This is a genomic window from Dactylosporangium sp. NPDC049525, assembly GCF_040676755.1.
GTDB lineage: Bacteria > Actinomycetota > Actinomycetes > Mycobacteriales > Micromonosporaceae > Dactylosporangium.
This window is the reverse complement of the sequence record NZ_JBFAPO010000016.1, coordinates 1-113,474: the sequence shown is the minus strand read 5'-3', so window position 1 is coordinate 113,474 and position 113,474 is coordinate 1. Positions and strand designations below refer to the sequence as shown.

Annotated in this window: 107 protein-coding genes and 7 pseudogenes (1 of these 114 running past the window's edge); 58 read left to right on the top strand and 56 right to left on the bottom strand. The window is 70.5% G+C overall.

Translation table 11 applies throughout. The annotated features are described in order from the left end of the window. The 3 genes in view from zwf to pgl are tightly spaced (at most 16 nt apart) and all read left to right on the top strand, a layout consistent with a single transcriptional unit that may run on beyond the window. Positions 1-422: the final stretch of a glucose-6-phosphate dehydrogenase gene (zwf, locus tag AB0K00_RS23620; protein ID WP_363523646.1), read on the top strand. It extends 1,096 nt beyond the left edge of the window; only the last 422 of its 1,518 coding nucleotides appear in the window; its start codon lies off the left edge, out of view; it ends in the stop codon at positions 420-422. Between the two features lie 16 nt (positions 423-438). Next, on the top strand, positions 439-1,452 hold the full coding sequence (locus AB0K00_RS23615) for a glucose-6-phosphate dehydrogenase assembly protein OpcA (protein ID WP_363523645.1): 1,014 nt from the start codon (positions 439-441) through the stop codon (positions 1,450-1,452). After that, positions 1,449-2,198, top strand: a complete 750-nt coding sequence (gene pgl, locus AB0K00_RS23610) for a 6-phosphogluconolactonase (RefSeq protein WP_363523644.1) — start codon at positions 1,449-1,451, stop codon at positions 2,196-2,198. Before AB0K00_RS23615 ends, pgl begins: the two co-directional genes overlap by 4 nt. Before the next feature lie 536 nt (positions 2,199-2,734). Here the strand turns inward: pgl and AB0K00_RS23605 are convergent. The 14 genes and pseudogenes from AB0K00_RS23605 to rsgA form a co-directional block, all read right to left on the bottom strand. Continuing rightward, on the bottom strand, positions 2,735-3,073 hold the full coding sequence (locus AB0K00_RS23605) for an RNA polymerase-binding protein RbpA (protein WP_363523643.1): 339 nt from the start codon (positions 3,071-3,073) through the stop codon (positions 2,735-2,737). Positions 3,074-3,195: 122 nt separating this feature from the next. After that, complete coding sequence (gene secG / locus AB0K00_RS23600; protein ID WP_363523642.1) at positions 3,196-3,453, bottom strand: preprotein translocase subunit SecG; 258 nt, start codon at positions 3,451-3,453, stop codon at positions 3,196-3,198. Positions 3,454-3,540: 87 nt separating this feature from the next. Next, positions 3,541-5,214: an ABC transporter substrate-binding protein gene (locus tag AB0K00_RS23595; RefSeq protein ID WP_363523641.1), complete on the bottom strand. Its 1,674-nt coding sequence runs from the start codon at positions 5,212-5,214 to the stop codon at positions 3,541-3,543. Between the two features lie 271 nt (positions 5,215-5,485). Further along, the gene (gene tpiA / locus AB0K00_RS23590; RefSeq protein ID WP_363523640.1) at positions 5,486-6,283 is read right to left on the bottom strand and encodes a triose-phosphate isomerase; all 798 of its coding nucleotides are present in this window, start codon (positions 6,281-6,283) and stop codon (positions 5,486-5,488) included. Between the two features lie 3 nt (positions 6,284-6,286). After that, positions 6,287-7,474 carry a phosphoglycerate kinase gene (locus AB0K00_RS23585; protein WP_363523639.1) on the bottom strand — a complete coding sequence of 396 codons (1,188 nt, stop codon included), beginning with the start codon at positions 7,472-7,474 and terminating at the stop codon, positions 6,287-6,289. Then, complete coding sequence (gap, locus tag AB0K00_RS23580; protein ID WP_363523638.1) at positions 7,471-8,475, bottom strand: type I glyceraldehyde-3-phosphate dehydrogenase; 1,005 nt, start codon at positions 8,473-8,475, stop codon at positions 7,471-7,473. The genes AB0K00_RS23585 and gap overlap by 4 nt, the downstream gene beginning before the upstream one ends. Positions 8,476-8,924: 449 nt before the next feature. Next, positions 8,925-9,905, bottom strand: coding sequence for a DNA-binding protein WhiA (whiA, locus tag AB0K00_RS23575; protein WP_033359740.1), 981 nt, complete (start codon positions 9,903-9,905; stop codon positions 8,925-8,927). Further along, positions 9,896-11,053, bottom strand: a complete 1,158-nt coding sequence (yvcK, locus tag AB0K00_RS23570; protein WP_363523637.1) for a uridine diphosphate-N-acetylglucosamine-binding protein YvcK — start codon at positions 11,051-11,053, stop codon at positions 9,896-9,898. Before yvcK ends, whiA begins: the two co-directional genes overlap by 10 nt. Beyond that, complete coding sequence (gene rapZ, locus AB0K00_RS23565) at positions 11,050-11,946, bottom strand: RNase adapter RapZ (protein ID WP_327005491.1); 897 nt, start codon at positions 11,944-11,946, stop codon at positions 11,050-11,052. Before rapZ ends, yvcK begins: the two co-directional genes overlap by 4 nt. An 862-nt stretch (positions 11,947-12,808) precedes the next feature. Then, positions 12,809-14,734, bottom strand: a pseudogene (gene uvrC, locus AB0K00_RS23560) (excinuclease ABC subunit UvrC); the annotation flags it as partial. Positions 14,735-14,823: 89 nt separating this feature from the next. Next, positions 14,824-15,243: a Rieske (2Fe-2S) protein gene (locus AB0K00_RS23555; RefSeq protein WP_363523636.1), complete on the bottom strand. Its 420-nt coding sequence runs from the start codon at positions 15,241-15,243 to the stop codon at positions 14,824-14,826. A 189-nt stretch (positions 15,244-15,432) separates the two neighbouring features. After that, positions 15,433-15,942 (bottom strand): Rieske (2Fe-2S) protein, encoded by a 510-nt coding sequence (locus AB0K00_RS23550; protein WP_363523635.1) that lies wholly within the window; start codon positions 15,940-15,942, stop codon positions 15,433-15,435. A 542-nt stretch (positions 15,943-16,484) separates the two neighbouring features. Next, positions 16,485-19,334: pseudogene (uvrA, locus tag AB0K00_RS23545) on the bottom strand (excinuclease ABC subunit UvrA); the annotation flags it as partial. A gap of 150 nt (positions 19,335-19,484) precedes the next feature. Further along, complete coding sequence (gene rsgA, locus AB0K00_RS23540) at positions 19,485-20,510, bottom strand: ribosome small subunit-dependent GTPase A (protein WP_363523634.1); 1,026 nt, start codon at positions 20,508-20,510, stop codon at positions 19,485-19,487. Positions 20,511-20,598: 88 nt separating this feature from the next. Between rsgA and AB0K00_RS23535 the strand changes: the two genes are divergently transcribed. The 3 genes from AB0K00_RS23535 (at position 20,599) to AB0K00_RS23525 (ending at position 22,423) form a co-directional block, all read left to right on the top strand. After that, entirely contained in the window at positions 20,599-21,033 is a 435-nt protein-coding gene (locus AB0K00_RS23535; protein WP_363523633.1) for a hypothetical protein, read from the top strand. 113 nt (positions 21,034-21,146) lie between these two features. Further along, the gene (locus tag AB0K00_RS23530; protein ID WP_363523632.1) at positions 21,147-21,833 is read left to right on the top strand and encodes a maleylpyruvate isomerase family mycothiol-dependent enzyme; all 687 of its coding nucleotides are present in this window, start codon (positions 21,147-21,149) and stop codon (positions 21,831-21,833) included. Beyond that, positions 21,824-22,423 (top strand): MBL fold metallo-hydrolase, encoded by a 600-nt coding sequence (locus AB0K00_RS23525; RefSeq protein ID WP_363523631.1) that lies wholly within the window; start codon positions 21,824-21,826, stop codon positions 22,421-22,423. Before AB0K00_RS23530 ends, AB0K00_RS23525 begins: the two co-directional genes overlap by 10 nt. A 76-nt stretch (positions 22,424-22,499) precedes the next feature. Here AB0K00_RS23525 and AB0K00_RS23520 read toward each other — a convergent pair whose 3' ends face one another. Next, positions 22,500-23,138, bottom strand: coding sequence for a hypothetical protein (locus AB0K00_RS23520; RefSeq protein WP_363523630.1), 639 nt, complete (start codon positions 23,136-23,138; stop codon positions 22,500-22,502). A gap of 33 nt (positions 23,139-23,171) precedes the next feature. After that, positions 23,172-23,597 carry a globin domain-containing protein gene (locus tag AB0K00_RS23515; RefSeq protein ID WP_363523629.1) on the bottom strand — a complete coding sequence of 142 codons (426 nt, stop codon included), beginning with the start codon at positions 23,595-23,597 and terminating at the stop codon, positions 23,172-23,174. Between the two features lie 178 nt (positions 23,598-23,775). On the opposite strand from AB0K00_RS23515, the gene AB0K00_RS23510 reads away from it, so the two are divergent. After that, the gene (locus tag AB0K00_RS23510) at positions 23,776-24,096 is read left to right on the top strand and encodes a GYD domain-containing protein (RefSeq protein WP_363523628.1); all 321 of its coding nucleotides are present in this window, start codon (positions 23,776-23,778) and stop codon (positions 24,094-24,096) included. Here the strand turns inward: AB0K00_RS23510 and AB0K00_RS23505 are convergent. Beyond that, positions 24,075-24,284 (bottom strand): annotated as a pseudogene (locus AB0K00_RS23505) (hypothetical protein); the annotation flags it as partial. The gene AB0K00_RS23510 and the pseudogene AB0K00_RS23505 overlap by 22 nt on opposite strands. A 37-nt stretch (positions 24,285-24,321) precedes the next feature. Here AB0K00_RS23505 and AB0K00_RS23500 point away from each other — a divergent pair. The 4 genes and pseudogenes from AB0K00_RS23500 to AB0K00_RS23485 form a co-directional block, all read left to right on the top strand. After that, a pseudogene (locus AB0K00_RS23500) lies at positions 24,322-24,504 on the top strand (MBL fold metallo-hydrolase); the annotation flags it as partial. Between the two features lie 34 nt (positions 24,505-24,538). Continuing rightward, a complete protein-coding gene (locus tag AB0K00_RS23495) occupies positions 24,539-24,814 on the top strand; it encodes a hypothetical protein (RefSeq protein ID WP_363523627.1) in 276 nt (91 codons plus the stop codon). Next, positions 24,811-25,152: a type II toxin-antitoxin system PemK/MazF family toxin gene (locus tag AB0K00_RS23490; protein ID WP_363523626.1), complete on the top strand. Its 342-nt coding sequence runs from the start codon at positions 24,811-24,813 to the stop codon at positions 25,150-25,152. Before AB0K00_RS23495 ends, AB0K00_RS23490 begins: the two co-directional genes overlap by 4 nt. Positions 25,153-25,230: 78 nt before the next feature. Continuing rightward, positions 25,231-25,938: a uracil-DNA glycosylase gene (locus AB0K00_RS23485; RefSeq protein WP_363523625.1), complete on the top strand. Its 708-nt coding sequence runs from the start codon at positions 25,231-25,233 to the stop codon at positions 25,936-25,938. 13 nt (positions 25,939-25,951) lie between these two features. Here AB0K00_RS23485 and AB0K00_RS23480 read toward each other — a convergent pair whose 3' ends face one another. Next, on the bottom strand, positions 25,952-26,479 hold the full coding sequence (locus AB0K00_RS23480) for a DUF302 domain-containing protein (RefSeq protein ID WP_363523624.1): 528 nt from the start codon (positions 26,477-26,479) through the stop codon (positions 25,952-25,954). Between the two features lie 193 nt (positions 26,480-26,672). Here AB0K00_RS23480 and AB0K00_RS23475 point away from each other — a divergent pair, with 193 nt between their 5' ends. From AB0K00_RS23475 to AB0K00_RS23460, 4 genes are all read left to right on the top strand, one after another. Then, the gene (locus tag AB0K00_RS23475) at positions 26,673-27,530 is read left to right on the top strand and encodes a hypothetical protein (RefSeq protein ID WP_363523623.1); all 858 of its coding nucleotides are present in this window, start codon (positions 26,673-26,675) and stop codon (positions 27,528-27,530) included. A gap of 67 nt (positions 27,531-27,597) precedes the next feature. Then, positions 27,598-27,837 carry a hypothetical protein gene (locus AB0K00_RS23470; protein ID WP_363523622.1) on the top strand — a complete coding sequence of 80 codons (240 nt, stop codon included), beginning with the start codon at positions 27,598-27,600 and terminating at the stop codon, positions 27,835-27,837. A 95-nt stretch (positions 27,838-27,932) separates the two neighbouring features. Next, a complete protein-coding gene (locus AB0K00_RS23465) occupies positions 27,933-28,574 on the top strand; it encodes a hypothetical protein (protein ID WP_363523621.1) in 642 nt (213 codons plus the stop codon). Between the two features lie 10 nt (positions 28,575-28,584). Then, complete coding sequence (locus AB0K00_RS23460) at positions 28,585-29,577, top strand: NAD-dependent epimerase/dehydratase family protein (RefSeq protein WP_363523620.1); 993 nt, start codon at positions 28,585-28,587, stop codon at positions 29,575-29,577. A gap of 31 nt (positions 29,578-29,608) precedes the next feature. On the opposite strand, the gene AB0K00_RS23455 is transcribed toward AB0K00_RS23460, so the two are convergent. Continuing rightward, the gene (locus AB0K00_RS23455) at positions 29,609-30,391 is read right to left on the bottom strand and encodes a methyltransferase domain-containing protein (protein ID WP_363523619.1); all 783 of its coding nucleotides are present in this window, start codon (positions 30,389-30,391) and stop codon (positions 29,609-29,611) included. 190 nt (positions 30,392-30,581) lie between these two features. On the opposite strand from AB0K00_RS23455, the gene AB0K00_RS23450 reads away from it, so the two are divergent. Continuing rightward, positions 30,582-31,577 (top strand): LacI family DNA-binding transcriptional regulator, encoded by a 996-nt coding sequence (locus AB0K00_RS23450; RefSeq protein ID WP_363523618.1) that lies wholly within the window; start codon positions 30,582-30,584, stop codon positions 31,575-31,577. Positions 31,578-31,582: 5 nt separating this feature from the next. Here AB0K00_RS23450 and AB0K00_RS23445 read toward each other — a convergent pair whose 3' ends face one another. After that, positions 31,583-32,554 (bottom strand): WYL domain-containing protein, encoded by a 972-nt coding sequence (locus AB0K00_RS23445; RefSeq protein WP_363523617.1) that lies wholly within the window; start codon positions 32,552-32,554, stop codon positions 31,583-31,585. A 63-nt stretch (positions 32,555-32,617) separates the two neighbouring features. Between AB0K00_RS23445 and AB0K00_RS23440 the strand changes: the two genes are divergently transcribed. From AB0K00_RS23440 to AB0K00_RS23415, 6 genes are all read left to right on the top strand, one after another. Continuing rightward, positions 32,618-33,043, top strand: coding sequence for a VOC family protein (locus tag AB0K00_RS23440; RefSeq protein ID WP_363523616.1), 426 nt, complete (start codon positions 32,618-32,620; stop codon positions 33,041-33,043). Positions 33,044-33,050: 7 nt separating this feature from the next. Next, complete coding sequence (locus AB0K00_RS23435; RefSeq protein ID WP_363523615.1) at positions 33,051-33,596, top strand: YdeI/OmpD-associated family protein; 546 nt, start codon at positions 33,051-33,053, stop codon at positions 33,594-33,596. Positions 33,597-33,623: 27 nt separating this feature from the next. Next, positions 33,624-35,462, top strand: coding sequence for an alpha-amylase family glycosyl hydrolase (locus tag AB0K00_RS23430; protein WP_363523614.1), 1,839 nt, complete (start codon positions 33,624-33,626; stop codon positions 35,460-35,462). A 133-nt stretch (positions 35,463-35,595) separates the two neighbouring features. Continuing rightward, positions 35,596-36,522, top strand: coding sequence for an LLM class flavin-dependent oxidoreductase (locus AB0K00_RS23425; RefSeq protein ID WP_363523613.1), 927 nt, complete (start codon positions 35,596-35,598; stop codon positions 36,520-36,522). Positions 36,523-36,688: 166 nt separating this feature from the next. Next, complete coding sequence (locus tag AB0K00_RS23420; RefSeq protein WP_363523612.1) at positions 36,689-37,168, top strand: YbaK/EbsC family protein; 480 nt, start codon at positions 36,689-36,691, stop codon at positions 37,166-37,168. A gap of 444 nt (positions 37,169-37,612) precedes the next feature. Continuing rightward, on the top strand, positions 37,613-38,482 hold the full coding sequence (locus AB0K00_RS23415) for a C40 family peptidase (RefSeq protein ID WP_363523725.1): 870 nt from the start codon (positions 37,613-37,615) through the stop codon (positions 38,480-38,482). 146 nt (positions 38,483-38,628) lie between these two features. Here AB0K00_RS23415 and AB0K00_RS23410 read toward each other — a convergent pair whose 3' ends face one another. After that, positions 38,629-39,063, bottom strand: a complete 435-nt coding sequence (locus AB0K00_RS23410; protein ID WP_363523611.1) for a cupin domain-containing protein — start codon at positions 39,061-39,063, stop codon at positions 38,629-38,631. Between the two features lie 179 nt (positions 39,064-39,242). On the opposite strand from AB0K00_RS23410, the gene AB0K00_RS23405 reads away from it, so the two are divergent. From AB0K00_RS23405 to AB0K00_RS23395, 3 genes are all read left to right on the top strand, one after another. Beyond that, positions 39,243-39,704 (top strand): hypothetical protein, encoded by a 462-nt coding sequence (locus tag AB0K00_RS23405; protein WP_363523610.1) that lies wholly within the window; start codon positions 39,243-39,245, stop codon positions 39,702-39,704. Positions 39,705-39,770: 66 nt separating this feature from the next. Beyond that, positions 39,771-40,058 (top strand): hypothetical protein, encoded by a 288-nt coding sequence (locus AB0K00_RS23400; protein ID WP_363523609.1) that lies wholly within the window; start codon positions 39,771-39,773, stop codon positions 40,056-40,058. Between the two features lie 58 nt (positions 40,059-40,116). Further along, positions 40,117-41,298, top strand: a complete 1,182-nt coding sequence (locus tag AB0K00_RS23395) for a hypothetical protein (protein WP_363523608.1) — start codon at positions 40,117-40,119, stop codon at positions 41,296-41,298. A gap of 60 nt (positions 41,299-41,358) precedes the next feature. Here the strand turns inward: AB0K00_RS23395 and AB0K00_RS23390 are convergent, their stop codons facing one another. From AB0K00_RS23390 to AB0K00_RS23380, 3 genes are all read right to left on the bottom strand, one after another. Further along, positions 41,359-41,724: a VOC family protein gene (locus AB0K00_RS23390; protein ID WP_363523607.1), complete on the bottom strand. Its 366-nt coding sequence runs from the start codon at positions 41,722-41,724 to the stop codon at positions 41,359-41,361. A gap of 53 nt (positions 41,725-41,777) precedes the next feature. Continuing rightward, positions 41,778-42,386, bottom strand: a complete 609-nt coding sequence (locus AB0K00_RS23385; RefSeq protein ID WP_363523606.1) for a TRIC cation channel family protein — start codon at positions 42,384-42,386, stop codon at positions 41,778-41,780. A gap of 137 nt (positions 42,387-42,523) precedes the next feature. Beyond that, positions 42,524-42,937 carry a hypothetical protein gene (locus tag AB0K00_RS23380; protein ID WP_363523605.1) on the bottom strand — a complete coding sequence of 138 codons (414 nt, stop codon included), beginning with the start codon at positions 42,935-42,937 and terminating at the stop codon, positions 42,524-42,526. A 257-nt stretch (positions 42,938-43,194) separates the two neighbouring features. Between AB0K00_RS23380 and AB0K00_RS23375 the strand changes: the two genes are divergently transcribed. Further along, the gene (locus AB0K00_RS23375) at positions 43,195-43,404 is read left to right on the top strand and encodes a hypothetical protein (RefSeq protein WP_363523604.1); all 210 of its coding nucleotides are present in this window, start codon (positions 43,195-43,197) and stop codon (positions 43,402-43,404) included. 139 nt (positions 43,405-43,543) lie between these two features. Then, positions 43,544-43,924, top strand: a complete 381-nt coding sequence (locus AB0K00_RS23370; protein ID WP_363523603.1) for a hypothetical protein — start codon at positions 43,544-43,546, stop codon at positions 43,922-43,924. A gap of 58 nt (positions 43,925-43,982) precedes the next feature. On the opposite strand, the gene AB0K00_RS23365 is transcribed toward AB0K00_RS23370, so the two are convergent. Then, positions 43,983-44,495 (bottom strand): hypothetical protein, encoded by a 513-nt coding sequence (locus AB0K00_RS23365; RefSeq protein WP_363523602.1) that lies wholly within the window; start codon positions 44,493-44,495, stop codon positions 43,983-43,985. 52 nt (positions 44,496-44,547) lie between these two features. Between AB0K00_RS23365 and AB0K00_RS23360 the strand changes: the two genes are divergently transcribed. From AB0K00_RS23360 to AB0K00_RS23335, 6 genes are all read left to right on the top strand, one after another. Further along, positions 44,548-44,997: a nuclear transport factor 2 family protein gene (locus AB0K00_RS23360; RefSeq protein WP_363523601.1), complete on the top strand. Its 450-nt coding sequence runs from the start codon at positions 44,548-44,550 to the stop codon at positions 44,995-44,997. 91 nt (positions 44,998-45,088) lie between these two features. Beyond that, positions 45,089-45,589: a carboxymuconolactone decarboxylase family protein gene (locus AB0K00_RS23355; RefSeq protein ID WP_363523600.1), complete on the top strand. Its 501-nt coding sequence runs from the start codon at positions 45,089-45,091 to the stop codon at positions 45,587-45,589. Continuing rightward, positions 45,586-46,716, top strand: coding sequence for a sigma-70 family RNA polymerase sigma factor (locus AB0K00_RS23350; protein ID WP_363523599.1), 1,131 nt, complete (start codon positions 45,586-45,588; stop codon positions 46,714-46,716). Before AB0K00_RS23355 ends, AB0K00_RS23350 begins: the two co-directional genes overlap by 4 nt. Before the next feature lie 8 nt (positions 46,717-46,724). Continuing rightward, the gene (locus AB0K00_RS23345; protein ID WP_363523598.1) at positions 46,725-47,240 is read left to right on the top strand and encodes a SigE family RNA polymerase sigma factor; all 516 of its coding nucleotides are present in this window, start codon (positions 46,725-46,727) and stop codon (positions 47,238-47,240) included. Between the two features lie 41 nt (positions 47,241-47,281). Beyond that, entirely contained in the window at positions 47,282-48,091 is an 810-nt protein-coding gene (locus tag AB0K00_RS23340; RefSeq protein ID WP_363523597.1) for a hypothetical protein, read from the top strand. Positions 48,092-48,282: 191 nt separating this feature from the next. After that, a complete protein-coding gene (locus tag AB0K00_RS23335) occupies positions 48,283-49,938 on the top strand; it encodes a GMC family oxidoreductase N-terminal domain-containing protein (RefSeq protein WP_363523596.1) in 1,656 nt (551 codons plus the stop codon). Positions 49,939-50,030: 92 nt separating this feature from the next. Here the strand turns inward: AB0K00_RS23335 and AB0K00_RS23330 are convergent, their stop codons facing one another. Then, positions 50,031-50,657 carry a DUF998 domain-containing protein gene (locus tag AB0K00_RS23330; RefSeq protein WP_363523595.1) on the bottom strand — a complete coding sequence of 209 codons (627 nt, stop codon included), beginning with the start codon at positions 50,655-50,657 and terminating at the stop codon, positions 50,031-50,033. Between the two features lie 130 nt (positions 50,658-50,787). Beyond that, complete coding sequence (locus AB0K00_RS23325; RefSeq protein WP_363523594.1) at positions 50,788-52,902, bottom strand: ThuA domain-containing protein; 2,115 nt, start codon at positions 52,900-52,902, stop codon at positions 50,788-50,790. Between the two features lie 244 nt (positions 52,903-53,146). On the opposite strand from AB0K00_RS23325, the pseudogene AB0K00_RS23320 reads away from it, so the two are divergent. The 5 genes and pseudogenes from AB0K00_RS23320 to AB0K00_RS23300 form a co-directional block, all read left to right on the top strand. Then, a pseudogene (locus AB0K00_RS23320) lies at positions 53,147-53,569 on the top strand (MarR family transcriptional regulator); the annotation flags it as partial. Positions 53,570-53,669: 100 nt separating this feature from the next. Then, positions 53,670-54,086 carry an organic hydroperoxide resistance protein gene (locus tag AB0K00_RS23315; protein ID WP_363523593.1) on the top strand — a complete coding sequence of 139 codons (417 nt, stop codon included), beginning with the start codon at positions 53,670-53,672 and terminating at the stop codon, positions 54,084-54,086. A gap of 74 nt (positions 54,087-54,160) precedes the next feature. Then, positions 54,161-55,195, top strand: a complete 1,035-nt coding sequence (locus tag AB0K00_RS23310) for an NADP-dependent oxidoreductase (protein WP_363523592.1) — start codon at positions 54,161-54,163, stop codon at positions 55,193-55,195. Continuing rightward, on the top strand, positions 55,192-55,749 hold the full coding sequence (locus tag AB0K00_RS23305) for a hypothetical protein (protein WP_363523591.1): 558 nt from the start codon (positions 55,192-55,194) through the stop codon (positions 55,747-55,749). The genes AB0K00_RS23310 and AB0K00_RS23305 overlap by 4 nt, the downstream gene beginning before the upstream one ends. 7 nt (positions 55,750-55,756) lie before the next feature. Then, positions 55,757-56,389 carry a GNAT family N-acetyltransferase gene (locus tag AB0K00_RS23300; protein WP_363523590.1) on the top strand — a complete coding sequence of 211 codons (633 nt, stop codon included), beginning with the start codon at positions 55,757-55,759 and terminating at the stop codon, positions 56,387-56,389. Positions 56,390-56,461: 72 nt separating this feature from the next. Here the strand turns inward: AB0K00_RS23300 and AB0K00_RS23295 are convergent, their stop codons facing one another. Continuing rightward, positions 56,462-58,540, bottom strand: coding sequence for a hypothetical protein (locus AB0K00_RS23295; protein WP_363523589.1), 2,079 nt, complete (start codon positions 58,538-58,540; stop codon positions 56,462-56,464). A gap of 238 nt (positions 58,541-58,778) precedes the next feature. Here AB0K00_RS23295 and AB0K00_RS23290 point away from each other — a divergent pair, with 238 nt between their 5' ends. From AB0K00_RS23290 to AB0K00_RS23280, 3 genes are all read left to right on the top strand, one after another. Beyond that, positions 58,779-59,318, top strand: coding sequence for a hypothetical protein (locus tag AB0K00_RS23290; RefSeq protein WP_363523588.1), 540 nt, complete (start codon positions 58,779-58,781; stop codon positions 59,316-59,318). Positions 59,319-59,679: 361 nt separating this feature from the next. Next, entirely contained in the window at positions 59,680-60,909 is a 1,230-nt protein-coding gene (locus AB0K00_RS23285) for a hypothetical protein (RefSeq protein WP_363523587.1), read from the top strand. A 311-nt stretch (positions 60,910-61,220) separates the two neighbouring features. Continuing rightward, positions 61,221-62,753 carry an MFS transporter gene (locus AB0K00_RS23280; RefSeq protein ID WP_363523586.1) on the top strand — a complete coding sequence of 511 codons (1,533 nt, stop codon included), beginning with the start codon at positions 61,221-61,223 and terminating at the stop codon, positions 62,751-62,753. Here the strand turns inward: AB0K00_RS23280 and hrpA are convergent. Then, the gene (hrpA, locus tag AB0K00_RS23275; RefSeq protein ID WP_363523724.1) at positions 62,723-66,532 is read right to left on the bottom strand and encodes an ATP-dependent RNA helicase HrpA; all 3,810 of its coding nucleotides are present in this window, start codon (positions 66,530-66,532) and stop codon (positions 62,723-62,725) included. The genes AB0K00_RS23280 and hrpA overlap by 31 nt on opposite strands. A 704-nt stretch (positions 66,533-67,236) precedes the next feature. Here hrpA and AB0K00_RS23270 point away from each other — a divergent pair. After that, a complete protein-coding gene (locus tag AB0K00_RS23270) occupies positions 67,237-67,938 on the top strand; it encodes a pentapeptide repeat-containing protein (RefSeq protein ID WP_363523585.1) in 702 nt (233 codons plus the stop codon). A gap of 57 nt (positions 67,939-67,995) precedes the next feature. Here the strand turns inward: AB0K00_RS23270 and AB0K00_RS23265 are convergent, their stop codons facing one another. Both AB0K00_RS23265 and AB0K00_RS23260 read right to left on the bottom strand, forming a co-directional pair. Beyond that, the gene (locus AB0K00_RS23265) at positions 67,996-68,415 is read right to left on the bottom strand and encodes a RidA family protein (protein ID WP_363523584.1); all 420 of its coding nucleotides are present in this window, start codon (positions 68,413-68,415) and stop codon (positions 67,996-67,998) included. A gap of 233 nt (positions 68,416-68,648) precedes the next feature. Further along, positions 68,649-69,065: an ester cyclase gene (locus AB0K00_RS23260; RefSeq protein WP_363523723.1), complete on the bottom strand. Its 417-nt coding sequence runs from the start codon at positions 69,063-69,065 to the stop codon at positions 68,649-68,651. Positions 69,066-69,122: 57 nt separating this feature from the next. On the opposite strand from AB0K00_RS23260, the gene mug reads away from it, so the two are divergent. Then, positions 69,123-69,860 (top strand): G/U mismatch-specific DNA glycosylase, encoded by a 738-nt coding sequence (gene mug / locus AB0K00_RS23255; RefSeq protein WP_363523583.1) that lies wholly within the window; start codon positions 69,123-69,125, stop codon positions 69,858-69,860. Between the two features lie 10 nt (positions 69,861-69,870). Then, a complete protein-coding gene (locus AB0K00_RS23250; RefSeq protein WP_363523582.1) occupies positions 69,871-70,338 on the top strand; it encodes a VOC family protein in 468 nt (155 codons plus the stop codon). A 115-nt stretch (positions 70,339-70,453) separates the two neighbouring features. Here the strand turns inward: AB0K00_RS23250 and AB0K00_RS23245 are convergent. The 4 genes and pseudogenes from AB0K00_RS23245 to AB0K00_RS23230 all read right to left on the bottom strand — a co-directional run. Beyond that, positions 70,454-70,651: pseudogene (locus AB0K00_RS23245) on the bottom strand (hypothetical protein); the annotation flags it as partial. A gap of 395 nt (positions 70,652-71,046) precedes the next feature. Then, positions 71,047-72,492, bottom strand: coding sequence for a DUF222 domain-containing protein (locus AB0K00_RS23240; protein WP_363523581.1), 1,446 nt, complete (start codon positions 72,490-72,492; stop codon positions 71,047-71,049). Between the two features lie 46 nt (positions 72,493-72,538). Then, on the bottom strand, positions 72,539-73,549 hold the full coding sequence (locus AB0K00_RS23235) for an S-adenosylmethionine:tRNA ribosyltransferase-isomerase (RefSeq protein WP_363523580.1): 1,011 nt from the start codon (positions 73,547-73,549) through the stop codon (positions 72,539-72,541). Positions 73,550-73,713: 164 nt separating this feature from the next. Further along, positions 73,714-74,265, bottom strand: a complete 552-nt coding sequence (locus AB0K00_RS23230) for an SDR family oxidoreductase (RefSeq protein ID WP_363523579.1) — start codon at positions 74,263-74,265, stop codon at positions 73,714-73,716. A gap of 343 nt (positions 74,266-74,608) precedes the next feature. Here AB0K00_RS23230 and AB0K00_RS23225 point away from each other — a divergent pair, with 343 nt between their 5' ends. After that, positions 74,609-75,892 carry a GAF domain-containing sensor histidine kinase gene (locus AB0K00_RS23225; protein ID WP_363523578.1) on the top strand — a complete coding sequence of 428 codons (1,284 nt, stop codon included), beginning with the start codon at positions 74,609-74,611 and terminating at the stop codon, positions 75,890-75,892. Next, complete coding sequence (locus AB0K00_RS23220; RefSeq protein ID WP_363523577.1) at positions 75,882-76,568, top strand: response regulator transcription factor; 687 nt, start codon at positions 75,882-75,884, stop codon at positions 76,566-76,568. Before AB0K00_RS23225 ends, AB0K00_RS23220 begins: the two co-directional genes overlap by 11 nt. A 16-nt stretch (positions 76,569-76,584) precedes the next feature. On the opposite strand, the gene AB0K00_RS23215 is transcribed toward AB0K00_RS23220, so the two are convergent. Beyond that, complete coding sequence (locus AB0K00_RS23215) at positions 76,585-78,087, bottom strand: aspartate aminotransferase family protein (protein WP_363523576.1); 1,503 nt, start codon at positions 78,085-78,087, stop codon at positions 76,585-76,587. 98 nt (positions 78,088-78,185) lie between these two features. Between AB0K00_RS23215 and AB0K00_RS23210 the strand changes: the two genes are divergently transcribed. Then, positions 78,186-79,262: a LysR substrate-binding domain-containing protein gene (locus tag AB0K00_RS23210; protein WP_363523575.1), complete on the top strand. Its 1,077-nt coding sequence runs from the start codon at positions 78,186-78,188 to the stop codon at positions 79,260-79,262. Between the two features lie 9 nt (positions 79,263-79,271). Here AB0K00_RS23210 and AB0K00_RS23205 read toward each other — a convergent pair whose 3' ends face one another. The 3 genes from AB0K00_RS23205 to AB0K00_RS23195 form a co-directional block, all read right to left on the bottom strand. Next, the gene (locus tag AB0K00_RS23205; protein ID WP_363523574.1) at positions 79,272-80,117 is read right to left on the bottom strand and encodes a DUF1028 domain-containing protein; all 846 of its coding nucleotides are present in this window, start codon (positions 80,115-80,117) and stop codon (positions 79,272-79,274) included. Between the two features lie 166 nt (positions 80,118-80,283). After that, positions 80,284-80,838 carry a hypothetical protein gene (locus tag AB0K00_RS23200; protein ID WP_203850991.1) on the bottom strand — a complete coding sequence of 185 codons (555 nt, stop codon included), beginning with the start codon at positions 80,836-80,838 and terminating at the stop codon, positions 80,284-80,286. Then, a complete protein-coding gene (locus AB0K00_RS23195) occupies positions 80,835-81,758 on the bottom strand; it encodes a TetR/AcrR family transcriptional regulator (RefSeq protein ID WP_363523573.1) in 924 nt (307 codons plus the stop codon). Before AB0K00_RS23195 ends, AB0K00_RS23200 begins: the two co-directional genes overlap by 4 nt. A 193-nt stretch (positions 81,759-81,951) precedes the next feature. Here AB0K00_RS23195 and AB0K00_RS23190 point away from each other — a divergent pair, with 193 nt between their 5' ends. The 4 genes from AB0K00_RS23190 to AB0K00_RS23175 all read left to right on the top strand — a co-directional run bounded on the left by AB0K00_RS23190 (position 81,952) and on the right by AB0K00_RS23175 (position 84,855). Continuing rightward, a complete protein-coding gene (locus AB0K00_RS23190; protein ID WP_363523572.1) occupies positions 81,952-83,568 on the top strand; it encodes an MFS transporter in 1,617 nt (538 codons plus the stop codon). 218 nt (positions 83,569-83,786) lie between these two features. Next, positions 83,787-84,212 carry a phage holin family protein gene (locus tag AB0K00_RS23185; protein ID WP_363523722.1) on the top strand — a complete coding sequence of 142 codons (426 nt, stop codon included), beginning with the start codon at positions 83,787-83,789 and terminating at the stop codon, positions 84,210-84,212. After that, positions 84,209-84,598 (top strand): DUF3618 domain-containing protein, encoded by a 390-nt coding sequence (locus tag AB0K00_RS23180; protein WP_363523571.1) that lies wholly within the window; start codon positions 84,209-84,211, stop codon positions 84,596-84,598. The genes AB0K00_RS23185 and AB0K00_RS23180 overlap by 4 nt, the downstream gene beginning before the upstream one ends. Further along, positions 84,595-84,855, top strand: coding sequence for a DUF4235 domain-containing protein (locus AB0K00_RS23175; RefSeq protein ID WP_327005562.1), 261 nt, complete (start codon positions 84,595-84,597; stop codon positions 84,853-84,855). The genes AB0K00_RS23180 and AB0K00_RS23175 overlap by 4 nt, the downstream gene beginning before the upstream one ends. A gap of 539 nt (positions 84,856-85,394) precedes the next feature. Here AB0K00_RS23175 and xylB read toward each other — a convergent pair. From xylB to AB0K00_RS23160, 3 genes are all read right to left on the bottom strand, one after another. After that, positions 85,395-86,840, bottom strand: a complete 1,446-nt coding sequence (gene xylB, locus AB0K00_RS23170; RefSeq protein ID WP_363523570.1) for a xylulokinase — start codon at positions 86,838-86,840, stop codon at positions 85,395-85,397. A gap of 103 nt (positions 86,841-86,943) precedes the next feature. Continuing rightward, positions 86,944-88,104, bottom strand: coding sequence for a xylose isomerase (gene xylA, locus AB0K00_RS23165; protein WP_363523569.1), 1,161 nt, complete (start codon positions 88,102-88,104; stop codon positions 86,944-86,946). A 266-nt stretch (positions 88,105-88,370) separates the two neighbouring features. Then, complete coding sequence (locus tag AB0K00_RS23160) at positions 88,371-89,591, bottom strand: ROK family transcriptional regulator (RefSeq protein WP_363523568.1); 1,221 nt, start codon at positions 89,589-89,591, stop codon at positions 88,371-88,373. Positions 89,592-89,828: 237 nt separating this feature from the next. On the opposite strand from AB0K00_RS23160, the gene AB0K00_RS23155 reads away from it, so the two are divergent. After that, positions 89,829-90,284, top strand: coding sequence for an Rrf2 family transcriptional regulator (locus AB0K00_RS23155; protein WP_033359691.1), 456 nt, complete (start codon positions 89,829-89,831; stop codon positions 90,282-90,284). A 49-nt stretch (positions 90,285-90,333) separates the two neighbouring features. After that, complete coding sequence (locus tag AB0K00_RS23150; protein ID WP_363523567.1) at positions 90,334-90,558, top strand: hypothetical protein; 225 nt, start codon at positions 90,334-90,336, stop codon at positions 90,556-90,558. Between the two features lie 149 nt (positions 90,559-90,707). Here AB0K00_RS23150 and AB0K00_RS23145 read toward each other — a convergent pair whose 3' ends face one another. The 4 genes from AB0K00_RS23145 to pyk all read right to left on the bottom strand — a co-directional run bounded on the left by AB0K00_RS23145 (position 90,708) and on the right by pyk (position 94,355). Next, positions 90,708-91,208: an NADPH-dependent FMN reductase gene (locus AB0K00_RS23145; RefSeq protein WP_363523566.1), complete on the bottom strand. Its 501-nt coding sequence runs from the start codon at positions 91,206-91,208 to the stop codon at positions 90,708-90,710. 347 nt (positions 91,209-91,555) lie between these two features. Then, positions 91,556-92,011, bottom strand: a complete 456-nt coding sequence (locus AB0K00_RS23140) for an Rrf2 family transcriptional regulator (protein ID WP_363523565.1) — start codon at positions 92,009-92,011, stop codon at positions 91,556-91,558. 3 nt (positions 92,012-92,014) lie between these two features. Further along, positions 92,015-92,893 carry an acyl-CoA thioesterase II gene (locus AB0K00_RS23135; protein WP_363523564.1) on the bottom strand — a complete coding sequence of 293 codons (879 nt, stop codon included), beginning with the start codon at positions 92,891-92,893 and terminating at the stop codon, positions 92,015-92,017. 19 nt (positions 92,894-92,912) lie between these two features. Beyond that, positions 92,913-94,355 (bottom strand): pyruvate kinase, encoded by a 1,443-nt coding sequence (pyk, locus tag AB0K00_RS23130; protein WP_363523563.1) that lies wholly within the window; start codon positions 94,353-94,355, stop codon positions 92,913-92,915. Between the two features lie 101 nt (positions 94,356-94,456). Here pyk and AB0K00_RS23125 point away from each other — a divergent pair, with 101 nt between their 5' ends. Beyond that, positions 94,457-95,587: a low temperature requirement protein A gene (locus AB0K00_RS23125; protein ID WP_363523562.1), complete on the top strand. Its 1,131-nt coding sequence runs from the start codon at positions 94,457-94,459 to the stop codon at positions 95,585-95,587. Positions 95,588-95,639: 52 nt separating this feature from the next. Here the strand turns inward: AB0K00_RS23125 and AB0K00_RS23120 are convergent, their stop codons facing one another. From AB0K00_RS23120 to gltB, 9 genes are all read right to left on the bottom strand, one after another. After that, on the bottom strand, positions 95,640-96,800 hold the full coding sequence (locus AB0K00_RS23120) for a mechanosensitive ion channel family protein (protein ID WP_363523561.1): 1,161 nt from the start codon (positions 96,798-96,800) through the stop codon (positions 95,640-95,642). Positions 96,801-96,831: 31 nt separating this feature from the next. Continuing rightward, positions 96,832-97,920 (bottom strand): S8 family serine peptidase, encoded by a 1,089-nt coding sequence (locus AB0K00_RS23115; RefSeq protein ID WP_363523560.1) that lies wholly within the window; start codon positions 97,918-97,920, stop codon positions 96,832-96,834. Continuing rightward, entirely contained in the window at positions 97,917-99,080 is a 1,164-nt protein-coding gene (locus AB0K00_RS23110) for a hypothetical protein (protein WP_363523559.1), read from the bottom strand. Before AB0K00_RS23110 ends, AB0K00_RS23115 begins: the two co-directional genes overlap by 4 nt. Further along, complete coding sequence (locus AB0K00_RS23105; RefSeq protein WP_363523558.1) at positions 99,080-99,484, bottom strand: hypothetical protein; 405 nt, start codon at positions 99,482-99,484, stop codon at positions 99,080-99,082. Before AB0K00_RS23105 ends, AB0K00_RS23110 begins: the two co-directional genes overlap by 1 nt. Before the next feature lie 103 nt (positions 99,485-99,587). Beyond that, positions 99,588-100,667 carry a S8 family serine peptidase gene (locus tag AB0K00_RS23100; protein WP_363523557.1) on the bottom strand — a complete coding sequence of 360 codons (1,080 nt, stop codon included), beginning with the start codon at positions 100,665-100,667 and terminating at the stop codon, positions 99,588-99,590. Then, positions 100,664-101,761: a hypothetical protein gene (locus AB0K00_RS23095; RefSeq protein WP_363523556.1), complete on the bottom strand. Its 1,098-nt coding sequence runs from the start codon at positions 101,759-101,761 to the stop codon at positions 100,664-100,666. The genes AB0K00_RS23100 and AB0K00_RS23095 overlap by 4 nt, the downstream gene beginning before the upstream one ends. 108 nt (positions 101,762-101,869) lie before the next feature. Beyond that, positions 101,870-102,664: a neutral zinc metallopeptidase gene (locus tag AB0K00_RS23090; protein WP_363523555.1), complete on the bottom strand. Its 795-nt coding sequence runs from the start codon at positions 102,662-102,664 to the stop codon at positions 101,870-101,872. A gap of 94 nt (positions 102,665-102,758) precedes the next feature. Beyond that, complete coding sequence (locus AB0K00_RS23085) at positions 102,759-104,234, bottom strand: glutamate synthase subunit beta (protein WP_363523554.1); 1,476 nt, start codon at positions 104,232-104,234, stop codon at positions 102,759-102,761. Continuing rightward, positions 104,227-108,789, bottom strand: a complete 4,563-nt coding sequence (gene gltB / locus AB0K00_RS23080; protein WP_363523553.1) for a glutamate synthase large subunit — start codon at positions 108,787-108,789, stop codon at positions 104,227-104,229. Before gltB ends, AB0K00_RS23085 begins: the two co-directional genes overlap by 8 nt. Positions 108,790-109,183: 394 nt before the next feature. Between gltB and AB0K00_RS23075 the strand changes: the two genes are divergently transcribed. The 4 genes from AB0K00_RS23075 (at position 109,184) to AB0K00_RS23060 (ending at position 113,187) form a co-directional block, all read left to right on the top strand. Beyond that, positions 109,184-110,437 (top strand): Ig-like domain-containing protein, encoded by a 1,254-nt coding sequence (locus tag AB0K00_RS23075; protein ID WP_363523552.1) that lies wholly within the window; start codon positions 109,184-109,186, stop codon positions 110,435-110,437. A 131-nt stretch (positions 110,438-110,568) separates the two neighbouring features. Further along, positions 110,569-111,324, top strand: coding sequence for a CPBP family intramembrane glutamic endopeptidase (locus AB0K00_RS23070; protein ID WP_363523551.1), 756 nt, complete (start codon positions 110,569-110,571; stop codon positions 111,322-111,324). A 7-nt stretch (positions 111,325-111,331) separates the two neighbouring features. Continuing rightward, on the top strand, positions 111,332-112,228 hold the full coding sequence (locus tag AB0K00_RS23065; protein WP_363523550.1) for a CPBP family intramembrane glutamic endopeptidase: 897 nt from the start codon (positions 111,332-111,334) through the stop codon (positions 112,226-112,228). Positions 112,229-112,356: 128 nt separating this feature from the next. Next, positions 112,357-113,187 (top strand): hypothetical protein, encoded by an 831-nt coding sequence (locus tag AB0K00_RS23060; RefSeq protein ID WP_363523549.1) that lies wholly within the window; start codon positions 112,357-112,359, stop codon positions 113,185-113,187. Positions 113,188-113,241: 54 nt separating this feature from the next. Here the strand turns inward: AB0K00_RS23060 and AB0K00_RS23055 are convergent. Next, positions 113,242-113,474, bottom strand: a pseudogene (locus AB0K00_RS23055) (hypothetical protein); the annotation flags it as partial.

Sequence of the window (113,474 nt, the reverse complement as noted above, 5' to 3'; positions counted from 1 at the left end):
AGCTCGCGATCTCGTTCAAGAAGGCCCCGCACCTGCCGTTCCACCAGACGGACGTGGAGATGCTCGGGCACAACCAGCTGGTCATCCGCGTCCAGCCCGACGAGGGCGTGATGCTCAAGTTCGGCTCGAAGGTCCCCGGCACCACGATGGAGGTCCGCGACATCGCGATGGACTTCCAATACGGCGAGGCGTTCACCGACGCCAGCCCCGAGGCGTATGAGCGGCTCATCCTCGACGTCCTCGTCGGCGACAAGACACTGTTCCCCGACTCGGCCGAGGTCGAGGCGAGCTGGAACGTCATCGACCCGCTCGAGGAGGCGTGGACGGGTTCGACGCCTGAGCCGTACCGCGCGGGCGAGTGGGGTCCGCGAGCAGCTGACGAGATGCTGGCCCGCGAGGGCCGCGCCTGGCGCCGGGCCTAGTGGGGGGATCATCACCATGATCGGACTTTGGGACACCACCGGCATCGAGGTTGTGAAGGCCCTCGCCAACGAGCGGCGCAGCGCCGGCGGGCTCACCAGCGGCCTCGCCCTCACGCTCGTCGCCGTCGTCGACGAACGCCAGGTCCGGGAGGCGGAGGCGGCCGCGACCATCGCCGCGTCCGCGCACCCGTGCCGGCTGCTCATCATCGTGCGCGCCGACGTCACCCAGCAGCGGTCCCGCCTCGATGCGGAGATCGTCGTCGGGGGCCGGCTCGGCCCGTGTGAGGCGGTCGTCATGCGCATGCAGGGCCGCCTGGCGCTGCACGCCGAGTCGGTCGTCATGCCGCTGCTCGCCCCGGACGTGCCGGTGGTGACGTGGTGGCAGTGCGCCCCGCCGGAGCGGATCGCGTATGACCCGCTCGGCGTCGTCGCGGACCGCCGCATCACCGACAGCGCCCAAGCCGCCGACCCCGTCGGCAACCTGCGCGTCCGCGCCGACGACTACGTGCCCGGCGACACCGACCTGTCGTGGTCGCGCATCACCCCGTGGCGCACGCTCCTTGCCGGCGCGTTCGACGCCACCCGGGTCGGCGTCACCGCGGTCGAGATCATCGCCCCGGACACCGACCCGACGGCACCGCTGCTCGGCGGCTGGCTCGAGGCCCGCCTGGGCGTCCACCCGACCCGCCACACGGGCACCGGCAAGATCATGGAGGCGGTGAAGCTGGAGCTCGCCGACGGCAGCACCATGAACCTCGTCCGCGACCTCAACGCCGGCATCGCCACCCTGCAGCGCACCGGCCAGCCCGACCGGATCCTGCCGCTGAGCCGCCGGCCCCTCGGTGAGGAGCTCGCCGAGGAGCTGCGGCGGCTCGACCCCGACCAGCCGTACGCCGCGGCGCTCGCGGCCGCGACCGGCCGGCGCGCCCTCGACGAGCGGCTCGCGCCGCGCGTGCACATCTGGAAGGACCCGGCGCTCGCCGAGCGTCCGGAGGCCACTCCCCCTTCGCTGGAGCCTGTCCCGTCATGACCTCCCAGACGGTCGTCGTCCACGACGGCGCCAAGCTGCTCGCGGCCGCCGTTGCCGCCCGCCTGATCGTCCGGCTCACGGATGCGCAGGCGGAGCGGGGCGTCGCGTCCCTCGTCCTCACCGGCGGCCGCATCGCCGCCCAGATCTACGCCGCGGTCCGCGACAACCCGGCCCGCGACGCCGTCGACTGGTCCCGGGTCGACTTCTGGTGGGGCGACGAACGGTTCCTGCCGTCCGGCGACCCCGACCGCAACGAGACCCAGGCCCGCGACGCCTTCCTGGCGGCGCTGCCGGTCGACCCGGCGCGGGTGCACCCGATGCCCGCGTCGGACGGCCCGCACGGCACCGATGCCGCCGCGGCTGCGGCGGCGTACGCGGCGGAGCTCGACACCGCGGGCGGCGCTGCTGGCGGTGCTGGGTTCGACGTCGTGCTGCTGGGTGTCGGGGAGGACGGGCACGTGGCGTCGGTCTTCCCGGGCCACCCCGTGGGCGCCGACCCGCGGACGGTCGCGGACGTGCACGACAGCCCGAAACCGCCACCGGTCCGGCTCACGCTCACCCTGCCGACGCTCAACACGGCGGCTGAGGTGTGGCTGCTCGCGTCGGGCTCCGGCAAGGCGGACGCGGTGCGGGAGGCCCTGACCGGCTCCCCCGCCACGCTGCCGGCTGCGAAGGTGCACGGCCGGGACCGGACCTTGTGGCTCGTCGACACCGAGGCCACGGAGTCTCTCCCCGCACGGCCTTAACCTCGGCAACCTCGGCGGCGAGCTCGGGGCGCGATCGGCAGGGACAGCGGCGCCACGCTTCGCGCGATGGCGGCTTCCGCCGGGCATCACGCGCCGGCACGACAGCCCGAAGGATTTCCCGGAGTCTGGCACCGAGGATCCTTCGGGTTGTCGCAAGGCCAGGTTGCGGCCATGCCGAGACACGGCCGGACGGCCAGGACGCGGCCGGCGGCCAGACCGAGACATGGCCGGACGGCCAGGCCAGGGGACGCGGCCTGACGGCCAGGCGCGAGGTCAGCGCAGGACGGCCAGGCGCGAGATCAGCGCAGGACGGGCCGCACGCCGAAACCGCGCCGAACCGCCCGCCCGCGTCTGTCACGGCGCGCAAGAACTCCGCACCACCGCCGGCCGGGGCGAACGGTGCTCAGCGGCCCGCGCACCAGTCACGGCACGCCAAGAGCCGGGGCATCACTGGCCGCGCCGAAACGGCGCTCAGCGGCCCGCGCCGCCGCGAAGTGCTGTCGATCAAGGAGCGAGGGCGGGCCGCGACGCGACGGTCAGTTGCGGCGTTGGCGGAGGCGGGCCAGGGCCTCGGCCAGGATCGCCTCGCCGTCCTCTTCGGAGCGGCGCTCCTTCACGTAGGCCAGGTGGGTCTTGTACGGCTCGGTGCGTGGACGCTCCGGCGGGGCCTGTTCGTCCTGGCCTGCCGGCAGTCCGCACCGGGGGCAGTCCCAGGTGGCCGGGGGTGTGATCTCGGCGGCGAAGGCGGGCTCAGTCATGTGCCCGTTGGCGCACCAATAGGTGATGCTGCGGCGGGGGGCCTGTTCACCGCGTTCGGCCCAACGCATGGGGCCGGAACCGACTCGGGTCCCGCGGATGGCGTTACCAGCTGCCACGGCTGCTCGCTCCTGTTCGTCGGGGGGTGCGACGTCGTGCGGAGGCAGGAGTGTGGGCGAAAAACACCTGCGCGCGGCCCGTCGAACGGACCGCGCGCATGAGTGTAGAACGCGGAGCGTGCTCAGGCACCAGTGTTTTGGACAACTTTCAGCCAGAGGCCAAGTCCAACGATGCACGCGAACCAGATGATGCCGACCAGCAGCGTGTAGCGGTCGAGGTTCTTCTCGGCGACCGACGAGCCGGCGAGGCTGGACGAGACGCCGCCGCCGAACATGCTCGAGAGGCCACCGCCCTTGCCGCGATGCAGCAAGACGAGCATGGTGAGCAGCACGCTCGTGACGATGAGCAGCACGATCAGGGTGTAGGCGAACGCCGTCATGGCGCGGTCGTCCTCTCGGTGGGCGGTCAGGCGGGGAGTGCCATTATCGCAAAACAGACGCCAGCTTACTGGACCACGCAGGGTGAACTACGCGAGGCCCACGGCACATAGGTCGGGCTGGCCGAACTGGGGGTGGATGAAGCCGCCGCGGACCTTCGTGCCGGACATCCGCAGGGCTTTCATGTAGATGATCGGGATCGCGACGGCCCGGCTGGCGATCTTCTCGTCGAGCTCGCCCCAGAGCAGGTACTGCCGTTCCGGCACCGACTCCTCCAGGGCCGCGCTGATGTCGTTGTTGATCTCGGGGTCGTTGAGCAGCGCGTAGTTCTGGTTGTTGGTCGCGTTGGCCTTGGTCGGGATCAGGCGGCCGTCGAACAGCGGCGGAATGACGGCCGAGCCGTTGGCCCAGTCGGGGATCCAGCCGGCCCACAGCAGGTCGTTGGTGTTGGCCGGGTTGCCGATGACGTCGAAGTACGTCTCCGGGTCGATGCCGTTGACCTTGATCTGGATGCCGATCTGCTGGTACGTCTCGACCATGGTCGCGGCCAGACGGCGGATGTCCTTCTGCTCCGGGATCGCCAGGGTGAGCGTCGTGGCGCACGGCTTGCCCTTGTTGCGCTGGTCGTCCATCAGCTTCATCGCCACGTCGGGTTTGCCCTCGACGTTGGCGGTGCTGTCGTACAGGTCGAAGTCCTTGTGGGCCTTCAGCTGCTTGGCGATCATCGTGTTGGCGTACTCGCCGAAGACGGAGCCGCCGAGCGCCGCGCGGAACTTGCGCTTGTTGAAAGCGAAGACCAGGGCTCGCCGGCAGTCCAGCTCGGGCATCCGCTTCGTGTTGAGCGACAGGTACCGGATGCCGCCGTAGCTGCCCTGGACGGCGCGTCCGGACAGGGCGGGGTCGTTGACGACCTGCTGCACGAAGTTCGGCGCGACGTTCTTGTCCAGGTCGATCGCCTCGGCCCAGTCGCCCTCGCTCTGGATCAGGTTCGAGGTGACGGTCGGCAGGTCGCCGTTCGCCTCGATCACGATCTTGTCGGGGTACGCCTTGCGCACGCTGTCGGTCTTGCGGTCCCAGTACTGGTTGCGCACGTAGACGAGCTGCTGGTCGGTGTTCTCCTGCAGCTTGTAGGGCCCGTTGGAGAACGGCTTCTTGTCGTATTCGCCCTTGGTGTCCTGTTTGGCGAGGACCGGCGCGAACACGGACATGGCGGCGGTGTAGCCGAAGTCGCCGACCGGCTGGGACAGCGTGAACTTGATGTTGCGGTTGTCGACGCACTGCACGGACTGCAGGCCCTTGCCGTTGTTGTTGCCGCCGACGAACGGGCCCGCGTAGTTGTCGGTGCCGGCCAGGTACGTCTTCGCGTACGGCTGGGCGACCGAGAACAGGCTGGAGAAGCTGCGCTCCACGCCGTACTTCACGTCGGCGCAGGTGATCGGGGAGCCGTCCTCCCAGCGGATGTCGTCCTTGAGCTGGAAGTCCCAGACGCGGTTGCCCTCGCTGGGGCGGCCGGCGTCGGTGGCCAGGTCACCGACGATCTCGCTGGCGGCCTCGCCGGGCTCGGAGCGAAACGTGGTGAGGGTCCGGGTGGTGAGGCGGCTGATGTTGGCCTCGGTCGCGGTCGCGATGCGCTGCGGGTCCAGGTGGGCCGGCTTGGCGCTCACGATGACGCGGATGGTCCCGCCGGTCTTCGGCGGCTGCGGCTGGTTCTCGGCGCCGGCATCGCTGCAGCCCGCCGCCGCCAGCAACGACAGAACAACCAAGGGTGCAACGAAACGCTTGTCGAGCATGCTCGTCCCCACTCGTCATGGTCGACCCGTTCGTGGCGGGTGGCCCTGGCTCTGTCCCGCGGCGTTCGCGGATACCAGCCCTCGCTGTGCGCGGGCGTGTCCGGCAACCCGGTGTAGGGGCTGCGGACCAGGCCACTTTAGGCGGCGTTCATGCCGTACGGAACGCGGGGTGGGACACAAAACAGCGTCGCGCGGCCCTGGTCAGGGCCGCGCGACGCTGCGTTTTACCGCGACTACGTGATGCTTACTTGCCGAGGCGACAAATGCGGACGAAGCCCTCGGCGTCGATGCTGGCGCCACCGACGAGCGCGCCGTCGATGTCGGGCTGCTCGATGATCGCCGCGACGTTGTCGTGCTTGACCGAGCCGCCGTACAGGATGCGGATCCGGTCGGCGGTGCCGCCGGTGTACTTCTCCGCGAGGCGGGTCCGGATCGCGCCGATGACCTCCTGCGCGTTCTCCGGGGTCGCGACCTTGCCGGTCCCGATCGCCCAGACCGGCTCGTAGGCCACGACGATCTTCTCGACCTCGTCGGTCTTGATCTTCTCGAGCGCCGCGTCGAGCTGCGCGAGCGTGTAGCCCACGTGCTCGCCGGCCTCCCGGACCGTGAGGCCCTCACCGACGCAGAGGATCGGGGCGATGCCGTTGCTCAGCGCCGCCTTCACCTTGGCGTTGACGAGCTGGTCGTCCTCGTTGTGGTACTGGCGGCGCTCCGAGTGCCCGACGACGACATACTGGCAGCCCAGCTTCGCCAGCATCGCGCCGGAGATGTCGCCCGTGTACGCCCCGGAGGGGTGCGGGGACAGGTCCTGCGCGCCGTAGCCGATGTTGAGCTTGTCGCCGTCGGTCAGCGTCTGCACGCTGCGGATGTCGACGAACGGGGGCAGCACGACGACCTCGACGGCCTCCAGCTGCGCCTCGTTCAGGCTGAACGCCAGCTTCTGCACCAGGGAGATGGCCTCGAGGTGGTTGAGGTTCATCTTCCAGTTGCCGGCCATGAGCGGCCTGCGCCCGGTTGCCTCGGTCTTCTTGACGTCGGCCATGGCTCAGCCCTCCAGTGCGGTGATGCCGGGCAGGGCCTTGCCCTCGAGGAACTCCAGGGACGCACCGCCACCGGTCGAGATGTGGCTGAACCCGTCCTCGGGGATGCCGAGCGCGCGCACGGCCGCGGCCGAGTCACCGCCGCCGACCACGCTGAAACCGTCGATCTTGGTGATCGCCTCAGCGACGCCCCGGGTGCCGGCCGCGAACGGCGCCAGCTCGAAGACGCCCATCGGGCCGTTCCAGAACACGGTCTTCGCGGACTCGACGGCCTGCGCGAACAGCGCCACCGACTCGGGGCCGATGTCCAGGCCGAGCTCCTCGGCCGGGATCGCGTCCGCGGCGACGGTCTGCGTCTTCGCGTCGGCCGCGAACTTGTCCGCGGTCACCACGTCGACCGGCAGCACGATCTTGTCGCCGCCACGGGCGAGCAGGTCCGCGCAGGTGCCGACCATCTCGTCCTGCAGCAGGCTCTTGCCGACCTCGTGGCCCTGGGCCTTGAGGAAGGTGAAGCACATGCCGCCGCCGATGAGCAGCTTGTCGACCTTCGGCAGGAGCGCCTCGATCACGGCCAGCTTGTCCGAGACCTTCGAGCCGCCCAGGATCACCACATACGGCCGCTCAGGGTCGCCGGTGAGCTTCGACAGCACATCGAGCTCGCGCTGGACCAGGCCGCCGGTGTACCGCGGGAGCAGCGCCGCCACGTCGAACACGCTGGCGTGCTTGCGGTGCACGGCACCGAAGGCGTCGTCCACGTAGACGTCGGCGAACTGGGCCAGCTGCCCGGCGAACTCGCCGCGCTCGGCCTCGTCCTTGCTGGTCTCACCCTTGTTGAAGCGCAGGTTCTCCAGCAGCGCCACGTCACCGTCACCGAGCCCGGCGACGGCGGCCTGCGCGTTCTCGCCGACGGTGTCGGTGGCGAACGCGACCGGCTTGCCCAGCAGCTCGCCCAGACGGTTCGCGACCGGCTGCAGCGTGTACTTCGGGTCGGGCTCGCCCTTCGGGCGGCCCAGGTGCGACACGACGGTGACCCGCGCGCCGGCCTCACGCAACGCGTTGAGCGTCGGCAGGACCGCCCGGATGCGCCCGTCGTCGGTGATCTTGTCTCCGTCGAGCGGGACGTTCAGGTCGGCGCGCAGCAGCACGCGCCGACCCTTGACGCCCTCGCTCAGGAGGTCGTCGAGCGTCTTCACAGGCCGGTGCCCACCAGCGTGACGAGGTCGACGAGACGGTTGCTGTAGCCCCACTCGTTGTCGTACCAGCCGACGACCTTCACCTGGTTGCCGATCACCTTGGTGAGGCCCGCGTCGAAGATGCACGACGCCGGGTCGGTGACGATGTCGCTGGAGACGATCGGGTCCTCGGTGTAGACGAGGATGCCCTTGAGCGGGCCGTCGGCGGCGGCCTTGACCGCGGCGTTGACCTCGTCGACCGTGGTCTCGCGACCGACGGTGACGGTCAGGTCGGTGGCGGAGCCGGTGGGGATCGGCACCCGCAGCGCGTAGCCGTCCAGCTTGCCCTTGAGCTCCGGCAGCACCAGGCCGATGGCCTTCGCGGCACCGGTCGAGGTCGGCACGATGTTCAGGGCGGCGGCGCGGGCGCGACGCAGGTCCTTGTGCGGGCCGTCCTGCAGGTTCTGGTCCTGCGTGTAGGCGTGGATCGTGGTCATGAGGCCACGCTCGATGCCGAACGTGTCGTTGATGACCTTGGCCATCGGCGCAAGACAGTTCGTGGTGCACGACGCGTTGGAGATGATGGTGTGGTTCGCGGCGTCGTACTTGTCCTCGTTGACGCCCAGGACGACCGTGAAGTCCTCGCCCTTGGCCGGCGCCGAGATGATGACCTTCTTCGCGCCCGCGGCCACGTGGACCTTGGCCTTGTCGGCGTCGGTGAAGATGCCGGTCGACTCGATGACGACGTCGGCGCCCAGGTCGCCCCACGGCAGCTTCGACGGGTCACGCTCGGCGAGCGCCTTGAACGTCTTGCCGTTGACGGTGATCTCGTCTGCGGTCGCCTTCACCTCGTAGGGCAGGCGGCCCAGGATGCTGTCGTACTTGAGCAGGTGCGCCAGCGTCGCGTTGTCGGTGAGGTCATTGACGCCCACAACCTCGATGTCAGCGCCCTTGGCCAGCGCCGCACGGAAGAAGTTGCGGCCGATGCGGCCGAAGCCGTTGATGCCAACCCGGATGGTCACTTCGACACATCTCCTCGCCTCGTCGCGGCCGGCCGTTGCCGATGCCGGTCGCCCGTGAGTGATCATGGCTCGCCCGGTCGGGGGCCTGATCGCTGAGGCCCATGAGCGGGGAGCGGCCGCGTGGAGCGGCATACGGACGGCTTCGTCGCCGAACAGGAAAACCCTATCGCCTTGGGGCCGCCGGACTGGCGCCGGGGTGTCTGAGCACACAGCCCGGCTCCGGTTTTCCCCCGACCGGCCACCGGGCACCCGGACGTGCCGGCGACCCGCCCGGGCGCCGGCCGCCTGAGGTCGCGGCGCGGCCGGCCACGGCCGCGGGCTTGTCACGACCGCAGGTCGTGGCGGCGCAACTGCACGCGGACATGGCAGGGAAGGCCGTCAAGGCCTGACCGGTGGCTGACGGGAGCTCCGGACCTTGACCTCGACGGACCGGAGCCCGCATGGATGGGCTAACTGACCAGCATCTCCGGGGTGACGGCGGATTCGGTGTCCGGGATCCCGAGGTCGCGGGCGCGCTTGTCGGCGAGGGCGAGGAGACGCCTTATGCGTCCGGCGATCGCGTCCTTCGTGAGCGGCGGGTCCGCGAGGGCACCGAGCTCCTCCAGGGACGCCTGCCGGTGCTCCAGGCGCAGGGTGCCGGCGCTGAACAGGTGTTCGGGGGCGTTGTCGGCGAGGATCTCCATGGCGCGGGCGACGCGGGCGGCGGCGGCAACCGCGGCGCGGGCGGAGCGGCGCAGGTTGGCGTCGTCGAAGTTGGCCAGGCGGTTGGCGGTGGCCCTGACCTCGCGGCGGACCCGGCGTTCCTCCCACGTGAGGACGCTCTGGTGCGCGCCGATCCGGGTGAGCAGCGCGGCGATCGCGTCGCCGTCCTTGACCACGACCCGGTCGACGCCGCGGACCTCGCGGGCCTTCGCGGTGATGCCGATGCGCCGGGCGGCGCCGACAAGCGCCAGCGCGGCCTCGGGGCCCGGGCAGGTGATCTCCAGCGCGCAGCTGCGGCCCGGCTCGGTCAGCGAGCCGTGTGCCAGGAACGCGCCACGCCACGCCGCGACGGCGCAGCACATGTTGGCCGACACGACGTGCGGCGGCAGGCCACGGACGGGCCGGCCACGGACATCGAGCAGGCCGGTCTGCCGCGCGAGGGCCTCGCCGTCCTTGACCACCCGCACGATGAAGTGGCTGGCCTTGCGCAGGCCACCGGAGGCAAGGACGTGAATCTCGCTCTGATACCCGTAGACCTCGGAAACCTCCCGTCGCAGCCGGCGGGCGGCGGCGTTGGTGTCGAGTTCGGCCTCGACGACCACCCGCCCGGAGACGATGTGCAATCCGCCCGCGAAGCGGAGCAGCGCGGCCATCTCGGCGCGCCGGCAGCAGGGTTTGGCTACGTCCACCCTGCTCAGCTCGTCCTTGACCGCAGCGGTCATCGCCATTCTGTCGTCACCTCGCGGGGCTCAATCGAACTGTCGGTCGTGCTGCTCAGCAGTGGTTCCAAGGCTGTGGCCAGCGCGTGCGGGTCGTGCAGCGGTGCTCCGTCCGCGACGGCCACCGGCGCGAGCACCAGACGGGCACCCAGCGATTCTGCCGCACGATGGACCGGTTCGGGGTCGCCTACGGCTTTCCCGTCGGCAAGAACTACATCGACGTGCAGCCCAGGTAGATAACGACGCAGGGCGGCAAGGTGTTCCGGCAGGGTCAATCCAGCCGTTTCACTGTCGGGTGCCAGGTTGAGCGTGACCAGGCGCTTTGCCGCACTCATGGAGATCGCTGCGGCGAGTTCCGGCACCAGCAGATGCGGAATTACGCTGGTGAACCACGACCCGGGCCCGAACAGCAGCCAGTCCGCGCCGGTGGTCGCCTGGACCGCCTCGACGCAGGCCGCGGGCGCCGCGGGCACCAACCGGACCCGGTCGATCGTCTTGAGGGTGACGGCGACGGCGTGCTGACCGCGCACCGTGACGACCTCGCCACCTTCCGACAGGTCCGCCTCGATGTGCAGCGGCTGCCGCGACATGGGCAGCACCCGCCCGTCGCAACGGAGCATCTCCGCCGCCTGGTCCAGCGCGACGACCGGGTCGCCGGCGAGCTCCATCAGCGCGCACAGCACGAGGTTGCCGACGGGATGCCCGGTGAGGTCGTCGGTACCGCCGAACCGGTGCTGGAACACCTCGGCGATCGCCTCCTCGTCGGCGAGCGCGGCGAGTGCCTGCCGCAGGTCACCGGGCGGCAGGATGTCGCGGGTCGCGCGCAGCCGCCCGCTGGATCCCCCGTCGTCGGCGACGGTGACGACGGCGGTGATGTCCAGCGGCGTGTCCTGGTGGATGAGCCGCAGCGCCCGCAGGGACGCGGACAGGCCGTGCCCACCGCCGAACGCAACGACCCGGACCGGACGCCGCCCGGCCGGCGTCGCTTGGTCCTCGGCCGCCGTGCCGTAGCTTTTGGCCTTTGCGCCGTTGCCCTCGGCCGCGGTGCCGTGGCTTTGAGCCCTTGCGCCGTTGCCCTCGGCTGCGGTGCCGTGGCCTTTGGCCGCGGTGCCGTGGTCGATTGCCGCGCCGTTCTCGCGGCGCCGCGCAACACTCATTCGCGCCCCAGGTCGCGGTGCTGCGGGGCGGCGGCGAGACGCATCTCGCGCAGGCGGCGTGCGAGCTCCTCGGCGATCGCGACGCTGCGGTGCTTGCCGCCGGTGCAGCCGACCGCGATCGTGAGGTAGCGCTTGCCCTCACGCTCGAACCCGGGCGCCGTGGCGTTGATCAGCCGGGCATACGTCTCCACGAACGTGACCGCGCCCCGCTGGCCGAGCACGTAGCGGCTGACGTCGGTCTCGCGGCCGGTGTGCTCGCGCAGCTCCGGCACCCAGTACGGATTCGGCAGGAACCTCGCGTCGAGGACGAAGTCGGCGTCGGGTGGCAGGCCGTACTTGAACCCGAACGAGAGCACCGTGACCCGGATCTGGGTGGTGTCTTCCTCGCCGAACATCTCCTCGATGCGACCGCGGAGCTGGTTGACGTTGAGGTGGCTCGTGTCGATCAGCACGTCGGCCTGCTCGCGGGCCTCCTGCAGCAGCTTGCGCTCCGCGGCGATGCCGTCGGAGAGCCGGCCGCCGCCCTGCAGCGGGTGGGAGCGGCGCACGCTCTCGAACCGCCGGATCAGCACCTCGTCATCGGCGTCGACGAACACCATCCGTGGGTTGAACCCGCGCTCCCGCAACGACTTCACCGCACCTGGCAGGTCCGTGGAGAAGGCATGGCTGCGCACGTCGAGCACCATCGCGGTCCGCCGCGCCGCGCCCCTCGCCGCAAACGCCAACTCCGCCATGTCGAGCAGCAACGCCTGTGGCAGGTTGTCCACGACGTAGTACCCGACGTTCTCCAGCGCCCGGGCGACCGTGCTGCGGCCGCCGCCGGAGACCCCCGTCACAATGACCAGGTCGGTCGTCGTGCGGTCGGGCGCTGCCGGCGCTTCTTCGCTCACCACGTCGATGAGTTTATGTCGTGCCGTCCGCCGGTCTGACACGTCGGTCGGTTTGTACCTTTTCCGGGTTGCCGACAGAGCCGTTCGGCGTCGCGCCGGGAGCGTTCGGCGTCTCGCGGCCAGGGAAGGCGTCGACACCGGCAGCGGCATCGTCGCGTGCGGCCCCGCCTGCGCCAACTGAGCCTGGCCCGGCTGGTCCCGGCCCCGCTGCTTCTACCCCGACCGCTCCTGACCCGATTGCTCCTGACCCGACTACTCCTGACCCGACTGCCGCCGTCGCGACTGCTCCCGGCGCGACTGTTGCCGGCCCGAATGCTCCCGGCCCACCTACTGCCGGCGCGGTTGCTGCCGACGCGGAGGTGCTGACCGGGTGACGGTCGGCGGGCCTGGCTTCGTCTGGCATGAGCTCGATCACGATGACAGGAGTGCCGACGTCGGGGCCCGGGGCTGGTGCCCTGGGTACGTCAGGTCGCACGGCGCTGCTGGACACCGCCGTGCCGTCCTCCCCGGACAGCACCGGGCCGTCGCGGTCGGCAAGATCCGCGCCCAGTGGAACCTCGGGCTCCCCCGCCGTCGGTGGCAGGTCGACGGGCAGCGAACCGTCGCCCAGCGCGCCGGCCGCCAGACGCGAACCCGACACGGGAAGGGCACCCGACGCCGGACGTGCACTCGACACTGGAAGCGCACCCGACGCGGGAAGCGCACTCGACGCGGGAAGCGCACCCGACGCGGGAAGCGCGCCCGACGCCGGAGGCGCACTCGACACGGGAAGCGCACCCGGCGCCGGAGGCGCACCCGACGCGGGAAGCGCACTCGACGCGGGAAGCGCTCGAGGTGAGGGTGGCGCCTCGGGGGGTGGGCCGTTGAGGGCGGTGAGGATCGCGTCGGCGGTGCGGCGGCCGATGCCGGGGACCTCGGCGATCTCGTCGATGCTGGCCGCCTTCAGCCGCTTCAAGGAGCCGAAGTGCCGCAGCAGCGCCTTGCGGCGGATCTCGCCGAGGCCGGGCACGTTGTCCAATGTGGAGGTGGTCATGCGCTTGGAGCGCTTCTGCCGGTGATAGGTGATGGCGAACCGGTGGGCCTCGTCGCGGGCGCGTTGCAGCAGATAGAGGCCCTCGGAGGCGCGGGGCAGGATCACCGGGAACTCGTCGTCGGGGAGCCAGACCTCCTCGAGACGCTTGGCCAGGCCGCAGATGGTGATGTCGTCGATGCCGAGGTCGAGCAGGACCTGGGCGGCGGCGTTGACCTGGGGCTGGCCACCGTCGACGACGACCAGCTGCGGCGGATAGGCGAACTTGCGGGGGCGGCCGGTGGTCGGGTCGATGCCGGGGCGGGACGGATCCACGTCGCCGGCGGTGAGGTCGGCGGCGGCGAGCTCGTCGATCTCGACCTTGGCGTCGAGATAGCGGGCGAACCGGCGGCGCAGCACCTCGGACAGCGCGGACACGTCGTCGGTCGCGCCATTGACCGCGAAGCGCCGATATTCACTCTTCCGGGACAGGCCGTCCTCGAAGACGACCATGCTGGCGACGACGTCGGTGCCCTGGATCTGGGAGACGTCATAGCACTCGATGCGCAGCGGGGCGGTCTGCATGCCGAGCGCCTCGGCGATCTCCTCCAGGGCCTTGCTGCGGGTGCTGAGGTCGCCGGCGCGGCGCAGCTTGTGCTGCTGGAGTGCCTGCTCGGCGTTGCGGGCGACGGTCTCGGCGAGGATCTTCTTGTCGCCGCGCTGCGGCACGCGGATCGCCACCCGGCTGCCGCGCAGGTTGCTCAGCCAGTCGGCGAGCGCGTCGACGTCGGCGGGCAGCTCCGGGACGAGCAGCTCCTTGGGCAGGTCGGCGGGGTCGGCGCCGGCCTCGGCACCGTAGATCTGGCTGCAGAAGTGGTGGACGAGGTCGCCGGCGCTGAGGTCCTCGGTCTTCTCCACGACCCAGCCGCGCTGGCCGCGGACCCGGCCGCCGCGCACGTGGAACACCTGCACCGCCGCTTCCAGCGGGTCGTCGGCGAACGCGACCACGTCGGCGTCGGTGCCGTCGCCGAGGACGACCGCCTGCTTCTCCACCGCCCGGCGCAGGGCGCCGAGGTCGTCGCGGATGCGGGCGGCGCGCTCGAAGTCGAGCTCGTCGGAAGCGGCGAACATCTCCCGCTCGAGCCGCTTGACCATGGTGTCGGTCTTGCCGGCCATGAAGTCGCAGAAGTCCTCGACGATCCGGCGGTGCTCGTCCTCGGTGACCCGGTCGACGCACGGCGCGGAGCACTTGCCGATGTAGCCCAGCAGGCAGGGGCGGCCGATCTGGCCGGCGCGCTTGAAGACACCCGACGAGCAGGTCCGCGCCGGGAACACGCGCAGCAGCAGGTCGAGGGTCTCGCGGATCGCCCAGGCGTGGGCATAGGGGCCGAAGTAGCGCACGCCCTTGCGCTTGGCGCCGCGCATCACCTGCAGGCGCGGATAGGCCTCGTCGAGGGTGACCGCCAGATACGGATAGCTCTTGTCGTCGCGATAGCGGACGTTGAACCTGGGGTCATACTCCTTGATCCAGTTGTATTCGAGCTGCAGCGCCTCGACCTCGGTGCCGACCGTAACCCAGTCGACCTTCGCGGCGGTGGTGACCATCTGCTGCGTGCGGGCGTGCAGGGTCCACACGTCGGCGAAATACGAGTTGAGCCGCTGCCGGAGGCTTTTGGCCTTGCCCACGTAGATGACACGGCCCGACGGATCGCGGAACCGGTAGACCCCCGGCGTGTCGGGAATGGTCCCGGACGCGGGTCGATACGTGGACGGATCTGGCACTCTTCGAGACTATCCGGGGGGTACGACAGAAACAGGGTCGGCCGCCCCCTCTCGGCCGGCCCCGTTCCGTGTCGTCTGGCTGTGCCGCCCTACGCCAGGGAGATGTTGTCCCCGTCGATCTTCAGGCTCTTCTCGGCCAGGCCCTTGGTCGCGGGACCGTTCTTGACCGAGCCGTCCGCCGCGGAGAACGCACTGCCGTGGCACTTGCAGTTGATGGCACCGGAGGCGACGTCGGAGACGACGCACGACTGGTGCGTGCAGATCGAGCTGAAGGCCTTGAACTGACCTGCCTCCGGCTGAGTGACGACAACACCGCCGCCGTCCTTGAAGATCTTGCCGCCGCCGACGGGGATGTCGGCCTTGGTTGCCAGGACGCCCGATGCGGCACCGCCGGTGCTGTCCCCCGTCGAGCCGCTGTCGTCACTGTCGTCTCCACAGGCGGCGAGCACCGTCACGGCCGTGATTCCGGCCGCTCCGGCGAGCACCGCGCGGCGAGTCGTGTCACTCATAGGCTCCTCCAAGGTCGTTGGCCTGCTGGCTACGCCAGGAAATACGTAGATCATGGAGCGTACGGTTCAATGCTCAACAAAGTCTGAGAATCTGTTACCCGCGCGTGACCTTGGGTGACGCCCAGGTCACAGCAGCCGACGCCGCGTGAACCGGCCCGTTCGCGAATCGTCTGACGTACAGCGCCCGGCTCAGGCCTGCACGACGTAGCCGGACTGCACCTTCACCGGCACGCCGCTCAGCCCGCGCGTCGCCGGGCCCCGCGCGAGACTGCCGTCCGCGATCTTGAACTGGGAGTTGTGGCCCGGGCACATGATCGTCGTCGCGCCGGCCGTCGGAGGGTCGACGAGGACCCCCATGTGCGGGCAGCTGGCCTGGTACGCCTTGAACGTCCCCTGCTTCGCCTGGACGACGAGGATCGTGTCCTTGGCGATCACGCCGCCGCCCACGGGCACGTCCTTCACGGCCACGAGCGCGTCCGCCGGCGGTGCCGCGTCGCTGGCGCCGGCCGCGGGTGCGGTGTTGTCGAACGGGTTGCCCGCCGTGGTCGGCGCCGCCGACGGGGGTGCCTGGCTGCCTGTGGCGGCCGGGGTCTTCTCGTCGTCGCCGCAACCCGCCAGCACCGTCACGCCGAGCGCACCGGCGCCCAGCAGCAGCGTCCGCCGAGCGGAGCAGGGGTTGAACACGTCCTGGACCGGCACGTCTTCCTCCTGAGGTGAGGCCTTGCCAGCGGCCACCGTAGCAGCGCGCGATCTCCCCCGCCCCTCGGTCTGCCACACCGCCGGCAGGCACGCGCCGGCGGGCCCCACCGGCACCAGCAGCCGGTGCGGATGGGGCCCGCCGATACGACGGATCAGCCCTTCGCCGCCGCTTTCTTGGCGGGAGCCCGCTTCGCGGGCGCCGCCGCAGCCGGACTCGCCTTCGCCGCCGCCGCGCCCTTGGCAGTGGTGCTCCCGGCCGCAGCGCTCTTGGCCGCGGTGCTCTTGGCGGGGGTGGTGGCCTTGGCGACCGTCGCCTTCGCGGCCGCGGCCTTGGTGGGGCGGCGGGTCGTGGCCGCCGGGGCCGGGTCGTCGGCGGTCGGCAGGTCGTCGGGCTCGACCGTGGTCGCCGTCGAACGGGTCCGCGCCCCGGTGGACCTGCGCGTCGCCCCCGAGCGGGCCGTGCCCGCGCCGGGACCGTTGGCCTTGGCCGCCCGGTCACGGGCCGCGGTGTCACGGGGCGAGGTGTGGGACGTGTCGCCCACGTCGCCCTTGAGACCCAGGACGGGCCGCAGGAACTGGCCGGTGTGGCTCTCGGCGATCTCCGCGACCTCCTCCGGCGTGCCGACGGCAATGACCATGCCGCCCTTGTGGCCGCCCTCGGGGCCCATGTCGATGATCCAGTCCGCGGACTTGATCACGTCGAGGTTGTGCTCGATGACGATGACGGTGTTGCCCTTGTCGACGAGGCTCTGCAGCACGATCAGCAGCTTGCGGATGTCCTCGAAGTGCAGACCGGTGGTCGGCTCGTCCAGCACGTAGACGGTGCGGCCGGTGGAGCGTTTCTGCAGCTCCGAGGCGAGCTTGACGCGCTGGGCCTCGCCGCCGGACAGCGTCGGCGCGGGCTGGCCGAGCCGCACGTAGCCGAGGCCGACGTCGTTGAGGGTCTTCAGGTGCCGGTGGATGGCCGGGATCGCCTCGAAGAACCCCGCGGCCTCCTCGATCGGCATGTCGAGGATCTCCGCGATCGTGCGGCCCTTGTAGTGCACTTCAAGGGTTTCGCGGTTGTACCGGGCACCTTTGCAGACCTCGCACGGCACGTACACATCCGGCAGGAAGTTCATCTCGATCTTGATCGTGCCGTCGCCGGCGCACGCCTCGCAGCGGCCGCCCTTGACGTTGAACGAGAAGCGGCCCGGGCCATAACCGCGGACCTTGGCCTCGGTCGTCTCGGCGAACAGCTTCCGGACGTTGTCGAACACGCCGGTGTAGGTCGCCGGGTTGGAGCGGGGGGTGCGGCCGATCGGTGACTGGTCCACACCGACGACCTTGTCGACCTGGTCGAGCCCGGAGATGCGGGTGTGCCGGCCGGGCACCATGCGCGCACCGTTGACGACATTGGCCAGGACCGCGTGCAGGATGTCGTTGACCAGGGTCGACTTGCCGGAGCCGGACACCCCGGTCACGGCGACGAACTGCCCGAGCGGGAACGGCACCGTCAGGTTCTGCAGGTTGTGCTCGCGGGCGCCGACGACGACCAGTTCGCGGCCCGGGGTGCGGGGGCGGCGGATCTCGGGGGTCGGGATGCTGCGCCGCCCGGCCAGATACGCGCCGGTCACCGAGTCCTCCGCGGTCAGCAGGTCGTCGAAGGTCCCGCTGTGCACGACCCGGCCGCCGTGCTCGCCGGCGCCGGGGCCGATGTCGACGATCCAGTCGGCGGTGCGGATCGTGTCCTCGTCGTGCTCGACCACGATCAGCGTGTTGCCGAGGCGCTTGAGCCGGGTCAGGGTCTCGATGAGCCGATGGTTGTCGCGCTGGTGCAGGCCGATGCTGGGCTCGTCGAGCACATACAGCACGCCGACGAGACCGGAGCCGATCTGCGTGGCGAGCCGGATGCGCTGCGCCTCGCCACCGGACAGAGTGCCCGACGCGCGGTCCAGGGACAGGTAGTCGAGGCCGACGTCGACCAGGAACCGCAACCGGGCGTTGATCTCCTTCAGGACCCGCTCGGCGATGAGCTTCTGCCGGTCGGTGAGGGACATCGCGCCCAGCAGGTCGGCGCAGTCACCGACGGACAGGTTGCAGATGTCGGCGATGCTGTGCCCGGCGATGGTGACCGCGAGGATCTCCGGCTTGAGCCGGGTCCCGCCGCAGGTGCCGCACGGCACGTCGCGCATGTATCCCTCGTACTTGTCGCGGGACCAGTCGCTCTCGGTGTCGGCGTGCCGGCGCTCGATCCACTGCACCACGCCCTCGAAGCCGGTGTAGTAGGAGCGCTCCCGCCCGTACTTGTTGCGGTAGCGGACGTGGACCTGGTCGTCCGACCCATACATGATCGCCTTCTGCGCCCGCGAGGACAGCGCCCGCCACGGGGTGTCGAGGTTGAAGCCCGCCTCCGCCCCGAGCGCCTCCAGCAGGCGGAGGAAATACTCCAGGGTGTGGCCGGTGGCCCAGGGCGCGATCGCGCCGCCGCGGAGCGTCTGCTCCGGGTCGGGGACGATCAGCTCCGGGTCGACCTCCTTCTTGGTGCCGATGCCGGTGCAGTCGGGGCAGGCGCCATAGGGCGCGTTGAACGAGAACGCCCGGGGCTCGAGGTCCTCGATCGACAGCGGGTGCTCATTGGGGCAGGCGAGATGCTCGGAGAAGAGCCGCTCCCGGTGCTCGTCGCCCTCGGGCAGGTCGACGAACTCGAGGATGACGATGCCGGCGGCCAGCTTCAGCGCGGTCTCGACCGAGTCGGTGAGCCGCTGCTTCGAGGTCGGCTTCACCGAGAGCCGGTCGACGACCACCTCGATGGTGTGCTTCTCCTGCTTCTTGAGCTTCGGCGGCTCGGTGAGGGGGTGCACCACGCCGTCGATGCGCGCCCGGGCATAACCCTTGGACTGCAGCTCCTGGAACAGGTCGAGGTATTCGCCCTTGCGGCCGCGCACGACCGGGGCGAGGACCTGGAAGCGGGTCCCCTCCTCCATCGCCAGGACCCGGTCGACGATCTGCTGCGGGGTCTGCCGCGTGATCAGCTCGCCGCAGATGGGGCAGTGCGGCTCGCCGATGCGCGCATACAGCAGTCGCAGGTAGTCATATACCTCGGTGATCGTGCCGACCGTCGAGCGCGGGTTGCGCGAGGTCGACTTCTGGTCGATGGACACCGCCGGCGACAGTCCTTCGATGAAGTCGACGTCGGGCTTGTCCATCTGGCCGAGGAACTGCCGCGCATAGGACGACAGCGACTCGACATACCGCCGCTGCCCCTCGGCGAAGATCGTGTCGAACGCGAGGCTCGACTTCCCCGAGCCGGACAGCCCGGTGAACACGATCATCGCGTCGCGCGGCAGGTCGAGACTGACGTCACGGAGGTTGTGCTCCCGAGCGCCACGGATGATCAGACGATCCAACATGCTTCCCCTTGGCAGTGAATATGCCCGCCAGCAGCGGCAAAGAGTCCGGCAGCAGCGATTTTGTCCGGTTCGGACACCCTCTCGGTGCCAGCCGACAACTCTAGCCAGGGGGTATGACAATTTTCCGCGCCCGAACGAGGGAACCCTCCGCTACGGGCGTGCCAGTCGTCGCCGGTCGCGGCTTTCGCGTTTCAGCCGCCGTACCGATGCAAGCTTCTGCTCTTTCTGCAGTTTCTGCCAACTCGCGAAGCGCCGGGGGCTGAGCTCCCCGTCCTCCACCGCGTCGCGGACCGCGCAGCCAGGCTCTTCGCCATGGCGACAGTCGTCGAACCGGCACAGCGTCGCGAGCTGCGTCACGTCCGCGAATGCCCGGTCGAGACCCGCCACGGTGTCGAACATGCCGACGAGTCGTACCCCGGGCGTGTCGAGGACCGCCCCGCCGCCCGGCATCGGGATCAATGCCCGATATGTGGTGGTGTGCCGCCCGCGGCCGTCGCCGCGCAACGTCTGCGTCTGCATGACCTGCGCCCCAGCGAGCGCGTTGACCAGGCTCGACTTGCCGGCGCCGGACTGCCCGAGCAGGCCCAGCGTCCTGCCGTGCGCCACGTGCGGGCGCAACGCGTCCAGCCCCATGCCGGTGCGGGCGCTGACGGCATGGACCTCGACCCCACCCGGCATCTGCCCGGCAATGGCCTCGGGGTCGGCGGCGAGATCACATTTGGTCAGGACGAGCACCGGCCGCGCCCCCGACTCCCAGGCCAGCGCGAGCAGCCGCTCGATACGACCGAGATCCGGCGACGGGTCGATCGGCTCCACGACCGCGACCGTGTCCACATTGGCGGCCAGGACCTGCCCGTAGGACTCCTCGCCGGCGACCGCACGGACGATCGCGGTGCGTCTGGGCAGCACCGCTTCGGCGGTCAGCCGGCCGTCCGGCCACGTCCGCACGACGAGCCAGTCCCCCGCGCACGGCAGCGACTCGGGATCCGCCGCGCCGCGGGCCAGCAGGCCACCCGACAGGCTCGCCCGCAGCGGGCCGTCGGAGGCGAGCGCGGTGCAGACACCCCGGTCGACGCGGCTGACCCGCGCCGGTCGTTGACCGGGCTGGTCGAACCGGCCGGAGTACAGCGCGGCGTATGCGTCGTCCCAGCCCAGAGCCGACAGGTCAATAATCATGAACATCCTTCCGAACCCGTGTTCGGAAATCCACGGTAGGTAGCGCGTCCACACCGCGAAACCGAATATCGGCGTTATCGTCGGGTGCGTGCTCCCCTCGCATGTGCTGGCCAGCGCCGTCGGACTGCGCTTGGACCGGGCGGACGTCCAGTGGCACGTCTCACCCGGCCAGGACGACTCGCTCATGCGCTTCTGGCTGACCTTCTCCGGTGTCTCGTACGGGTTCCACGTCGGCGCCGAGGACGAGATCCTCGACGTCATCGTCGAGGAGCGCGGCACCGACGCCGACATGGGCATCTACGGCCGGCTCGAGGTCAGGACGGCCGCCGCGGAAGATCCTGCCGCCGCCGCCGTCGGGCAGCGGCTCGTGGCCGTGCACGACCTGTACGCCGGCTACCTGGGCAAACCCATCGGGGCCAGGCTCAGCTTCGAACATGTCGACCTCAGCGTCGCCGACTGGGAGGACGAGCTGCACTGGGCGGCCGGCGACCTGCCACCTGCCGTGGGCGTCCGGCAGCGCTGATCCCGCGGCGATGTCGCTGGTACGGCGGTGCTGGTGCGGTTGGCAGCGGCGGCGCTGTTGTGGCGCTGCGCGGTGGCGCTGATTGTGTCGGGGGGCGGCGGTAGGGTTGGGCGGTGACGGCTGATCCGCTTGTGCTGAGTGCCGAACTCGACCGCGCCACCGCCCGGCTGCTCGACACGGTCCGCACCCTCGACGGCAACGGTCTCGTCGTCCCGTCCCGGTGCGACGGATGGACCCGCGGGCACGTCGTGACCCACCTCGCCCGCAACGCCGACGCCTACCGCAACCTGCTGAGCTGGGCTCGGACGGGGGTGCGGACCCCGGCGTATGCGAGCCCGGAGGCGCGCGAGGCGGGCATCACCGGCGGCGCCGCCCGCCCGCACGAGGAGCAGCTCGCCGACCTCACCACCGCCTGCGACCTGCTCCGCGAGTCGATCGCCACGGCGCCCGCGGAGAGCTGGACCGCGCTGGTCGAGTGGGGCTCCACCGGCCCCGTGCCGGCCGCCCGGATCGTCTGGTCCCGCATCTGCGAGGTCGAGCTGCACCACGTCGACCTGGACGCCGGGTACGGGCCTGCGCACTGGCCCGCCTCGTTCACGCGGCGCGTCCTGCACGACCCCGCCACCCCGCACGTGGCGACCCTGGTGTCCGACGACGGCACCAAGCTGCTGTCCGTCGACGGCGACACCGTGGTCACGGGGCCGGCGCACCTGCTCGCCGCGTGGCTCACCGGCCGCGGCGACGGCACCGGCCTGACCAGCTCCACCGGCGACCTTCCCAGCCTGGAGGCATGGAAATGAGCAGCCTGACGTTCACCAAGCTGTCCGTCGGCCCGATGGACAACAATGCCTATCTGCTCCGGTGCACGACCACCGGCGAGGGCCTCCTGATCGACGCGGCCAACGATGCTGAACGGCTGCTCCAGCTGATCAACTCGTCCTCCAACGGGATTTCGACCGTTGTCACTACGCACCGTCACCAGGATCACTGGATGGCCTTGGAGGACGTGGTCGCGGAGACTGGCGCGGCATCCCTGGCGCACGCCGCGGACGCCGCGGAGATTCCGGTCGTGACGGGCACCTTGGCGGACGGCGACACCTTCTCACTCGGCGACTGCGACCTGACCGTGATCCATCTCGTCGGGCATACACCGGGGTCGATCGCGCTGTACCACGACGGTCACCTCTGGACCGGCGACGCCCTGTTCCCCGGCGGGGTCGGCAACACGTGGGGCGACAAGGCGAACTTCGAGTCGCTGATCAACGACGTGTCGACGAAGATCTTCGACCGGTTCCCCGACGAGACCGAGTTCCACCCGGGGCACGGCAAGGACTCGACACTGGGCGCGGAACGGCCGTCGCTGCCGGAGTGGCGCGCCAGAGGCTGGTAGGCGGCCGGTCCTGCCACACCCGGCTCTAGAGAAGAGGGCCTCTTGCCCCTGCCGTGTTCGATCACGGGCGCGGCGCTCAGGCGTACAGCGCTTCCGCCGGTCCGAAGAATTCGAAGTTGATACGTTCGTCGGGCACGTCCAGGGCGCGCAAGCCGATCGCGAGCATGCGCATGAAGCCGCGGGGGCCACAGAAGTAGAAGTGGGCGTCGGCGACCGGAACGGCGCCCTTGAGCCAATCCATCGTGACCCTGCCGGGCAGGTCGTAGTCTCGGCCGAGCACGTCCTCGGGTGCGGGGTGCTCGTAGAACACGACCGGGTGGATCGGTCCGTTCGCGGTGGCGAGGTCGCGGACGTGCTGTTTCATCGCGTGCTGGCGACCGCCGAGTGCGGCGTGCACGTACCACGTCTCGGGTGGTGTCCCGCGGCCGACCAGATGCTCGAGCATGGAAACCATCGGCGTGAGACCGACGCCACCACTGAGCAGGACCAACGGTCGGCGGGACGCCTCGTCGAGGAAGAAGTCGCCGGCCGGCGCGCTGACCTGGATCACGTCGCCCGGACCCACTTCCTCGTGCAGATAGCTGGACGCCATGCCGGGTGGTGCGTACGGCGCGGCCTCCGGAGGATCCTCCCGCTTCACCGAAATGCGGTAGTGGTCACGGCCGGGTGCGCAGGAGACGCTGTAGTTGCGGACGACGGACTCCTGGCCACCCAACCGCCGGGCGTACGGGCATGCCGGTCGTAGATTTCACGCTCCCGGCGCATCAGTGTCGGCGAGGAAGTCGTACGCCTGCGTCCACGCCGCGATCACCTCATCGGTGGCTGCTTGTCCGAGCACGTCTTTCAACGCGCCGATCAACGCCCGGCCGACGTAGGGGTACTGCTCGGACTGGATGTTGAGGCTGGTGTGTTTCTGCGCGATCCGCTCGACCATCGGTCCACACTCGTCGAGACGGTCGATGTTGTCCGCGTACGCGTGGACCGCCCCGGCCAGCGACCGTGGCTGGCTGCCCGACTGCCCGTGGTGGGACTGGTTGAACAGCCTTTTGATCTCCTCGTGCTGGAACAGGATCTCGTACATCCGCCTGCTGATCTCCAGCCCCCGCTCCCTCAGGATCGGCGCGGTCGCCTTGACCGTGCGCACCGTTCGTGGGCTGAGCACGGAAGCGGTCATCGCGCATCGCTACCCGCTCCGGCAGAGGCTATGCGCGACCCCGCAGTCAGCCGGTACCGGCAATCTCGACTTCCCCCCGGGGTCCTGGACGGACCACAAACCCGACCTGGTCCCCGGCTTCCTGGCGTGGGCCGGCACGTCTCCGGCGATTACGCTCGATTTTGAGGGGGTGATCTCTATGTCCAGATTCCTTATCCAGGGGACCTTCACGCTCGACGGGCTTCGCGGGCTGCTCAAGGAAGGAGGCAGCGGGCGCGTCGAGGCAGCCCGGAAGATGGCCGAAAGCATGGGCGGGCGACTTGAGTCGTTCGACTTCTGCTTCGGCGACAACGACACGTATGTGATCTGCGAACTGCCGGACAACAAGGCCGCCGCGGCCGTCGCTCTCGCGGTTGGTTCATCTGGTGGAGCCACCACCAAGACCGTGGCGCTGCTGACCCCGGAGGAGGTCGACCAAGCGGTTCAGCAGAGCGTCGACTACCGCGCGCCGGGCGCCTGATCCGGCCACCGGCGGGCCGGCCCGGTCGCGTTCATGACCTCCATGTCCCCTATGTCCCCATCGATGCACTCGACGTAGACCTTCGGGAGCACATCGACGGAGTGACCGGCTCGCTCGGCGACCTCCGGCGCGTGGACACCAGCGTTGAGCCAGCGACTGACGCCCGCGTGCCGCAGGTCGTACGGGCGGGGCCGCAGCGCGGTGGTCCGGCTGCTGCGCGACTCCCCCGGCGGGGTCGGCAACACGAGGGGCGACAAGGCGAACTTCGAGTCGCTGATCAACGATGTGTCGACGAAGATCTTCGACCGGTTCCCGGACGAGACCGAGTTCCATCCGGGGCACGGCAGGGACTCGACGCTGGGCGCGGAGCGGCCGTCGCTGCCGGAGTGGCGCGCCCGCGGCTGGTAGCTTCAGCGGTCTACCGTTCGGTAGACTGGACGGTATGAGCACCACGACCATCAAGGTCGACTCCAAGGTCCGCGACCGGCTCGCCGTCCTGGCGCACGAGCGTGGGACCACCATGGGCGCACTGCTGGCCGAGGCGACCGAAACGCTTGAGCGGCAGGCGTTCTTCGCGCGCGCCCAGGAGCAGCTGGCGAGGCTCCGCGACGAGGATCCGGACGCGTGGGCCGTGGATCGGGCCGAGTCGAGGTCGTGGCAGGCGGGCACTGACCGGGACACACTGAGCAGCGACGACCCGGCTGGCTGGTGGGAGTGACCACGGTCCGCACCGGGGAGATCTGGCTCGCCGAACTTGATCCGACCGTCGGTCACGAACAGGGTGGCCGCCGCCCCGTTGTCGTGGTGTCGTCGAACGGGCTTCACGCGCTGCCGATCAACATGACCGTGGTGGTGCCGTTGACCAGCCACGACCGGGGGCTGGTGACACAGCCGCGAATCTCCGACGCGCAGTCGGGACTTCGCCAGGCCAGCTTCGCCCGGCCCGAGGACATGCGCGCCGTCGACGCGGGCCGCCTTCAGCGGCGTCTTGGCCAGGTGAGCGACGAGGACCTCGCCGAGATCCGCAAGGTGATGCGGTACTTCCTGGATCTCTGACAACTGTGCTCATCAAGCGCCGCCGCCGCTCCCCGACCCGTTGCGCCGAGTGGACGGCCGGGCGATAGATTGCCGGCCATGAACGTGCCGGCGAAGCCCGTGTACCTGCTGGACTTCCTGCCCGACGACTGGCGCGAGGCGGTTGCGCCGTACGTCGATGCCGCTGTCGTGGCGGCGTTGTCCTCGTTCGTTGTGGAGCAGTACCAGTCCGGCACGGTGTATCCGCGGAAGCAGGACATCTTCGCCGCGTACCGGTTGTGCCCGCTTGCCTCCACCCGGGTCCTCATCCTCGGCCAGGATCCGTACATCAAGCCGGGGCAGGCCCACGGGCTGAGTTTCAGCGTGCCGCCGGGTGTTCCGGTGCCGCCGTCGTTGCGCAACGTGTACCAGGAGATGCGTGACGACCTGGGTGTCGATCCGCCGCCGTCCGGCGACCTGACCGCCTGGTGCCGGCAGGGGGTGATGCTGCTCAACGCGGTGCTGACCGTCCGCGCCGGGACGCCGAACTCGCACAAGGGGCGCGGCTGGGAGGACATCACCGACGCGACGATCCGGGCGCTGAACGCGAAGGCGGAGCGGGTGGTGTTCGTACTGTGGGGCGCGGCGGCGAAGGCGAAGGCACCATTGGTGACGAACGACCGGCACGTCGTGCTGCGGGCCGGGCACCCGAGCCCGATGAACCCGACCGGGTTTCTCGGCAGCCGGCCGTTCAGCCGGATCAACGCGGCGCTCACGGCGACCGGAACCGCACCGGTGCGCTGGTCACCCGCGATGCCGAGGCAGTGACGCCCACTTCCGCTCACACGGTGAGGGACGGGGGTACGGGCAGGCGCAGGGCGTCGAGGAGGGCGGCGAGTTTGTGGTCCAGTTCGACGCCCACCGCGGTGATGTCCGGCTGGCCGAGTGACGCGAAGTGCAGGCTGGGCTGGTCCGTCGAGAACAGGACGGGACCGCCCGGCACCTGGGAGATGACGGTGCGCAGCGGGGCGTACAGCATCACGGTCGGGTCGTGGCGGAACATCCGCTCGGCGATCGTGTGGTTGCCCATGAGATAGGCGGCGCACTTGGAGGTGTCTCCGGCGGCGCGCATGAGGGTGTCGGCCGCGAACTTCCAGTAGATCAGGAACCCGTGCCGGGCAATGTCGTCGGTCAGGTCGATGACCGCCTGCCATCCGGCGTCGTCGGCCACGAGCCGCTCGATACGGGCGGCGGGGTAGACGGGGACGGCGGCCTCGTACCGGGCGACGACATCCTCGAACGAGCCTTCAGCCTCGACGGCCAGCCGCCGTGCCGCCCAGTCCACCGCGACGGCGCGCGATCCGATCATTGGCTTCCTCCTGGCGTTGCCCGGGTGTCCCGCCCGCTGCGGGAGTCAGGGTGCGGACGCCACTACCCGAACCGCCGCTTGCGGAACCCACCCTGGCGACCGACTCTGGCGGACTCACTTCGGTCCAGAAGTACATACGCAGCGTGATCAGCGGATTAGCAGAACGTGAGCAACTTCGATAGTCTCTGGCTCCATGCCGAGCCGATTGCACGAGATGCTCATCGAGATGTTCCGGGAAAGACCTGTGCTGGCCGCCGAGCTTCTGGGCGGTCCAGTCAATGTCGCGGTGCCCCGCTTCGACGAGGCGCGGGTGTCCCCGGGCGATTTTACCGACGTTGTGCCGACCGAGTACCGGGCCGACGCGGTGGTGACGCTGAGCGACCACAACACGACAGTGCTGGCGGTGGTCGTCGAGATCCAGCTCAAGGCCGACGCCCGCAAGCGGCGTACCTGGCCCGCATATGTGGCCACGTTGTATGCGCGGCTGCGATGCCCGGTCGCGCTGCTGGTCGTGTGCCCCGCCCAGTCCGTCGCCCGCTGGTCCGCGGCGCCGATCGTGATCGGTCCGCCGGGGTCGGTGCTGACGCCGGTGACGGTCGGCCCGGATCAGGTGCCTGCCGTCACCGACCTCGACACCGCCCGCCGCAGTCCCGAGTTGGCGGTCCTGTCGGCCCTCGCACACGGCGCCGACCCGGACCCCCAACCGATCCTGGAGGCCCTGCTCACCGGGCTTTCCGTCATCGATCTTGCACATGCCAGCCTGTACACTGATCTCGTATTTGCGGTGCTGCCTGCGGCGACCCGCGACTTCCTGGAGGTACTCATGACCACCACGGGTCACAGATATCAAAGCGAATACGCCCGCCGGTATTTCAGCGCCGGGGAGGCCAAGGCGGTGCTGATGGTGCTCGACTCCCGCGGCGTCGCGGTCTCGGATGAGCACCGCACCCTCATCACAGGTTGCACCGAGCAGGCACAGCTCGAGACCTGGCTCCGCCGCGCGGGCATCGCTGAAAAGATCCAGGACCTCGGCGACGAGTTCGCCGGCTGAACTTCTGTTTTCAACGGCGCCGGCAACCCTCCAGGCCGGCGGCGGCTCGCAATGAACTGGAGGATTTATGGTCGCCTGGGATTACCAGTTCGAGAGCAAGTACGCCCGCCGGTACTTCGACCGAGGTGAGCGACGCGGCAAAATCCACGCGCTGCTGCTTGTCCTGAACGCCCGCGGCATCACGCTTTCAGACGAACATAAGGCCGTCATCACCAGCTGCACTGACATTCCCCAGCTCAACCGCTGGACCTTGCGTGCCAGTTCGGCGGTCAGAATCCGAGAACTGGGCGATCAGTTCGCCCGCTGAGCGGTCGGCGCGGCGTTCGCTAGAGGCCGCCGCTGGCATCGGTGAACCGGGCCACGGCCGGCACGCTACGTCGCGCTTCCCGCGATACTTCAGAGGTGCGAGGGGCGGCGGAGGTACGGGAGCGGCTGCGGCACGTGCGGTGGATCGGTGGGGGCAGCGGCGGCGGGAAGTCGACGGTCGCGCGGCGGTTGGCGGGTGAGCACGGGTGGCGGTTGTACGCGACCGACGACGTGATGGCGGAGCACGGGAGGCGCAGCACGGCGCTGGACAGTCCGTTGCTGTGTGCGTTCGCGGCGATGGACATGGACGAGCGGTGGTTGCTGCGGTCGCCGGAGGTCATGCTCGAGACGTTCCACTGGTTCCGGGGTGAGGGGTTCGGGCTGATCGTCGATGATCTCCTGCGCCTGCCAGACACGACCGGGGTGATCGTCGAGGGGTTCAGGTTGCTGCCGCGGCTGGTGCGGCCGCTGCTGGCCGAACCGGGCAACGCCGTCTGGTTGTTGCCCACGCCGGGGTTTCGCCGGGCGGCGTTCGAGAGCCGGGGGTCGCTGTGGGCGATTGCCGGGAGGACGAGCGACCCGGAGACAGCGCTGCGGAACCTGTTGCGGCGGGACCTGCTGTTCACGGAGCGGGTCGGGGCGGAGGCTCGGGCGTTGGCGCTGCCGGTGGTCGAGGTCGACGCCGCGATGACCGAGGATGAGCTGACGGCGCGGGTGGCCGCGGGGTTCGGGCACTAGGCTGATGCTCATGCGGATCCTGATCGTCGGGGGCACCAGGTTCGTGGGGCGGCACATCACCGAGGCCGCGCTTGCCGCCGGGCACGAGGTGACACTGCTGCACCGCGGGCAGACCGGCGCCGACCTGTTCCCATCGGCCACGCACCTGCATGCCGACCGGAACGCGCTGCCGGCCGGGCTGTTCGAGGGCCACGGTGACTGGGACGCGACCGTCGACGTCAGCGGTTACCTTCCGCGACAGGTGCAGGGACTCTCCGACGCGCTCGGCGGGCGGGGCGGGCGTTACGTGTACATCTCCAGCGTGTCGGCCTACGCCGTGCCGGCCGGGCCGGGGTTCAGCGAGGACTCGCCGCTGCAGGAGCTCGACGACCCGACGGTCGAGGAGGTCACCGACCAGACCTACGGGCCGTTGAAGGCCGCGTGTGAGCGGGTCGCGGCGCAGCGGTTCGGGACGTCGACGCTGATCGTCCGGCCGACGTATGTGGTGGGGCCGCACGATCACCTGTCGCGGTTCACGTTCTGGGTCGAGCGGGTCGCCCGCGGCGAGGAGATCCTCGCGCCGGGGCCGCGCGACGCCGCGATCCAGGTCATCGACGCGCGTGACATGGCGGACTGGACGATCCGGCTGCTCGGCCGGCCCGGGGGTGGCGTGTTCCACGCGGTCAGCCCGGCGCCGCCGTTCTCGTTCGCGGACCTGCTGGAGGCGATGGTCGCCGAGGTCGGGCCGCCCGGGACGACGCTGACGTGGGTCGACCCGCAGTTCCTCAGCGATCGGGGACTCACCGGGGAGAGCCTGCCGCTGTGGTCCGCGTTCGACGCCGAGAAGGATCTGAACGCGGCCGACCCGGCGGCGGCGTTCGCGGCCGGACTGACGCCGCGGCCGCTGCGGCAGACGGTGCGGGAGACGTACGAGGACGCGCTGCGGCACCCGCTGCCACCGCCGGCGGAACGGCTGACCGCCGAGCAGGAGTCCCGTGTCCTCGGCGAATGGCACCAGCGCTGAGGCACAGCACAATCCACGCTGTTCACGGCTGTCAGGCGGCCGTTCCGCGGACCGCCAGGGCTCGGGCGAGCAGCGGGATCGACCCGTCCGCGGCCCGCGGCAGGCGCTCGCGGAGCAGGTCGCGCAGCGCGTCGCGGTGCTCCTCGGACAGCGACGCGACGTAGCCCGGCGCGGGACCCGTACCGCCGAGAAATGGGATCCAGTAGTCGTCGAAGTCGGCAAAGACCGCGGTCGTGTCGATCGGGCGGGTCGTGACGTCGGACAGGCCCACGGCGGACCACAGGTCGCTCAGGGCGCCGGTGGAGCAGATGGAGAAGCGGCGACCCTCGTCCAGGGCGGCGGCGGCCGGGTCGAGGCCGGTCGCGGCGTCCCAGAAGTGGCGCATCATGGCCATCCCGTCGGCGTAGTCCCACACGTACGCGGCGACGACCCCACCGGGCGCGGCGACCCTGGCGAACTCGGCGACGGCCGCGGCGGGTCCCGGCACGAAGTTGAGGGCGAGCCCGCTGACGACGACGTCGACCGCCGCGTCGGGCACGGGGAGCGCGCGGGCGTCACCGGTGACGAACCGGGCGGTGAGCCGGGACCGCGCCGTCGTGAGGAAACCATCGGAGGGGTCGACGCCGGTCACCTCCGACGGCGCGGCGGCGGCCATGATCGTCCCGGTGAGCGCGCCGGTGCCGCAGCCGACGTCGAGCCAGCGCCTGCCGGGCGGCACGGCGAGCCACTGCAGGAACCTGGCCGCGACCGGACGGCTCCACCGGCCGACGTACGCCTCGTAGGCATCGCCCCTGGCCCAGACCTCATTCGCCATGCCGCCACCGTAGGCCGCGGCGGCAACCAGCGGGGCACCTGGCCGGGCCGGTGGCGAGGCGGGCGGGGCTCCCCAGTGGCGCCGCGGGTCCGGCCGGTGGAGGGATCGGGGCGGCTTCGGCGGCGGCCGGCGGCGATGCGGACCGGTGACCGTGCCGTACTTCTCCGCGGGATGCTGCCATAATCCTCCGATGGGTAGCCGACCGAGCCTCGCACAGGTGGCGGCGCTGTCGGGAGTGTCGGTCAAGACGGCGTCGCGCGCGTTGAGCGGCGAAGGGTATGTCGCGGTCGAGACCAAGGCGCGGGTGCAGAACGCCGCCGACGAGCTGGGATACCGGCTGAACCGGACCGCCCGGGAGCTGCGCCGCGGCGGGAACACCTCCACGCTCGTGGGCCTGCTCAGCGGCGACCTGGCCAACCCGTTCTACTCGCGGCTCGCCAGCGGCCTGGAGCGGGACCTGCGCATGCACGGGCTGCAGCTGATCACCGCCAGCACCGACGAGAACCCGGAATGGGAGCGCCGGCTCACCGACTCGTTGCTGGAGCGCAGGGTCCGGGGGCTCGTCGTCGCCTCGACGATGGCCGAGCACGGGCACCTGGCGGCGGAGCGGCGGCACGGAAGCCCGTTCGTGTTCGTGGACCGGCCACCGGTGGACCTGACCGCGGACGCGGTGCTGCTGGACAACCGCGGCGGGGCGAAGCGGGCCGCCGAGCACCTGCTGGAGCGCGGCCACCGGCGGATCGGGATCGTCGGGGACCTGTCCCGGTTGAGCACCCACCAGGACCGGGTCGAGGGGTTCGCGGAGGCGATGGAGGCGGCCGGCGTCGCCGGCTGGCGCGACTACTTCCTCGAAGACGCGCACGACGTCGACAAGGCCGAGCGGGCGGTCCTCGCGCTGCTGGCCCGGCACCCGGCGCCGACGGCGCTGTTCACCACCAACAACCGGATCACGACCGGCGCCCTGCGGGCCATGCGCAACAGCGGCCGGGACACGGCGCTGATCGGCTTCGACGAGCTGGACCTCGGCGACGTGCTCGGGGTCAGCGTCATCGCGCACGACCCGGAGGAGATGGGCCGGCACGCCGCGCGGCTGCTGCTCGCCCGGCTCGACGGCGACGACGGGCCGGCGCGGCGGGTCGTGCTGCCGACGCGGCTGATCGAGCGGTCCACCACCGCGCCCTCCTGACTGCCCTACATCGTGCTGGCAGCGGCGCCGCCCACGGTGTCGGCTACGGCGGCCTGGTAGCGGGTCGCGAGGTCGCGGAGCAGGTCGCGCAGCTCGGGCGGGTCCAGCACGGTGAAGCCGAAGCCGATCGAACCCAGGAACCCGGCCAGGTCGATGAGCTTGTCGGCGCCCGTCTCCAGTTCGCAGGTGGCGTCGCCGGTCGGGGTGAGCAACCCGGCCGTCGACGCCAGCCTGGCGGTCACGTCCGCGATCGGCGCGTGCAACCGGATCCGGGCCGGGACCCGCCACGCCGTCGACGCGACCCCGCGCAGCACGTGCGCGACCGCGTCGCCGCCGGGTGGCTCGCGGGGCGCGAACCTGGGGCCCGTCGGCGGGCGCAGCACGACCAGATCGGCGCGGAACGTGCGCCAGTCGGCCCGGTCGACGTCCCAGGCGAGCAGGTACCAGCGCCGCCCGGTGTAGACGAGCCGGTGCGGTTCGGCCCGGCGCCGGCGGTCCTTGTAGTCGAAGCTGATCCGCTCGTGGTCGCGGGTGGCCGCGGCCAGGGCGGTCAGCAGCGACGCGTCGACCGTCGGGCCTCCCCCGGCCGCGGATACCGTCGCCGAGCGCAGCGCGTCCACCCGCCGCCGCAGCCGGGGCGGGAGGGTCTGCTCCAGCTTGATCAGCGCCCGCAGCGCCGGGTCCTCCAGCCCCGTGACGGACCCGGCGGCGGCCGCGCGCAGGCCCACCGCGACCGCGACCGCCTCCTCGTCGTCGAGCAGCAGCGGCGGCATCGCGGCACCGGCGCCGAGGCGGTAGCCGCCGGTCGTGCCGGTGCTGGAGTCGATGTGGTACCCCAGGCTGCGCAGCCGCTCGACGTCGTTGCGGACGGTCCGGGTGGTGACGGCGAGCCGGTCGGCGAGGGCGGCGCCGGACCAGTCGCGGCGGCTCTGCAGCAACGACAACAGCCGCAGCAGCCGCGCCGAGGTCTCCAACATTCGGCCAAGTCTGCCAGGTATTGAGGAACGAATCTTTCCGCAACGGCGGATACCGTCGTACCCATGACGAACAGCAGCAGCAAGGGCAAGAGCACCTTCCGGGGATTCGCGACCCTCAACTTCTTCGCCGCCGACCATGAGGCCGCCAAGCGCTGGTACGCGGACCTGTTCGGCATCGAGCCGTACTTCGAGCGGCCCGGCTACGCCGAGTTCCGCATCGGCGACCACGAGGCGGAGATCGGTATCATCGACAGCCGGTACGCGCCGCACGACGCCACCGCCTCCCCCGCCGGCGCGTTCATGTACTGGCACGTCGACGACCTCGAAGGAACCCTGGAGCGGCTCACGTCGATGGGCGCGACGCCGCTGCAGCCGATCACCGAACGCGGTCCGGGCTTCGTGACGGCGGCCGTCACCGACCCGTTCGGCAACATCGTCGCGATCATGCACAACCAGCACTACGTCGACACCGAGAACGGGAGATCGTGAACGCCTGATGGAACCGATCCTGTTCGCCGACACGGCGGCGTTCGAGGCCTGGCTCGGCTCGCACCACGCGAACACCGCCGAGGTATGGATCCTGATCGGCAAGAAAGGCAGCGGGGTCGCCAGCCTCTCCGTGATGGAGGCGCTCGACGTGGCGTTGTGCTTCGGGTGGATCGACGGGCAGCGCAAAGGGTTCGACGATCGGCATTTCCTGCAGCGGTACGTGCCGCGCCGGCCTCGCAGTACGTGGTCGCAGGTCAACGTGGCGAAGGTCGAGGCGCTGATCGCGGCCGGCCGGATGCAGCCCGCGGGGCTGGCCGAGGTCGCGAAGGCGCAGGCGGACGGGCGGTGGGCGGCGGCGTACCCGTCGCAGCGCACCGCCACCATCCCGGCCGACCTCGCGGCGGCGCTCGCCGGTTCCGCACCCGCGCAGGCGGCGTTCGAGGCGTTGGCCGCCACCGAGCGGTACCTGCTGATCCTGCAGCTGCACAAGCTGCGCACCGCGGCCGGCCGGGCCGCCCGGGTGAAGGCCATCCTCAAACAGCTGGAAGCGTGAGACGGTGGTCGGATGGAGCCGCATCGCATGGACTTGCGGAGTGTCGCGGACATTGATTTCCGTGCGCTGACCGACCGGGTCTTCCACCCGTCACCGGCGGCGTGGGAGGACGAGGTCCTGTACTTCCTGCTCGTCGACCGCTTCTCGGACGGTCAGGAGCGGGGCTACCGCGACAACCTCGGCGCGACCGTGCCGGACGGTGCCACGCCGCCACTGCTGCCCGGTGACCACGGCAACGCCGTCGGCACCGAGGACGAGGCGGCGGCGTGGCGGGCCGCCGGGGGCGACTGGGTCGGCGGCACCCTTGCCGGGCTGCGGACCAAGCTCGGCTACCTGCGCCGCCTCGGCGTCACCGCCGTCTGGGTCAGCCCGATCCTGCGTCAGGTGCCGGCCGCCGGGACGTACCACGGTTACGGCACCCACGACTTCCTCGCCGTCGACCCGCATTTCGGTACCGGCGACGACCTGCGCGAGCTGGTCGACGAGGCGCACCGGCTCGGCATCCGGGTCGTCCTGGACGTCGTGCTCAACCACGCCGGCGACGTCTTCGCCTACGAGCCGGACGTCGTGCCCGACTGGAATGGCCGGCCGTATCCGGTCCGCGGCTTCCGTGACATCCCGGGCGGTGCCGTCCGGCCCGTCGAACTGCAGCGGGCCGGCACGTTCACCGGCAAGGGCCGCATCGTCGACTGGGACCGTTTCCCCGAGTACGTGGAGGGGGACTTCGAGGAGCTGAAGGACATCCACCTCGGCACGGGCTCCCCCGACGAGTACCGGCCGTCGCCGGCGCTGATCGCGTTGACCCGGGCGTACCAGTATTGGATCGCGTACGCGGACCTCGACGGGTTCCGCGTCGACACGGTCAAGCACATGGATCAGGGGGCGGCCAGGTACTTCGCGTCGGCCATCCACGAGTTCGCGCAGTCGATCGGCAAGGAACGCTTCTACCTCATCGCCGAGATCACCGGCGACCGGGCGTTCGCGGTGCGGACCCTGCAGTCCACCGGGATGGACGCCGCGCTGGGCATCGCCGACGTCCAGGACCGCCTCGAGTGGACGGTCAAGGGTGCCAGGAACCCGGCGGAGTACTTCGCGCTGTTCCGCAACTCGCTGCAGGTCGGCGTCGACTCGCACGCGTGGTTCCGGGACCGGGTCGTCACCGGGTACGACGACCACGACCAGGTCCGCAAGGGACCGGCCAAGGCGCGCTTCGCCGCCGACGACGCCGGGCAGCGGCTGGCGCTCGCGGCGCTCGCGCTCAACGCCACGACCCTCGGCATCCCGTGCGTCTACTACGGCAGCGAGCAGCTGTTCGACGGGCGCTTCGGCGGGGAGGGCTTCGCCGGGGTGAACCTTGACGACCTGCCGGGCCATGACCGGTACATCCGAGAGGCGATGTTCGGCGGGGACTTCGGGCCGTTCCGGAGCCGGGGCCGGCACGCCTTCGACGAGACCCAGCCGGTGTACGTGGAACTGGCGAAGATCCTCACGCTGCGGCGGCGGGTCCCGGCGTTGCGGCGGGGGCGGCAGTACCTGCGGGAGATCTCCGGAGACGGGATCGGGTTCGGGTTGCCGCAACTGTGGGGCCGGGCCGAGCCCGGGACGCTGCGGTCGGTGGTGCCGTGGTCGCGGATCTTCGCCGACCACGAGGTGCTGCTCGCGATCAACACCGACCTGTCCGGGCCGCTGACCGTGTGGGTGACGGTCGACGACGGGCTGCACGCCGCGGGCGCGACGCTGACCTGCCGGTACTCCACGGACGCCGGCGCGATCGGGCAGACGGTGACCGTCGAGGCGCGCAACGGTAAGGCGGTGCTGCTCACGGTGCCGGCGGCTGGGTTTGTCGTGTATGCCGCCACCGATTGACGGAGTTGACGTCGGTGTTGATGTGCGCTTATGGTCATAGGTGCGCGGGTCGTGGGGGTCGGGGATGTCGTGGGGGTCGGGAATACGGGGTGATGGGCGTCCGGCGGGTTGGCGGGGCTGGCAGCATGGCGGGATGACGACGCTTGGTGCCGTGTTCGTGCCGCAGTTGCCACCCGAGCGGCTGCGTGCCGTGGTTCGTGCCGCCGACGAGAGCGGGCTGGAAGAGCTGTGGCTGTGGGAGGACTGTTTCCTCGAGAGCGGGGTGGCGACCGCGGCGGCCGCCCTCGCGTGGTCGGAGCGGCTGCGGGTCGCGGTGGGGTTGCTGCCGGTCCCGCTGCGCAACGTGGCGTTGACGGGGATGGAGCTGGCGACGCTCTATCGGCTGTTCCCGGGGCGGGCGCTCGTCGGGGTGGGGCACGGGGTGCAGGACTGGATGGGGCAGGTCGGTGCGCGTCCCGAGTCGCCGGTGACGCTGCTTCGCGAATACGTGACGGCGCTGCGGGCGTTGCTCGGCGGGGAGCGGGTCAGCGTCCAGGGCAGGTATGTGCGGCTCGACGGGGTCGCCCTCGACTGGCCTCCTACGGCAGCGTCCGTGGGGGCGGCTGCGGCCGGAGCAGTTGGGACTGCGGCTGGGGTGCTGAATCCTGGGATGCTGGTCGGGGCTACCGGGCCGAAGACGTTGCGGCTCGCTGGGGAGGTGGCTGACGGGACGATCCTGTCCGGTGGCACGGATGTCGACGGGGTCAGGGCGGCGCGGCGGCTCATCGACGAAGGGCGGCAGGCGGCCGGGCGGAGCGGACCGCACCCGGTGATCGTGTACCTGCACACGGCGACCGGTGACGGCGCCGCCGAGCGGATGGCGGCCGAGCGGGTCCGCTGGGGGTATCACGACGGGCAGGACGTGTCGGTGGCTGGGGACGCGCATGCCGTCGCCGACGCGGTCAACCGGTGGGCGGAGGCGGGCGCTGACACCGTGGTGCTCCAGCCGACCGCCGACGACCCCGATCCGGAAGGGTTCATGCGGTTCGTGGCGGAGGAGGTCAGGCCGCTCGTGGCGTAGCGGCGGGGCGTGAGGGCGGGGCGGGGGTAGGGGCGGGGCGCTGGCGTACGGTGGCGGGGACTGACGAAACGGAGCGCCGATGTCGCCGAATCCCGGCCCGGAACCTGCGCCGGACCGCGGGCCGAATCCGGCCGTGAATCCTGTGGACCCTGGTGTGAATCCTGGCGTGGGTTTTTCGGGGAATCCTGCGGTTGCGGCAGCTGAGGGTAGTGGGATCGCGTTCCGGGTCGTCGAGCACGGGCCGGTCCGCAGCCTCGCCGAGGCCGCCGCGGCGCGTGGCGTGGCGGTCCCCGACGTCGTGAAGACGATCGTGGTGCGGGTCGGCGACGGGGACTACCGGTTCGTGCTCGTGCCCGGTGACCGGGTCATCTCCTGGCCGAAGTTGCGGGCCCTCCTCGGCGTCAACCGGCTGTCGATGCCGGACGCGGCGACCGCCCGCGACGCGACCGGGTATGAGCGCGGCACGATCACCCCGTTCGGCTCGACGACGGCGTGGCCGGTGATTGCCGATGAGCGGATCCTCGGGCGTGAGATCACGCTCGGTGGGGGGCGGCACGGCGTCGCGCTGGCCGTTGACGCCGGCGCGGCCGTCGAAGTGCTGCGGGCGACGGTCGCGGACGTGTCCGAGGTCGAGTTTCCCAGCTGAGTTCCTGGCTGAGTTTCTGCTGAGTCCCTGCTGTGGCCTGGCTGTTCGGCCGGTCGGCGGTTGATCGACTCGCGCTGTTGCTCGTGGGTACGGACGGAAAAGTGCCCGCCAATGGCAATTTGGGTAAAAAGCCGGACTTATTCGGAAACTGTGGGAATGTGGCAGCTGGCAACCATCATTGCCCGGGTTTCCGGCACATGCGTTCCGGCGGTTTTGCCGCTGGGAGGCACGGCCCAGACCGTGACAGCGCACGCAGACGTGCACGCCGCGGCGGGGCCACCGGAGAGCGCAGGAGAGCCCCGGGCCTAGCGGGGAGTCGCACTGTCCACACATCTGTTGCGCCGTCCCGACGGGGCGGCCCGCCGCAGCGTCACCGCGGCGAACACACGGAGTGTCATCCGTAGCACCAATTTCCGGTACGGCCTCGGCACCGTGCTCTGCGTGATGCTGTGCACCGTCGCCGGGAGCGGGCCGGCACACGGCTCCCAGGAGTACGCGGGAGCGAGCCACAGCAACCGGATCAGCACGGCGGCACCACCGGCGGGCGTCCACTCGATCGCGTACTACCGGGGGACCACGGTCGACGAGCGCGCGGAACTTCGCGAGATTCGTGCCGCGAGCAGGAGCGCCCTGCGGGCCCGGGGTGGGCTGGCAGGTGGCGTGGGCCAGCCTGGCGGCGCCTCGGACGCTGCACTGGTCGGGGGGACGCAAGAGGGCGCGCAGGTCGGGGGCACGGCGAATCTGTCGGCGACCGCCGCGGGGGCGGCCGACGGCACCGCGAAACGAGCTCGATCGGCGCAGCAGGCCGGCCGGCTCGGGCAAGCCACGCCGCGGACAGGTCCCGGCCGGCAGCGCGGGTCGAGCCCACGCGCCGCGACAGCACGCAAAACGGCGCCGCGCGCTGCGACACCGCGCCTCACAACACCGCGCGCCACAACACCGCGTGCCAGCAGCAGTGGGCTCGGCGGCAGTGGGTTCAGCGGGGGTGGCGGGGTTGTCGGGTTCGCGCTCGCTCAGGTCGGCAAGGGGTACGGGTTCGGATCTGTCGGGCCCGACCGGTTCGACTGTTCGGGGCTGGTCGCGGCCGCGTACCGGCAGGTTGGGATCTCCCTGCCGCACCAGACCGGTGGGCTGGCCGGGGTCGGGCGGGCCGTCGGCCGCGGTGAGCTGCGCCCCGGCGACCTGGTGTTCCCGTCGGTGGGCCACGTCGGCATTTACATCGGCGGGGGGCGGATCGTGCACGCCTCGACCGAACGCGGCGGGGTGAAGATCTCGCCGATCTACTCGTTCCGTTTCGCCAGGCGGGTCGGCTGACCCAGCAGGACTGACCCAGCGGGTCTGTGCCAGCAGGTCTGTGCCAGCAGGTCCGTGTCAGCGGGTCTGTGTCAGGCGTTCCGTAGCAAGCCGGTCACCTTGACGGTCCACATCGGACAGCATCGGGTCCGATGTGGACCGTTCGGTCAGGTCGCCAGGCGGAAGTCGGCGAAGTCGAAGCCCGGGGCGACGACGCAGCTGACGAGGACGGGTTCGGTGCCGGTCGGGGTCGCGGCCTGCCACACGCCGGCGGGGATCAGCACCTGAGGGCGCTCCCCCGCGGCGACGTCGCCGCCCAGGAGTGCGGTCGGGCCGTCGCCGGGACGGTCACCGGAGCCGCCGAGGCGCAGGGCGAGCGGACCGCCCGAGTGCCAGAACCACAGCTCGTCGGAGCGGACCACGTGCCACGCCGACTCCTCGCCCGGATGCAGCAGGAAGTAGATGGCGGTCGCCGCGTTGCGGGGGCCGTCATAGCCGTCGGGGGCGAACGTCACCGGCGAACGCCACGTCTCCCGGAACCAGCCGCCTTCCGGGTGCGGCGCCATGTCGAGCAGCTCCGCCAGCTGAGGTCTCGTCGTCATCCCGTCACGGTAGCGACCGCCGCTGGGGAGCGCAGCGACCGCCGCTGGAGAGGGCAGCGACCGCCGCTGGAGAGGGCAGCGACCGCCGCCGGGGAGGGCAGCGTCCGGCCGAACGTCCGGTGCGCTCAGGCGGCCCAGCTTGCGATGCTGGCTGGGTCAGGCGTTGCCGTGATGACTGCATGCTCAGTGAGGTTGAGGTCGTGAAGCTGGAAGCACCGGGCGGCGCAACCGTCGAACTCCGCGTCGTGGACCGCACCAGCACCACGCCAGGGCGGGACCCGGGTGCGCTGCTCGTCGTCGAAGGGATCGTCGACGCCGGTGACGGGCGGGCGTGGACGTTCCGCGACGCGTGCCTGACCGCGGCGGAGGGGGCGACGCTCGGTGGCTGGCTCCTGCGGGCCGCGAAGGGACGGCTGGAGCTGCCGCACCGGCTGACGTTCGCGGCGCCGAGCCTGACGTTCACCTTGGAGGAGCACGACCACCTCCAGCCCCGCGTCACGATCGGGTTCTCCCTGACGGCGGCGCCGCCGTGGCTCGGCGAGGAACGCGACCGCACCTACGACTACCCGGTGACCCTCGACCTCGACCCGGAGTCCCTGGAGGCCGCGGCCGTGGACTGGGAACGACAGCTCGCCAGGTGACAGGGCTCGTGGTGACTGGGATCCTGGTGAGAGGGCCGCGGTGACATGGTCGACTATGGTCGCCGCATGGCGATCGAGTTCCTGCACGACGACCAGATCCTCGTCCTCGACGGGCGGGTCCTGGAGATCTTCCGGCGACACGGCCAGGACACTCAGCGTTACCACGTCGCGTTCCTCGGCGTCTACGTGAAGCCGAAGGGCGACCGGTACAAGGTGCAGGTCGGCCTGAGCTACGGCGAGCAGGTCCTCGGCGGCACGACGCTGACTTTGGACCCGATGCAGTTCGCCAGGTTCCAGGAGTTCATCGGGCACGCGACGGCGGCCCGCGACAGCGCACCCAACCCACCACGCTGACTGGTGCACTGACCCGCCGTGCTGACCCCGCCGTGCTGACCCGCCGTAGGATCGCCGGATGCGACGACGCACCGCGGCTGCTGCACTGACGACCGTCGTTCTCGCGCTCGCCGGCTGCGGCGGGTCACCGGCGAAACCCGCGTCCAGCGCGCCCGCAGCCAGCGGCGCCGGTACGGCGGTGAGCGCCGCGCCGTCCGTACCGGCGACGCAGAACGCAACCGCGAGCGCCTCCGCGGCGGCGGCCATGCCCGCGCAGGGCAACCCGAACGGGCGGGCGACCGTGCCGGCCGAGGCGAGGGCCGTCGACACGTCGAAACCGACCAGGGTCGTCGGCAACGGCAGCGCGGGCAGCTGCACCTCCGAGGCGGTCGTGTCGGCGGTCGGCGCGGGCGGGATCATCACGTTCAACTGCGGGCCGGAGCCGGTGACGATCGCCATGAAGGCCACCGCGAAGGTCAAGAACGTGCAGGGTGCGAAGATCGTGCTCGACGGTGGTGGCAAGGTGACGCTCAGCGGCGAGGGCCGGCGGCGCATCCTGTACATGAACACCTGTGACAAGAACCAGGGCTGGACCACGTCGCACTGCCAGGACCAGGACCACCCGTCGCTGACGGTGCAGAACCTGACGTTCGCGGACGGTAACTCCACCGGCGAGACCGCGGAGGGTGGCGGCGGCGGTGCGATCTTCGTGCGCGGCGGGCGGTTCAAGGTCGTCAACTCGCGGTTCGTGCGCAACCGCTGTGACCAGACCGGCCCGGACCTCGGCGGCGCCGCGATCCGGGTCCTCAGCCAGTTCCACAACCAGCCGGTGTACATCGTGGGCAGCACCTTCGGCGGCGCCTCCGGCCAGGGCGGCGTCTGCGCCAACGGCGGCGCCCTGAGCAGCATCGGCGTGTCGTGGGTGGTGCTGAACAGCGTGCTGTCGTACAACTCGGCGGTCGGCAGGGGCGCCAACCCGGCCCGCGGCGGCACGCCGGGCGGCGGCAGCGGTGGCGCGATCTACTGCGACGGCAACCTGTTCACGGTCCGGCTCGCCGGGACGCTCGTCGAGCAGAACAAGGCGAACGAGGGCGGCGGGGCGGTGTTCTTCGTCAGCAACGACCGCACCGGCACGATGTCGATCGAGAGCTCGACGCTGCGGAAGAACCCGAGCGCCGGGTTCGAGACCCAGGGGTTCCCTGGCATCTTCTTCCTCGGCGCCCGGCCCCCGTCGGTGTCGTCGTCCTCACTGACTCGCTGAGCTCGCAGGCTGAGACCGCTGGCAGGCTACGAACGCAGGCAAGCTACGAACGCAGGCAGGCTACGAACGCAGGCAGGCGCAGAACGGGTGGCCGGCCGGGTCGAGCAGCACCACGTACCGGTCGGGTGCGGGCTGGAAGTCGGGGCGGGTGGCACCGAGCTTGAGCGCGCGCTCCTCCGCGTCGGTGAGGTCGTCGACGTAGAAGTCGAGGTGGAACTGCTTCGGCACGGGGCCCTCGGGCCACGTCGGGGTGGTGTAGCCCTCGATCTGGCCGAAGCCGATCGACGTGGTGCCGTCGCTGATCATCGCGTACTCGGCCTGGGTGTGGGTCACCTCCCAACCGAGGACCTCACTGTAGAAGGTGGCGAGCACCGGCGGCTCGGCGCAATCGATGTTGACCATGATGAGCGTGGCGAATCCAGACATGCCCTCATCCTGCCGCCGGTTCCTGCCACCTCATGTCAGGAATTCCCGAACGGTTATGAGGCCGTCGGCGCGGACCAGTTGCGGCGCAGCGCGATCATTCGCAGGACGAAGACGAGCACCGCGGCCAGGGCGATGCTCACCGGCCGCTGCATGTGCAGCGCGTCCAGCGCCGCGACCGAGGCACACCCGCTCAGGCCGGCCACGGCGTAGATCTCGCGCCGCAGCACCGTGGGGATCTCGCCGGTGAGCAGGTCTCGGATCAGCCCGCCGCCGATTCCGGTGATCATGCCGATGATGCAGGCGCCGACGGGCGGGATGCCGGCGTCGAGCGCCTTCAACGTGCCGGTCACGGTGAACAGGCCGAGGCCCGCCGCGTCGAGGACCAGGACCGTCCAGTGCAGCCGGCTGACCGTCGGATGCAGCCAGAACGTCGCCGCGGAGGTGACCACGGCGACGGCCGCGTACCGCCAGTCGACGAACGCGAACGGCTGAACGTTGACGAACACGTCCCGCAGGATGCCGCCGCCGAGGGCCGCCATGAACCCGACGAACACGACCCCGAACAGGTCCAGCCGCTTCGCGACGCCGGCGGCCGCGCCCGAGGCGGCGAACACGGCGATGCCGACCAGGTCGACGACGAGCAGCAGGCTGAACTCTGACACGGTTGTGCTCCAGCGGGTTGTGCTTCAGCGGTACGGGGACGCGAACGGCGCGACGGGCGCGGCGCCACACGGCACCGCGCCCGTTCTTGTATTCGGCAGGCGTTGTATACGGCCAGTCATGTATACGGCACGCCGCTTCAGATGTTGTTGATGATCGCCATGCTGGTCTCGTGCTGCATCGCCATCATGTCGGAGACCGCGGCCGCGTCGTAGTAGCCGCCGGTGCTCGCGCCGGTGTCGGCGGCGGTGTCGGCGGCGCTGACGTCGCCGTCGAGGTTGCCGCCTGAGCCGTCGTACTCAGCGGTGTCGGTCGGCTCTGCGGTGTACGCCGGGTCTGCGGTCAGGTCGGTGTACTCGTCGGTGAGGGCGTTGTACGACTGCTCGTAGACGCCGTTGCCGTCCTCGTCGAGGGCGGCGAAGTCGGCCTCGCCGTCGCCGTTGAGGTCACCGACGATGACGTTGGCACCGTCGTCGGTGGTGTAGATCACGGCCTGGTCCTCGACGCCGTCACCGTCGAGGTCGGTGGTGAACGGGGTGTACTCGTCGCTCATATCTGTGGCTCCTTCGAATGCCGATCAGGGTGCTGCGTTCAGGGTGCTGCGTTCAGGGTGCTGCGTTCAGGGTGCTGCGTTCAGGTGGATCAGGGAACGAGTGGAACCGTACGAGCAGGCCCGTGGCCCTGACTCCCCCATTGCTGCCAACCAGACAGCGAGGAAGATCACCGGGCGGGTTTGCGTCACATGGGCTGCGGGGTATTCAACCGTCGATTCGAAGAAGACGAGTTCGTTCGATAGATGGAGGCAGTCCCGTGGGCAGAGGATCCGGTATCGGCGGGGTCATCCTCGTCATCTGGTTGATCATCGGCGTGATCGCGGCAGGGCAGCGCGGCTACTTCGACAGCGACGACACCAACTGCGCGAAGACCGGCACGATCCTCGTGACGATCGTCGCCGGACCACTGAACTATCTGGGTGTCAACCCGAAGATCAACTGCGACCTGCCGGAGCCCTCGAAGTAGGAGCCACCGCAGTTCGCTGGAGCCGGTGCCACCGTCATGGCACCGGCTTCAATGCTGTCCCGCGCTCCGGGCGGGCTGTCCAAGCCTGCTCACGGCGGACTCTCGGTTCGCTTCCAGCGTGGCGCGTTAGCTTCGGCGCATGGATGAGCACAAGGCACGGCGGGTGGTCGACACTCTGCGGGAGCGGGGCGTACCCGCACATCTGGAACTGGCGAAGGCCGGCCTGTCGGCATTCGGGGTGCGCATCGCGCTGCCGGACGGGCGCAGCGCCGTGTGGGACACCGACGGCACCGCGGGCCTGGAGGCGCAGGTGATGCGGGACGGGATGCTCGTCGGGTACGTACCGATGATCGAAGGCTCGGAACTCTTCACCGAGGCGCAGGTCGTCGACGCGATCGCCCGTACCGAGTACGACCGGCCGATCGCACGGCAGCGTGCGGTGGCGCCGGCGCCAGGACCGGCACTGCCCTACGAGGGAGGGTTCTTCCGGCGGTTCCGGTCGGGGTTCCGCACCACCTGACGGTAAGACTGCGTCGCCTGACGGTAAATCAGCATCGCCTGACGGCGGGCAGCCGCCGTCACAGGTCCTGGGTCTGCGCGCGTTCGATCTCGGTGAATGCGGCCTGCAGGTAGCGGGAGAACGGACGCATCTGGAGCAGGTCGACGAGCAGCAGCGGGGCATGCCTCGCCAGAGCCTGCGGTGACGGGCGACCTTCGTCGTCGTTGTCGTCCTGTACGCCGAGGGCACCGACGAGCAGCACGACCATGACCTGCGGGTCGACGTCCTGCCACTCGGCTGCCGAGCGCACCGCGTGCTCCAGGGCGGCGCGCACGTCGTCGCCGTCGAGGCCGTCGGGGTGCAGGTCCTCGAGCAGGGTGCGCACGACGGCGCCGAGGACCAGGCCGACCTGCTCGGCGTCGAGGGCGGCGAGCTGCTCGACGGCTATGTCGAACGCTTCCTTGTCGCGACCGTGAGCCGCCTCCACTGCGGCCGCGGCGGCGGTGGCGATCGCCCTGGCCGGTGACGGCAGGTGTCGCCAGGCTGACGGGGTGCGGGTGGTGTCCACACCGTCGAACCCTAGTGCCTGCACGATCGCCCACCTGCGACGGAGGCGGCAGAGTCGACGTATGACTGCTGCATCTATGACTACTGCCTCAGTGACATCAAGCGCCGCTGCTGTCGCGGCGAACAAGCAGCTGGCGATCCGGTTCCTAGAGCTCGTCGCGGCGCACGACATCGACGCGCTCTGCGCCCTCGTGACGCCCACGTGGACGATGACCGGCGGGCCGCCGGGGCTGCCGGCCGGGCCGGAAGGCATCCGGATCCTGTTCGGCACGTTCGGGAAGATCGAGCAGGAATGGGCGGCGCAGGACGTGATCGCCGAGGGCGACCGGGTCGTGGTTCGTGCCGTCAACACCTGCGACCAGGAAACGTTCCTCGGGGTGCCGAGCAACGGCCGGACCCAGGTGTTCACCGCGACGTTCGTGCACCGGATCGCCGGTACGCCGGACCGCCCGCTCATCGACCAGACGTGGCGCAACGCCGACGACCTCGGCCGGCTCCTCCAGCTCGGCGCGAAAATCGTCGCCTGACGCACCGCCGTGGCGCACGACACACCGGAGCGGGACCCGGAGTTGTCACGTTCCGGGTGGGCTCCCCCGTCGTCACTGCATGAAGCAACGAATGTCGCTCAGCGAAATCAAGCCCGACGCGTACCAGGCCGTGCTGGGACTGGAGAAGTACATCCGGGCGCACGTCGACCCGGCACTGCTGCACCTGCTCAAGCTCCGGGCGTCGATCCTGAACGGGTGCGCGTTCTGCGTCGACCTGCACACCACGGAGGCGCTCGCCGAGGGAGAGGACAGCCGGAAGCTGTTCGCCGTCTCGGCGTGGCGGGAAGGGCCGTTCTTCGACGACAAGGAACGCGCCGCGCTCGACCTCACCGACCACGTCACCCGGCTGGGCGAGCACGGGGTGCCGGACGACGTGTGGGACACCGCCGTCGAGCACTACGGCACGGAGGGGGTTGCGGACCTCCTCATGGTCATTGCAACGATCAACGTGTGGAACCGTCTCGCCGTGCCGACCAGGAGCCAGCCGAACACGAGCCAGCCAGCCACGAGCCAGCCAGCCACGAGCCAGCCAACCAGCCAGGCGAGCGGGAGCCAGCCGCCGACCGCATGAACGAGGAGTTCCTCGCGCACCGGCGGATGCTGCTCGGGCTGGCGTACCGCCTGCTCGGCACGCTGTACGACGCCGAGGACGTCCTCCAGGAGGCGTACCTGCGGTGGACCCGCGCCGACCGCTCCGAGGTCGTCGAGCCGCGCCGCTACCTGACCAGGGTGGTGGCGCGGCTCGCGATCGACGCGCTCCGCGCCCGGCAGGCACGGCGGGAGGAGTACGTCGGGACGTGGCTGCCGGAGCCGGTCCACACCAGCTCCTCCTGGGGCGCGTCCGCCGGCACATGGCTTTCCGGCACAGGGTTTGCCGGCAGTGGCTCTTCGGGTGCCGGTGCTTCGGCTCGTGGATTCGCCGGCGGCCGGTCCGCCGCGGCAGGGCTCGCCGGTGCGGGACGGGACCGCTCCGGGTTCGCAGTGGCCGGACACGCCGGTGGTGGGCCCGGCGGCCTCTCCGGCGGCGGACCGTTCGGCAGTGGCGTGGCCGGCGGTGGCGTGGCCGGCGGTGGCGTGGCCAGTGGCGGAATGGCACATGGCCTGGAAGATGTGATCGACACGTCGGACCTGTCGATCGCGGTGCTGCACCTGATGGAGCGGCTGACACCGCCGCAGCGGGCCGTGTACGTGCTGCGGACCGCGTTCGAGCTGCCGTACGCGGAGATCGCGGCGATCCTGGACCGCAGCGAGGAGGACTGCCGGCAGTTGCACCGGCGGGCCGGGGCCGCGCTCGCCGGACGGGCCAGGTTCAGCACCGACCCGGCGGAGCACGCACGGCTCCTCGACGGGTTCGTGGCGGCCGCCCGCGACGGCGACATCGAAGGCCTCGAACAATTGCTCCACGACGACGTGATCGCGTGGAACGACGGCGGCGGCAAGGTGCGGACGGCCCTGAACCCGATCCGCGGGCGGGCGAAGGTCGTGCGGTTCTTCGTCGGCATCATGCGCGACCGCGCCCGGGCCGCCGGGACGCCGTTCACGGCCGCGCCGACCGGGGTCAACGGGCAGTACGCGCTGCTCGTGGACGCGAGCTACCAGTACACGATGTGTGTCAGCGTCGTTGACGGGCGGATCCAGGACCTGTTCCAGATCGCGAATCCGGCGAAGCTCTCAACCTTTGACGGGGAGCGCTCGTAGTAGGGGGTATGCGCGACTTCGACGAGTTCGCCGCCGCGGCGACCCAGCCGTTGCTGCGGCTCGGCTGGCTGCTGACCGGTGACGCCGAACAGGCGCAGGACCTCGCGCAGAACACGCTGATCCGGACGTACGGCGCGTGGCACCGGGTCCGGCACGACGACGCGCTCAGCTACGCCCGGCGGGTCATGGTCAATCTGCACACGGACTGGCTGCGGCGCCGGCCGTGGCGCGAGCAGCCTCGCGCCGACCTGCCCGACACCGGCACCCACGACGGGGGTCAGGGCGCCGTGGAGGACAGGGCAGCGCTGGTCGCGGCGCTGCAGTCGCTGACCCGGCGGGAGCGGGCCGCGATCGTGCTCCGCTACTACGCCGACCTGTCCGAACAGCAGACGGCGCAGACCCTCGGCGTCAGCGTCGGCACGGTCAAGTCCGTCTGCTCGCGGGCCCTCGCCAAGCTGCGGGTCAGCCCAGCGCTGCGTGAGGAACGCCTCTTCGTTCGTACCGCCCAGGGAGAACCATCATGAGCACTGAGCCTGTGAGCGCTGCGCCTGTGAACACTGCGCCTGTGAACACCGTGTTGCAGCTGAGCGAGCGGCTCAGTGAGCAGCTCACCGACGTCGCGACGGCCGCGCCGGACCAGTTGGGGGTCACGGTCGAGGAGCTCCGGCGGCGGGGCGCCCGGCGGCGGCAGACCCGGATCGGGGTCGCGTCCGCGGCGGTCCTGCTTGTCGCGGGCGCCACGGCCGGCGGGGTGCTCAGCGGGGTCGGCAGCGCCGGATCCGGTCCGGAGGGTGCCACGGTCGGTGCACCACCGGCCACTGCCGGACCGTCAGCCGGCGGTCGCTCAGCCGGCACCTCGACTGATGCGTCCACTGCTACGTCCGCTGACGCCGGCTCGGAATACGCCGTCGTCGAACCGGTGACCACGATCGCCACCGGTGAGGCGACCGCCGGGGGGGAGCTGACGCTCTGGTTCGCAGTACACGACGATCGGTTCCTGCAGGCCGTCGGGCAGCGCGGGCCGGACGGTCGGCTGGCGCTCATCGGGGTCACGAACGACCCGGACGTGGCCGGGACCGGGCCGGGTGACGTCGGGTTCCACGCCGGGTGGGAGGTCGGCTCCGGTCAGGACCGGTTCATCACCGGGTACGTCGTCGGCGACGTCACGAAGGTGGCCCTCACGGTCGATGGGACGCCCATGACCGCAAGGTCCGCCGCGTGGAGCGAGAACCCGGCCGTGCACGTGTGGTGGCTGCGGGTGCCCGCGCCCGCCGGTACGAACGGGCAGCCGGCGCAGGTCCGGGACCTGACCGCATTCGACGCGGCGGGCGGGGTCGTGGCGGCGGAGCCGGACGGCGCTGTCGGCGTCGGCTGAGGGCACTCCCCTGGAGCTTGAAGTCGGCGTATGGTCGGTTGCCAAGGAGGCCCGCCATGCCTGCTGAGGACTTCGCACAGCCTGGAAAGATCGATCAGTCTGGAAGCACCGAACAGTCTGGAAAAGCCGAACGGACTGGAAGTGCCGGACAGTCTGGAAGTACAGAACAGACTGGAAACGTCGGGCAGACGGTGTTCGACTATGTGATCGTGGGCGCCGGGCCGGCCGGTTGTGTGCTGGCCAACCGGCTCTCCGCGGATGCGGGCACGACCGTGCTGCTGCTGGAGGCCGGCGGGCCGGACAAGGCCAGGGAGATCCGAATCCCGGCGGCGTTCAGCAAGATGTTCGCCACGCCGTACGACTGGAACTACCGCACCGTCAAACAACCGCGGCTCGCCGACCGGGAGCTGTTCTGGCCGCGGGGGAAGACCCTCGGCGGCTCCACGTCGATCAACGCGCAGATGTGGATCCGGGGCTGCGCCGCCGACTACGACGGGTGGGGCATCGAAGGCTGGTCGTACGCGGAGGTGCTGCCGTACTTCCAGAAGATCGAACGCCGCGTCGGCGCCACAGACCGCAGCACCGCACAGGACAGTGCCGCACAGCTCAGCCCTGCACAGCTCAGCACCACACAGGGCAGCACCGCACAGGGCGGCAGCACATACGGCACCAGCGGTCCATTGTGGATCGACGAGCTGCGCAGCCCGAACCGGATCACGGCCGCGTTCCTCGAGGCGTGCGTCGCCGAGGGGATCCCGGCGCAGGCCGACCTCAACGGGCCCGACAACAGTGGCTGTTCGCCCACGCCCGTCACCCAGCGCAGGGGCGCCCGGTTCAGCGCCGCCGACGCGTACCTGCGGCCGGCACGGCGACGCCCGAACCTGACCGTGCGCACCGGCGCGACCGTCGACCGGCTGCGCCTGTCAGGTCCGGGCAAGGCTGCGCGTCGGGTCATCGGCGTGTCGTACCGCGGCAGCGACGGATCCGTGCACGAGGTGACGGCGAAGCGGGAGGTGCTGTTGTGTGCCGGCGCCGTCAACACACCGCAGATCCTGCAGCTGTCCGGCATCGGCGACCCTGACGCGTTGCGGGCCGCCGGGGTCGAACCGGTCCACGAACTGCCCGGCGTCGGCGCGAACCTGCAGGACCACCTGTCCACCGGGATCGTCGTGACGTGCCCGCAGCCGATCACGATGTTCGCGGCGGAGTCCCTCGGCAACGTTGCCCGTTACCTGTTCGGGCGGACCGGGATGCTGTCGTCGAACGTCGCGGAGGCCGTCGCGTTCATCGCCCCGGACCCCGGTACGCCGCCGGAGATCGAGCTGATCTTCGCGCCGGTGCCGTTCGTCGAGCACGGGATGGTGCCGCCGCCGGCGCACGGGTTGACGATCGGGGTGGTGCTCCTGCAGCCACGGAGCCGCGGGACGGTCGGGATCGCCGGGCCGACCGCCGCCGAGCCGCCGGTGATCGAGCCCGGCTATCTCAGCGACGAGGCCGACCTGCGGCGTCTGATCTGGGGTGTACGGGTGGCGGAACGTCTCGCCCGATCACCGGCACTCGCACCGTTCGTCGGTGTGCCGATGGAGCCGTACACGGGGGTCCTCGACGACGACGGGCTCGCGGAGTCGATCCGCCGGCACTCGGAGACGCTGTACCACCCGGTCGGCACGTGCCGGATGGGCACCGACGACGCCGCTGTGGTCGACCCTTCGCTGCGGGTACGGGGACTGGCCGGGCTACGGGTCGTGGACGCCTCGGTGCTACCGATGATCAACCGGGGCCACACGATGGCACCGGTCTACATGATCGCGGAGAGGGCAGCCGACCTGATCATCGCCGGCCGCTGAACCTGAGCTGCGGCTGGCGGTGGAGCACGACCGGCAGCGGACACGACCGGCAGAGGGCACGACGGGCAGAGGACGCAACCGACCGGCGGGAGTCAGCCGGCGGCTCGAGTCAATCCCAGGGCGGCACGGGTTCTGGGGTGGAGGGCGAGGACCGTTGTCAAAGGCCAGAGCGACTGGGCGCCGGCGGCGACCCGTTCGGCGAGCCCTACCAGTACACCGGCGGCGAGCGCTACGCAGAAGAGCACGACGAGCGTGACCAGCACGCCGGTCGCGGCTCGCATCAGGGCCGGCGGGACCGGTTGAGGTGCGCTGCCCGAGACGCGGCTCAGCGCGGGCCACAGCGCGAGGCAGCCGAACGCGACCGTCGCCGCCAGCTGATGCGCCCCGGACGAGCCGCTGCGGGGCAGCGGGAACGCGGCGACCAGGACCGTGGCAATCCCGCCGGCGGCGAGCATGACCCTGGCCGGGGTCGCGATCGGGCGCAGGCCGAGGGCGGTGACGCAGTGGCAGACGCCGACGCCGAGCAGCGCCACGGTCATCACCCACCGGTCGGTGGCGTTGTGGCCGGCGAGGGCGCTGATCGTGCCCCTGAGCGAGTCGAAGCCGGCGGGCTGGAGCGCGGCGGCCAGGATCCAGCCGCCGATGAGCAGGACCGGTGCGGTGGCCGAGGAGACCACCGCGAACCACCGCACCGAGCCGTACCGTCCCGAACGACGCATGCCCAGGAGTATGCGCCGCGCCAAGCAGGCGCTGCCCTCAGGCTGTGCCACCCACCTTCAGGCTGCCGCCTTCAAGCTGCGCCACCCCTCAGGCTGTGCCGTCCCTCAAGCTGTGCCGTCCCTCAAGCTGTCAGGAGCCCCAGGCCTCGAGTTCCCAGAGGGAGTACCCCCACTGGGAGCCGCGCTGGGTGCCGTTGACCCGCAGGTACCGTCCGGAGCCGGTGACCGCCAGGTCATCGATGCCGCCGTCGCCGGTCGTCGTCGTGTAGATGTCCGTCCAGGTGTTGCCGTCCGGTGAGGTCTGGATCTGGTACGCCTTGCCGTACGCCGTCTCCCAGTTGAGCCGCACCCGGGTGATGGACCTGGTGGCGCCGAGGTCGAGCCGGATCCACTGCGGATCGGCGTACGCGCTGCCCCAGCGGGTGGCGACGTTGCCGTCGACGGCATTCGCGCCGGTGTGCGGGCTGCCGGACTCGACCGACGACACCGTCACCGGGCAGTTGCGGCACAGCGACTGCGGTCCGGTGCTCGCCGGGGTGCCGTACACGTTGAGGTCCCAGATCGAGTAGCCCCACTGCGTGCCACGCTGGGTCTGGTTCACGCGGACGTATCTGCCGGTGCCGGTCAGGGTGACGTCGTCGACGCCGCCGTCGCTGGTGGTCGTGGTGAACACGTTGGTCCAGGCGGCCCCGTCGGGTGAGGTCTGGATCTGGTACGCCTTCGCGTACGCGGCCTCCCAGTTGATCCGGACCCGGTTGAGGTTGTACGAGGCGCCGAGGTCGACCTGCAGCCACTGCGGGTCGGCGTGGACGCTGCCCCAGCGGGTGGCGGCGTTGCCGTCGACGGCGTTCGCGGCGACCAGGGTGCTGTTCGGCTCGACGGACGACGCGGTCGCGGTCTTGCCGCGGGCGATGTCGGTGGCGGGTGGCGTGCCGTCGGTCCTGATCCGGATGTTGCGGTAGAAGATGTCGGCGCCGGCACCGTCGTTCTGCACGCCGATGTAGCCGGACTGGATCGCCCTGGTGCTGGTGTAGTCGTTGATCTTCACGCCGTTGAGCCAGATCTCGACCCGCTGGCCGTGCACGCCGATCTCGTACGTGTTCCACTGGCCCGGCGGGTTGAGTGCCGCGGCGCGCAGTGCGGCGTCGGGGGCCTTGAAGCTGTAGACGCTGCCGGTGGTGCGGGACGGGTCGGCGTCAGTGGCGTCGATCTGGATCTCGTGGCCGGTGTTGACCGGGCCCCACGGGTCGCCGACGGGGTCGGGGAATCCGATGAAGACGCCGCCGTTGTCGTCGCCGGGCATCTGCCAGTCGACCTTGAGCGAGTAGTTGGAGAACTGGCTCACCGGGTACCAGAGCAGCCCCATGCCGCCGAACGAGGTGAGGGTGCCGTCGGCGAGCGTGAACCCGCCGGGGCCGGCCTGGCGCCACTGGTTGAGGCTGGTCTGGCTGCCGTCGAACAGCGCCTGGTAGCCGGTCTCGGGGCGGCAGTCGGCCTGGACCTGGCCCGCGGCCCACTTGATGCCGCCGAGGAGGTGAGCGGTGAAGTTCGCCTCGGTGTAAGACGCTTCGGTGTGGCCGAGTCCGGTGTACCAGGAGCGGCCGCCGTCGAACTGCTTGCACCAGGAGATGGGATGGTCCCCGGCCATCGATCCTCCCGAGTAGGAGGTTTCATCGAGGCTCATCAGCACCTTGGCGGTGCTGCGGGGGTTGGTCTGGTAGTTGTACCACTCGTCGGTGCGGGCCCAGGTCTGCGGCAGGTGCGCGGTGGCGGGGTTGGCGCGGTCCTCGACCTTGATCGTCGCCTGCTGCTGTGCGGGGTGCGAACTGAACCAGGCACCGACGAGGTTGCCGTACCACGGCCAGGTGTACTCGGTGTCGGCCGCGGCGTGCACGCCGACGTAGCCGCCGCCAGCGCGGATGTACGACTCGAACGCGGTCTGCTGCGTGGCGTTGAGCACGTCACCGGTGGTCGACAGCCACACGACGGCCTTGTACTGGGCGAGGTTCGCGGTCGTGAACGCGGCCGCGTCCTCGGTCGTGTCGACGGCGAAGTTGTTGGCGGTGCCGAGGGCCTGCACGGCGGCGATGCCGTTGGGGATCGAGCTGTGACGGAAGCCCGCCGTCTTGGAGAAGACGAGGACCTTGTACGCGGGGGCGGCGGCTGCGGGGGCGGCCGCGCCACTCGCGGCGAGGACAGCCGCGACAGCGGTCGCGGCGATCAGTTTCCAACCGGGTGTACGCACGTGACGTGCTCCTTCCGACTGGATCGCGGGCCTGTGCGGGACCATCGCGATCACGGGGGGAGGAGGAGCGCGCCGACGCACCTTCCGTTGCTACAGACAGAACTTTGCCGCTAACCAACAAAAGTGTCAATGCCTCGCGTCCGGCTCGGGAACCGCGGGCGGGCGGTGGGGTGGCGGGCGATGGTTCGAGTGACTGAGGCAACGTTAAATCGTGCACGACTGAATCGTGTGCTACGTTTTCGGTGTGAGGGATGTCTTGGCACTCGACCAGCAGGTGTGCTTTGCGCTGTACACGGCTTCGCGAGCCGTCACCGCGCGATACCGTCCGCTGCTCGACGAGCTGGGCATCACGTACCCGCAGTACCTCGTCCTACTCGTGCTCTGGGAGCACGAGGCGCAGACCGTCAAGGAGATCGGCGCCGCACTGCGGCTCGATTCGAGCACCCTCTCCCCGCTGCTCAAACGACTCGAGGCGGCCGGCCTCGTCACGCGCTCACGGCGTGCCGACGACGAACGGTCCGTCACGGTCCGGCTCACCGGCGCGGGCACCGCACTACGCGAACAGGCCCGCGCCGTCCCCGCCCGGCTCGTCTGCGAAGGCGGCCTCGGCATCGGCGAGCTCGACGCCCTGCGCGAAACCCTGGTGCGCCTCACCGCCGCGCTCAACGGCGCCGCAGTCACCAGCACCACTCTCACCAGCACCGCACTCAGCGGCGCAGCGCCCACCGACCTGCACGGACTCACCGATCTGCAAGGAGACACTCCCGATGGCAGTCCTGTACACAGCTGACGTCACCGCCACCGGCGACGGACGCGACGGCCATGTCGCCAGCTCCGACGGCATCATCGACGTCGACGTCGCCGTTCCCAAGGAGATGGGCGGTGCCGGTGGGGCGACCAACCCTGAGCAGCTGTTCGCCGCCGGCTATGCGGCCTGCTTCCACAGCGCACTGCGGGTCGTCGCCCGCCGCGCCAAGGCGTCCGTCGAAGGCAGCCAGGTCAACGCCCGCGTCGGCATCGGACCCAGCGGCGGCGGCGGATTCGGGCTCGACGTCACGCTGACGGTCACCCTGCCCGATGTCGACCCGGCCGTCGCCCGGCAGCTCGTCGACGCGGCGCACCAGGTCTGCCCGTACTCGAACGCGACCCGCGGCAACATCGACGTCAAGCTGGAAATCGCGTGACCGGGGACGGCGCGGCCGAAGAAGGCGTGAACGGGGCTGGCACAGCTGGAGCTGGCGCGGCTGGAGCTGGCACGGTGAGCCGGGTCTGGCAGCTCGCCGCCCGGCCGACCGGGTTCCCGACCCCCGAGGACTTCAGGCTCGTCACCGAGGAGCTGCCGGCGCCCGGCCCGGGACAGATCCTCGTCCGCAACGAGGTCATGTCCGTCGACCCGGCGATGCGCAGCCGGATGAACGACGTGCCGTCGTACGTGGCGCCGTTCAAACTCGACGAGGCCCTCGAAGGCGGCGCGGTCGGCACCGTCGTCGCCTCCGGGAGCCCCGCCAGCGATGCCGGCCGTGACTCCGGCCGTGACTCCGGCCATCCCGCCGTCGGCGACAGCGTCCTGCACGGGCTCGGCTGGCGCGAGTACGCGCTCCTCGACGCGCGGCGCACCCGGGTCGTCGACACAACGATCGCGCCGGCCTCGGCGTACCTCGGCGTGCTCGGGATGCCCGGCCTCACCGCGTACGCCGGACTCCTCGACGTCGCGAAGATGCGGCCCGACGAGACGGTGTTCATCTCCGGCGCCGCCGGGGCGGTCGGGACCCTCGCCGGGCAGATCGCCCGGCTACGGGGCGCGCGCCTCGTGATCGGGTCCGCCGGGTCTGCGGAGAAGGTGCGGTACCTGGTCGAAGACCTCGGATTCGACGCGGCGTTCAACTACAAGGACGGCTCGATCCGGACCCAGCTGAAGCAGCTGACCCCGGACGGCATCGACGTCTTCTTCGACAACGTCGGCGGCGAGCAGCTGGAAGCGGCGCTGTTCCGGATGAACCTGCACGGACGGGTCGCCGTCTGCGGCGCGATCTCGCAGTACAACAACCCCGATCCGACCGGCATCCGGAACCTCACGCTGCTCATCAGCAAGCGGATCACGTTGCAGGGGTTCCTGGTCCTCGACCACTGGGGCCGGCGGCAGGAGTTCGTCGAGGAGATGGCGGGCTGGTTGAGGGAGGGGCGGGTGCAGGTCGCGGAGACCTTCGTGGACGGCATCGACCACGCCGTCGACGGGTTCCTCGGCATGCTCCGCGGGGAGAACCTCGGCAAGATGATCGTCCGCCTGTCGTGAGCCGGGTTGCGCGTGACAACAGCGCCCTGCGTACCAACGACACCCTGCGTGGCAACAGCACCCTGCGTACCAACGACACCCTTCGTAGCAACGACACCCCTCATAGCGTCGGCGTCTTGCGGGGCGGCGGCGCCGGGCGTGGGCGTCGTTCCGCGTTCGCGTTGGCGGGCGTGCTGGCGGCGGCAGGGGTCACGCATCTGGTGAATCCGAAGCCGTACGACCGGATCGTGCCCCGGGCGCTGCCCGGGTCGCCACGGACCTACACATATGTGAGCGGGGTCGTGGAGCTCGCGCTCGCGGCGGGGCTGGTCCACCCACGGACCCGCCGGGCGGCCGGGCTCGCCTCCGCCGGGTTCTTCGCCGCGGTGTTCCCCGCCAACGTGAAGATGGCGATCGACTGGCAGCACGCGCCGCCGGCCCGCCGGGCGGTCGCCTACGGTCGGTTGCCGCTACAGGTACCGCTGGTGCTGTGGGGACTGAAGGTCGCCCGGCAGGCCCCGGGTTCTTCGCGGGTCCGCGGCACGGACGGCCGGCCGGTTTCATCGCAGGTTTAATAGCGGGATGCTGCGAACTTCACGGTTGGTGCTGCGACGGTGGCGGGACGAGGACCGGGCGCCGTTCGCGGCACTCAACGCGGACCCCGAGGTCATGCGGTACTTCCCACGACCGCTGACCCGGGCCGAGAGCGACATGATGGTCGACCGGATCGAGGCGTCGTTCGACGAACACGGGTACGGCCTGTGGGCGGTGGACGTCGTCCAGCCCGCCGCGGCCGGCACAGGGTCTGATACTGGGCCTGGTACAGCGTCCGATGCTGGATCCGGTGGCTTCATCGGGTTCGTCGGCCTGGCCTGGCAGCGGTTCCCGGCGCATTTCACGCCGGCGTTGGAGATCGGGTGGCGGCTGGCCCGGCACGGATGGGGACACGGGTACGCAACGGAGGCGGCGGTGGCGGCGCGAGACTTCGCGTTCCGCCCCACCGCGACCCCCGGCTCTCCGGACGGCGGCGGTGGGGCCGGCATGGAGGAGATCGTGTCTATGACCACGCGGACCAACGAACCCTCGCAGGCGGTGATGCGGCGGATCGGCATGACCCGCGACCCTGCCGACGACTTTCGCCATCCCAACCTCGAACCGGACCATCCGCTGGTCGAGCACGTCCTGTACCGGCTGCGCCGACCGGGCCACGAATAGCGCGGGCAGCGTCGCACCGGGGTCGCTCCAGTGCGGCATGGTGCGGCCCGATGCGCTGCATAGCGGGCAAGGTCAGCGGTACAACTGCAGGTGGAGCTGGAACGCGACCTCGGTGTAGCGGATCGTCGGCGGTCGCAGGGCGAGCAACTGCCGCTCCAGGACGACCTGCAACTCGCGGGGCGGAGCCTCGGGGCGGGCCATGATCCGCACCGCGACCGGACGTGACGGGCCGAGGTGGAACTCGACCATGAGTTCCTCGGTGCCGTGCCGTACGCCGGTGAACGCCCGGTCGACGATCCCCCTAGCCCGGTCGATGAAGTCGCCGAGTTCAGCCGCGGTCGTCGCCCGGCGCAGCTGCTCCTCCGAGGTAAGCAGGACGATGCGGCCGCGGTCGACGTGCCGGAGTGCTCGACCGTCGGCGTCGCGGCCCAACCGCTCGGCGTCCTCGGCCCGCGGGGGGTGGTAAATGGTGAGCTCACCGGTGCGGTACCGCTCACTGGAAGGTCGCGCGGATGAACCGCCGGGATGTACGGACTCGGCGAGCGGGCGACCACCATCACGGAGTGGATCCGGCCCGGCCGGATGGACGGCGGGGCGAACAGCATCACCGGAGCGGGCCGCTTTCAGGGCTCGGCTCGCGTCCTGCGGCATGTCCGCTTCCAGAGACCGGTTCGAATCCGGAAGGGTCGCGTACGGAGGCCCGGGGGCCTCGCGGGAACGATCCTGGTCGCCGACCTGATCCGAGTCCTCGGGCCGGCGTGCTACCGGGAACCGTTCGGCGCCGCTGGATCGCTGCGCATCCCCGGACACCCCCCACCCGCCGGAGATTGCACCGCCGCCCGACATGCCCCCGCCATCAGCCACACCGCCGCTACCGGACCCGTTGCTGGACCGGCCGTCGACCCCGGCGCCGGACGTGGTGCTGGACTTGAGCTGCGCCGCGGTGACGGGCGGGTCAACGTAGGCAGGCCGCACCCCGTCACCAGACAAACCACCGCTACCAGATAAACCACCATTACCGGACGAGCCACCGTCTCCGGACAAGTCACCGTCACCGCGGGGCGGACCGGGCAGCGACACGGCTTCGGTGTGGGTCCCCGGGCCCGGCCGCACCGCTTGCACCGGTCGCGTCGCGGGACCGGGCCGGGGGTCCAGCCGGAGCGCGAGGGTGCTGACCGCGCCGGCTGGCAGGCCGATCTCGATCGGGCGGCCCGCCTCGACCGCCTGGCGGAGACGGGCGTACATCGCACCGGTCAGCAGGACCGCGAAGCCGTCCTCGACCTGGCGGGCGGTCGGCTCGACGTTGCCCCGGACCAGGAGCAGGAAGTTGCAGCCGATCCGGGTCGAGCGCTCACCGCCGGGCGCGACGATCGCGGCGGGGCCCTGCTGGCCGGGTGCCCACACGTACGTCTGCGGTACGTCGGCGAGACCCGGCAGGAACGCGCACACGTCGGCGGCCTCGCGCAGCGCCTCCTCGAACGCCTCCAGTTCCTCGTCGGCACCACCGATGTACGAGGTGGCGTCGCCTGCGGTGATCGTCAGCTCGAGACGGTCGCCGATGTGGACGACGCGCAGGAACGGCAGGTTGTACGCGGGAGCCTTCGACAGCATCGTCGCGGCCCGGAACTCGGCATCATCGACGACTGGGGCCCGGCCTGGACGGAACCACCACGGGTGCGGGTAGTACCGCTCCTGCGCACCGAGCAGCGAAAGGACCCGGGCGTGGCCGAACCGCTGCACCACCGCGGTCTCACCGGCGAGCAGCGGCAACGCGACGAGCGGGGGACGCTCGAACCGCACCGTCGATGGGATGTCTTCGGGGGCGGCGGCGTACACGAACCCCGTCACCCGGCCGTCGACGTCGATGCCGGGCTGGCCGAAGACGCTGACGTCCCCCGCCTCCACGAGACGCCCCTCGGCGGCGAGCTGGTGGACCGTGCGGGCCATCGTGAGCGGGTACCCGGGTGCGGGCGCTCCGGTACGGATCACGGCGAAGACCATCTCCCGCTGGCCGTGCCGTTCGAGGCCCTCGGTGGTGTACAACAACGCGGGCAGCATGCCGGAAGCCGTGCGGATGCCACCCTCGTCGATGGCGACCGACAGCTGCCGGGGGATGAGGACCTCCCGGCCGACGGGTAAAGCGGAGCCCACGGGGCCGATCATCGCATCCGGACGCAACAGTTGACCTTGGATGAACGATTGCCCCTGGTACCGGCGACGCTCGCTGCACTGGAAAGGCCGCTGCGCTGGGAACCTCACTGCACTGGAAGGTCACTGCGCTGGGGGTCACTGCACTGGGGAGTCACTGCACTGGGAGGGTCGCTCGTCATGCGGTGGCGCAGTGAGGGTGGCGCTTCAGGGTGCGGGCCGCGACGATGGTGTGATGCGGATGACGTCGGAGCCGCCAGCCGAGTACGTCGCATTCGTCTCCCGGCACTTGGAGCCGTTGCGGCGGGACTCCGTGCGCGTCGTCGGCGCCGAGGAGGACGCGGACTGCCTGTACGTCGATGTCCTCACCGACGTCGCCACCCGGTGGAACTGGCTGGAACTGCAACGAACCAGGCTCGGGCATGAGGGCGCCGCCGACGACTTCCTCGGCCGGGTCTTCGCCCGCCGGTCCGAGCGGTTCTACCTCGGCGAGGACAACTTCGGCGACGACGACCTGCAGATCCAGGTGACGCCATGGCACCCGGACGAGCCCTCGCCGCAGCGTCGCGTATACGTCAGCACCGCGGTCCGGCTCGCTCCGATACTCGTGCCGCGGCGCCGGAGCAGCGTGTTCGTCGCCGGACCGGCGTGCGAGGCCGCGATCGCGTGGTGGCACGCGTACGAGACGATCCGCCGTCGCCGGCTGGTTTACGTCGGGTTCGTGGCGATCGCATTCCTCATGGCCCTGGCGAATCTCACCGCGCCTCCGCCGGTGGTCTGACCGCTCCCGCGCCACCTGTCGCGGGGTTCACACAGCGGCGACAGGTGGCGGGCGACGATGGCAGGCGACGGCGCCGACGGCAGCAGTGACGACGCCCGGTGACGGCAGCGGTACCAAAGCGAGCACGGGCGTGGGCGTGACGCATGCCACGCTCATGCGTGCCGGGGCGGCATGATCGCCTCGGGCAGCTCACGCCGATGCCCGTTGCTCCTGCTCCGGCTGTTCCGCGGCAGCCGGCCGCCAGATCGACCGCGCAGCGCTGCCCCAGGTGCGGTGTCGATGGCAGGGCCACACCGACCCGGGTGCGGCACGACGTTTGACGGATCCTGCTAGTGTCCGCCGAAGGCCGGTTGGGGGTGACATGAGCACGACGACACGCGGCAAAGAACGCCGGGCGGCACGCTCGGCGGGGCAATTCGCGGGATTCCTCCCGAATCTCCTCGCCACGATCCCGCCGGCACGCGGGTCAGGCAACGACACCACACAGACCGCGACACTGGACACGGATGCCCGCCGCGCAACGCCCTGGGTCTCAGCGCGCCGAGTCTCAGCGCGCCGGGCCGCAGCGGCGTGGGTTGCCGTCGCCGTCGCCGCCGGTGGTTTCGGGTCGCTCGTCGTCGCCCAGCCCGCACATGCCGCGACCGCCGAGGCCGACGTCGAAGCAAGGGTCGGTGGCAACACCGTCCAAGGCAAGGTCGGTGCGAAGGTCGCCGTCGGCTACCAGATCACCAACCACGGGAAGATCGACGTCGGCGTCGCCGTAACGATCCAGGCACCGAGGAACGCCGAGATCGAGTCCGCCGCCGGTTGTGCTGTCGGCGGCAACCGCCGTATTGCCAGCTGCCAAATTCCGGCGTTGAAGGCCGGGGCGTCCGTCAACGGCTCGTTCCAGCTCGTCCTGCGCACCGCCGGTGAGGACGACAGCGGCGACGTCACCGCCAAGATCGCGACTCAGAAGGTCACCGACCCGAAACCCGGCAACAACGGCGCGGGGTTCAAGACCCGGGTCACTGGCGCGAGCGCCACCCCGAGCGCGTCGAAGTCCACCCGCGCGTCGCGCAGTGCCTCCGCCGACCCGACCGGCACCTCCGACGAGGTCATCGCCCCGCCCGAGGCCGGCAACGGCGCGATCCCCCGCGACGATCCGAAAACCCAGGTCAGCAACGACACCGGCGGCCTGTCATTCGGATTCTGGATCGGCGTGGTGGCAATCGTCGCGGCGCTCGGACTCGTCGGCAGCCTGTTCTACTTCCGCCGCAAGGACCGCCTCGAACCTGACACGGGCGTGTTCAACCTGCCCACAGCCGGTCGTGACAACCCGACATCGGTGATCACTCCAGGTGTGTACGGGTCCCCGGCCGCCGCCCCCGCAGGTCCCGCCTTCCAGAACGCACAGAATTATGGCGGCCAGGGCTACGGGCAGGGTTTCCAGCCGGGCCAGGGTGCACCCGGAGCATCCGGCGTCTACGGCGCGCAGGCCGCACCACCCGTCGGCCCCCCGCTGGCCGGACCCCCACCGGCTGGTCCGCCAGCCCCCGCCCCTGGCGCGAACGACCAGACCATCATCATGCGCAGGCCCGACGACTTGTGATGTGACGCCGCCGGCCTGGGTCAGCGGCTACACGCCAGCGTCTGAGGTCCCACCTGGGCCCGTCCTTACGACCAGCCGTCGTCCCCGAACGTTCGGTGAACCCGCGTTTCCGGCACCACACCGTTTCAGTATCACGGTCTCGGACTCACGGTTTCGGCATCAAACGCCGGTGCCGCATCTGGGCCTCGTGATGAGGCGCGATGTCGCGCCGGCGCAGTACCGAGGTCGTCGACATTGGCAGCCTGCTCCGCACCGCCGGTCCAGGCCCCCGCTGGATGGTCGAATCGGACCGCGACAGGCACGATGGGACGATGCCCAGCGAGCGGTCACCCTCGATGCGCCGCGCCGCACTCGGCACGGCAGTCGTCTTCACCGCCAGCGGTGCGCTGCTCGGGACATGGGTGTCGCGGGTACCGGCGATCGTCGCCCGGCACGATCTCAGCCCCGGCGAGCTCGGACGGGCGCTGCTCGCACTCGGCATCGGGTCGGTGCTGTCGATGCCGCTGACCGGACATGCCTGCAGGCGGGTCGGGAGCCGGGCCTGGGTCGCGTTCACGTCGCTGGTCGCCGCGGCGGTCCTGACCTGCGTGGGTCTGGCCGCCGATCCGGTCCAACTGTCGATCGCGCTGTTCGCGCTCGGCATGGTCTACGGATCGTGGGACGTGGCGATGAACGTCCAAGGCAGCGCCGTCGACCGACGAGCCGGGCGGGAATGGATGCCCCGGTACCACGCGTGCTGGAGCCTCGGCTCGATCATCGGTGCGGCGACCGGCGCTGTGGCGGCCCGCGGCGACATCTCGATTGGTCTGCATTTCACCGTCGCCGCGTGGTGCGCCACCGCCGCAACGTTTGTAGGCCTGTCGCGGTACATCGACGAGCGGGCTGCGCCAACAGCTCTAACCGTGCCAACGGATCCAGCCGCGGCAGGTCTCACGCCCGAAGGCGGGGGGCAGGGGCGGGGCGGACAGCACCCACCAGGGCCGGCACAGGATCAGCAGGCAGCCGAACCCATCGGCTCGGGAGAACAGGCCGGACCACAATCAGGACCACAGGCAAGACCGCAGGCAGAACCACAGGCAGGACCACAGACAGGACCACAGACAGGACCTCGGCGGGGATGGCCGGTCGGAAACCCGGCGCTGCTCCTCATCGGCCTCCTTACGCTGTGCGCGACGGTCATCGAGGGCGCCGCCGACGACTGGCTGGCGTTGTACCTCCACACCGGACGAGGGCTCTCCGAAGCGTCGGCGGCGCTCGGCTACACGGCCTTCGCGACCGCGATGACCGTCGTTCGGTTCGCCGGCACACCTGCCGCCGCATGGCTCGGGCGGGCCGGGGCGGTACGTGCCGGCGGGGTGCTCGGCGTCGCCGGGGTGCTCATCACCGTGCTGTCGCCGTGGGTGCCCGTGACGTTCGCCGGGGCACTGTTGTGGGGGGCCGGCGTATGCCTGGTGTTCCCCGCCGCGGTGAGCGCCGCCGGCGAGACCGACCGGCCGGCCGAGGCGATCGCGTTGGTGACGAGCATCGGCTACGGGTCGATCCTCATCGGCCCACCACTCATCGGCGCCCTCGCCGACATGATCGGGATGGGCGAGGCCCTGCTGACACTGGTGGCGCTCGCCGCGGGCGTAGCGGTACTGGCACCGGCCGTACGCCAGTCCCCCGAACCAACGACGACCATCCGGCCACCAGCCCAGCTGCCGAAACAGCCACCAGCCCAACCACCAGCTCAGCTAGCGGGCCCGAGGCTCCCCCCGAGGCCTGCCCCGGACGTGGCCACCGGCACCGTCCCGGATGGCACCCGGGACGGTGATCAGTCCGGCAACGCGTCCATCGCCCGGTAGATGCGGACATCAGAGATCGGGTACGCGGTGCCGAGTGCCTGGGCGAACAACCCCACCCGCAGCTCCTCGATCATCCAGCGGATCTCCCGCAGCTGAGGGCTCATCGTCATGCTGGCCACCAGCTGGTCGTACTCCCGCTGCACCTCCTGCACGGTCAGCATCCGGTCGCGGTCGCGGGCGGTGTCCGTCGGCACTTTCTCCAGGCGCCGTTCGATGCCGCGCAGGTACCGTTCGAGGTCCGGGAGGCGCTGCCAGCCGGTGTCTGTCACGAAACCCCGGTACACCAGCCGCCCCAGCTGCCCGCGCATGTCGGTGAGTGCGGGCAGCAGCAGCGGATTCTTCGTCCGGGTGAGGCGCTGCTCGACGTCATACGAGGCGGCCAGGATCCGCTGCACGTTGCCGACCACGTCGAGCGTCAGGTCGACCATGTCCGCGCGGACCTTGTCGCGGAGCTTCGCGAACGCCTCGCCGTCCCACACCGGACCGCCGACATCGGTCATGAGCTGGTCGACGGCGCACGCGGCGCAGTCGTCGAGCAGGTCGACGGCGTTGCGGTGCGGGTTACGGCTCAGGGCGAGCTTCGCCTCGTTCGACAGGCGACCCTGCACGAACTTCGCCGCCGGCGGCAACGTGAGCAGCAGCAGGCGGCGGGTGCCGGCCCACATCTCGTGCCGCTGCCGGGCGGGCAGGTCGAACGCCTTGACCGCCACCGACGCACCCTCGTCGACGATCGCCGGGTAGACGGTGAGGGTGTGCCCGGCCACGGTCCGCGACAGGCTCTGCGGCAACGTGCCGAAGTCCCAGGTGGTGCTGCCGGTGCGGGTGACCTCTGTCGCCGCCTCCGCGACCGTCGCCTGTACCTTCGGCGCCAGCCGGTCCCGCAGGTCGGTGAGGCTCTTGCTCTCGGCGAGCACCGCGCCGCCGTCGTCGACGACCCGGAACGACATCTTCAGATGCTCCGGCACCCTGGCCAGGTCCCACGCGTCGCGGGGCACCGTCACGCCCGTCAGCCGGCGCAGCTCCCGCTCAAGAGCCTCAAGGAGGTGCCCGTCACGGACCGGCATCCCGGCGAGCGCGTCCCGGGCGGTGTCCGGCGCGGGGACGAAGTTCCGGCGCAGCGCCTTCGGCAGCGACTTGATGAGGGTCGTGACGAGTTCCTCCCGCAGGCCGGGTACCTGCCAGCTGAAGTCGGCGTCCCGAACCCGGCCGAGCAGCGGTAGTCCGATGTGGACGGTGACCCCGTCGGCGTCGGCGCCCGGCTCGAACTGGTACGTCAACGCGAACCGCTGCCCGTCCTGGTCCCACGCGTCGGGATACTGGTCCTTCGCGATCCCGCCCGCCCGGTCGTTGACCAGCATCGCCGGGTCGAACGTGAGCAGCTCGGGCTGGTCGCGGCGGGTCTGTTTCCACCAGCTGTCGAAGTGCCGGCCGGAGACGACGTCCTCGGCGATCCGCTTGTCGTAGAACTCGAACAGGGTCTCGTCGTCGACGAGGATGTCGCGGCGACGGACCCGGTGCTCAAGTTCCTCGACCTCTTCGAGCAGCCGCCGGTTCTCGGCGAAGAACGCGTGGTGCGTCTCCCAGTCGCCCTCGACCAGCGCATGGCGGATGAACAGCTCACGCGACAGCGCAGGGTCGATCCGCCCGTAGTTGACCTTCCGGGAGCTGACGATCGGTACGCCGTACAGCGTGACCTTCTCCATCGCCATCACGGCCGCGGCTTTCTTTTCCCAGTGCGGCTCGCTGTAGTTGCGTTTGACGAGATGCTGGGCGAGCGGCTCGATCCACTCCGGTTCGATCCGCGCCGCGACGCGGGCCCACAGCCGGGTCGTCTCGACCAGTTCCGCCGCCATTACCCATCGCGGCGTCTTACGGAACAGCGCCGAACCGGGGAACACCGCGAACTTCGCGCCCCGCGCGCCGAGATACTCGCTCTTCTCGGCATCCTTCAACCCGATGTGCGACAACAGCCCGGCGAGCAGCGAGACATGGATGTTGTACGGCGCTGCGGGTTCCTCATTCGGCACGACATCCATGCTTCGCAGCACCGAACGCAGCTGGCTGAAGATGTCCTGCCACTCGCGGACCCGCAGGTAGTTGAGGAACTCGGCCTTGCACAGCTTGCGGAACTGGTTGCTGGACAGCTCCTTCTGCTTCTCCTGCAGGTAGTTCCAGAGGTTCACGTACCCGAGGAAGTCCGAGTCCTTGTCGACGAACCGGGCGTGCTGCTGCTGTGCCTGCGCCTGCTTCTCGACGGGGCGTTCGCGCGGGTCCTGGATCGACAGGGCGGCGGTGATGACCATGACCTCGCGGACGCAGCCGTTGCGTTCGGCTTCCAGCACCATCCGGGCGAGGCGGGGGTCGACCGGCAGCTGTGACAGCCTCCGACCGAGGGCGGTGAGCCGTTGGCCGGCTTCCAACGCGCCGAGCTCCTCCAGCAGCTGTACGCCGGCGCTGACGTTGCGGCGGTCCGGCGGGTCGATGAACGGGAACGCCGCCAGGTCGCCCAGGTTGAGGGAGATCATCTGCAGGATGACGGAGGCGAGGTTGGTCCGCAGGATCTCCGGGTCGGTGAACTCCGGCCGGCCGGCGAAGTCCTCCTCGCTGTACAGCCGGATGCAGACACCGTCGGAGGTACGGCCGCAGCGCCCCTTCCGCTGGTTCGCCGACGCCTGCGACACCGGCTCGATCGGCAGGCGCTGCACCTTCAACCGGTGGCTGTACCGGGAGATGCGGGCCGTGCCGGGGTCGATCACGTACTTGATACCGGGCACGGTCAGCGACGTCTCCGCAACGTTCGTCGCGAGCACCACCCGGCGGCCGGTGTGCGGCTGGAACACCCGATGCTGCTCGGCGAACGACAGCCGGGCGAACAGCGGCAGGATTTCGGTGTTGCGCAGGTCGAGCTTCGCGAGCGCGTCGGCGGTGTCCCGGATCTCACGTTCGCCGCTGAGGAACACCAGTACGTCGCCGGGGCCTTCGGCCTGCAGTTCCTCGACGGCGTCGCAGATCGCGTCGGTCTGGTCCCGCTCCTCCTCGCCCTCGTCGGGTGCCTCGATCGGGCGGTACCGGACCTCGACCGGGTACGTCCTGCCCGACACCTCGACGATCGGAGCGTCACCGAAATGCCGGGAGAACCGCTCTGGGTCGATCGTCGCCGACGTGATGATCACCTTCAGGTCGGGACGCTTGGGCAGCAGCTGCCTGAGGTACCCGAGGATGAAGTCGATGTTGAGGCTGCGTTCGTGTGCCTCGTCGATGATCAGCGTGTCGTACTGCCGCAGGAGGCGGTCCGTCTGCATCTCCGCGAGCAGGATGCCGTCCGTCATCACCTTGATCATCGTCTGATCGCCGGACTGGTCGGAGAATCGGACCTTGAACCCGACCGTGGCGCCGAGCTCGGTGCCGAGTTCCTCCGCGACCCGCTCCGCCACCGTCCGCGCCGCGATCCGCCGCGGCTGCGTGTGCCCGATCTGCCCGGTGACGCCACGGCCCAGCTCAAGACAGATCTTCGGCAACTGGGTCGTCTTGCCCGAACCCGTCTCGCCCGCGACGATCACCACCTGGTGATCACGGATCGCGGCGAGGATGTCGTCCTTGCGCTGACTGACCGGCAGCTGCTCCGGATATGTGATCTGCGGCATCCCGGCGCGGCGGGTGGCGACCCGCTGCTCGGCGCGCTCGACGTCGGCGCGGATTGCCTCCGCGATCGCCTGGGCGTGCGGGGACTTCTTCGCCCCTTCGATCCGCCGTCGCAGCCGGTGCTGGTCCTGCGGCATCAACCCGGCCAGACGCGAGCGAAGCTCACGCAGGACGCCGAGATCCGGTCCGTCGCCCCGCTCCTGCAACACGGAGTGATCCGAACCGGCACCCCGCCCGGTCCGCCTGTTCTGGCCGCCGCTGTTCTGCCTACCGCCGCTCTGGCCACCGCCGTTCTGCCCGCCGCCGCCCTGGCCACCGCTGTTCTGCCCGCCGCCGCTCTGGCCGCCGCCCTGTCTCCGGCCGTTCTTCCTGCCCACGGCCCGTCCGGACACTGCCGCCGGCGCATCGGCCGTCGAGGCATCAACCACACTTGCCGTTGCGGATCCCCCGGCTACGGATCCCCCAATTGCAGGTGCGCCAGTTGCAGGTCCTCCGGTTGTCGCGACGCCCGCCGCTGCGGGGTCACCGTCGCCGGGTACTCCGGCGGCACCACGAACACCGGCGGCCCGCTCAGCGACCTGGCGGGCGGGCGGATTGGCGGAGGACTGACCAGCGGGGTCGCCGCCGGACCTGGTACGGGACCCGCCGCTGGCCTCGCTGCGGGGCTCGGTCAGGTTGTCGGGCTGGGGCACGTCAGACATAACGCTCGCAAGAATAGGCACGCGTCGCCGCGAATGCCCGGTGATTTTCCGCCACCTGGATTTCCTGGACGGTGGAATTCCCCGGTACGAGGCCGACGACCTCTCGGCAGATCGTCACTCCTGCCACTAACGTCACACTCATGCCCTCCCCGAGCAGACCCGCCGTGCCCGCGAAGCCCAGGCCACCGAAGGCCCTGGAACTGGCGACCGTCGACGAGGACGACCTTCGCGACGAAGGCGTCTATACCGGGCTCGGTTTCTATGAATTGGACATGACCGGGCGGTCGGCCAAGGGCGCCGAGTTCAACCAGTGCCGCTTCAACCGTACCGACCTCAGCGGCACGTCGTTCGTCAAGGTGTCGCTGACCGACTGCCTGGTTGAAAGCTCGAATCTCGCCAACCTGCACGGCGACCAGTCGTCGCTGCTCCGGGTGGCGGTCAAGGACTCGCGATTGACGGGCCTGCAGTGGCTCGACGGGGTGCTCCGCGACGTGACGCTGCGCGACTGCCGGATCGACCTGTCGGTGTTCCGCGCGACCAAGTTCGGGGCGGTGCTGTTCGAGGACTGCAACCTGGCCGGGGCGGATTTCGCCGGCGCCGATCTCACCGGTGTCGCGTTCACCCGTTGCGATCTGACCGGTGCCCAGTTCTCCGCCGCGACCATGGACGGGGCCCGGCTGACCGACTGCACGCTCTCCGGCGTCGGCGGGGTGACGAGTTTCGCCGGCGCCACCATCAGCACCAACGACCTGATCACGCTGTCGCACGCGCTCGCCGCCGCCCTGAACATCAAGATCTCAGACGGTCGCAGCACGGACGACGCCACCGACAGCCGGACCTAGGACGGCGCCAACCGGCGTGGCGCTCCTTGCCTTCCGGACCTATCTGGCCTTCCGGACCTATCGGGGCCAGCCCAGACCTGGTGCGACGCGGGTGCCCGACCGGCGGGCGGTCACCTCGATCTCGATCCGCATCCGCGGGTCGGACAGTCCGCACACCTGCATCGTCGCCGCAGGGCGCACCTCGCCGAGCCACTCACGCAGCACCGGCCAGCAGGGTTCGAAGTCGGCGGCGTCCGGCAGCAGGTACCGCACCCGCACGACGTCCTGGACGCTGGCACCGGCCTCCCGTAGCGCCGCGTCGATATTGGCCCAGCACTGCCGCGCCTGCGCCACCACATCGTCGGAGATCGTCATCAGCGCGTAGTCGAAGCCTGTGGTCCCCGACACGTGAACCCAGTCGCCGTCCACAACCGCCCGCGAGTATCCGATCTCCCGTTCGAACGTCGAGCCACTGGAGATCAACCGCCGCTCACCCATACGACTCACGGTAGTGGACCGCCACCGCCCCCAGGACAAGAGGCCAGCGCCACCGACAGCTCAGCGCATACAACCCTGAGCCCCCACAGAACTCAGCGCGCCCAGAACCCAGCACAACCCCAGCGGCCGGACCAGGCGGCCCGCTGGGCGGTCCGTCCCTGGTCGCCCTCTCACGGTCGCCCTGTCACCTGTCGCCGTGTCGCTGGCCGTCAGCAGTACCGAAGCGACGACAATCAGAGCTGGCCGAGCTGACGCATCAGATCGACATCGTCAGACATCACCCAGATGTCCGTGATCTTCCCGCCGTCGACGGTCAGGATGTCGTTGACCCTGATCTTCAACTGACGGCCGGTCGCTTCGACCCGCCCGAGCGGTGTGACGTACGGACCCACATGCCTGACGTGCATGTAGAAACCGATCACCAACCGCCCCGCGGTCTCCACCCGGTGCACCAGTTCGGTGCGACGGTCCGCGAACGCGACCTGCAACGCCCGGGCACGGGCCACCAGGTCGTCCGCGGTCATCGGAGTGCCGTTGACCGGCACCGGGTCGGCGTAGAACCTCCGGAAGTCGGCGGCCGGATCGGTACGGTCATCGACCGGCTGATCCCAGAGCGCCAGCACGGCATCGAGATCCATAGGCGTATACATGCTCTCCACCCATCCACTGTGCCCGCCGTCCACGCCGCTCCTGGCATCCTTGTCCGCATGGCGTCGACATTGAACCGGGACGGACGGCCGAGCCGTGCAGACCTGGCCGCTGCTGCGGACAAGGTGCTCGCGGACGTCATAGCGCCCGGTCTCGACGTCCTGCTCTGCGGGATCAACCCCGGCCTGTGGTCCGCGGCGACCGGGCACCACTTCGCCCGCCCCGGCAACCGGTTCTGGCCGGCGCTGCACCGCAGCGGGTTCACCCCGCGACAGCTACGCCCGGACGAGCAGGACCTGCTTATCGGGTACGGGCTGGGCATCACCAACCTGGCCTCCCGGGCCACGGCGCGGGCCGACGAGCTGACCCGCGACGAGCTGGAGGCTGGAGGGGTGATTCTGCAGGAGAAGGTCGAGCGGTTCTCACCCGCCTGGCTGGCGGTGCTCGGGGTGACCGCGTTCCGCACGGCGTTCGGTGCGCAGCGGGTTCAGGTGGGTCCGCAGGAGCAGGAGTTCGGTGGCGCGCGGTTGTGGATTCTGCCGAACCCGAGCGGCCTCAACGCCCACTTCACGCTCGACAGGCTTGCAGGCGAGTTCGCCGCGCTTCGACAAGCCGCGGAGCACTCGAAGCACCCGGGAGGCTCGAAGGGTGCGGGCAGTGTGGCAGGCACCAAAGGCGGGGGCAGTACAGGCCGCGCGCGAGGCTCGGCGAAGAAGGCAGTGCGCGAGGCCGTCCAGGTGGCAGAGTCAACCACGGCGCAGGGGCCGCGACATCCCCGAGGCGTACCTAAGGCGTAGGAGGCGGACGATGATGCCCGAACCGCACGGTCCCGTGATCTCGCTGATGCTTGCCGTGCCCGACGCCACCGCGGCCGCCCGATGGTACGCGCGGGCAATGGGAGCCACGGAACTGTGGAACCTCGGCGGCGTCGTCGGGTTGACCGTCGGAGGTGCCCCCTTCTACCTGGGCGAGCCCGAGAACAACGGCTGGGACACACCGGCCGCCGTACGGACGAGAACAGCGCGGGTCGAAGTGTTCGTCGACGATCCGGACGCCTTCATCGAACGCGCCGTGGCCGCAGGCGCTGACGGCAGCGTCGATGAGATCCGCGACCACGAGGCGCCGTGGGGCATCCATCGCCAGGGCGGCTTCCTCGACCCGTTCGGCCACCTGTGGCTGGTGGGTGACAGGTCTCCGCTACGCACGCATCAGACACCGACGCCACCGCCGGACGTCTCACCGGGCACGACGAACGACGAGCGACGTCCGAGCTGAACCGGCCGCGGCCTGGGCAAGCGCCGATTCGATTCCGCCGGCATCGTCCGGTGCTCCGCCGGCTGCGAGCGACGCACGTCCTGCTCGGACCCCGTGGCTGCGGCCCGGTCCGGCGTCACCCGTCCAGTTCCCCGGCGGGCCCCTCGTACCTGGCGGCCCGCTCCCGGAGCAACTGTCCGAACAGTCCACTCGGCTGGCCGCAGTCCGCGCAGACGAAGTTGTCGTCGAGCCGCGGTCCGCCGCAGTGGTCGCACGACCCCCGGTCCCGCGGGTCGTGGTACGCCCGCAGCGCCTCAACGAACGCCCGCGCCACCCCCGGCGAAAGCCGCACCGGCGCCCCACCGTCGACCCGCAGCTCGACGACGCCTGAGCCGCCGCCTAGATCACCTTCTGAGCCGCCTGAGCGACCGCCTGGGCCACGTTCTGAGCCACCGCCTGAGCCACCGCCTGAGCTGCCGCCAGAACCGTCGCTGGTGCCGCCCGTGCCGGAACCTGCGCCACCGTCCTGCTCGTCCGCAGCCTCGTACACCGCCGCATGCACAGGGTTGTACGCCACTCCCGGTTCCGGGTCCTGCGCCGACGCATGCGTGGGAGGGGGATCGAACACCCCTATCCTGCGGGCGAACTCCTCCAGCGCGACCCTGACCTCACCGGCCGACGAGCCCGACCACCGCGTCGTCATCCCGCGACCCTAGCCCGCGAGCACCGTCATTCCGGTGGCGGGTCAGAGGTCGCGGTGCCCCGATCGGGCGGTGGCCGACCGCCACCGCGCCGGAACCCGTCGACCTTCGGCCTGCTCGGACCCAGCTCATACGGCCGGCCGTCCGGCCGGGTGATCGTGATCCACCCGGTGTCCGGGTCACGGTCCATCGCCCACCCGCGCTCATGGACGCACACATGGTGATATCGGCACAGAATGACCAGGTTGCTGACGTCGGTGTCACCATGGTGCCGGACCCATTCACGCAGGTGGTGCGAGTCGCACCAACTCGCGGGGATCCTGCAGCCAGGCCACCGGCACTCGGGATCGCGCGCGGCGAGCGTACGCCGGAGCGCGGGTGGCGTGTTGCGGTAAGCCCGGCCGAGCTTCAGCGGAACTCCGTTGTCGGGGTGCAGCAGCAGCGGCTGAAGGATGGCGTCGCAGCTCAATCTGGACGCGAGGTCGTCGGGGATCGGACCCCACCCGTCCATGACGGCCGGCTCGTTGCCGTCCGCGGGCGCTCGGAAGAACGGCACCTCGTCAGCGCCCGAAGACGGCGCGGCGTCTGCGCCCGGTGATGGCGCGGCGTCTGCGCCCGGTGATGGCGCGGCGCCTGCGGGCGGCGTTGCGGCCGTCTCGTCCGAGGCCGCGGGTCGGCCGGAGTGATCGTGGAGGTCGACATACCGCCGCACCGGCATCAGCAGTCCGATGTGCGGGCGGACGCCGCCGCTCGTGGGTGCCTTGCCGTTGTTCATGACGGCGTTGAGCATGTCCGCGAGCGCGTCGTGCCGGCGCTGTGCGGGACTGCGGTCGTCGCCTTGGATCGGCGCCGGGCTGAACGCGTCGAGTGCCTCGCGCAGCAGCGTCCCCGTTTCGGCGTCGAGCAGCCCGGCGAGGTGCCACATGTCGTTGATCCTGCTGACGGTGACGCCGCGGCGCGCATACTGCCGGTCCGGTGGCGTCGACTTGTCCCGCAGGGCCTCGTCGCGCAGATAGTTGCACGCCGACCGGAGCGTGTCCGGGTCGACGATCTTCGCGAGCGGAACGAGGATGTCCTCGGCGTCCTGGACCACGTCGGCGCCGACCCGCTCGGCGGTCAGGCCGATCCTGTTGACGTGCTCGGCGTCGACCTCACCGGCGACGAACGCGGCTTCGAGCTTCGGCAACAGCCTGGTGACACCGGCGGCGCGGACCCTGGCGCTCGCGGCGGGCCCTGACAGCCGCGCATACGCCTCGAGCCACAAGGTGGTCTTGTTGTAGCCGTCCTGGTGGAACAGCTTCCTGTCGTCGAAGGTGCGCGTGAAACGGGCGATGACCGCGTCGAGCTGGTTGGCGCATCCGAGCAGGGCCAGCACGGACTCCCGCACCGACTGGTCGTCGAGAGTCTCAGGATCGAGGACGGCCATCGATGCGACGACCCCGGTCAGCTGACCGACCACCCCGTCCGCACCCATGCCCCGAACCTAATACCACCCCCCGACACAATCCCCCGCCCGTCACTCACCGCAACAACAGGTTCACATCTCCGAACTCGTGCCAGAGGTACCGGTCCCGGACCGCTTCGGCATAGCACCGTGCGAGCAGGTCCCGATCGACGACCGCGGCCAGCAGGTCGAGGTGGGAGGCCTTCGGCTCGTGCAGGCCGGTGAGCAGCCCGTCGACCGCCCGCACACCACGGTCCGGCGTGACGATCAGGTCGGTCCAGCCTTCACCGGCGACGACCCGGCCATCGGCTCCGGCGACCGTCTCGAGGGCCCGCACTGTGGTGGTACCGACCGCGACGACCCTCCCGCCGGCCGCTCGCACGTCGTTGACGAGCCGCGCGGTGCTCGACGGCACGCGGAACCACTCCGGGTACGGGCGTTCGTGCGCCTCGGGCGACGCCACCCCGGTGTGCAGGACCAGCGGCGCGATCTGCACGCCCGCCGACACGAGACGGGTCACGACCCGGTCGGTGAAGGGTCGCGCCGCGCTCGGCATCTCGGCACTGCCCGGCTGCGTCGCGAACACCGTCTGGTACGCCTCGAGCGGCCACCGCCGTCGCACGTACGGGTAGCGGATCGGCTGCCCGTACCGATGCAGAAATTCGACGACGGGGGTGCCGGTGTGGACCGACGCGAACCACAGCCTGCCCCGCGAATACGGCTCCTCGAGCGTGACAGTGGCGCCGCCGGGCAGCCGCAGCGGCCCGGGCTCGCCTGGGTGGGGGCTGAGGTCGGCGCCGCGGGTCTCGACGAGCCAGCGTCCGTCGGCGAGCCTGGTGGAGAAGTGGACCCGCAGCGGCGTACCGACGACCGGCACCGACGCGGGCAGTGTGCCGGACGTGTTGACGACCAGCAGATCACCAGCGCGCAGCAGATCGGGCAGGTCGGTGAAGCGGTGATGCGTGACCGCATTGCCCTGCCCGACGAGCAGTCGTACGCCGTCGCGGGCCGTTCCTCGCGCCTCGGGCGGCTCGTGCGCCTCCAACGCCGCCGGCAACACGAAATCCAGCGGCCCAGGCTCCGACAACGCAGCCTCCAACGGCACAGCACCCGCCGACACAACACCCAATGGCACAGCACCCAACGGCACGGCACCCGGCGACGCAGCACCCGCCGACGCAGCCGGTTCGTGGTCCGCCGGGGATCCGGGCCGCGACCGGCCGTGGAGGCTCATCGTGAGTTCCAGCGCCGTCACAGCCGCACCCGCCCTGACGCCGGCCGTGTGGTAACGAGGTCGAGGAACGCCGGCGTCACCGTCTCCGGCAGCGGCCGGTCGCTGATGTCTTCGCCGGGGAACGCCTCGGCGTGCATCTGGGTGCGCAGGTCGCCGGGGTCGACCCACCACACCCGCAGGTTCGGCTCCTCGACCGCGAGCACATTGCTGGTCTGTTCCGCGGCGGCCTTCGCGGCGCCGTAGCCACCCCAGCCCGCGTACGCCTCGACCGCCGCGTCGGACGTGACGGTGACGACGGCGCCGTCGTACTTGCGCAGTGCCGGCAACGCGAGCTGCGTCAACGCCAGCGGCGCGACGACGTTGACCTCGAACACGTCGCGGAGTGTCGCGAGTGGATAGTCGGCGAGCGGCGGCTGCGGGCTGGGCCCGAGGATGCCGGCGTTGTTGACGAGCAGGTCCAGTCGGCCGGTGGCCAGCGCCGCCTCAACGAGCGCCGCTCGGTGCGCGGGATCGGTGACGTCGCCGGGAACTCTGATCACGCCGGCCGGCAGCTCACTCTCGCCCCCCACGGGAGGTCCACCAGTGCCGGCAGGGCCAGCAATACCCGCAGAGCCGGCAGAGCCGACAAGTCCAGGAGACCCAGCAAGCCCAGGAGAGCCAGCAGGGTCAGCAGGTGCGGCCGTCAGGGTCCGGCCGTCGACGACGACGGTCCAGCCGGCCGTCGCGAGGGCTGTGGAGAGCGCCCGTCCGAGTCCCCGGGAGGCGCCGGTGATGATGGCAGTTGGCATGTTCCCGACGCTATGCAGCGCCCGGTCCGCTGCCATCGGGCCGCAGACGGGTGACCGCCCAGGTCTTTGGTCCTAGGTCCAAGAGCCGAAGTGCGAAGTGCCTTGGCATCGGTACTGTCGGAGCATGGCCGCCTGTGACCGCGACGAACTGCGCGAGGTCAGCGCGGCGGTGTTGGCCGTCACGGCGCATCTGTCGGTTCGCGAGGTCCTCCAGACGATCGTCGCGTCCGCCCGGCGGCTCCTGGACGCCGAGTACGCGGCGCTCGGCATCCCCGACGGCAACGGCTCGTTCCGCGAGTTCCTCGCCGACGGTCTCTCCGACGCGCAGTGGCGGGCGATCGGCCCGCTCCCCCGCCAGCACGGGCTGCTCGGCGCGATGCTCCGGGACCCGAGCCCGGTCCGCTCGGCCGACATCCGCACGCATCCCCGGTTCGAGGGCTGGCCGTCCGCCCACCCGGTGATGGTCGACTTCCTGGGCATGCCGATCGTCGACGGTGACGAGATCCTCGGCGAGATCTTCCTCGCCAACAAACGCCGCCCCCAATCCGACCAGCCACAACCACCCCAGCCACAACCGCAGCCACACCCACACCAGCCACAGCCACAGCCAGAACAGCCGCAACCAGACCGGTCGCGATCAGTCCAGCCGCAAGCCGGCCGCGCGCAACAAGACCATCAGCCCGGCGGCTTCGACGCCGACGACGAGGAACTGCTGCGTCTGCTCGCCGCTCACGCGGCCATCGCGATCGTCAACGCCCGGCTGTACGAGCGCAGCCGCGAACTGTCCATCGTGGAGGAACGCCAGCGGATCGCGCGGGAGTTGCACGACGCGGTCACCCAGAAGCTCTTCAGCCTCCGGCTCACCGCCGAGGCGGCCGCCGCCCTGGTGACCCGCGACCCGCAGCGGGCCGTCGCCGAACTGGACACGGTGCGCAGGTTGGCCGCCGACGCGACCGCCGAACTCAAGTCCATCGTGGTCGGTCTGCGCCCCGCGGACCTCGCCGGCGACGGCCTGGCGACGGCGTTGCAGCGGCAGGCCGAGCTGCTCGACCGGGTCCACGCCGCCCGGATCCGGTTCACCGGCGACCAGCTGCCGAAACTGTCCGAGGAACGTCAGGAAGCGGCGTACCGGGTCGCCCAGGAAGCCTTGCACAACGCGCTCCGGCACGGCGATCCCCGCCACGTCGACATCCACCTGCGGCGCGCGGGTCGCGGCTTCACCCTTCGCATCACCGACGACGGCACCGGCTTCGACACCGCCCACCCCGGAGTCCCCCACCCCGCTCAGCGCAGGCTGGGACTCGCGTCGATGCGGGAACGCGCCCGTAGCGTCGGCGGCAGGCTGACCGTCACGTCGAAACCCGGCGTCGGCACCACCGTCACCATGGAGGTCCCCGGTGGCTGCTGACCCGCCCTCCGCCCCGATCAGGGTGCTCGTGGTCGACGATCATCCCGTGGTACGGCAGGGCCTGCGCACCTTCCTCGACCTGCAGGACGACATCGTGGTCGTCGGCGAAGCGCACGACAGCGCCTCCTGCGTCGCAGCAGCGGACGCGACGTCCCCGGACGTGATTCTCCTGGACCTCAAGATGCCCGGCGGCGACGGCGTAGAGGCCCTGCACGCCCTCTACCAGCCAGACCGACACCCCCGGCCAGCCACCGATGTTGCCGGACCTCGATCCGCGGGCGCCGCAAAGGTCCTCGTCATCACCAGCTTCACCGACCCGTCCGCCGTACTCCCGGCGATGCGGGCCGGTGCCGCCGGATACGTGTACAAGGACATCGACCCGCCGGCCCTCGCCGCCGCCATCCGCGCAGTACACGCCGGGCACGTGCTGCTGCATCCCGATGTCGCGCGGCTGCTGGCCGACAGCGGCCCACCGCCGGAATCCGCGCACCTGACCGTTCGCGAGCGGGAGGTCCTCGCCGAGGTCGCCCGCGGCCGCTCGAACCGGGAGATCGCCCGCGTCCTCGGCCTGGCGGAGAAGACGGTGAAGACCCACGTGAGCGCGATCCTCACGAAGCTCGGCGTGCAGGACCGAACCCAGGCCGCCCTGTACGCCGTCCGCTCCGGCCTCGACTGACAGGCACGACCTGCGCTCAGTGCGGGCTGACGTCGCCGATCGCCTGGTCCAGCATCTCCAGGCCCAGCCCGATCTCCTCGTCGGTGCTGGTCAGCGGCGGCGCGATCCGGAACGTCCCGCCCATCCCCGGCAGCTGCACCACGTTGACGTGCAATCCGAGCTCCAGGCACCGCCGGGTCACCGCCGCACCGACCTGATCCGCGCCGACCCGGCCAGCGTTTACCTGGCCAGCATCAACCTGACCAGCACTAACCTGACCAGCGACAGCCTGCCCGCCCTGCAGCTCGATGCCCTGCAAGAGTCCCCTTCCCCGGACATCGCCGACGACCGGGTGTCGGCGCTGGATCTCCAGCAGCCCTTCGCGCAGGCGCGCGCCGAGGACACCGGCCCGCACGTCGAGCTGGTCACGTTCGAGCACGTTGAGGACGGTGTTGCCGACCGCGGCGACGAGCGGGTCGGAGACGTGCGTGGTGTAGAACAGGTAGCCGCGTTCGTGCGCCCGTTCCTCGATCTCGGCGCTGGTGACGACCGCAGCGAGGGGCAGCCCGGCACCGAGCGTCTTGGACAGGGTGAGGATGTCCGGGACGATGCCGTCGCGCTGGAAGGCGTACCAGGTGCCGGTCCGACACAGCCCGGTCTGCGCCTCGTCGAGGATCAACAGCATGCCCCGCTCACGGCATTTGCGCTGCAACGCGGCGAAGTAGCCGACCGGCGGCTCGATCACCCCGCCGGAGCTGAGGATCGGCTCGACCAGGCAGGCCGCGAGGCTCCCGACCGACTGCGCGTCGACGAGGTCGAAGGCCAGGTCCAGCTGCCGCTGCCAGTCGTGGCCGCCGTCGGGCGTGGTGAAGTCCGGCCGGTACGCGTTCGGCGTCGGGATCGCGATGTTGCCCGGCGCGTTCGGCCCGTACCCCTTGCGCCCGGCGCTGTACGTCGCCGCCGCGGCGGCCTGGGTCATCCCGTGCCACGACCCGGCGAACGACACGATCTCGTGCCCCCCGGTGACCAGCTTCGCCATCCGGACCGCGGCCTCGTTGGACTCCGCCCCGGTGGTCAGCAGCAGCACCTTCGTCAGCGGCCCACCGTCGGCGGGCAGACCGGCCGTCGCATTATCAGCCGTCGCATTATCAGCCGTCGCATTGTCAGCCGTCGCATTATCAGCCGTCGCATTGTCAGCCGTCGCATTGTCAGCCGCCGCCGTGTGAGCTGCCGCCGCGTCAGCCGCCGCCTTGTCGAGGGAGTCCGCGAGGCGCCGGCTGAGTTCGACGACCGGCCTGGACAGCATCCCGCTGAACAGGTGGTCGAGAGTCCCGATCTGCCGCCGGACGGTGGCGACGATCTCTGGGTGGGCGTGGCCGAGGATGGCGCTCATCTGCCCCGACGTGAAGTCCAGGATCCGGCGGCCGTCCTCGGTGTACACGTAGCTTCCCTCAGCCCGGTCGATGATCTCCGGGGTGAACGCTCCGCCGTACCGCACCACGTGCCGCCGCACGTCCTGCCAGAACTCGATGTCAGCCATGTGACCGACCGTAGGCGAGGGCATTGTCAGGTTCCAGCGCATAATCCCGTACATACTGTTCGGGACAACCGCACAGTCAGGTTCCGGGAGCGCATTGCATGCTCGATCCGTGGCGGCTTCGGCTGCTCACCCTGCTGGAGAGCCTGGGCACGGTCCGGGCCGTCGCCGAGTCGGCGCGACTGAGCCCGTCCAATGTGTCGGAGCAGCTGTCCGTCCTGGAACGGGAGGCCGCCACCCAGCTGTTCGAACGCGCCGGTCGCCGCCTGCGGCTCACGCCCGCCGGCACGGCCCTGGTCCGGCACGCGAGGGTGATCCTCGATCAGATGGACGCCGCCCATGAGGAACTCGCCGCGTTCGACGCCGCGGAGGGTGGGCTGGCGGGTGGGGTCCGGCTGGGCGCGTTCACCAGCGCGCTCAATACGTTCGTGCTGGACTCGGTGCGGGACCTGACCCGGGACCACCCGCGACTGCGGGTCACCGTGTGGGAACTGGACCCGGCCGACAGCGTGGCGGCCCTGCAACGCGGCGAGTGCGACGTCGTGGTCACCGCCGACCTGGGTACCGGCAACCTGAGTGCCGACGACCTGGGCACCGGCGACTTAGGTACCGGCGAGTTAGGTACCGCCGCTGGGTTCTCCCACGGCTCAGCCTCGATCGTCTCGGATGTCGTGCACACCCTGCTCGCCACCGACGAGATCATGCTCGTCACGGCCGCCGGGGCCGGTTCGCAGGACGACGAACCTGCCGACCTGGCCGGCTTCGCGAGCAGCCGCTGGAGCATGGAGCTGCCCGGCACATGGACGTTCGACCTCGTGACGACCGCCTGCCGACGGGCCGGTTTCGAACCCGAGGTCGCCGGGTTCTTCGCCTCGTACGGTCCGCTCCTGGCCCACGTGGAGGCCGGCCTGTCGGTGACCCTGCTGCCGGAACTGGCGGTCGACCGGCGCTACCGGGTAGCCGCGCGACCGATCCGCGATCCGATGCGCCGCCGCATCACCGCCGCCGTCCGCCGGAGCTCCGCGGAACGCGCCTCGATCATCGCGGTCGTCAAGGCGCTCCGCCGCACCGTCGAAGGCCGCACCGCCAAGGACCGCACCGTCGATGGCCGCACTGTCAAAGGCAGCACCGTCAACGGCAGCACGCTCGAAGGCAGCACCGTCGAAGGCCGCGGCTGAAGGCCGGCGTCAGGCCACGCCCGGGTCCGTGGTCGAGTCCGTCATCGGAGCCGCCCCGCGGAGGTGCGCCAGGACGAGCGGGTCGATGGCGCCGTCGACAAGGCGCTCCTCCAGATTTTCCACCCCGGCCCAGCCGGCCAGGTCGGCGAAGCCGAGGGCACTGAGCCGCTGCGTCACCTCCTCATCAAGGGCGCCGGTCAGCGGCAGGAGGGTCGCCGGGTCGGGCTTCTGGAAGTACAACTCCCACAGGCTTATCAAGGCGCCGAGCCGGGTCACCGGGTCCGGGTCGTCGTCGACGCGTAGGTCGACCTCGACGTCGCTGAGCCCGCCGTATCCGGCGCCCCGGCGCACGACGAGCAGCGCGGCGCTCTGCCGGCCGCGGCTGTCCCCGCCGGCCCGGTCCCCCGCGGCGAGCGCGGCATGCAGGCGTCTCGCCAGGGGCGCGCCGGGGTCGGCGAGCCAGGCGGCTTCCATGTCGTGGACGACGTCGGCGCCGGTGAGGATGTTGCCCTGGATCGCGTACCCGTCACCGGCGACGCCACCGGCCCACGCGAAGCACTCGTCGCCGGTGAACGTGGCCCCGGCGCCCTCCCGCCCGACGACGCCGAGTTGCCGGGTCGCACGCCCCGGGTCGGCGGCGGTCAGCCCGGCGATGGTGTCCGCGGCACTCGTGCCGGTGCGCAGCATCGCAAGACCCTGGACCCGGTACGCGAGGTTCGCGAACGACTGCGTCGCGACCGCCCCCACCTCGACCTCGGCGGCCGGGACAGCGGCCCCGACGGCGAGGAACTTGCTGGCCACAGCGATACCGAGCGACAGCCCGTCAGCAGACCGCCCGACGATCGAGAACGTCATGGCGCCCACCGTAACGGAACCGCCCGCCGCCACCGACGACCGGCGGTTCGACCTGCGCCAATCGGACCGGCGGCACCAACCTCAGGACGACAGCAACCTCAAGACGACAGCAACTTCAAAGACGGCTGCACTCTGAGGAAGGCCGCAGCCTCAGGACGCCGCAACCTCACGACGGCAGTGCGCTCGGCGGCTGGGACAGGCAGACGAACGGCCCCCGCACCCCCGCGCTGAACCGCTCCGCCGCCCGCAGCGCCACCTCGACCCGCCGCTGCGGTGCCATCCGGGACCCCGCGGTCGCGAACAGCGCCCCGAGCGCGATCTCGTCGCCGACGCCGACCGCCGCGTACCCGTCGGCAGCCTCCGCGACCTGGTAGTCGTCGTGCACGGTGAACAGCCGTCCTTTCACCCCGACGAGGAACGTGCCGCCTTCCTCGCGTTCGCTGTCACGGCGCGCCCACCCGCCGGCCTTCAACGCCTCGCGGACCGAGTCGATGAACCGGGTCGCCATGAACCGTTCGATGTCGCCGACGGGTTTCGGCGGTTTCAGCGCGTACCGGATGAGCTGTCCCATCCGGAACGACGTGGTGAAACCGAAGAGGTAGCCGTTGTTGTGGAACACCTTGCTGTCGGCCCGGACGGTGAGGCTCCACCCGGACGCGCCGGCGCTGTCCCCACCGATGTACACGGTGCCGGTGTGCACCAACCCCACGATCGCCGTCATATCCCATCCCCGTCCACAACAGACCCGCCAACCACCGACACTGCGTCCTCAGGCACAGCACCATCAGGCACAGCACCATCAGCGACAGCGATATCAGACCCAGCGCCATCAGCAACGGCAACGGCAGCAACCGGCGCAGCCGACTCAAGCACAACCGACTCAAGCACAACTGGTCCGGCGGCACCCCCTCCGGTGGTGTTCGTCCCACCGGCGTACCGGGCGAGCCCGTCGACCATCAGGTCGATCGCGAACGCGAACCGCTCATCGCCGCTGCCCTCGGTCATCGCCGGGGCCATCGCGACGAGGTTCGGGAACCGGTCGGCCGGCAGCGACCCGAAGTACTCGCGGACCTGCGCAAGGTACGGCTCGGCGTCCGCCTCCGTCTGTCGGCCATGGCTGGCGTGGATCGCGGATTCAATGGCGTCGGCGACGATCACCAGCGACATCTGATCCATGCCCCACGCGGCGATCTTGTCCGGAATACCAGCGCCACGGAGAACGGCGAGCATCGCCTCGGTGTACCGCAGCGAGTTGGGCCCCACAGGAATATTGGCCCGGGCAACCTTGACGAGGTCCCGGTGGGCAAGGAACACCGCCCGGCTGTCCCAGCAACTGCGCTTGACCACCGCCGCCCAGTCCCCTGCCTGAGCTGCTGCCTGACCTGCCGCCTGGCCTGCCCCCTGAGCTTCTGCCTGATCCCCTGCCTGATCATCCGCGTCACCACCCACCCGCGGCGGGTGCGCGACCGGCAGCGGGATCTCGCCGATGACCCGGTCGAGGAGCTGCTCCAGCAGCTCGTCCTTGTTCGCGAAGTACGCATACAACGACGCCGCCCCGGTGCCCAGTTCCTGCGCCACCCGCCGCATGCTCAGCGCGTCGAGTCCGTCCCGGTCGACGAGCCGCAGCGCGGTCTCGATCACGGCCTCCGCGCTCAGCGGCTGCCGGGCGGCCGGTGCCTTGCGCCGCGTCCGCCAGGGCGGCGCCGGCAGTCCCGGCTCGGGTGGAGCGCTGACCTGGCTGGGCTCGCTGACCTGGCTGGGCTTGGGGACGGCTCGGGCTGGCACCCGCCAATCCTACTTGACACGAACAGTGTTCGTAAGTAGAACAGTGTTCGTGACCAACGAACAGCGTTCGAAACACTCCGATCTGAAGGCCGCCAACATGCCTCCGGACCCGTACCGATGGCGTTGGGCGGTGCTCGCCGTCGTCCTCGCCGCCGAGGTCATGGACCTGCTCGACGCCACGATCATCGCCATCGCCGGCCCCTCGATCCGCGCCGACCTCATCGGCCCGGATCAAGGAGCCGCCGACGGGATCAGCAACGGGATCAACGGCGGCACCAACGGCGGTACTGCGTTCCTGCAGTGGCTCGCCGCCGGGTACACCCTCGCCTTTGCGGTGGGTCTGGTGACCGGCGGCCGGCTCGGCGACATCTTCGGCCGCCGCCGCATGTTCCTCGTCGGCGCCGCCGGGTTCACCCTCATGTCACTGCTGTGCGCCGTCGCCCCCGGCCCCGTGACGCTCGTCGTGTTCCGAATCCTGCAGGGCCTCGCCGGCGCGGTCCTCATCCCGCAGGGCCTCGGCCTCATCAAGGCCGCGTTCCCACCGGAGAAGCTCGGTGCCGCATTCGGCGCGTTCGGCCCCGTGATGGGCCTGTCCGCCGTCTGCGGCCCCATCCTCGCCGGCGTCCTCGTCGACGCCGACCTCTTCGGCACCGGCTGGCGGATGATCTTCCTGATCAACCTCCCCGTCGGGATCGCCGCGCTGCTCGGCGCCTGGCTGGTCCTGCCCCGCCCCGCACCCGGAGGCGCCGACTCCGGCACCCGGCTCCGGCTCGACCTGACTGGCACTGCCCTGCTCAGCGGGTCCCTGCTGCTGCTCGTCTTCCCGCTCGTCCAGGGGCGGGAGCTCGGCTGGCCATGGTGGGCGTGGATCATGATGGTGCTGTCCGTCCCGATGTTCTGGGTGTTTCAGCGGTACCAGCGCCGCCTGCACCGCACCGGCCGGAGCCCACTCATCGAGCCCAGCCTGCTCGCGAAGCAACGGTTCACCGCCGGCCTGCTCGTCGGCCTGATCTTCTTCGCCGGGCTGATGGGCCTGACCCTGATCCTCAGCGTGTACCTGCAGCTCGGCCTCGGCTTCTCCCCGCTGCGCGCCGGTCTCACCCAGTCGCCGTGGGCGTTCGGCACCGCCGTCGGTGCGGTCGCCGGGCACATGCTGAGCGCCAGGTTCGGCGGCCGCCGGCTGCTCGTCGGCGGGACCGCTGTCGTGGCCGCGGGTGTCGTCGCGCTGCTCGTCACCCTGACGGTCGCCGACGGCTCCGTCTCCGCCGGCACCCTGAACGCTGCCCTGCTGCCGTCGCTGCTGGTGCTCGGCATCGGCATGGGCTGCTCGATGGCACCGTACTTCGACATCGTCCTGGCCTCGGTCGACGAGCACGAGGTCGGCTCGGCGTCCGGCACGCTGACCGCCGCCCAACAGGTCGGCGGTGCGATCGGCGTCGCCGCGCTCGGCACCGCGTTCTTCGCCTGGGCGCAGCCGCAGCAGCTGGGTCGCGCCTTCGACGCGGGCCTGCGACACGTGCTGTGGCTGGAACTCGGCCTGCTTGCCCTCGCCGCCGCCCTGTCGTTCCTCCTGCCGAAACGCGCCCGCGACGAACCCGCCCCGGACGACGACACCCACCCTTACGACGACATCCACCCGCACAAGGTGGCCGTGGCCGGGCCGTGAGGGTGGTGGCATGAGAAGGGTGGTGGCATGAGAGTCGTGGCGTGAGGGTGGCGGCGTGAGGGTGGCGGCGTGAGGGTGGTTGGAGGCGTCCGCACCAGCGGCGTGACGTGGGTTAACCCCGGCGTTCGCGGGGAAACAGGAACGTGCGGGCGAGAGGAGATGCCATGACGTACACCGTGAACGACCGGCCGGCCACCGCGCCGCGCATGCAATCCCCAATGGTTGCGAGCACTGTCACCTCGACCACTGATCACCGCTCCACCGCGGAGCTGGTCAAGCTGGCCGCCGAGCAGGTCTCCACCCTGGTGCGCGACGAGCTGAAGCTTGCCCAGGTCGAGCTGGCCCAGAAGGGCAAGCGGGCCGGGATGGGCGTCGGCATGTTCGGCGGCGCCGGCCTCGTCGCGCTCTACGGCGTGGCTGCCCTGCTCGCCGCCGCCATCATCGCCCTCGCGGCGGTCATGCCGGCATGGTTGTCGGCACTGCTGGTCGGCGTGGTCCTGCTGGTGGTCGCCGGAATCCTGGCGCTGCTCGGCAAGTCGCAGATGAGCAAGGCCGGGCCGCCGGTGCCGCACGACGCGGTCGCCAGCGTCAAGGCGGACATCGACACGATCACCCACTCCGTGAAGGACCGGGGGCAGCGATGACGGCGACCGATTCGAAGAACGGTCACAACGGGCACGCCACCCCGACCGACCCCGAGGCACTCCGGCAGGAGATCGCCCGGACCCGGGCGGGGCTCGGTGAGACCGTCGAGGCCCTCGCGGCCAAGGCCGACGTGAAGGCCCGCGCGCAGGACGCCGTGTCCACCTCGGTGACGGCGGCGAAGCTGCGGATGCGGGAAGGCGTGGAACAGGTCGCGGTCAACGCCGCGTACGCCGGTCGCGAACTGCGGACCCACCCGCGCCAGGCCATGCAGCGCTCGCTGCATCGGATGGTGCAGTCGGTGCGGGACCGTCCGGCGCCGTGGGTGGTGGCGTCGGGCCTGCTGGTCCTCGCGGCGTTGATCGGGTACCGGAAGGGATACGAGTGAACAAGATCCTGTACAAGCCGTTCAGCATCGCGTTCAGCGTGGCCGGTGGCGTCGCGGCCGGGATCGTGTTCAAGCAGATCTGGAAGCGGCTCTCCGGCGAGGACGACGCGCCGGAGGCGACGTCGCGGGAGTACGGCTGGGGCGAGGTCCTCGCCGCCGCCGCCCTCCAAGGCGCGATCTTCGCCGTGGTGAAGGCCGCGATCGACCGCGGCGGCGCGGCGGGCGTCCGCCGCATCACCGGCGACTGGCCCGACTGAGCCGGCAGCCTGACCAAGCGCGAGCCGGGCAAGCCAGGCCGAACAAACCGAGCCGAGCAAGCCCAGCAGAGCAGAGCAAGCCAGCAGAGCAAGCCGAGCTGAGCAAACCGACTGAGCCAGGCTGGGCGGCCGGCGACCAAGCGTGAGAAGGGTCTCCCCATGCGGGGCGGCCCTTCTTCGTGTCCCCCGACCGGTGGATGCGATGTCATCCGGCCTGCCCCGGCAACGCACGCACTCCCGTCCCGGAACCGTCCCGCGCAACACAGCAGGCCCAGAGTCAGTCCTGCGAACGTGATCCAGCGCCGGCTCCGCACGAGGGAGCGGGACCGGCGCGCGGGAGTCCGGTGTCGGGCCGTCGGGCGGACAGCCCGACACCGGAACCCCAGTTACGGTCCGTCCAAAGCACAAGGGCTCAAGAGCCGGGGTAGAGCCGAGCCGGGACGCCCCAACAACATCCCGGCCCGGCCACCGCAACGGGCGCCTCACCAACGCCCGTGGGCAGTCCACCCCCACATCACCCGGCCCCGCGCGCCGGGTACCTACCGCAGCAACGCCTGCGCTCGGTCCCGGACGTCCGCGTACACCTTGCGCGTCTCCCCGACCGGCGGTGCCAGCGTCTCCGCCGCCGGGGCCGTCCCCGGCACCCGCCAGGCCGGCGGTTCCGCACCGCCGTCGAGCACCCACGCCGCCTGCCGGGCCGCACCGAGCGCGACGTACTCACCCGGGTCCGGCACGCTGACCGGCACCCCGAAGAGCGCGGGTGCCACCTCACGTACCGCCGCCGAGGCAGCGGCACCACCGATGAGCAGGACCCGCTCGACCGGCACCCCCAGACCTCGGACCGCGTCGATGCCGTCGGCGAGCCCGCACAGCATGCCCTCGACCGCCGCCCGGGCCAGGTTCGCCGGGGTGGCGTTGCCGCGGGTGATGCCGTTGAGCAGGCCGCGGGCGTCGGGCAGGTTCGGGGTGCGTTCGCCGTCCAGGTACGGCAGCAGTGTCAACCCGCCCGCGCCCGGCGCCGCCGATCGCGCCAGCTCGTCCAATGTGGACAGGTCGACGCCGAGGAGCGCGGCGACGGCCGACAGGACCCGGGCCGCGTTGAGGGTCGCGACGAGCGGCAGGTGCCGGCCGGTCGCGTCGGCGAACCCGGCGACGGTGCCGCTGATGTCCGTGACCGGCCGCTCCGACACGCCGAAGACGGTGCCCGAGGTGCCGAGCGACACCACGACGTCACCGGGGCGCAGGCCGAGACCGAGGGCGGCGGCCATGTTGTCGCCGGTGCCCGGCGCAAGAAGGGCACCGGCGACGGTCTCACCCACCACCTCGGCCGGCCCGGCGACCCGCGGCACTGCCAGATCCCGTCCAAAAGCCAACCGCAAAAGCTGCGGCTGGTACGACCCGGACGCCGGCGACCAGTACCCCGTCCCGGAGGCGTCGCCACGGTCGGTGGTCGGGCCGCCGGCCTCGTTTCCGGCGCGCAGCAGGTGGGTGATCCAGTCGTGCGGCAGCATGACGCTCGCGGCGCGGGCCGCGTTTTCAGGTTCGTGTTCGGCGACCCACCGCAGTTTCGTGACGGTGAAGCTGGCCACCGGCACGAGCCCGGTCGCGTCGGCCCAGGCGGCGGCACCGCCGGGCAGTTCGGCGATGAGGTCGGTGGCCGCGCCGGCGGACCGCGTGTCGTTCCACAGCAACGCGTCCCGCACGACGTCGCCGGCCTCGTCGAGCAGCACCATGCCGTGCTGCTGCCCGCCGACCCCGATCGCGGCCACCCCGTCCAGCAGCCCACCGCCCGAGACCCCACCGCCCGACACTCCGCCGCCGGTGGCGTCGGCGAACGCCCGCCACCAGTGGGCCGGGTCGACCTCGGTCGCGTCGGGGTGCCCGGCGCGACCTTCCCGCACGACCTCACCGGTGTCAGCGTCGCAGACGAGCACCTTCGTCGACTGGGTGGACGTGTCGACGCCCGCGACGAGCCGCCGGCTCACGCCGCCGCTCCCCTCACGAACGCACGCCCCGCCAACGCACGGCCCGTCAACACACGCCTCACGAACGCACGCCTCGCCAACGCACGCCTCGCGGACGCATGGCTCACGAACGGACTCCGAGGAGGTGCTCCATCGCCAGCTGGTCGAGGTACTCGAACGCGCCACCGCGGGCGGCGAGCTTTTCGACGTCGAAGTCCTCGGCGCGCAGCGACTCGATCGTCTCGCCCTCGGCGAGGGTCGGCTCGTGCAGCTCGTTGACCCGCGCCGCCTCGAGGGCCGCAGCGACCTCCGGGTCCGCGCGGAACGACGCGACCCGCTCCTTGAGGATCAGGTAGTTGCGCATGCACGCCCGCGCGGTCTCCCACACGCCGTCGTAGTCCTCGGTCCGCGGCGGCTTGTAGTCGAAGTGCCGGTAGCCGGTGTACCCGCCGGTCTCGAGCACGTCGACGGTCCAGAACGCGCCGCGCAGGTTGCCGGCGCCGAAGCGCAGGTCCTGGTCGAAGCGGGGGCCGTGCTGCCCGTTGAGGTCGATGTGGAACAGCTTGCCGTGCCACATCGCCTGGGCGATGCCGTGGGCGAAGTTGAGCCCGGCCATCTCCTCGTGCCCGACCTCGGGGTTGAGGCCGACCCGGTCCGGCTCCTCGAGGGTCGAGATGAGTGCCAGGGCGTGGCCGATCGTCGGCAGCAGGATGTCGCCGCGCGGCTCGTTCGGCTTGGGCTCGAGGGCGAAGCGGATGTCGTAGCCCTGGTCGCGCACATACGCGCAGAGGAGGTTGAGCCCTTCGCGGTACCGGTCGAGCGCGGCCGCGACGTCCTTGGCCCCACCGGACTCGGCGCCCTCGCGGCCGCCCCACAGCACGTAGGTCTCGGCGCCGAGGTCCGCGGCGAGGTCGATGTTGCGGAGCACCTTCTTGAGCGCGAAGCGGCGGACCGCGCGATCGTTGGAGGTGAAGCCGCCGTCCTTGAAGATCGGGTGGCTGAAGAGGTTGGTGGTCACCATTTCGACGCGGATGCCGGTCGCCTTGAGCGCGTCCTTGAAGCGGGCGATGAGGTGGTCGCGGGTCGCGTCGTCGCTGCCGAACGGGAACAGGTCGTCGTCGTGGAACGTGACGGCGGCCGCGCCGAGGTCCGAGAGACGGTGGACGGCTTCGACGGAGTCGAGCGGCGCGCGGGTCGGGCCGCCGAAGACGTCCTGGGCCTGCCAGCCGACGGTCCACAGCCCGAACGAGAACTTGTCGGCGCGGGTGGGCTGGTAATCGTTCATGAGTACCTCTTAGCGGGGGTGTTCGTTGGCGGACGTCTAGCACCCTACGCCGCCGGACTGGGTTAGTTCAATATCAGAACTAACCAGCGTGCACCTACCCACGTATCCCGAAACATCCGTCTCAACCCGTGCGTAAGGTCGCCAAAATCCGCAGCCCGCGCAGGCTGAACGCAGGCTGTGAACCCAGATTGGGCGCGGACTGGGCGCGGACTCAGCGCAGACTGGGCTCGGGGTGAGCCCTGTGATGGGCTCTGGGGTGGGCTCTGTCAGGCGCGGAAGACGACCCGGTAGTACGTCTCCGAGTGCTGCAACGCCAGCAGCACCGCCCCGCGCACCTCCGCGTCCGGCCCGAGCACCGACGCGCGGATCTCGACGCCGCGCAGCGCCGGCGCCAGGGCGTGCCGCGCCACCGCCGCCCGCAACGGGTCCAGCAGCAGGTCCCCGATCGGCGCCAGCCCGCCGCCGACCACGACGACCGCCGGGTTGTACGCATTGATCAGCCACGACGCCGCCAGCCCCAGGTGCGCGCCGATCTCGGCGATCGCGGCGGCGGCGAGGGCGTCGCCGGCCCGGGCGGCCGCGGTGACGTCCCGCGCGTCGAACGTCTCGAGGGCCGCCAGGCTCGACGTCTCCCCCGCGACGAGCCCGCGGCGCACCGCCCGCACTATTGCCGGGCCGGACGCGACCGTCTCCAGGCAGCCGACGTTGCCGCAGTTGCACGGCTCCTCGTTGCCGGGGACGGCGTTGTGCCCGATCTCGCCGGCCGTGCCGCCGACACCATGGAACACCCTGCCGTCGGACAGGACGCCTGCGGACAGGCCGGTGCCCGCGTACAGCAGCGCCAGGTCCCCGACCCGCCCGCCGGCCCCCTCCAGGTTCTCGGCGACGGCGGCGGCCTGACCGGCGTTGTGCACGTAGACGGGCGCACCGAGCTCGGCGGCGAGGATGTCGCGGACCGGCACGTCCCGCCAGCCGAGGTTCGGCGCGAGCAGGCACACGCCCGTGTGGAAGTCGGTGAGCCCGGGCAGGACCGCGCCTACCGCGGCGAGCCGGGCGGTGGGCAGCGCCGTGCTTTGGATCGCGGCGCGCGCCTCGGCCGCCACCATCCGCAGCGCGTCGACCGGCGCCACCCCGGTGACGGCCGTGCCGGTGTTCGCGGCGAGCGCGGTCGGCGTGGGGAACTCGCGTCGCGCGATCTCCTCCCCCGCGGCGTCGCCGATGGCGACCGTGGTGCGCCGGGCGCCGATGTGCGCGCCGACCACCAGCTGGGAGCGGGCGTTGAACTCGAGCAGGATCGGCGGCCGCCCGCCGCTGACCGCGGTCGAGCCCGGCCCGAGCTCGCGGACGAGCCCGTCGGCGATCAGCTCGTCGACGATCGCGGACACGGTCGGCTTCGCCAGCGTCGTGGACCGGGCGATGCTCGCGCGGGAGACCGGCCCGCCCTCCTTCACCAGCGCCAGCACCAGCGACCGGTTGACCTCGCGCATCACATTGTGATCGGCGCCCCTGCGCGGTTCGGGTGAGCGGGGTTCGGGTGACCGCTCACCCACGCGTTCGTCTGGTCGCATAATCCGACAACGCTACCCCGGCGATCACCCGCAAGCGCGCACCCTACATTGGTATCGGACATTCCCCATCGGCTAGCTCCAAAAGCTAGCCCCTTGGCGGGCCCCACGGTCCGTCATGGGTACGGCGACGCTCTCTGCGGGAAGGCAGTCTTTGCCATGCACATCTCGGCACGCGGCGACTACGCGGTGCGCGCCTCGCTCGGTCTGGCGGCCGCCTACCCCGCGGTCGTGTCGGCCGCCGGCCTCGCCGACGAACAGGAGATGCCCCGCAAGTTCCTGGAGGCGGTCCTCGGCGACCTGCGACGGGCCGGCCTCGTCCGCGGCCAGCGCGGCGTCGACGGCGGCTACGTCCTGACCCGACAGCCCTCCGAGATCATGGTCGGTGACGTGCTCCGCGCCGTCGACGGCCCCTTGGCAGAGGTCCGCGGCGTCCGGCCGGAGGAGGCGATGTACTCCGGCACCGCCGAGCACCTCCAGCAGCTGTGGGTGGCGGTGCGGGCCGCGGTCCGCAACGTCCTCGACGAGGTCAGCCTCGCCGACGTGGTCCGCGGCCGGATGCCGGCGCACGTGCGCCGCCTCACCACACCACCGCAGGCCTGGCAGCCGCGCTGAAACTTCCGAACCGGGGGTGAGCGGCCGGTTCCGGACCTACGCTCAGGTCATGTCTAAGGCGCACGACCCGTACCTGCAGGCGGCCGAGGGCTTCCTGCACGCCATCCGCGACGAGCTGGACATGGCCGACGACCTGCAGATGGATCGCACGCTGCAGGTCACGCAGACCTATGCGCTGGTAAGCATCGCCCGCTCGCTGAACGTCCTGAGCGAGCAGGCCGACGGCGCCGACGACTCCCCCCTCGCCATGGCCGGCAACCTCATCGGCCGCTGACGACCACCCGACTCCAGCCCGACTCCAGCCCGACTCCAGCCCGCCTGAGCCCGCCCGAGCAGCAAACGACGCAGCGCAAGCCGGCACAACGCAAGCCGGCACAGCGCAGCCGACACAGCTCAAGCCGGCACAGCGTCCGACCGTTGGGATCAGACCGCGGCGTCGGCGGTGAACGAGTCGCCGACCTCGGCGACGTACTCGGCGGCGGCGGTCCCCGCGTTCGCCAGCTCCGACTCGACGACGGCCAGGCCCGGGGTCACCGGGACCGCGCCGAGCTCGCCGAGCAGTTCCCGCAGGTGCCGTTCGGTCGCGTCGGCCTGCGGCCGGACCCCGGCGGTCACCACGGTCACCGCCGCCACGTCCTTGAGCCCTTCGGCCGGCAGCTGGTCCAGCAGGACCTTCAGCACACCCGTATACGTGCCCTTGTACGTCGGGGTCGCCACGACCAGCACGCTCGCGCGCCGGAGCCGGCCGAGCGCGTCGGCGACCGCACCGTCGCCCGTCTGCAGCAGCCGCGTGCCGAGCGCGGCCACGTCGATGGTGTGCGGCACCGGCTGGCCGAGCCGGTCGGCGAGCGCGGCGCCGACCTCCTCCGCCAGGTGCAGCGTGCGGGAGTGCGGACGCGGGTTGCCCGAGAGCACGACGATCATGCGCCGATCCTATCTCCTATCGAACCGATCGGAAATAGCGAAAAGATCAACCCGAGCCGGGTGCGGGCTTCCAAAGTCAACTGGCACCCAGCGTCGCGCCCACGCGCGCCCATGCTCCACTCAGCCCGCGGCGCCTGTCGCGGCCGCAAGGTCGCGGCGCGGCCGTTCACGGCCGCGTGCTTGTTCACGACCGCAGGTCGTGTCACCGCAACTGTCCGCGGAGCTGGCAGGGAGGCCGTTCACGGCCGACCGGTGGCTGACGGGAGCGACGGCGCGTGCCCACGACGGACCGGAGCAGGCAGCTTTTCGAACAGGCCGGACCGCCGCTGTGCCCGGCCGGAAAACCGTCAGACCCAGGCGCGCGGGTCGGCAACCAGGTCGCGGACGCGCTCGGGCAGCTCGCCGGTGACGACGTCCTCGATGGTGACCGTCTCGAGGATGAGGCGCTCGTTGGCGCGCAGGGCGATCCACACGTCCTGCAGCGCGGAGGCGGCGCCGTGGTAGCCGAGGTCCTCGGGGCGCTGGCCGCGGACGTTGGCGAGCGGGCCGTCGATCACGCGGATGATCTCGGCGAGGCTGATCTCGGCGGCAGGCCGGGCCAGCCGGTAACCGCCCTCGGGGCCGCGCTGGGCGACGACGATGCCGCCGCGGCGCAGCTGCAGCAGGATGCTCTCGAGGAACTTCGGTGGGATCTGCTGGGCGGACGCCAGGCGGTCGGCGGTCACCAGCTTGCCGTCACCGGCCGACGCCGCGAGCTCCGCCACCGCGCGGAGGGCGTAGTCGACCCGGGCTGAAAGGCGCATGACTCATCCTCCCACGCGTCGCAACAGGCCCTCTTGCACGGCCGTCGCGATGTGTCGCCCATCGCGGGTGAACATGCGGCCGGTCGCCAGGCCCCGGGCGTCGGAGGCCGAGGGGCTCACCGAGTCGTAGAGGAACCACTCGTCGGCGCGGAAGCCGCGGTGGAACCACAGGGCGTGATCGAGGCTGGCGCCGACGAACCCGCCGGGGCCCCAGACGGCGCCGTGGACGGCGAGGACCGAGTCGAGCAGGGTGAGATCCGAGGCGAACGTCAGCGCGCACGCATGCAGCAGCGGGTCGTCGGGGAGCTTGCCGTCGATGCGCATCCAGACCCGCTGGGTCGGGGACGCGGGGCGGTCGCCGGGGCGGACCCAGCCGGGCTCGCCGACGTAGCGCACGTCGATCGGGCGCGGGATTATCGACCAGATGCCGGCCCGCTCCGGATATTTCGCCAGGCGCTCCGCCATCGTCGGCGTCTCCTCCGGCGAGGGGATGTCCGCCGGCGCGGCCTCGTGGTGGTCCAGGCCGTCCTCGGGGACGTGGAACGACGCCGACATGAAGAAGATGACCTTGCCGTGCTGCTGCGCGACGGACCGGCGCACGGAGAAGGTGCGCCCGTCGCGGATGTTCTCCACCGTGTACGTGATGGGCACCGTCGGGTCGCCCGGCCGGACGAAATACCCGTGCAGCGAGTGCACCTGGCGCTCAGGGTCGACGGTCCGGCCGGCGGCCACCAGGGCCTGCCCCGCGACCTGGCCGCCGAACACACGTTGGGGGCCGACCGGCGGGCTGATGCCCAGGAACCGGTCGTCCCCCAACGCTTCGAGGTCCAGGAGTCGGACGAGGGCGTCTACCGCCGCCTGTCCACTTGCGAGCTCGTCCACCCCTGCAATCTAGAGGTAATTACGCGCTGTGGTCCTGCCCGTGCTCCTGTGACAGTGCTCCCAGCTGGTGAACGCGCAGCGTGTTCGTCGAGCCGGGCGTCCCGGGCGGGGAGCCCGCGACGATGACGACGTCGTCGCCGGCGCTGAGCCACGGCAGTCCGACCATGGCCAGGTCGACCTGCTGGAACATCTCGTCGGTGTGCTGGACGAACGGCACGTCGAACGTCTGCACGCCCCACGACAGGGCCAGCTGGTTACGGACCGTCGGCTCGGGCGTGAACGCGAGCAGCGGCAGCTCGCAGTGCAGGCGGGCGAGGCGGCGGACCGTGTCACCGGTCTGCGAGAAGGCGACCAGCGCCTTGGCGCCGATGTTGCGGGCGATGTTGGAGGCGGCCGAGGTGAGCGCGCCACCGCGGGTGCGGGGGTCGTGCTGCAGGCGCGGCACCGACAGCGAACCGCCCTCGGTGGTCGCGATGATCCGGGCCATCGTGGCGACGGTCAGGATCGGATACCGCCCGACGCTGGTCTCGCCGGAGAGCATGACGGCGTCGGTGCCGTCGAGCACGGCGTTGGCGACGTCGGACGCCTCGGCGCGGGTCGGGCGGGCGTTCTCGATCATGGAGTCGAGCATCTGCGTGGCCACGATGACCGGCTTCGCCGACTCGCGGCACAGCTGGACGGCCCGCTTCTGCACCAGCGGCACCTGCTCGAGCGGCATCTCGACGCCGAGGTCACCGCGGGCGACCATGATGCCGTCGAACGCCGCGACGATCTGCTCGAGGGCGGCGACCGCCTCCGGCTTCTCGACCTTCGCGATGACCGGGCGGTGCACCCGCTCCTCGTCCATGATCTCGTGGACGAGCTTGATGTCGTCGGGCGAACGCACGAACGACAACGCGATCCAGTCGGCGCCCAGCTGCAGCGCGAACCGGAGGTCCTCGGCGTCCTTCTCGGACATCGCGGGAACGCTCACCGCGACGTTGGGCAGTGAGACACCCTTGTTGTTGGAGACCATGCCGCCCTCGGTGACGAGGACGGTGATGTCGTTTCCTTCGACGCCGGTGACCTCGACGGCAACCTTGCCGTCGTCGATCAGCAGCCGGTCGCCGGCTTTCACTTCCTGCGGCAGCTTCGTGTAGGTGCACGACACCCGATCGGCGGTGCCGATCACGTCGTCGCTGGTGATGACGGCCGTGTCACCGGTGCGCCACTCGTGAGGCCCGTTGGCGAAGCGACCGAGCCGGATCTTGGGACCCTGCAGGTCGGCGAGAATGCCCACGGAACGGCCGGCGGCAGCGGCGGCCTCACGGACGAGTGCGAACACCGCGGCGTGGTCCTCATGGCTGCCGTGGCTGAAGTTGAGCCGCGCGACGTCCATCCCGGCGTCGACGAGGCCGCGGATCCGCTCGGGCGACGATACGGCGGGTCCGAGCGTACAGACGATTTTTGCGCGTCGAGTCACACCTTGAGGCTAGCCCCTCCACGCCGTGACGATTCGGCCGACCCAGGGTGGCGCCATCAGTTGAGACACTGTCCACCGGCGGTTTCCCTCATAATCGTGCGATGGCTTCCAGCCCGCCCTCGAGCTCACAGTGGCGCCGGCCGATGGGCACCCGCGACACCCGCGAGCCGCACCGGGTCGCGACGCCGCTCGAGCTGCTGTTCGACCTGTGTTTCGTGGTCGCCATCGCGCTGGTTGCACAGTTGCTGCACCACGCGGTCGCCGACGGTGACGTGCTGCACGGGATCGTCGCCTATCTGACGGTGTTCTTCTCCGTCTGGTGGGCCTGGATGAACTTCACCTGGTTCGCCTCGGCGTATGACACCGACGACGTCGCGTACCGGCTGACGACCCTCGTGCAGATCGCCGGGGTGCTCGTCCTGGCCGCCGGGGTCACCGACGCGTTCCACGGCCACTTCGGCATCGTCACCGCGGGCTACGTCATCATGCGCGCGGCCCTGGTCACCCAGTGGCTGCGGGCGGCGGCCGGCGACCCTGACGGCCGTTCCGGGGACCGGGGCACCGCGCTTCGTATGGCGGCCGGGGTGTCCGCGTGCATGGTCGGCTGGTCGCTGATCCTGCTCACCCACGGCACCACGCACCTGGTGCTGTTCTTCGTCATGGTCGCCGCCGAGCTGGCGGTGCCACTGTGGGCGGAGCGGCAACGCCACACGCCGTGGCACCCGCATCACATCGCCGAGCGGTACAGCCTGCTGTTCATCATCGTGCTCGGCGAGATCGTGCTGTCGACCACGGTGGCGGTGCAGGCCGGGTTCGTGCAGGACCGGCTGTGGTGGGTGGCGGGCAGCGGGCTGGTCATCGTCTTCGCGTTCTGGTGGCTGTACTTCGACCACCCGGCGCACCGGCTGCTGGTGGACAACCGGCACGCGTTCGTGTGGGGATACGGGCACTACGCCGTCTTCGCGGCCGCCGCGGCGATCGGGGCGGGCATCGCCGTCATCGTCGAACGCCCCGACCTGTCCGGCGCCCCCGTCACGATCCCGGTGGCGGTGCTCCTGGTGGCGCTGTGGGTCCTGCACATCCGCCCCCGCACCTGGCTGGAGCCGGCCGCGGCGCTCCTGGTCCTCGCCGCGACCTTCGTCGGCCCTTCGCTGGTCGTGACGGCGGCGGTCCTGTCGGTACTGGTGGCCGCCAGGCTCGTCCTGCACGCCAGAACCCCGGCCACCGCCTAGCGCTCACGGCCCGCCGTTCGTCAGCGCTCCCGTTCGTCAGCGCTCCCGTTCGTCAGTGCTCCCGTTCGCCGCCGGTGAACGCCTCGGCGCGGGCCCGGCCGTCGACGCTGTGGCTGAACACCCGCGCGTCGCTGTCGGCCGTGTGCGTCTGCCCGGTGAGCGTCGCGTGCAGCGGCATCGCGGAGGTCATCTCGCCCCGCACCCGCGGCAGCGACGACGGGTGCGCGTCCCGCAGCCACGTCACCATGTGCTCCCGGATGAAGCACCGCAGGTCCCACAGTTTCGGCGCGTCGGTCGCGCTGACGAGCGCCCGCAGCCGCATCGCGTTGCCGGTTGCCTCGACGACCTGCAGCACCGACACCCGCCCGTCCCACAGGTCCGTCGACTCCAGCGCCCGGCGCAGTTCCTCCCGCGCCTCCGGCACCGGCAACCACCAGTCGACGTCGAGCATGACGTCGCCGAGCAGCGCCGCCTCCGTCCGCGTCCAGTTCTGGAACGGCTTCTCCGTGAAGTACGACGTCGGCAGGATCAACCGCCGGTCGTCCCACACGTGCACGACCACGTAGGACAACGTGATCTCCTGAACCCGCCCCCACTCCTCCTCGACGATGACGACGTCCCCGAGCCGCACCGCGTCGCTGAACGCCAGCTGCAGCCCCGCGAACAGGTTCCGCAGCACGCTCTGCGCCGCCAGACCCGCGATGATGCCGATGAACCCCGCGCTCGCGAGCACACTCGTGCCCAGTATGCGAGCCTGCGGGAACGTCATCAGCATCACGCCGGCGGCGAGCACGGCAATCGTCGCGACCGTCACCCGCCGGATCATCACCACCTGCGTGTGCACCCGCCGCGCCTGCCGGTTGTCCGGCACGTCCGTCCTGAACCGCGCCAGCGCCGCGTCCTCCGCCACCACCAGCAACGCCGCGACCAGCCACGCCACCGCCCCGATGATGATGAGCTGCTCCACGTGCAGGAACGTGGGCCGCCACTCCGCCTCGTCGGCGGTGTCCCGGATCGTGAAGTACACCGCCGCCAGCACCACCACCCACTGCGTCGGCCGGTGCGCCCGGTTCGCCAGCTCGGTCAGCAACCCCGACCGCCGCCCCGCCCGCAGCAGCGCCATATGCACCGCCTGCACCAGCAACAACGCGACGAGCGCCGCCCCGAGCGCAATGCTCAGCGGCTGGAGCGTGTCGATGAGCGTCTCTCGCATTCGGCGCTAAGTACCCGCGTCCGGTGGCCTCCTAACGTGTCCTGCGTCGCACCCACCAGACAGCAACCCCGCCAACCACCCCGACCCCAACCACAACCCACCCGACGCCCACCCCAGCCACTCCCCCACCATGCCGTTTCCCGGGCGGGGTGGTGGTGGTTGCGGTGGTGCTGCTGGCCGCGGCCGGCAGTTCGGCGGTGAGGGCGGCCACGGGATTGACGATGCCGTACCCGTACTCGTCGTCCCGGCCCGGCTTCCCCCGATCAGTGGCGGTTGCAGTCAGCCGCCGGATCACCTCAGCCGCAGAGAGCTGGGGAAACTTCGCCCGCACCAACGCCACCACCCCGGCAACAATGGCCGTCGAGTTACTCGTCCCATCACCGGTGCTGTACTTGCCGAAGGCATCCAGTGACACTATGTCCACTGCAGGTGCCGAAAGCACCACCTCCGGCCCAGTCGCGGAGATCGCGGCATGGTTGCCGGCCTTATCGGTCCCCGCGACCGCCAGCACGCCCGGCAACTTCGCTGGAAAGCCCACCTGCTTGCTCTTCGGCGCATTACCAACGCCTGCAACAACCACCACACCAGCCTGGATCGCTGCCTCAACCGCATACCTCACCTCCGGATATTCGCTGGTCACCGCAGCGACACAAATGACCTGCGCACCGTGCGAAACCGACCACGTGATGCCGGCTGCCAAGTTCTCCGGAGTCCCCCCAAACTCGCTGTGGATCGTCTGCACCGGCAGAATGGTGGCCTTCGGCGCGATACCGAGCACGCCAGCACCGTTGGGCAGTCCACGGCCTGCGATGAGTCCTGCCATTGCCGTCCCGTGACCATCGGTGTCGGCTTTCCCGTTGCCCGACGCACCTTCGCCGAATTCCTTGCCCTCGATGACGGCGCCGGCAAGCTCGCCCTGGCGATCATCGACCCCAGTATCCGCGACCGCCACGAGCACTCCTTCGCCCACGCTGAACTGCTGCGCACGGACGACCTCAAGCGACGCCAGATGCCACTGCCGGTCTCGAATGGTGTCAGCGGACGCAGCGATCGGCAGAGCCGGCAACGAGACGACCACCGCCGCCAGGACCACGGTGATCGAACGGACGACGCGGATCAACGATCGAGTCCAATTACGCCAGGGCCCGGATCGTGGGTACGAACCGGCGGCAGCGCTTCAAGCAACGGCCGAACACCGTGAATCACGGTCCACTGCTCACCCGGATCGTCATCCGGCTCACGCCGACGTGCGACATATTCCTCGAACGATCGGTCCTGATATCCACCGGCAATCGGGCGACTGGTCGACGGCGTGGACCGCGATGCAGTAACGGGCGGCACCGACCGCCCACGCGCCGAACCGGCAGAGACAGCCACCGGCGGCCCGCCGATCACGCCGCCTGGAACGCCCCGCATTGCCTGCGGACCAACGCCGCGAGCCATCCCATCCACACCGGTCACGGTCCTGGCATTCGAAGTTCCGATGCCAAGAACCCGACCGACACCGGCAACCGGCTCCTGATACCTCGTTGCCGTCCCACCGCCGGTTTGACCAACTCCATGTTCACCCGGTCCCCAGCCGCCGATGCCGGTATCCGAGCGACCTCCGGCCAGCAAAACGTCCTCGCCGATGCTTTCGCCGGCGACAGGCGCAGGTGGGTCAAATTGCGGTGGTGCAAATCCGCTCAAGCGCGTCGAAGCGCCGTTCGTGCCGCCACCGTCGGCACCAGCACCACTTGTTGAGTTGGTGCCGCCGTTCACCGCCGGGATGGACGTCCGCATGCTGATCCGCGCATAGTCAGGCAGCGCTGTCGCAAACTTTGACGTCGCATCGCGCACCGTCACGTCGGCCGCCACGAGAATGCGACGACCTTCCTGGTCCAGCAGCTTCTGCGCTTGCCTGCCAACCCTCGGGTCGGGCGCAAGTTGTGCCTTCGCATACCGCTCTACCAATGGAGCCAACTGTTCGCGAGCGTGGCCGATCGCATCCGCGACGATTTCCACGCCGATGCGCACCTCCGCAGCACCCCGAGCGGTCGCCGCGAATGCGTCGATCATGTCGTTGAGTCGCTGAAGGAACATCGTGGCTGCGTCGCTCTTGTCGGGGGGCCACGCCTCGGCGAGCTGGTCTCGCAGGACTCGAAGCCGGTCACGTTGGGTTTCCAAAGCGGTCTGCTGACGGCGCAACGTCGCCAGATGCAGATGGGCGTCCGCGGCGTTGTCGGCGGCGACCATCTCCCAGAGCTCAGGCAGCCGCCACCGGCGGTACGACTCGGCCATCAGGTGGACCTGCCCGTCCTCGGGTCATGCTGGGCGGCCCAGATCGCATCGTCCACCTTTGTCGAAGCGACAGCCAGGCTCGCCTTGAACTGCTCACCGCTCAACGTGTCCGCCTGGGCATACGCGGCGGCGACCTCCTCGGCCGCCTGCACGAACACGGTACCGTTGTGGACGAATGCATCCATCAGGTCCAACAGTTCGATGAGTTTCTTGTGGTACAACGTCGCCGCCGCCTGCACGTCCGGGCTGGCCGTGCGGGTGCCGAACGACGGAGTGTCGACGAACGTGCGCAGAATCTGGTCATGCTCGGGTGACAGGTGCGCGGTCAGGTCGGCGTGCAGCCCTGCGCCGAACGACCGGACCGCTTCCAGGTCGACCGTGAAGCCCGACTTATGATCACTCATCGCGTCCTCCCCGCCACGATGTGCAATAGACAGACGTGACGGTACCGCAACTCCGAACCGTCGTGACGCCCGGAATTGCACCAACCGCAAAGCGTGACGACAACTACCGTGACCGCCGGCGCCGCCAAGCCAGCAGTCCAGCGCATGCAAAGACGGCCCCACCGCCGATGAATGCCCAGACCGGCAGCTGCCCGGAGGCGTTCGGCTGGCCGGCACGATCCGCAGGAGACGAAGCAGCCACGGGCGACGGCCCGATCGACGCGGTCAACGCCGCGACCGGATTGACGATGCCGTAGCCGTACTCGTCATCGCGGCCCGGCTTCCCCCGATCAGTGGCGGTTGCAGTCAACCGACGGATGACCTCGGCGGCCGGCAACTGAGGGAATTTTGCCCGCACCAACGCGACCACCCCAGCCACGATCGCCGTGGCGTTACTGGTGCCTTCACCCGCGACATACCTGCCGAACGCCCCCGTCGAGACAATGTCGACAGCGGGCGCGGAAAGCACCACTTCCGGCCCTGCCGCGGAGATCGTGGCGTGATTGCCGTTCTTGTCGGTCCCTGCGACCGCGAGCACGCCCGGCAGCTTCGCCGGGAAACCTACCGTCTTGTTGTCCGGGGTGTTGCCGGCACCTGCAACGACGACGACATCTGCCTTGATGGCGGACTCGACAGCTGCACGCACCTGAGGATATTCACTCGTGACGGCCGCGACGCAGATGACCTTCGCGCCTTGTGAGACCGCCCAGACAATGCCATCTGCGAGATCGATCGGCGAACCACCGAATTCGCTGTGGAGTGTTTGCACCGGCAGGATCGTGGCCTTCGGTGCGACGCCGAGGACGCCGGCTCCGTTGGGCAACCCACGTCCTGCGATGAGGCCTGCCATTGCCGTGCCATGCCCGTCCGTGTCAGCCTTGCCGTTTCCTGTCGGCTGTTCACCGAACTCTTTGCCGGAAATCACGGCGCCGGCAAGCTCTCCATGGCGATCGTCGACTCCAGTGTCCGTGACAGCGACGACAATCCCCTCCCCTTGACCAACCTTCTGAGCCTGCGCAATCTGCAGCGCTGCCAGATGCCACTGGCGGTCACGAATGTCGTCGGCCGCTGCGGGCACGGACGTGCAGATAACGACCAGCGAGATGGCGACCAACCCGATGGCTGCCGAACGGACCGCCCTCAACGGTCGATTCCAAGGACACCTGGCCCCGGATCGTGAGGCCGGGTCGCAGGTGGCTCGATCACGGCAGACACTCCGCTAGGGACCGTCCACAATTCGTCCTGGCCGTCCTGTGAGGCGCGCCGCCGACTCGCGTATTGCGCGGATGAGGTGTCCTGGCGGCCTCCAGCACTACCGAGTGGGCGCACTGCCGACCCCGTTATGCCGCTTGCCCGACCGCCGAACGGCACTCCGCCAGATGCGCTGCTGATGACGCCGTTCATCTGAGTTCCGGGTCCGTTGGGCACGCCGGGTCCAGGTCGCGGAACGGCTCCCAAGATTCGGCCAGGACCAAGCGATGGCGCACTCACGGCGCTGGCGAGAGTCCTGGCTCCGTCGGCAGTTGCAGCCAGAGGCGGGATCACGCCGTGTCCGACATCGTCGGCAGTTCCGGCGGCCAGCAGAACCTCCTGGTCCTCCGCCGGATCAATGGTCACTGCAGGCGGGTCGAATCGTGGAGACGCAAAGCCGGTGACTGATCGACTGGCAGACCCACCGGATGCACCACCCGAACTTGATCCGTTGGTGGTGACCGGCGGCGACGCTACGGCCGTCGGCAGGCTGATCCGCTTGTAGGTCGGAAGCACGACGTTGAGTCCGGCCGCTGGTTCGACGACCGCTGCGTCCGCGGCCATGAGAATGCGGCGGGCGTGTTCGTCCAGACGTTTCCGGGCTTGCTCCCCTACCCGCTGATCGGCCTGATCAGCGGTCCGCTGGTACTGCTCGACCAAAGGTGCCAGCTCTGCGCGGGCTTGGTCGAGCGCCTCGGCGATCAGGGTCACCCTGCTGCGCACCTCGGCCGCGCCGTTCGCGGTTTCGGACATCGCGCGGATCATGTCGTTGACGCGTTGGATGAAGGCGGTGGCCGCTTCGCTCTTCTCGGGTGGCCAGGCTTCTGCGAGCTGGTCCCGGAGTGTTCGCAGGCGGTCGCGTTGGGTTTCCAGGGCGGCCTGCTGGCGGCGCAGGGTTGTCAGGTGGAGGTACGTATTTGCTGGACTGTCGGCGGCGACCATCTGCCACAGTTGCGGTAGCCGCCACCGGCGGTACGACTCGGCCATCAGACGAGGCCGGTGAAGAGGCCGTTGAAGAGGCCGTTGAACTGGTGATCACTCATCGCGTTCTCCCCGCCACGATGTGCAATAGACAGACGTGACGGTACCGCAAGTTCAGCCGTGGTAGGAGGAGGGCATGTCGCACGCTTCGAGGCTTTGCTCGTAGCCGTCGAAGAAGGCGCCGGTGCGTTGTGCGGCGGAGCCGTGGGCGCCTTCCTGGAACCAGGGTTCGTCCTCGGGGTCGGCGACGGAGAAGAGGCCGTTCTTCAGTTCGTCGAGGTCGCCGTCTTCGAGGGTGAAGTCGCCGACCTTGATGGAGTCGCCGATGTAGGCGCCGGCGAAGCAGTCGGCCTGGAGTTCCTGGTAGATGGTGAACTGGTAGTTGATGCCGAGGCGTTGCTGGATGGCGTGGCCGTATTCGTGGCCGAGCAGGTAGAAGACGAACGCGTCGCCGAGTTCCTGGTAGACGTGTTCGGACCAGTTGACGTCGTAGGCGATGAAGTCACCGACGGGGCAGTAGGCGGCGTTCTGGGTCGGGATCGGCTGGGTGCCGCACATGACCTCGCCGTCGACACGGTAGGGCACGATCCGCGACACCGGGCGGAAGCCGACGATCCGGGAGCTCCAGTACCGTTCGACGACCCGCAGCGCGATGCTGACGTCGTGGGCGAACGTCGAGTCGGCCGGCGACGAGGCGTGGGTCCGCGGCGAGGACCCAGAGTAGGACGGCGGCAGGTACGCCGGCGGCGCAGAGGGCGGCGCCGTCTTGGTCGGCATGGGCGGCAGGGCGGGGATCGCCGGCGCCCAGAACGGCGGCTGGTCCGCGGGTGAGGCGGAGGCCACCCCGACCGGCGCGATACACAGCAGGAACAACGCCAGCGGCAGCGCGAGCAACGGGGAGCGTTTCATGGCCGACGGGTACCCGGGGAGCGGCGCCGCAAGAGAGCCGCTCCCGTTTAGCACCCTGAAGAGAAACCGCCCCTGAGAAGAAGCGAACGCAGACCTAGGCGGTGAGAGCCACCGCGGACGGTTCCACCGGTGCGGGCAGCGTGCCGTCGCCGCCCAGGTACGCGTGGATCGAGGCGGCCGCCGACCGGCCCTCGGCGATCGCCCACACGATGAGCGACGCGCCGCGGTGCATGTCACCCGCGACGAACACGCCTGGCGCCGACGTCTGCCAGTCGGGTCCGGTGTCGACGCCGCCGCGCCGGTTGCGGGTCAGGCCGAGGTTCGTGAGCAGCGGCCCGGTCTCGGTACCCTCGAAGCCGATGGCAAGCAGGACGAGCTCCGCCGGGTAGAGCCGTTCGGTGCCCGGGACCTCGGTGACGACGCGGCGGCCGTCCACTCTGGACACCTGGACCTCGGCGATGCGCACCCCGGTGAGGTCGCCGTCGTCGTTGCCCTCGAAGGCGGTCACGGCGACGGCGAAAGCACGCTCGCCGCCCTCCTCGTGCGCCGGGTAGTTGCGCAGGATCCATGGCCACGTCGGCCACGGGTCGCGGGACTCGTCGCGTTCGGCCGGCGGGATTGGGTACTGGTCCAGCTGCAGCACGGACCGGGCGCCCTGCCGGTGCGCGACCCCGAGGCAGTCGGCCGCCGTGTCACCGCCGCCGATGATGATCACGTTCTTGCCGGCGGCCGAGATCGACGCGGAGGGGACCCGCCCGGCGACGACGCGGTTGGATTCGACGAGGTGTTCCATCGCCAGGTGGACGCCGGCGAGCGGGCGGCCCGGCGTGTCAGGCGTGTCGCGGCTGTGCAGCGCGCCGCAGGCCAGCAGCAGCGCGTCGTGGCGGGCCCGCAGGTCCTCGACGGAGACGGAGATGCCGACGTTGACGCCGGTCTCGAAGCGGACCCCCTCGGCGCGCAGCTGGTCCAGGCGCAGGTCGATGTGCCCCTTCTCCAGCTTGAAGTCGGGGATGCCATACCGCAGGAGGCCGCCGAGGGCGTCGTCGCGCTCGTACACCACGACGTCGTGACCGGCCCGGGCGAGCTGCTGCGCGGCGGCGAGCCCGGCGGGGCCGGAGCCGACGACGCCGACGCTCTTGCCGGACCGTTCGGGTGCGGGGCGGGCGGTGACCCGGCCGGCGGCGACGGCCCGGTTGATGATCTCGACCTCGACCTGCTTGATCGTGACGGGCTGGCCGCCCGCGATCGACAGGACGCAGGCGGCCTCGCACGGCGCTGGGCACAGCCGCCCGGTGAACTCCGGGAAGTTGTTGGTCGCGTGCAGCGCCTCGATCGCGAAGTCCCAGTTGCCGGTGCGGACCAGGTCGTTCCAGTCGGGGATGCGGTTGCCGAGCGGGCAGCCGTCGTGACAGAACGGGATGCCGCAGTCCATGCAGCGGCTGGCCTGCTCGGTGATGAGCTCGTCGGACGCGGGCGGGTACACCTCGCGCCAATCGCGCAGCCTGACCGGGACGGGGCGCCGGGCGGGCAACCGCCGTTCGTAGCGCAGGAAACCGTTCGGGTCAGGCACGTGCAACCTCCATGACCGCCGCGTCGACATCGCGACCGGCTGCCTCGGCGGCCCGCATGACCTCCATGACGCGCTTGTAGTCGCGCGGCACGACCTCCGTGAACTCCAGGACCGACTCGTCCCAATTGTCCAACAGACGCCCCGCCACCGCGGAACCGGTCTCCTCGAAATGCGACCGCACCAGCGGCAGCAGCGCGTCCGGCGTCGAAACCGGCTCCAGGTCCACCAGCTCGGTGTTGACCAGCGACCTGTCGAGCTTCCAGACGTAGGCGACGCCGCCAGACATGCCCGCGGCGAAGTTCCGGCCGGTGGGGCCAAGCACGACGACGGTGCCACCGGTCATGTACTCGCAGCCGTGGTCGCCGACGCCCTCGACGACGGCGGCGGCGCCGGAGTTGCGCACCGCGAACCGCTCCCCCGCCTTGCCGCGCATGAAGAGGGCACCGCCGGTGGCCCCGTACAGGACCGTGTTGCCGCCGATGATCTGCTCCTCGGCCACGAACGGCGCCGTCGGGTCGGGGCGCACGATGAGCCGGCCGCCGGACAGGCCCTTGCCGACGTAGTCGTTGGCGTCGCCGATGAGCCGGAGGGTGACGCCGTGAGGGACCCAAGCGCCGAAGGACTGACCTGCGGTGCCGCGCAACGTAACGTCCACGGTGTCGTCGGGCAGGCCAGCGCCGCCGACCCGGCGCACGATCTCACCGCCGAGCATCGCACCGACGGAACGGTGCTCGTTGCGGACGGCGATCTCCAGCTTGATCGTGGTGCCTTCGTCGAGCGCGGGCGTGACCGCGGCGATGAGCTGGTTGTCCAGTGCCCGCTCGAGGCGGTGGTCCTGCTTGGTGGTCTGGCGCCGCGCGGCGTCGTCGGCGAGGGGAGGAACGTGCAGCAACGGGGTCAGGTCCAGCCCGCCTGCCTTCCAGTGGTCCACCGCCGGGCGGACGTCGAGCAGCTCGGTGTGGCCGATCATCTCGTCGAGGGTGCGGAAGCCCAGCTCGGCCAGGTAGCCGCGGACCTCCTCGGCGAGGAACCAGAAGAAGTTCTCCACGAACTCCGGCGTGCCGGTGAACTTCTTGCGCAGCGCCGGGTTCTGCGTGGCGATGCCGACCGGGCAGGTGTCGAGGTGGCAGACCCGCATCATGATGCAGCCGGACACGATGAGCGGCGAGGTCGCGAAGCCGAACTCCTCGGCGCCGAGCAGCGCCGCGATGATGACGTCCCGGCCGGTCTTGAGCTGCCCGTCGACCTGGACGCTGACCCGGTCGCGCAGCCCCGACAGCAGCAGCGTCTGCTGGGTCTCGGCGAGGCCGAGCTCCCACGGCGTGCCGGCGTGCTTGAGCGAGTTGAGCGGCGACGCGCCGGTGCCGCCGTCGTGGCCGGAGATGAGGATGACGTCGGCCTTGGTCTTCGCGACGCCGGCGGCGACGGTGCCGACACCGATCTCGGAGACCAGCTTCACGTGGACGCGCGCCGCCGGGTTGACATTCTTCAGGTCGAAGACCAGCTGGGCGAGGTCCTCGATGGAGTAGATGTCGTGGTGCGGCGGCGGGGAGATGAGCCCGACACCCGGGGTGGCGTGCCGGGTCTTGGCGATCCACGGCCAGATCTTGTTGCCCGGCAGCTGCCCGCCCTCGCCGGGCTTGGCGCCCTGCGCCATCTTGATCTGCAGGTCGTCGGCGTTGACGAGGTACTCGGTGGTCACGCCGAACCGCCCGCTGGCGATCTGCTTGACGGCGGAGCGCCGGCGCGGGTCGTGCAGCCGCTCGGCGTCCTCGCCGCCTTCGCCGGTGTTGGACCGGCCGCCGATGTTGTTCATCGCGATGGCGAGGGTCTCGTGCGCTTCCATGGAGATGGAGCCGTAGGACATGGCGCCGGTCGCGAACCGCTTCACGATCTCGGTGGCCGGCTCGACCTCTTCGAGGGGCACGGCGGGGCGGACCCCGGTGCGCAGCTCGAACAGCCCGCGCAGCGACCCGGCCTGCCCGGCGAGCTCGTCGACCTTCGCCGTGTACCGCTGGAACACGTCGTACTGCTTGGACCGGGTCGCGTGCTGGAGCAGGAAGACCGTCTCCGGGTTGAACAGGTGCAGCTCGCCCTCGCGGCGCCACTGGTACTCGCCGCCGACCTCGAGCCGCCGGTGCGCCCGCTCGGCCTCGTTGGCCGGATACGCCCGGGCGTGCCGGGCGGCGATCTCGAGGTGGATCTCGGCGAGGCCGATGCCGCCGATCTTGCTGGGGGTGCCGGTGAAGTACCGCTCGACCAGCCGCGGGTCCAGCCCGACGGCCTCGAAGACCTGGGCGCCGCAGTAGGAGCTGACGGTCGAGATGCCCATCTTCGACATGATCTTCAGGACGCCCTTGCCGAGCGCCTTGACGTAGTTGTAGACCGCTTTCTCGGGGTCGACGCCGGGCAGCGCGCCGGTGGCGATGAGGTCCTCGGCGCTCTCGAAGGCCAGGTACGGGTTGACCGCGGACGCGCCGAACCCGGACAGCAGGGCCACGTGGTGCACCTCGCGGCAGTCGCCGGACTCGACGACCAGGGACACCTGGGTGCGGGTCTGCTCGCGCACCAGGTGCTGGTGGACGGCGGCGGTGAGCAGCAGCGACGGGATCGGCGCCAGGTCGACGGTCGAGTCGCGGTCGGACAGGACCAGGACCCGCACGCCGTCCTCGATCGCCTCGGACACGCCGCGCATGATCTCCACGAGGCGGCGCTTGAGGCCGGTCGCGCCGTCGCGGATCGGGTACAGCCCGGAGACCCTGACCGCCTTGAAGCCGGGCAGGTCGCCGTCGTCGTCGATGTGCAGCAGCTTGGCGAGGTCGTCGTTGTCGATGACCGGGTAGGGCAGCGTGATCTGCCGGCACGACGCCGGGCCCGGCTTGAGCAGGTTGGCCTCGGGGCCGATGGTGGCGGCGACGCTGGTGACGATCTCCTCGCGGATGGCGTCCAGCGGCGGGTTCGTCACCTGCGCGAAGAGCTGGGTGAAGTAGTCGTACATCAGCCGCGGCCGGGTGGAGAGCACGGCGACGGGCGTGTCGGTGCCCATCGAGCCGAGGGGCTCGGAGCCGGCCCGGGCCATCGGCCCGATGAGGATCTTCAGCTCCTCCTCGGTGTAGCCGAAGGTCTGCTGGCGGCGCTGGACGGAGTCGTGCGTGTAGACGACGTGCTCCCGCTCGGGCAGCTGCTCGAGGTCCATGAGCCCGGCGTGCAGCCAGTCCTCGTAGGGCTCGGCCTGCGCCAGCTCCGACTTGATCTCGTCGTCGGTGCGGATCCGGCCGGCGGCGGTGTCGACGAGCAGCATCTTGCCGGGCGCGGAGCGGCCCTTCGCGACGATCGTCGCCGGGTCGAGGTCGAGCACGCCCGCCTCGCTGGCGAGCACGACGAGCCCGTCGGCCGTCTGCCACCAGCGCCCCGGGCGCAGCCCGTTGCGGTCCAGGACCGCGCCGACGACGGTGCCGTCGGTGAAGGCGACGCTCGCCGGGCCGTCCCACGGCTCCATGAGACACGCGTGGAAGCGGTAGAACGCCCGCCGCAGCGGGTCCATCCGAGGGTCGTTCTCCCACGCCTCGGGAATCATCATGAGCACCGCGTGCGGCAGGCTGCGCCCCGACAGGTGCAGCAGCTCGAGGACCTCATCGAAGTTGGCGGAGTCCGAGGCTTCGGGGGTACAAATGGGGAACAGCCGGCGGATGTTGCCGGGCAGGTTCTCCGTGGCCAGGAGCGCCTCGCGGGCCGCCATCCAGTTCCGGTTGCCGCGGATGGTGTTGATCTCGCCGTTGTGGGCGATCAGCCGATACGGGTGGGAGAGCTCCCACGACGGGAACGTGTTCGTCGAGAAGCGGGAGTGGACCAGGGCGATCGCCGAGGTGACGCGCTCGTCGGAGAGGTCGGGGAAGAACGACACGACCTGGTCGGGCGTGAGCATGCCCTTGTAGGTGATGGTCCGCGACGACAGCGACGGCAGGTACAGCTGGATACCGCGCTCGCGGGTCTCCCGCTCCGTCTGCTTGCGCACGCAGTAGACGACCCGGTCCAGGTCGAGCCCGGACAGCACGGTCCCCGGCGAGCCGAGCTTCTCGGCGCCGATGAAGACCTGCATGATGCGCGGCATCGCGACGAGCGCGGTCGCGCCGAGGTCGGTGGCGTCGGTCGGCACGTCGCGCCAGCCGAGCACCTGGGCGCCCTCGACCAGCGCGTACTTCTCCAGCACGCGCATCGCACGCTGGGCGGCCTCGTCGTCGTTGGGCAGGAACGCCAGGCCTGTGGCATACGAGCCGGCGGGCGGCAGGTCCTCGATGCCGGCGACGTCGCGCAGGAACGCGTCCGGGATCTGGATCATGATGCCGGCCCCGTCGCCGGTGTTGGGCTCGGCGCCGCGGGCGCCTCGATGGTCCATGCGCAGCAGCGCGGACAGCCCCTTGTGCACCACGTCATGGGATCGCCGGCCGTGGATATCAGCCACGAACGCGACCCCGCAGGCGTCGTGCTCAAAGGCAGGGTCGTACAGACCCTGCGGCTGCGGTCCGGGGTAACCCATCGGGCCTCCTGACGTCATCGATTGCGAGTCGGGACAACGTCGGCCCAAAAACAGTCTGCGGAGCAGTCTTGCCAGTGTACGCGAAGATTCGGGCGCGATCCTCATGTGTGATTCGCCGCCCGCCAGGTGCGTTGCCGACCAACGTACCGCCTGTACCGCTGCGCGACCTACAACGTGAGATCGTGACAAATCCCACGAGCCGCAGGTGAGAGCGCTGTGAGGAGCCCGTTACCGAATCGGGACGCAACCTGGAACAGTCTGGAACACGTCCAAGGAGCGGATGGCTCAGGCGATCCGTTACTTCATACGATGCCCCTGCTCCGGTTCGACGGGTTGAACCGTGTGGCACAAACCTGGGATACACCGGCGTTGTAACCGGTGCATGCTCTAGCCCAACGAAGGAGGTGTGGACATGGGAGTCTCCGCACGCGCACTGGCCACGATCACTGCTCTAGCCGGGCTGATCGCCCTCTCTGCTTGCAGCGCCGACGAAAAACCCAAATGGAGTGACAGCGGCAGTGCCGGCGGCCCCTCGGCTTCCGCGTCCGCCGCGCAGCCAACCGCGACCCTCACCGCGCCGGCCGACGGTGCGACCGGCGTCTCCACCGCCACCGAACTCGCCCTGCAGGCGGCGCCCGGCGCGAACGCGTCGGTCACGCTTGCGGACGCGTCCGGTGCGGCGGTCAACGGCGGCCTACGCTCGGACGGCACGACCTGGATCCCGGCGACGCAGCTCAAATACGGCACGCAATACACCGCGACCGTGACCTCCGCCGGCGACAGCGCCGGTAAGAAGATCACGTTCACGACCATGGCGAAGCCCGGCAAGACGGTCAACGTGTCGACGGCCCTGTCCGACAACAAGGTCTACGGCGTGGCCATCCCGATCGTCGTCCGGTTCGGCTCCAGCGTCCCCACGGAGCTGCGGGCGAGCGTCGAGAAGCGGCTGCTCGTCACCAGCACCCCGCCGCAGGTCGGCACCTGGTACTGGTTCAACGGCGGCGAGGTGCACTTCCGCCCGAAGGAGTACTGGCAGACCGGCACGAAGGTCAGCGTCCGGCTAGCGACGGGTGGCCTGCAGCTGACGAAGACCGGCTGGGGCACCAAGGACGTCACGACGAACTTCACCGTCGGTGACAAGATCATCATGACGACCGACGACAAGACCCACCAGATGACGGTCGAGAAGAACGGCGAGGTCGTCAAGACGATCCCGGTCAGCCTCGGCAAGGCCAAGACCCCCAGCTCCAGCGGCGCCATGGTGGTCATGGACAAGCAGCAGTCCGAGCTGTTCGTGTCGACCGACCCCTCCGACCCGTACCGCGAGACGGTGTACCTGACGCAGCGCATGACCAGTGGCGGCGAGTACATCCACGCGGCCCCGTGGTCCGAGGGCGACCAGGGCAAGCGCAACGTCTCGCACGGCTGCACCAACGTCTCGCAGAAGAACGCGAAGTACCTGTTCGACCTGACGAAGATCGGCGACGTCGTCATCGTCAAGGGCACCCCGCGGAAGCTGGCGTGGGGCAACGGCTGGACCGACTGGGACAAGACCTGGGACGAATACGTCAAGGGCAGCGCCCTCCCGCCGCCGGCCGCGCCGGCTGCGGACCCGAGCGCCAGCACCCAGGCGAGCGCCACAGTCACCGTCTCACCGTCAGCGTAACCACACGCAGTAGCCACACGCAGTAACCATTCGCCGTGGCCACACGGCGTAGCCAGGCGGCAGCACGACAGGGGCCGCTGTCGGACTCCACCGGACGGTGGGGCTGACAGCGGCCCCTTCCGTGTCTCACCATGGCAGCCGTGCTGGACTGGATCGACCCGACGTTCCACGCCACCGAGGTCGTCCTCACGGCGCTGGTCCTGCTCGTGCTGACCGCCAGCGTCCTGCGCGCGTCGCCGGCCGGGATGCGGGAGCGGATCAGGACCAAGGGGCTGGCCGCCGCGTTCCGGCGGTCCGCGGCGACGAACACCCTGGCCGCCCTCATCGCCCTCGAGGCGGTCCTCGTCGGCCCCGGCCTGGACCTCGCCGACCTGGGGCTGCGGCCCGTCACCGTCAGCGACGTCCTGGTCGCGCTGGGACTGCCGGCCGCCGCCGCCGGGACCGCGGCGATCCTCGCCATCCGCTCCGGCGGGATCGACCCGGACGAGGACCCGCTGTCGTTCCTGCGCCCCGCGACACCGGCCGAGCGCCGCTGGGCGGCCGTCGGCGCCATCGCCGCGGGGACCGGTGAGGAGATCGTCTTCCGCGGTTTGTTCATCGCCGCCGGTACCGGTGTGCTCGGGCTGCCCGTGTGGGCCGCAGCGGTCCTCGCGGCGGTGCTGTTCGGCCTCGGCCACCGGTATCAGGGCGTGCGCGGCATCGTGACCACCGGCGGTGCCGCGGTCGTGTTCACCGCCCTGTACGCGCTGACCGGCAACCTCATCGTCCCGATCGCCCTGCACATCACCGTCGACCTGGTGTCGCTCCTGCTGGTCCCGAGCCTCCTCGCCCGCAACACCCCGCCGGCCGCAGACGGGGCAGACACGGCGAAGGCGGAGACCGCATGATGACGGCGTGTTCGAGTGGATCGACCCCCGGTTCGACGTCGCCGGCGCCTGCCTGACCTTGCTCGTCCTGGTGACGTGCGTCGCCGCCGGGGCCCGCGGCGCGACGGCGAAGGCCCGCGCGGCCAGGGAGCGTCTCGTCGCGGCCCCGGGCGGCCGGATCCGGCTGTACCGCACCGGCGTCCGCACCTCGGCGATGCTGGCGGTGGCCGCGTTCGCGGTGGTGTGGACCGACGGCGTCGACCTGGTGGATCTGGGCCTGCGCGCACCCGTCGCGGGCGACGCGGTCGTCGCCGGGCTCGTGTCGGCCGTGTTCGTCTCGGCGAGCGTCGGCGGTGCCGTCCGGGTCGCCCGGGCCCGCCGCGACGGCACCGGCGTCCGCGGCGGCCGCAGCGCCGAGGAGACCCTGGCCCGGGTCCGGTTCCTGCACCCGGCCACCCCGGCGGAGCGCTGGCTGGCGGGCCTGCTCGCGGTCAGCGTCGGGGTCGCCGAGGAACTCGTCTACCGCGGCCTGTTCATCGCCGCCGGCACCGGCCTGCTCGGGCTGGACCCGTGGGTGGCGGCGCTGCTGTCCCTCGCCGTGTTCGGCGTCGACCACCTGTATCAGGGCTGGCGCGGCGCCCTTGTCGCAACGCTGCTCGGGCTGGTCTTCACCATGCTCTACGCCAGCACCGGCAGCATCGTCGCGCCGATCGCCGTCCACGCGCTCTTCGACGTGGCCGCCCTCGTCGTCGCGCCCTGGCTGGCACAGCACGTCGAACGCCGCCCCAGCCGCACACCCGCCACCGCGCCCACTCCTGAGCCCGTCGCCGCTGAGCCCGTCACTGCGCCCGAGCCCGTCATCGCGACCGCCCCGCCGGCGGCTCGCGGCGGACCGGTCACGCTGCGCCCCGCGGCGCCGGAGTGACGCCGGCATGACACCGGACTGACACTGGGGTCACACAAGGGTCATGCAGGGTCATGCAGGGGTCACGCAGGGCAGCTGTCGGGAATCGGGTATCGCGCGGGGATCGACGCACCGCTACCGTCTCGCGCATGGCTCTCGTCCGTCGCACGAACGTGCTCGGCCCCAATTCCAACCGTGTCGTCGCCGCCGCCTCGGTGACCCCCGCCGCACCGGCCGACGCACCAGCGATCGGCCGGGCCCACGTGCCCACCCAGCAAGGCCCCTCGACCCGTTCGGCGAGCGCCGAGGCCGAGGCGGACTCCGGCGCCGCACCCGGCGAAGGCCAGGGCGACGAGGTCGGCATCGCGATCGCCTCCGCCGGGCCGGTGGAGCCGACGCCCGGTGGTGAGGCCGCCGCAGTCCCGCCGCAGCCGGCCTCGGTGCTGTCGCTGGTGTCGGCGTTCGTCCTGGTCGCCGCCGGCGGCGCCGCGTCGTGGGCGCTGTGGCACTACAAGGTCAACGCACAGGCCATCCACCTGCCGGACGCGACGGCGTTCTTCGCGGTGCTGTTCGCGTTCGCGACGGCGATCGAGCGGATCCTGGAGCCGTTCGCACGGTTCCTGCCCGGCAAGCACACCCGCGGCGAGCTGGAGCGGGCGGTGGCGAACCTCGCCAACAAATACCACGACGCCACCCTCGACGACCTGATCCAGGTCGCGCACGCGAAGTCGATGCTGGAGAAGGGCCGGGCCAGCCGCGGTCTCGTCTCGTGGGGCATCGCGACCGCCGTGGCGACCGTCGCGTCGTCGGCGGGCGGGCTGTATCTGCTGCACTCCATCGCCGGGGAGAACTGGGACGGCATCCCGGTCTGGATCGACGCGATCGTCACCGGCATCGTCGTCGGCAGCGGCACCAAGCCCCTCCACGACGTGATCAGCAAGGTCCAGAAGAACAAGGAGAAGTCCGAGGACACCCCCTGACCACAGCCCCGTGCCTGACCACAGCGCCGTGACTGCTCCCAGCGCCGTGACGGCTCAGATGACCAGCAGCCCGTCGGTCTGCGCGCTGTGCGCCATGGCCGACAGGGCCGCCGGCACCCCCAGGAACGGCAGGTAGGGCAGGTCGTAAGGGTGCATCCGCAGCACCTGGGTGGCGTGGTGGCCGGGCACCACCCCCGCCGGGTAGGCGCGGGCGCACCAGCGGTCGACGAGTCCGTGCCGGGTCCCGCACGCCGCGGCCGCCGGCCACAACCAAAGGTGCGCGCAGG

Coding starts and splice junctions, on each gene's coding strand:
- AB0K00_RS23615 (WP_363523645.1), top strand. CDS start 439: ATGATCGGACTTTGGGACACCACCGGCATCGAGGTTGTGAAGGCCCTC.
- pgl (WP_363523644.1), top strand. CDS start 1,449: ATGACCTCCCAGACGGTCGTCGTCCACGACGGCGCCAAGCTGCTCGCG.
- secG (WP_363523642.1), bottom strand. CDS start 3,453: ATGACGGCGTTCGCCTACACCCTGATCGTGCTGCTCATCGTCACGAGC.
- tpiA (WP_363523640.1), bottom strand. CDS start 6,283: ATGGCCGACGTCAAGAAGACCGAGGCAACCGGGCGCAGGCCGCTCATG.
- whiA (WP_033359740.1), bottom strand. CDS start 9,905: ATGGCGATGACCGCTGCGGTCAAGGACGAGCTGAGCAGGGTGGACGTA.
- yvcK (WP_363523637.1), bottom strand. CDS start 11,053: ATGAGTGTTGCGCGGCGCCGCGAGAACGGCGCGGCAATCGACCACGGC.
- AB0K00_RS23555 (WP_363523636.1), bottom strand. CDS start 15,243: ATGAGTGACACGACTCGCCGCGCGGTGCTCGCCGGAGCGGCCGGAATC.
- rsgA (WP_363523634.1), bottom strand. CDS start 20,510: ATGATTATTGACCTGTCGGCTCTGGGCTGGGACGACGCATACGCCGCG.
- AB0K00_RS23525 (WP_363523631.1), top strand. CDS start 21,824: ATGGAAATGAGCAGCCTGACGTTCACCAAGCTGTCCGTCGGCCCGATG.
- AB0K00_RS23515 (WP_363523629.1), bottom strand. CDS start 23,597: ATGACCGCTTCCGTGCTCAGCCCACGAACGGTGCGCACGGTCAAGGCG.
- AB0K00_RS23510 (WP_363523628.1), top strand. CDS start 23,776: ATGTCCAGATTCCTTATCCAGGGGACCTTCACGCTCGACGGGCTTCGC.
- AB0K00_RS23495 (WP_363523627.1), top strand. CDS start 24,539: ATGAGCACCACGACCATCAAGGTCGACTCCAAGGTCCGCGACCGGCTC.
- AB0K00_RS23485 (WP_363523625.1), top strand. CDS start 25,231: ATGAACGTGCCGGCGAAGCCCGTGTACCTGCTGGACTTCCTGCCCGAC.
- AB0K00_RS23480 (WP_363523624.1), bottom strand. CDS start 26,479: ATGATCGGATCGCGCGCCGTCGCGGTGGACTGGGCGGCACGGCGGCTG.
- AB0K00_RS23475 (WP_363523623.1), top strand. CDS start 26,673: ATGCCGAGCCGATTGCACGAGATGCTCATCGAGATGTTCCGGGAAAGA.
- AB0K00_RS23470 (WP_363523622.1), top strand. CDS start 27,598: ATGGTCGCCTGGGATTACCAGTTCGAGAGCAAGTACGCCCGCCGGTAC.
- AB0K00_RS23460 (WP_363523620.1), top strand. CDS start 28,585: ATGCGGATCCTGATCGTCGGGGGCACCAGGTTCGTGGGGCGGCACATC.
- AB0K00_RS23455 (WP_363523619.1), bottom strand. CDS start 30,391: ATGGCGAATGAGGTCTGGGCCAGGGGCGATGCCTACGAGGCGTACGTC.
- AB0K00_RS23450 (WP_363523618.1), top strand. CDS start 30,582: ATGGGTAGCCGACCGAGCCTCGCACAGGTGGCGGCGCTGTCGGGAGTG.
- AB0K00_RS23445 (WP_363523617.1), bottom strand. CDS start 32,554: ATGTTGGAGACCTCGGCGCGGCTGCTGCGGCTGTTGTCGTTGCTGCAG.
- AB0K00_RS23440 (WP_363523616.1), top strand. CDS start 32,618: ATGACGAACAGCAGCAGCAAGGGCAAGAGCACCTTCCGGGGATTCGCG.
- AB0K00_RS23435 (WP_363523615.1), top strand. CDS start 33,051: ATGGAACCGATCCTGTTCGCCGACACGGCGGCGTTCGAGGCCTGGCTC.
- AB0K00_RS23430 (WP_363523614.1), top strand. CDS start 33,624: ATGGACTTGCGGAGTGTCGCGGACATTGATTTCCGTGCGCTGACCGAC.
- AB0K00_RS23425 (WP_363523613.1), top strand. CDS start 35,596: ATGACGACGCTTGGTGCCGTGTTCGTGCCGCAGTTGCCACCCGAGCGG.
- AB0K00_RS23415 (WP_363523725.1), top strand. CDS start 37,613: ATGCTGTGCACCGTCGCCGGGAGCGGGCCGGCACACGGCTCCCAGGAG.
- AB0K00_RS23410 (WP_363523611.1), bottom strand. CDS start 39,063: ATGACGACGAGACCTCAGCTGGCGGAGCTGCTCGACATGGCGCCGCAC.
- AB0K00_RS23405 (WP_363523610.1), top strand. CDS start 39,243: ATGCTCAGTGAGGTTGAGGTCGTGAAGCTGGAAGCACCGGGCGGCGCA.
- AB0K00_RS23400 (WP_363523609.1), top strand. CDS start 39,771: ATGGCGATCGAGTTCCTGCACGACGACCAGATCCTCGTCCTCGACGGG.
- AB0K00_RS23395 (WP_363523608.1), top strand. CDS start 40,117: ATGCGACGACGCACCGCGGCTGCTGCACTGACGACCGTCGTTCTCGCG.
- AB0K00_RS23390 (WP_363523607.1), bottom strand. CDS start 41,724: ATGTCTGGATTCGCCACGCTCATCATGGTCAACATCGATTGCGCCGAG.
- AB0K00_RS23380 (WP_363523605.1), bottom strand. CDS start 42,937: ATGAGCGACGAGTACACCCCGTTCACCACCGACCTCGACGGTGACGGC.
- AB0K00_RS23370 (WP_363523603.1), top strand. CDS start 43,544: ATGGATGAGCACAAGGCACGGCGGGTGGTCGACACTCTGCGGGAGCGG.
- AB0K00_RS23360 (WP_363523601.1), top strand. CDS start 44,548: ATGACTACTGCCTCAGTGACATCAAGCGCCGCTGCTGTCGCGGCGAAC.
- AB0K00_RS23355 (WP_363523600.1), top strand. CDS start 45,089: ATGTCGCTCAGCGAAATCAAGCCCGACGCGTACCAGGCCGTGCTGGGA.
- AB0K00_RS23350 (WP_363523599.1), top strand. CDS start 45,586: ATGAACGAGGAGTTCCTCGCGCACCGGCGGATGCTGCTCGGGCTGGCG.
- AB0K00_RS23345 (WP_363523598.1), top strand. CDS start 46,725: ATGCGCGACTTCGACGAGTTCGCCGCCGCGGCGACCCAGCCGTTGCTG.
- AB0K00_RS23330 (WP_363523595.1), bottom strand. CDS start 50,657: ATGCGTCGTTCGGGACGGTACGGCTCGGTGCGGTGGTTCGCGGTGGTC.
- AB0K00_RS23315 (WP_363523593.1), top strand. CDS start 53,670: ATGGCAGTCCTGTACACAGCTGACGTCACCGCCACCGGCGACGGACGC.
- AB0K00_RS23300 (WP_363523590.1), top strand. CDS start 55,757: ATGCTGCGAACTTCACGGTTGGTGCTGCGACGGTGGCGGGACGAGGAC.
- AB0K00_RS23290 (WP_363523588.1), top strand. CDS start 58,779: ATGACGTCGGAGCCGCCAGCCGAGTACGTCGCATTCGTCTCCCGGCAC.
- AB0K00_RS23285 (WP_363523587.1), top strand. CDS start 59,680: ATGAGCACGACGACACGCGGCAAAGAACGCCGGGCGGCACGCTCGGCG.
- AB0K00_RS23280 (WP_363523586.1), top strand. CDS start 61,221: ATGCCCAGCGAGCGGTCACCCTCGATGCGCCGCGCCGCACTCGGCACG.
- hrpA (WP_363523724.1), bottom strand. CDS start 66,532: ATGCCGCAGGACCAGCACCGGCTGCGACGGCGGATCGAAGGGGCGAAG.
- AB0K00_RS23270 (WP_363523585.1), top strand. CDS start 67,237: ATGCCCTCCCCGAGCAGACCCGCCGTGCCCGCGAAGCCCAGGCCACCG.
- AB0K00_RS23265 (WP_363523584.1), bottom strand. CDS start 68,415: ATGGGTGAGCGGCGGTTGATCTCCAGTGGCTCGACGTTCGAACGGGAG.
- AB0K00_RS23260 (WP_363523723.1), bottom strand. CDS start 69,065: ATGTATACGCCTATGGATCTCGATGCCGTGCTGGCGCTCTGGGATCAG.
- mug (WP_363523583.1), top strand. CDS start 69,123: ATGGCGTCGACATTGAACCGGGACGGACGGCCGAGCCGTGCAGACCTG.
- AB0K00_RS23250 (WP_363523582.1), top strand. CDS start 69,871: ATGATGCCCGAACCGCACGGTCCCGTGATCTCGCTGATGCTTGCCGTG.
- AB0K00_RS23240 (WP_363523581.1), bottom strand. CDS start 72,492: ATGGGTGCGGACGGGGTGGTCGGTCAGCTGACCGGGGTCGTCGCATCG.
- AB0K00_RS23225 (WP_363523578.1), top strand. CDS start 74,609: ATGGCCGCCTGTGACCGCGACGAACTGCGCGAGGTCAGCGCGGCGGTG.
- AB0K00_RS23215 (WP_363523576.1), bottom strand. CDS start 78,087: ATGGCTGACATCGAGTTCTGGCAGGACGTGCGGCGGCACGTGGTGCGG.
- AB0K00_RS23210 (WP_363523575.1), top strand. CDS start 78,186: ATGCTCGATCCGTGGCGGCTTCGGCTGCTCACCCTGCTGGAGAGCCTG.
- AB0K00_RS23205 (WP_363523574.1), bottom strand. CDS start 80,117: ATGACGTTCTCGATCGTCGGGCGGTCTGCTGACGGGCTGTCGCTCGGT.
- AB0K00_RS23200 (WP_203850991.1), bottom strand. CDS start 80,838: ATGACGGCGATCGTGGGGTTGGTGCACACCGGCACCGTGTACATCGGT.
- AB0K00_RS23185 (WP_363523722.1), top strand. CDS start 83,787: ATGGTTGCGAGCACTGTCACCTCGACCACTGATCACCGCTCCACCGCG.
- AB0K00_RS23180 (WP_363523571.1), top strand. CDS start 84,209: ATGACGGCGACCGATTCGAAGAACGGTCACAACGGGCACGCCACCCCG.
- xylA (WP_363523569.1), bottom strand. CDS start 88,104: ATGAACGATTACCAGCCCACCCGCGCCGACAAGTTCTCGTTCGGGCTG.
- AB0K00_RS23160 (WP_363523568.1), bottom strand. CDS start 89,591: ATGCGCGAGGTCAACCGGTCGCTGGTGCTGGCGCTGGTGAAGGAGGGC.
- AB0K00_RS23155 (WP_033359691.1), top strand. CDS start 89,829: ATGCACATCTCGGCACGCGGCGACTACGCGGTGCGCGCCTCGCTCGGT.
- AB0K00_RS23150 (WP_363523567.1), top strand. CDS start 90,334: ATGTCTAAGGCGCACGACCCGTACCTGCAGGCGGCCGAGGGCTTCCTG.
- AB0K00_RS23145 (WP_363523566.1), bottom strand. CDS start 91,208: ATGATCGTCGTGCTCTCGGGCAACCCGCGTCCGCACTCCCGCACGCTG.
- AB0K00_RS23140 (WP_363523565.1), bottom strand. CDS start 92,011: ATGCGCCTTTCAGCCCGGGTCGACTACGCCCTCCGCGCGGTGGCGGAG.
- AB0K00_RS23125 (WP_363523562.1), top strand. CDS start 94,457: ATGGCTTCCAGCCCGCCCTCGAGCTCACAGTGGCGCCGGCCGATGGGC.
- AB0K00_RS23120 (WP_363523561.1), bottom strand. CDS start 96,800: ATGCGAGAGACGCTCATCGACACGCTCCAGCCGCTGAGCATTGCGCTC.
- AB0K00_RS23110 (WP_363523559.1), bottom strand. CDS start 99,080: ATGGCCGAGTCGTACCGCCGGTGGCGGCTGCCTGAGCTCTGGGAGATG.
- AB0K00_RS23105 (WP_363523558.1), bottom strand. CDS start 99,484: ATGAGTGATCATAAGTCGGGCTTCACGGTCGACCTGGAAGCGGTCCGG.
- AB0K00_RS23095 (WP_363523556.1), bottom strand. CDS start 101,761: ATGGCCGAGTCGTACCGCCGGTGGCGGCTACCGCAACTGTGGCAGATG.
- AB0K00_RS23090 (WP_363523555.1), bottom strand. CDS start 102,664: ATGAAACGCTCCCCGTTGCTCGCGCTGCCGCTGGCGTTGTTCCTGCTG.
- gltB (WP_363523553.1), bottom strand. CDS start 108,789: ATGACGTCAGGAGGCCCGATGGGTTACCCCGGACCGCAGCCGCAGGGT.
- AB0K00_RS23075 (WP_363523552.1), top strand. CDS start 109,184: ATGGGAGTCTCCGCACGCGCACTGGCCACGATCACTGCTCTAGCCGGG.
- AB0K00_RS23070 (WP_363523551.1), top strand. CDS start 110,569: ATGGCAGCCGTGCTGGACTGGATCGACCCGACGTTCCACGCCACCGAG.
- AB0K00_RS23060 (WP_363523549.1), top strand. CDS start 112,357: ATGGCTCTCGTCCGTCGCACGAACGTGCTCGGCCCCAATTCCAACCGT.